Here is an 87,261-nt window from a genome sequence, read left to right as displayed (position 1 = left end):
ATAAATACTAATAAAAGTATCTAATACGCGCTGTCAATCAATATATCAATGAACTTGTATCGTAAATTAAACCACTATCAATAGCCAATCTACTACCGTAATTACACAGGGAATCGAACCCCGAAAAGCTAAAAAAATTAACCCTAATCCAATATAATTTATACCTGTGAACTTCGCTTGAATCTCAAAGCGGGTGCAAATATACAACCCCTTCTCTAACTACCAAAACTTTTTTAAAATAATTTGAAAAAAAAATCCGCCCTAAACAAACACAAAAACCTAAATGAACAAAGCAAAACTAAATCCCGTTTTGCGGGTGCAAACATACACCCCTTTTTCTAATCTACAACATCTTTTGGTAACTTTTTTTGAACCTTTTTGTAAGGCCCTAAGAATACATGAATTACAGGATGAAAAAAGTGGGATAGCGATTGAAATGGCATCCTTTTTTTAAAATCTTTTACTTCAATAAGCTACATATACAATTAAAAAAAGATATAATGTAAAGCGCGGTCGGGATACGTTAGGTATCCCGAATCCCCCCGAATGAAGCTTAACAGTAACACATATCAATTTAAATGATTTATTTATCTACTATATATTGTATGGATTTTATTATCGTATTATCTTTGCCCCTTTAATTAGAAAAAGATGATCAAGATTACGTTGCCTGATGGCTCGGTTAGAGAATATAATAGCGGTGTTACCGCTATGGATGTTGCCAAAGATATTAGTGAAGGTTTTGCAAGGAATGTAATTTCTGCAAAGTTTAATGGTACAACTATCGAAACCTCTACCGAATTAACCACCGATGGCAATCTTGTTTTATTCACCTGGAAGGATGATGAAGGTAAGACAGCGTTCAGACATTCGACCTCTCATGTTTTGGCCCAAGCCTTGGAACAGCTTTATCCTGGTGTAAAATTATCAATCGGACCAGCTATTGAAAATGGGTTCTATTATGATGTTGACCTTGGAGACCAGACTATCTCTGAAAAGGATTTTAAGGCTATTGAAGACAAAATGCTTGAAATCGCTAGAGGAAAACATGAATTTAAAATGAGATCAGTCTCTAAAGCTGATGCATTATCTAAATACAAAGAAGAAGGTAATGAGTACAAAATAGAACTGATTGAAAATCTTGAGGATGGAACCATCACATTTTGTGATCACGACACTTTTACTGATTTATGCCGTGGAGGACATATTCCTAATACAGGAATCATAAAAGCAGTAAAAATCATGAGTGTTGCCGGAGCGTACTGGCGTGGTGATGAAAACAATAAACAGCTTACTCGCGTTTATGGAACTTCTTTTCCGAAGCAAAAAGAATTAAAAGAATATTTAGAACTTCTGGAAGAAGCTAAGAAACGGGATCACAGAAAGCTTGGCAAAGAACTTGGACTTTTTACTTTTTCTCAAAAAGTTGGCCAGGGATTACCTCTTTGGCTACCTAAAGGTGCTGCTTTGCGCGAGCGTTTAGAACAATTTCTGAAAAAAGCTCAGAAAAAAGCAGGATATGAAATGGTCGCTTCCCCTCATATTGGACAAAAGGAACTTTATGTGACTTCTGGCCATTACGCCAAGTATGGAGAAGATAGTTTTCAACCCATTCATACTCCGGCAGAAGGTGAAGAGTTTTTGTTAAAACCTATGAACTGCCCTCATCATTGTGAGATATATAATAGTGAACCATGGTCGTACAGAGATTTGCCCAAACGATTTGCCGAATTTGGTACTGTATACAGATATGAACAAAGCGGAGAGTTGCACGGATTGACTCGCGTAAGAGGCTTCACACAGGATGATGCACACATATTTTGCACCCCTGATCAATTAGATAATGAGTTTAAAAAAGTAATTGATCTGGTACTTTATGTTTTTGGATCTTTAGGTTTTGAAAATTTTACTGCACAAGTATCATTACGTGATCCTGAAAATCCAGATAAGTATATTGGTAGTGATGAAAATTGGCGAAAAGCAGAAAATGCTATTTTAAATGCTACGAAGGAAAAAGGATTAAACTATACAGTAGAAACCGGCGAAGCTGCTTTTTATGGCCCAAAGCTTGATTTTATGGTAAAAGATGCCTTAGGCAGAAGCTGGCAATTAGGAACCATACAAGTAGATTACAATTTACCAGAACGTTTTGAACTTACTTACAAAGGAAGTGATAATGAATTACACAGACCGGTGATGATTCACAGGGCACCTTTTGGAAGTATGGAAAGATTTATTGCAATATTGTTAGAGCATACCGGGGGTAATTTCCCATTATGGTTGATGCCAGAGCAAGCTATTGTTCTATCTATTAGTGAGAAATATGAAAAATACGCCGAAAAAGTTTTAAATTTGTTAGAAAATGACGAAATTCGCGCCCTTGCAGATCATAGAAATGAAACGATTGGTAAAAAGATCAGGGAAGCAGAAATGAATAAATATCCCTACATTATAATTGTAGGAGAGCAAGAAGAAAAAGATAATACAATATCTGTTCGCAAGCATGGAGGTGAAGATTTAGGTGCCATATCGATTGAAAAATTTTCTGAAATTATAAATGAAGAAATTAATAAGACTCTTAAACCGTTTAACGGATAATAATAAATAGAATTAAGTTTAATTTAAATTTACAAGTCATAGCAATAAGAAGAAGAAGGTCTCAAAAACCAGCACGAATTATCAAAGAAGATGCACACAGGATTAACAATAAAATTCGAGTTGATGAAGTGCGTCTAGTAGGTGATAATGTAGAAGTAGGTGTTTATCCTACTCGTAAAGCATTAGAAATTGCTGAAGAACAAGGGTTAGACCTTGTTGAAATTTCACCTAAAGCAGTACCGCCTGTTTGTAAGGTAATGGATTATAAGAAATTCCTTTATGAACAGAAAAAAAGAGACAAAGCCTTAAAATCAAAGGCCACAAAAGTCATAATCAAAGAAATAAGATTCGGGCCCAACACCGATGAACATGACTATGAATTCAAGAAAAAGCATGCTATCAAGTTCTTGAGTGAGGGTGCCAAATTGAAAGCTTACGTATTTTTCAAGGGGCGTTCTATAATATATAAGGATCAAGGTCAAATCTTGCTTCTTAGATTAGCTCAGGAACTAGAAGAATATGGAAAAGTAGAGCAAATGCCAAAACTTGAAGGGAAGCGTATGATTATGTTTATCGCTCCTAAAAAATAAGAAGATTATAACCTCTCCTATATCAAGAGAGGTATTACAATAATAAGTGAGATTATAAAAACAAGGATACAATGCCTAAAATGAAAACAAAATCCAGTGCTAAAAAGCGTTTTAAGCTTACCGGTACTGGTAAAATCAAAAGAAAGCACGCTTTTAAGAGTCACATTTTGACAAAAAAATCTAAAAAGCGTAAGCTTGCTTTGACGCACACAACATTAGTGCACAAAAGCGATGAAAATAGTATTAAAGAGCAATTACGTTTAAAGTAATCACTTTTTAATAAGGTTAAAATTATTATAAACCCAGGAGTTAGGCTATTATAATTTCAAGATTATGAAACTATAAACACATGAAGAGTCGATTACCGACCGCCTACTACTAAAAAATTTAAAATTATGCCAAGATCAGTAAATTCTGTTGCAAAAAGAGCTAGAAGAAAAAAAGTTCTTAAGCAAGCAAAAGGTTACTTCGGACGTCGTAAAAACGTTTGGACAGTAGCAAAAAATGCGGTTGATAAAGCGATGCAATACTCGTACAGAGACCGTAGAAACAAAAAGAGAACTTTTCGTGCTTTGTGGATCACTCGTATTAACGCGGGTGCTCGATTACACGGTATGTCTTATTCTCAATTCATGGGTAAAGTAAAAGCAAATAACATCGAATTAAACCGTAAGGTTCTTGCCGATTTAGCAATGAATAACCCTGAAGCTTTCAAAGCTATTGTAGAAAAAGTTAAGTAATCTTTTTAATAAAATAATACGATCTCACTTATATAAAAAATCCCGCTCAAGAGAGCGGGATTTTTTTTACATCGGATTCTTTAAAAATACATTTTATCGATAAAAAAAGTATTTAATCCGTTAAAAACACAATAAAGCCGCATTTTTTACTTACTTTTAACCGAAATACTCCTATGAGGAAACACTACATTTTACTTATATTGGGATTACTATTCATGAGTCAAACATCCTTTGCACAGGGCCATAGTGATCATTTTGCTCTCACTTTAGGTGCTGAACAAATTTTTGGTCTTTTAGAAATCCCCTTTCTTGCCATTGTCCTCATATTTAGTTTTCTTACAGCTACAAGACTAAAAGGCGGGAAATTTGGATCAGGCATGACACTATTAGCTTGGGGATTCGTAGTTATAGCACTGGGGCATCTTCATATGCAAATCGCACATATTTTTGACTATAACATATTTAAAAATATATTTGGAAACACATTAGGTAACTATATATGGTTTATCGCTTTGATTCTTACATGGGGCCTATCTGCACTAGGTTTTTACAAAATATATCAGGCCAGTAAAATATGACACTAGATGATCCTCAAGTGGTTTAAAACAGTACTTCATCAAAAAACAATCGATCCCCCAAAGAATCAAGAAGAGCAAGAAATTATTGATCTTATTGACTTTTTATGGAGAGAAATCGAAGCATTCAATAATGCCAGTAGTTTAGGAATAAAAATTAAGGCTTTTAAAGAATTTTCATTTCCTAAGAAACTTGAGTCTCTTCCAGAAATATATTTATCTCTTGAAGAATATATAGAAGCAAATACTAGTAATCGTAAAAACGTAAAAGTAATTAGAAACAAAATACTTAAAAAGTATAGCTCTTTATTTAAATACAAAAATTTCAAACTAATATTCGAACCTCTTAAAGAGCAAGAAGTAACTTTATGTAAAGTCTTTCTTTCAGAAGTATTAAAAAAATCGTCTGAGCTTGTAGGAACGTTCAACGAGCAAAAAATTATACAAATAAAAGAGTATCTGGATACTGATTATAATTTTGAGACCATCGACCTAATAAAGGAAAGAAAAACATTGCTGGAGTTTTCTAATGAGATTTTTATTAGGATCAAAAACAGTCTAGGGATTAATGCAATTACAAATATCTATTTACTTATTTATAAAAAACACTTTCAATCTTACCATCTCCTAGATTCTTTTACTGCAACTCTAAATGTTATTCCCGAAGAAATTCTGGCCAAAGACCTAATTAATTTCCCTAGTAAGCAACAAATGCTTAAGATGCTTCAGAAGCAACTTTACAGTCTTGAAGAAATAAATGAAAGGTTAACCGAAGAAATTATTGAGAGAAAAAAAGTCGAAGAGAATTTAAAGTACAGTGAGCATCTTAACACTACAATTCTGGAAACAGCTATGGATGGTATCATTTTGGTGAATAGCAAAGGAGTGGTATTGAATTGGAACAAACAAGCCGAGAATATCCTAGAATTAAAAAAAGAAGAGACCATAGGAGAAAGTATTTATTCTCTAATCCCTGGTAAACTTAGAAAACAATTACAAAATAGTTTCAATAATTATTTACAAACCGGTAATGATGAGCTAATCAACAAACGGGTAGAAACCTCTGTACATAGAAAAAATGGAACCGCAGTATACGTAGAGCTCACTATTATTGCTATTGAAACAAAAGATGATTACTTATTTAACGCATTTTTCAGAGATATCACTAATAAGAAAATCATTGATAATGAAATTAGAGAAGCTAAAGTATCGGCAGAAAAATCTGCAAAAGCAAAATCTGTTTTCTTATCTAATATGAGTCATGAAATAAGAACCCCTCTAAACGTTATTTTAGGACTCACAAGTATTTTACAAAAAAGTGATTTTAGTAACTTACATGTAGATAAAGAAAATCTTGATGGGATTCAGTTTTCTGCTGAAAATTTATTAGTTCTAATCAATGATATTCTAGATTTTTCTAAAATTGAGGCCGGAAAGCTTACACTTCATGATACCGACTTCAATCTTCAAGAATTAATCAGCAATATATCTCAAGGTTTTAAAATTAAAGCAAACGAAAAAGGACTGCATTACCAAATGATTGTCGATCCATCGATTCCGAAATTTATTATTGGTGATCAACTGCGATTAAATCAAATTCTGATAAATCTATTAGGCAACGCAATAAAATTTACACATCAGGGACAAATCATAATAGATGTAAAACCTGAGAGTGTAGAAGAAAAACATATTACTATAAATTTTTCTGTAAAAGATACAGGAGTTGGAATACCTAAAGATAAATTGAACACAATTTTTGAAAGCTTTTATCAAATACATAAACCTGGAAAAAATAAAATAGAAGGTACAGGGCTCGGGCTCTCAATTTCTAAGCAACTTATAGAATTGCAGGGGGGAATGCTTAAAGCGAAAAGCGAACCAGGTGTTGGCTCTATTTTTGAATTTTCAATTAAGTACGAAAAGAGCACTTTTAAATCCACTACAGAACATCAAGAAGCCAAATCCAACACCAATCAAACCAATAAAAACCTATCCGGAATGAAAGTTTTGGTGGTTGAGGATAATAAAATGAATCAATTCTTTATAAAACAATTACTTTCTACTTGGAGTATTGATACAGCTATCGCCGAAAACGGGAAAGTTGCTATAGAAAATCTCACAAATTCTACATATGATCTAATCCTTATGGATATGCATATGCCTGTTATGGATGGACCTGAAACAGCAGCACACATACGAAAATCTACTAATCCAAAAATAAGTCAGATACCAATTGTGGCTTGTTCTGCTGATGTTTTTCCAGAATCAAAGAAAAAAGCAATCGAATCGGGGATGGATTTTTATTTAACAAAACCTATAAGCGAAAAAGCTTTAGAAGAAGTTTTGTTAGGTTTGGTAACAAAAAATAAGCTAAACCACGTTCATCATAATAATATATTTAACACAACCAAAAACTCCATTTCTGTAAAACCAAAAAAGAAAAAAGGATATGATTTATCTTTTCTAAAGAAAACTTTTGACGGTGATATTGAAATTATTGAGAGTGTTCTTCAAATATTTATGGAAGATACCCCGAAAGATTATGATAAACTAAAATTAGCTATAAAAGATCAAGACTTCATCACAACAAAAGAAATGGCTCATAAGCTCAAATCCAGTTTTAAAACCATTGGATTAGAAAATGAAGCTTTGGTCTTACAAAAAATTGAACATGCTTCAAAACATGAAGTTGTATTTACAGAAATTGGGGATTTATTTCAAAAATTAGAGGTTTCTTATCCTAAAATACTTGAAGGAGTTAAAGAATCTATAGAAGAATTAAACTCCCTAAATACTTAAAAAAAGAAAGTATTTGCTGTTGTCTATTCTTATATTTGTCACTATGCAAAACCAAATACATAGCTTTCAAAATCCTAAAATTAAGCTTCTTAATCAACTTAAAGAAAAATCAAGAATTCGAAAAAAAGAAAAACTTTTTATTATCGAAGGACAGCGTGAAATTTCTTTGGCGATTAGAGGAGGTTACATACTCAAACAAGTATACTATTGCTCATCTATTCTCTCATTTGAAGAAGTTTCTATACTCATTAATCATCACCCAGAACCTGTTGAGCTTTTTGAAATCACTCCTGAAATCTACCAAAAACTTGCTTATCGAGAAACTACAGAAGGAATTTTAGCAACAGCCATTTTAAAGGATCTAGATATCAAAAATTTCAAATTATCTTCCAAAATACCTTTAATTCTTGTAGCCGAAGCTCCAGAAAAGCCAGGTAATATTGGAGCCTTATTGCGTACAGCTGATGCGGCCCAATTGGATGCCGTTTTTATTGCTAATCCAAAAACTGATATCTATAATCCAAACATTATACGTTCCAGTATTGGATGTTTGTTTACAAATAATATCGCTACAGGATCCTCTTTGGATATTATCAATTTCTTACGTCATCAAAATATAAATATTTACGGAGCAGCATTACAAGCCTCTGTAAACTATCACACACAAGATTATACTAAACCTACAGCTATTGTTGTTGGCACAGAGGCTACCGGTCTAAGTGAAGACTTTTTAAGCCATACTACTCAAAATATAAAAATCCCGATGAATGGTATAATAGACTCTATGAATGTTTCTGTTGCTGCTGGAATTTTAATTTTTGAAGCAAAGCGCCAACGTGGTTTTAATTGAGTAAAAGATGACGAATTATATGGTAAATAGATTAAAAAATCATTACCTTTCGACTTCCCACAAATCTAAAATGCTTAAAATACTAATTGCCTAAGACTAATGACCCCAACTTCCCTATTTTATTTACTAATTACCATTATCGTTATTGTATTTGTAATAGATTCTCTATTAGATGTCCTTAATGCGCGACATTATGACGACAAAATTCCTGAGGAGCTTTCTGATGTTTATCCAGAAGATGAATACAAAAAATCTATTGAATACAAAAAGGCCAATTATAAATTTAAGTTAGTCTCTTCAAGCATCTCTCTTTTGATAATGCTCCTGTTTTTCTTCTTTGACGGTTTTGCCGTCGTGGATGCTATTGCCAGAAGTTTTTCAAATAATTCGATACTTGTTGGTCTCATTTTTTTTGGAATCATTATGATTGGGAGCGATATTCTCTCTACTCCTGCCGCGTACTATAAAATTTTTGTAATCGAAGAGAAATTTGGTTTTAATAAAATGTCGGTAAAAACCTTCTTTATTGATAAGATAAAAAGTATCATTATGATGATCATTGTTGGTGGTGGTCTTCTAGCATTAATTATATGGTTTTACGAACTAACTGGTGAGTCATTTTGGATGTATGCTCTGGGTTTAGTATCCATATTCACAATAGCAATGAATATGTTTTATGCTAAGCTAATAGTCCCTGTTTTTAATAAACAAACTCCGCTAGAGCCTGGTGAACTTAGAGACACCATTGAAGCGTATTCAAAAAAGGTGGGGTTTCAATTGAAAGATATTTTTGTAATAGATGGTTCCAAAAGAAGTACAAAAGCGAATGCTTATTTCTCTGGTTTTGGAAGCGAAAAAAGAATTACACTTTATGATACATTGATTAAAGATCTTAACAATGAAGAAATTGTAGCCGTTCTTGCGCATGAAGTAGGGCACTACAAAAAAAGACATGTTATCGTTAATTTATTTTTATCGATAGCCCTAACCGGACTAACTTTATGGTTTTTATCTCTTTTTATTGCCAATCCCCTTCTATCAGAAGCTCTTGGAGTAGAAATTCCTTCTTTCCATATTGGCCTAATTACCTTCGGAATTTTATATAGTCCAATTTCAGAGATTACGGGATTAATTATGAATGTTGTTTCCAGAGCCTTCGAATATCAGGCAGATAATTATGCAAAGAACACTTATAATAGTGAAGCTTTGATAAATAGTTTAAAGAAGCTTTCCAAAAACAACTTTAGTAATCTTACCCCACACCCTGCAATGGTATTTATACACTATTCACATCCTACTTTATTACAGAGAATAAAAAATCTGAAGGACTAAAATCCACTACTCAAGTACTTGGTCATTACAATTCTTAATTGTACTTTTAATAATTATTGGGCATGTTATCTTAATTTATAGCTATATTTAATTTAAGGCACAATTTTTGTCCAATTATCATTAAGGGGGGAGAAAAATTGCACACAAATACGAATAGGGCTTTCATAGAAAACTTCATGTTATGACAGAAGCTGCTATAAACGAAGAAAACAAAAAAATTGCTAAGCAATACAAAGAATTGCTTCGTATTAGTTATAGAAATCTTTCTAAAGAGGACAAAAGTCTTATACGTCAAGCTTTTGATATTGCTGTAGATGCTCATAAAGATCAACGACGTAAAAGTGGAGAAGCCTATATCTTCCACCCTATTGCCGTTGCCAAGATTGTTGCCAGTGAAATCGGTCTGGATGCAACTTCAATAGCCGCAGCGCTACTTCATGACGTAGTTGAAGATACCGAGTACACTTTGGTGGATATAGAACAGATGTTTGGAGAAACTGTTGCTCGAATTGTTGATGGTCTTACCAAAATATCTTCTTTAAAAAAGGATAGAGATATCTCGCTACAAGCAGAAAATTTTAGAAAAATGCTGCTCACGCTTAATGATGATGTGCGTGTTATCATCATTAAGATTGCCGATCGTTTACATAACATGCAGACGATGGATGCAATGCGTCCCGATAAACAAGTAAAAATTGCTTCCGAAACTCTTTATATATATGCCCCATTGGCACACAGGATAGGCTTGTACAATATTAAAACAGAGTTGGAAGATCTGGGATTAAAATATACTGAACCTGAAGTATACAGGGATATTCTCGAAAAAATAAAGGAGAGCAAAGAAGAACAAGATGCCTATATTAAAAGATTTTCCGATAAAATACGAGAGGGGCTTGATAAGGAAGGCTTGAATTATGAAATAAAAGGAAGACCTAAATCCATTTTTTCAATACGTCGTAAAATGGTAAAACAAAATGTATCATTTGACGAGGTATATGACAAATTTGCCATTCGAATCATATACAAGTCTGATTTTGAAAATGAAAAGTTCATCGCCTGGAAAATATACACTGTAGTTACCGATTATTATCGCCCCAACCCCATTAGACTAAGAGATTGGATCTCACAACCAAAATCAACAGGCTACGAAGCCTTACACATTACTGTAATCGGTCCGGATAGTCGTTGGGTAGAGGTGCAAATTCGCAGTGAACGCATGCACGAAATCGCCGAGAAAGGGTATGCTGCCCATTATAAGTATAAAAACACAGAAGAAAAACAGGACCAGGGATTAGATGGCTGGCTGAATAGGTTGCAAGAGGCGCTTGAAAATTCTGAAGCTAACGCTGTAGACTTTGTAGAGGAATTCAAATTAAACCTATACGCCAAAGAAATATTTGTTTTTACACCAGAGGGAGATTTAAAGTCATTACCAAAAGGTGCCACAGCACTGGATTTTGGTTTTAGTGTACACACAGAAATTGGTTTGAAAACCCGTGGTGCGAGAGTGAATGGTAAGCTGGTTCCGCTAAGTCACGAACTTAAAAGTGGAGATCAGGTAGAAATCATTACTTCTACCAAATCAAAACCTTCATCGAGCTGGCTTGATTACGCAACTACGGCTAGAGCCAGATCTAGGATAAAATCTGCATTACGCGACGAAAAGAAACAAATTGCCGAAGATGGTAAGGTAATTCTTAAACGTAAACTACGTTCTCAAAAAATAACACTAAGCGAAAAAGTAATCAACGAACTGGTTCTGTACTTTAAGCTTAAAACCAGTTTGGACTTATTCTACAGAGTGGGTATTGGGACTATCGATAATCAGAAAATAAAAGAATTCGCCACCACAAGGAGCAATGTCTTTATGAATTTTATTAAAAATAGAATTCGTAGAGGAAACGTAAAAGATGTAAACAAAGAAGAAATTACAGAAAAATACGATCTTCTTGTTTTTGGTAAAGAGATGGAGAAGCTGGAATATAAATTATCGAACTGCTGTAATCCTATTCCCGGCGATGATGTTTTTGGTTTCATTACTGTAAACGAAGGCATAAAAGTTCATAAGAGTAATTGTCCCAATGCACTTCAATTACAAAGTAATTATGCTTACAGAATCATGCCTGCCAAATGGATAGACTCTAGCCAAGAAGAGTTTAAAGCCGTAATTAAATTAAATGGTATTGATAATATTGGTGTTGTAAATGAGGTAACGCAAATAATCTCAAACAATATGCACCTTGCCATTTATAATATGAATTTTGATACCAATGATGGAGTTTTTACCGGTAAAATAACTGTGGGTGTTAAAAATAAAAATACCCTGAAAACGGTCATGAAAAATCTTTCGAAAATAAGTGGTATCGATAAAGTAGTTAGAGAATAAAAAATAATGTAACTTTGCGTTTTTAAACGTATGAGTACTAAAGCAACTACACAAAACGATCAAGTTATCGTTAAGAATGTATTTACCAGCTTCTTAGAAGAAAATGGTCATCGAAAAACACCCGAAAGATACGCTATACTACAGGAAATTTACGAAAGCGATGAGCATTTTGATATAGAATCTCTTTATATCAAAATGAAAAATAAAAACTATAGAGTGAGTCGTGCTACCCTATACAATACCATTGAGCTTTTGTTAGAATGTAAGTTGGTAAGAAAACATCAATTTGGGCAAAATCAAGCACAATACGAAAAATCTTATTTTGATAGACAACATGATCATCTTATTCTTACCGATACAGGTGATGTACTCGAATTCTGTGATCCTAGAATTCAATCCATAAAAAAAACAATCGAAGAAATTTTTGATGTTGATATTACCAATCATTCATTGTATTTCTACGGAACCAAAAAAAAATCAACTAATCAAGACAAATAATGGCGGTAAACTTATTACTTGGTCTTCAATGGGGAGACGAGGGTAAAGGAAAAATTGTAGACGTTCTTACAAAAGATTATGATATCATTGCTCGATTTCAAGGAGGGCCAAATGCAGGGCATACTTTAGAATTTGACGGTATTAAACATGTATTACATACCATCCCTAGCGGTATTTTTCATGATAAAGCCATTAATTTGGTCGGAAATGGCGTTGTTATTGACCCCGTAATCTTCAAAAAAGAATTAGATAACCTGAATAAGTTTAATTTGGATTATAAATCAAAGCTATTGATCTCCAGAAAAGCCCATCTTATTCTTCCAACGCACAGGATTCTTGATGCAGCTTCTGAAGCATCCAAAGGAAAAGCAAAAATAGGTTCTACGCTTAAAGGAATTGGTCCTACTTATATGGATAAAACCGGTAGAAATGGTATTCGCGTTGGTGACCTGGAGCTAAGTGATTGGAAAAAACGTTATCGTGCCTTGGCAAATAAACATGAAGCGATGATTGATTTCTACGATTCAAAAATCGAATACGATCTTCAAGAACTAGAGGGTGAATTTTTTGAAGCAGTTAAAACACTAAAAACACTTACTTTTATTGATAGTGAAGAATACTTGTACCAAGCGCAAAAAGATGGAAAAACCATTTTGGCTGAGGGCGCTCAAGGATCACTTTTAGATATAGATTTTGGAACATATCCATTTGTAACCTCATCAAACACTACTGCTGCTGGAGCATGTACAGGTTTAGGAATAGCCCCTAACAAAATAAAAGATGTTTTCGGAATTTTTAAAGCATATACTACCCGCGTTGGTAGTGGGCCGTTCCCAACAGAATTATTTGATAATGATGGAGAAACAATGGCCAAAGTAGGTCATGAATTTGGAGCTACAACTGGTAGACCAAGAAGATGCGGTTGGTTAGACCTCGTTGCCTTAAAATATGCTGTACACATTAATGGTGTTACCAAATTAATGATGATGAAAGGTGACGTATTAAGCGGCTTTACATCTCTTAAAGTTTGTACTGCGTATAAATATAAAGGTAAAACCATTACTCACTTACCTTATAATATCGAACCAGAGAATGTCACTCCTATTTATACAGAGATGAAAGGTTGGTCTGAAGATCTAACAAAAATGACAGATGCTTCTCAACTTCCTAAAGCACTAAACGAGTATATTGCTTTTCTGGAAAAAGAACTCGAAACTCCAATTACTATAGTGTCCGTCGGACCCGATAGAAAACAAACGATCCACAGATAGCTCAATAGTAGAAAATCAAAAGAAGAAAAAAAGTTGACTTTTCTGTCATCTCGAGCAGAGTCGAGAGATCATCATTTATGATTGTCAATACATGTTGACTCTGCTTAATGATACAGATAGTTCTAGAATATACTTTTTAGACCTTTTTTGGCCATATTTTAATTAGTGGAAAACTACAATACTATCTTCCAACTACAATTCTATAGTTAAGCAAGTCTTTAAGATTAGTATAGCGGCGCAACATTGAAGTCTTCTTTAAGTATTTATGTAGACAAAGGCTTATTTTATGCGAAGGGCTACAATCATTAGATACAATTTTCGTTATTTTGCATACAAATTTGAAAATACTTGAAGAATACATTTTTCTATATAGTTTTAAGTTTACTTTTCTCTACAATAACTATTGCACAGGAAGGAAAACAAATTAAAGTCCAGTCTGATCGAACGATAAAAGATCAAAACAGATTTCCTGGAGCTACCATTCTTGCCAAAGTAGATAAGCAAGTATATATGCAACACGAAGGGGTAGAAATCTGGTGTGATCAGGCCATTCATTATGGTGAAGATAAATTTGTAAAAGCACTCGGTAATGTGATCATTAAGCAAGGAGATACACTTACTATGACTAGTAAGTATGCAGAGTATAACGGAAATACAAAATTTGCGTATGCAAGTGATAATGTATTTATGGAAACCCCTTCCAATACCTTACGTACTGATACGCTATTCTTTGATAGAATAAGACAACAGGCCTATTATCGAAGTGGGGGAACTGTTAAAGATTCTTCAAACACATTAACTAGTAAAATTGGCCGTTATTTTATGGATAGAAAACAATATTCATTTAATACCAAGGTGAAAATTGTCAATCCTGAAAACACTGTAGATTCTGACCGACTGGATTATTTTACTGAAAATGGGCACGCCTATCTTTATGGTCCTTCGACAGTACAGGGTAAAGAAAGTACATTGTATTGTGAAAGAGGGTTTTATGACACCAACGTCAAAACAGGATATGCCATAAAAAATGCAAGAATCGATTATGACAACCGTACGGTTTTTGGAGATAGTATTTTTTACAATAGCGCTATTCAATTTGCATCGGCAACCAATAATATTAAAGTATTAGATACAGCTAATAGCTCGGTAATTACAGGTCACTATGCCGAAGTTTTTAAAGACAAAGATTCTGTTTTTATTACCAAAAGAGCACTGGCCGCTACGTTACAAGAAAAAGATTCCATCTATATTCATAGTGATACTCTTATGGTTACAGGAAAACCAGAGAAAAGAATTATGAATGGGTTTTATGACGTAAGAATTTATAAAAGTAATATGAGCGGTAAGAGTGATTCTATTAACGTAGATCAAACTACTGGATACACCAAAATGATAGGCAGACCCATTGTTTGGTCACAGAGGAATCAAATGACTGGTGATACTATAAAAATCATTTCAAATAAAGAAACCGAAAAGTTAGATTCGCTTTTAGTATATCAAAATGCATTTCTTGTTCAGGAGGATACTTTGAAAGCCGGATATAACCAGGTAAAAGGCCAAAGTCTTTATGGACTATTCAGAGATAATGAAATCTATCAGGTGGATATTGATAAAAATACCGAAACTATTTTTTATCAACGAGAAAGCGAAGGAGACCTAAAATTAATTGGTATTAATAAGGTTCTTTCTAGCTCTATTCGCTTACTCCTAAGTAATCAAGAGATTGAAGATGTTTACTATTATCAAAATGTGGATGGTACATTGTATCGCGAAATTGATCTTCCAGAAAATGCTCGTGAGCTTTCTGGTTTTATTTGGCGGGGAGAAGAAAAGATAACTAGCAAGGCAGATCTTTTTAGAGGAGAGTCTCCTCCAAAACTCATCAAAATAACAGGGATACCTTTACCAAAAGATGAAGCTGATTTCTTCGATGAAGAAACTATAAAACGTTTGGAAGAAAATAAATCTGAAGGATCACGTCTGTTGGAGCAAGAGCTGAAAGATGCCGAACTTAAGGAAACCAATGAACAATTAGATTCTATTCCTATTCAACAGAAAATAAAAGAAGAAATTGATCCCGAAGAGAAAAAGAATCAAAAAAAGACTTCATTTATTGATCCCGATCTTACTCGAACAGCAAGACAACGAGATAGTATAACAGTAACTACATTAAAATACGCGAAAAAACTGCAAGACAGTACAAAAAGCATATCTAATAATTAAATAAACTATGAGTTTATCTTCTTTTTTGATTAATTACATTGTATTCGACTCAAAAACACATTCTTGAAACAGGATTTTTTCAAATACCAAGCACAAACAACACCACACCCATTGGCCATGGAAATTTCTTATGCCAAAGGCTCTTACATCTTTGATACAGATGGTAAGAAATACTTAGATTTCGTAGCTGGTGTATCTGCTTGTAGCTTAGGTCACCAACATCCGCGAGTTGTTAATGCCATAAAAGAACAATTAGACAAATATTTGCATGTGATGGTGTATGGAGAATACATTCAAAAGCCAGCTGTTGAGCTCACAAAACTTCTGGCAACTCACCTTCCCTACCCCTTAGAAAAAACATATTTAACTAATTCTGGTACCGAGGCCATCGAAGGATCGTTAAAACTAGCGCGCAGAGCTACCGGGAGAAGTCAAATTATTGCCGCTAACCTTGCATATCATGGCAATACGATGGGATCTATGAGCATTATGGGATACGAAGAACGTAAACAAGCATTTCGACCTCTTATTCCAGACGTGCATTTTATCTGCTTTAATGAAGAAAAGTATCTCCAGGACATTACTTATAGAACTGCAGCGGTCATTTTAGAGACGATACAGGGAGGAGCTGGTTTTATTAAACCTAAAAATGATTACTTAAAAAAAGTAAAGGAACGTTGTGATCAAGTTGGTGCCTTATTGATTCTGGATGAAATCCAGCCAGGATTTGGCAGAACTGGTAAATTATTTGGTTTCCAAAATTATAATATCGTTCCTGATATTGTAGTAATGGGAAAAGGAATGGGCGGCGGTATGCCTATAGGAGCATTTACGGCATCTTCAGCAATGATGGATCAGCTTCAAGACAATCCAAAATTAGGACATATTACTACTTTTGGTGGCAATCCAGTTATCGCATCTGCCGCTTTGGCAACATTACGGGAACTAACAGAAAGTGACTTAATGGCAGATACTTTGGAAAAAGAAAAATTATTCAGGTCACTATTAGTACATCCATTAATTAAAGAAATAAGGGGATTAGGTTTAATGCTAGCTATCATTACAGATGCTGCAGAAATAACGAATCAAATTGTATTGAGATGTCAGGAAAAAGGGCTTATATTATTCTGGTTACTATTTGAGCCCAAAGCAGTGCGCATTACTCCGCCTCTGACTATTTCTATAGAAGAAATAAAGGAAGGGTGTGATATTATACTTGATGTTTTGGATCAAATTCAAGGTCGTAAAAACAAACTCTAGTATACGATTTTGATAAAAAAACCGTATCTTTAATAGGTAAACTTTTCTTTTCACAAATCCTGTATACTAAAGTAGCTTACCTTAATTACAAAACTCTTGCTCATTATATGTACAATGGTACATATTTTGTTAATTAGTTTGTTAAAAACAATTGATTCTTGAAGTTTAAATGATCAATTTCATTTGTAATTTTAATACTGAGGAAATCAATAATGCAAAAAATAAATAAAGTATTGGAGTATATACATTTCTTTCTTGTTCGGGAAAGCAGAAAGAGCAGCTACATTACTTATTGATTTATTGAGCATATTTAATCAACGTGTATGAAATTTAACCACGAAGAAGAAAACAATTTCTCAATCACTCGATACGAGTCTATGCTGAGATCTAATGATGTTAAATTTTTTGATTCAGATGAGTTTGAATCTATTATCCATCATTACCTGGAAAACGGAAAGATTGCTAAAGCCAAAAAGGCTATCTCTCTTGGTCTGTCGCAACACCCATCTTCGGTAAACCTCAAACTACTTCAGGTTGAAGTACTTGTTTTTGAAGATCGCTTGGAAAAAGCAGATACGCTTCTGGCTCAATTACATGCGATAGAGCCTGAAAATGAAGAGATATATATTCAAAAAGCAAACATTCTCTCTAAGCAAAATGAACATTTTAAAGCGATTGAGCTTTTAAATACGGCACTGGGATTTACAAATGATGAGGCCGATGTCTATTCCCTTATTGGAATGGAGTATCTGTTTATGGATGATTTTGAGAATGCCAAGACTAACTTTATGCGTTGTCTAGAAGCAGATGATCAGGATTATTCTGCTCTGTACAACATAATTTATTGTTTCGACTTTTTAGAACAACATGAAGAGGCTATCGAGTACCTAAACATGTTTTTAAACAAAAATCCGTATTGCGAAGTCGCCTGGCACCAAGTAGGTAAACAATATTTTGATTTAAAAGAATATGAAAAGGCTCTTGCCGCATTTGACTTTGCTATTATAAGTGACGAATATTTTATAGGAGCCTATCTTGAAAAAGGAAAAGTACTTGAAAAATTGAAACGTTATAATGAGGCGATAGAAAATTATCGAATCACTTTAGAATTAGACGATCCCACTTCTTTTGCTTTATTACGGATAGGAAAATGTTTTGAAAAATTAGGTAATGATGATTTGGCTATTCAGCACTATTCCAAAACAGTACATGAGGATCCTTTGTTAGATAAAGGATGGATTGCCATAACCGATTACTATGTACGTAAACGTAACTATCAAAAAGCGTTGTACTATACCAACAAAGCCATCAATATAGATGGGGAAAATGTTTTGTATTGGAAACGTTATGCCAAAATAAATAATAAACTTGCCTTTTTTGAAGAAGCAGAACGAGGTTATCGTAAAGCTTTAGAATTAGGAAACTACGAATTAGAAACCTGGTTAAATCGTTCTGACATCCTTAGATTTCTTGGTGAATCTGACGCTGCGGTACAAAACTTGTATCAAGCGATAGAATTTTATCCTGAAAATGCTGAGGTTCAATATCGATTGGCAGGGCTGCACTATGAAAGACAAGATCATGAAAAAGGCGAATATCATATTAGAAAAGCTCTGGAACTAGACTATGAGTACCATATAGTTTTGGAAGAACTTTTTGAAAAAGTCTTCAATCTTACTCTGGTAAAAAATATTATTTCTGAATATAAAACAGACTAAAAAAGACCTTTTTTTTCTGTAATGTTTGAACTCAAAAATGCATACATTTGTTTTGACTAGAAATTGTTAAAACAATTATATATGCGAAGAAGTCTGAAGGACTACCTAATTATTTCTTTAAAAGGTCTGGCTATGGGAGCTGCTGATGTGGTTCCTGGTGTTTCTGGAGGAACAATAGCTTTCATATCTGGTATCTATGAAGAATTAATTGAAACAATTAACAAATTGGATTTAGGTTTTTTTTCAACATGGAAGAAAAATGGTTTTTTAAATTCGTGGAGAGCCTATAATCTCCCTTTCTTATCCTATCTTTTGATCGGAATAGCGATTAGCATTTTATCCCTGGCTAAAGGCATTAAATGGTTTCTACATAATGAACCCTTATTACTTTGGGCATTTTTCTTCGGATTGGTGCTTGCGAGTATCCTGTATATAGCTAAACAAATCACCGTATGGAGGCCAAAAGTGTTTATTGGTATTATTTTAGCCGCTATACTCTCTTATTTCATAACTATCGCAGAACCATTGGCATCTCCCGATAGTAATTGGTATCTTCTTTTTTGTGGTTTTATTGCAATTATCGCTATGATTTTGCCAGGAGTTTCAGGTGCATTTATTTTACTGATATTGGGAGCATATCAGACATTCATTGACATTATAAATCAACTTAGAGAAGGCCTGACAAGCCTGAATTTTGAACTACTTTCACAAGCCCTAATCAAATTGGCAATCATTGGCGCCGGGGCTATTACTGGTTTAAAACTATTCTCTAAAATATTGAACTGGATGTTTAAGAATCATAAAAATATGACCTTGGCAATTCTCACTGGATTTATGATCGGATCATTAAATAAATTATGGCCCTGGAAAAAAGTATTATCCTGGAGAATTAATGCTGAAGGTCTCGAAGTTCCTTTTCTGGAAAAAAGTATTTTCCCGACTCAATTTGATGGTGATCCAAGGATAATTTGGGTTATTCTTTTTATAACCGTAGGTTTTCTATTAATTCTTATCTTAGAGCGCCTTGCTGTGAAAAAAAGAAACTAGCGTATGATGCAACAAAGTACCCGAACTTTTACTGATAAGCTTTTTTTGGTCATCAAAGGTCTTGCAATGGGTGCAGCCAATAAAGTTCCTGGAGTTTCTGGAGGTGTTGTTGCCTTTGTAGCAGGTTTTTATGAAGAATTCATCTATTCACTTCAGAAAATAAATTTTAAAGCATTTAAGCTTTTTATTAATTTTAGATTTAAAAGTTTCTGGCGATATATTAATGGTAAATTTCTAGGATTATTGATCTTAGGGATGTTGATCAGTTACTTTAGTGTTTCGAAGATTTTGGATTACCTTATCATGCACTATGAACTCTATGTTTGGGCTTCTTTTTTTGGAATGATAATGGGTTCTATCTATTACATTGTGAAAGATTTTAATGACTGGAGTAGAAGAAATATTTGCCTTATAATCATTAGTATTGTGGCGGGGGTAAGTATCAGTTTATTAGATCCTGCAAGAGAAAATGACAATCTATGGTTTGTTTTTATATGTGGTATCATAGGTGTATCAGGTATGACTTTACCAGGCCTTTCCGGTTCTTTTATTTTGATTTTATTAGGCAATTACGTGCTCTTACTAGTTGATTCTGTAAATGCTTTATATGATACGATAGCTGATCTTGTTAGGTGGGATCTTTCATTTATAGAAAATCAACAAAGAATGCGTTTACTAAAGGTACTTGTTGTTTTTAGTCTTGGTTCATTAACAGGCTTAGTTACCTTGTCTCACTTCTTGGGTTATGTACTTAAAAGATATAAAACAGCTGCTTTTGCCTCAATAATAGGATTTATAACAGGTTCACTAGGCGTAGTTTGGCCATGGAAACATAAAATCTATAAAACAGATGCATCGGGTAATATACTAATTGATGCATTGGGAGACCCAATATTAGATAATTATGATCGGTATTTTCCAAATATAATGGCGCTAGAAACGTATATGGGTATTTTTTTCATTATAGTAGGTATTGGTATTGTTTTATGGCTAGAATGGTACGGTAAAAAAACTCTCAAATCTACGAAATGAAAAAAATATATGGCTTGCTTGGTAGGAATATAAGCTATTCTTTTTCTAAGGGATATTTTTCTGAGAAATTTAATAGAGAAAACTCTAATTGTGAATATAGTAACTTTGACCTGACCGAAATTGAAGAACTTAAACAGGTAATCAACAATTCAAATATAAGAGGATTAAATGTTACCATACCCTATAAAGAAGCGGTAATTCCATATTTAGATAATTTGGACCCTATTGCTAAAAAAATAGGAGCTGTTAACGTTATAAAAATTGAAAAAGATCAAAGCTTAACTGGCTATAATAGTGATTATTACGGATTTATAGAATCATTAAAACCTCTTCTAAGCAAAACCATCAAAAAAGCATTAATACTAGGTACTGGAGGAGCTTCAAAAGCTATTGGTTATGCGTTACAAAAACTAGGAATATCATATACTTTTGTTTCCAGAAACCCTGAATTTAATGAGATGGGTTACAATGACTTAAACGAAGACATTATTCGATCCCACAAATTGATTATTAATTGTACTCCGTTAGGAACACATCCTAATATTGATGATTACCCCGATATTCCCTATGAACATCTTACTGAAAATCATGTGCTATATGATTTGATCTACAATCCTGATCAAACCACTTTTATGAAAAAAGGCCAAAAACAAGGAGCTAGAACCTCTAACGGATTACAAATGTTAATTTTACAAGCAGAAAAGGCCTGGGAAATCTGGAACACATAGCGTTTATAATGGTTTTGTCATAAAATTCTTACTTTCCCTTTTTCCAGGCATTCTTAAAACCCTCCAATAACTTTGAGGTTTTCTAATATGTTAGTATCTTAGTAATAGATTAAGCTTAGACAAACAAAAACGTTCACACAATGTCCACACGTGATAACCTGCCTAAGGCAGATGGAAATGAAAAAAGTAAGATAGAAACACTAGAAAATAATTCTGAAAATTCTATTATAACAGATCAAGAAGAAAATTCAACAGAATCTGAGGAGAAAGATAACAAATCTTCTGAAATGGAGATTACTAAATCTGTGACAGAAGAAAATGTAGAATCTGATCAAGAGCCTGAAAGTGGAAACAGTGAAGTTTCTAAGAATGATTTAGAAGTTGCAATAATTGAAGAAGCAGAAGAAAATACAGAATCTATCGATCAAAATTCTTCAAATAATATAACACCCAATTCTAAGAACGGGGATGCGCCAGATAATGATTTAGAAGCTGCAATGATCGCAGAAACAGAAGAAAATATAGAATCTACTTCCCAGAGCCCTAATAGTGCAGAAACTGAAATGAAGAACAAAGAAGCTTCTGATACTGAGAAAGAGGCTACTCCTGCAGAAGAAAGTTTAAAGGATAATACTGAAGAAGTGTTAGGAGCAAAAGAAGCTTCTGAGAATCATCATGTACAAAATCAAATGGATGAAGCAGTAGCCGATGACAGTGAGGATGAAAGTAAACTGGAACGTCATGATATCGAGAAAAAAGATTATCATGCAATGAGCAAGGAAGAATTGATCAAAGAACTTCGTGAATTGGTTAAAAATGAAAAAGTTCAGGCAATTAAAGAACATGTTGAAGAAATCAGGAGTGAGTTTAATGAAAAATTCAATGAGGAAGTAGAACAGAAAAAGGAAGAGTTTTTAGCTGACGGAGGGGACATCATCGATTTCTACTATTCTACTCCTATAAAAAAAGAGTTTAATTCGGTTTATTTTGATTATAAAGAAAAGCGAAACGCCTATTATCAAAATCTTAAGAAAGATCTTCAGGAAAACCTAAGAAAAAGATTAGAGTTAATTGATGAGCTTAAAGGTCTACTAAATGTAGATGAAAGTATCAACAGCACCTACAATCATTTCAAAAATATACAGGAACGGTGGCGTAATGCTGGTCCCATACCAAGGGATAAGTATAATACTGTATGGAATACCTATCACCACCATACCGAAAATTTCTATGATTTCCTTCACCTCAATAGAGAATTCAGGGATCTGGATTTTAAACACAATCTTGAGCAAAAACTTAAAATTATTGAACGTGCTACAGAACTGGCGCAAGAAACTGATGTGAACCGAGCTTTCAGAGAGTTACAGTTACTTCACAAAATGTGGAAAGAAGATTTGGGACCTGTAGGTAAAGAATATAGAGAACCCATTTGGGAAAAGTTTAGTTCTTTAACTAGACAAATTCATGAAAATCGTCAACAACATTTTAAAGAATTAGATAAGGTTCATGAAGTGAATCTCGAAGTCAAGAAAGAGATTATTAAGAAAATAGTTGAAGTAAGCTCAAGCCATCCCAGTAATCACAGTGGTTGGCAACAAAAAATCAAAGAAATAGAGGCGTTGCGAGAAGAATTTTTTAAAGCTGGTAAGGTTCCTTCTCATGTAAACGAACAAACCTGGAGTGAGTTTAAAACTGCCGTTAGAGATTTTAATCGAAATAAAAATGCCTTTTATAAAGGACTTAAAAAAGAGCAGTTTGATAATCTAAATAAAAAGATGGAACTGATCAAAATTGCTGAAGATAATAAGGACAGTGATGATTTTTCGGTTACCACACCTTTGATGAAAAAAATCCAGGCAGATTGGAAAAAAATTGGTCATGTTCCCCGAAAAGATAGTGATAGAATTTGGAAAAGATTTAAAGATGCCTGTAACTCATATTTTGATCGTCTGCACGCAGATCGAAACGAGGCAAATAAAGAAGAAATTGCTTCGCTAGAAAAAAAACAGACTCATATTCAATCTCTTAAAGATTTGAAACTCTCTGGAGACTCTGAAACAGACCTAAAAACGATAAAAGATAATATAGCAGTCTGGAAAACTCTAGGCAGAGTTCCTTACAAAAAGAAAAATATTGAATCTGAATACAATAAGGTTTTAGATAATCTTTTTAAACAACTTAATTTAAGTCGTAAAGAAACAGAACTTATCAAATACGACAATAAGTTGAATACGTTATCTAACCAAACTGATGACCGCGCTCTAAGGAATGAGCAGAATTTTATTCGAAAAAAGATCGATGAAGTAAAAGGAGAAATTCGTCAATTAGAAAACAACCTTCAGTTCTTCAAAAATACCAAAGATGATAATCCTTTGGTAAAAGAAGTACAAAAGAATATACAAAAGCATAAAGAAACCTTAGAGGTTTGGAAAGCCAAATTGGTTAAGATTAAACAGCTCTAGTTGTAAATGCAATGCTCTTTGTGTGATTCGAAAACCATGCTATTCGTTCATATTGAAGAACGGAAGTTTTTCAGTTGTACAAAGTGCAAAGCAATCTTACTACATCCGTTACATTATCTATCTCCCGAGGAAGAAAAAGAACGATATCTATTGCACCAAAATGACATACATGATATCGGTTATCAAAATTTTGTGTCGCCTATAGTTCAATCTATTTCTAAAGAATATAATGCGAATCATACTGGCCTGGATTTTGGATCTGGAAGCGGCCCAGTGATTACTTCGTTACTTACAGAAAAAGGATACAATATTATCACGTATGACCCCTTTTTTGATCCAAACAACTCGACTTTAGAGAATAAATATGATTACATAGTTTGCTGCGAAGTAATGGAACATTTTTATAATCCCTCAAGGGAATTCTCACTTTTATTTTCATTATTAAATCCAGGAGGAAAACTATACTGCAAAACTAGTTTATATAATAAAAACATCGATTTTAGGTCCTGGTGGTATAAAAATGATCCTACTCATGTCTTCTTTTATACCAAAGACACCCTGCTTTGGATAAAAAATAGATTCAAGTTTAAACTATTAGAGATCAGAGAGGACCTGATTATTTTTGGAAACTAATCCGTTAACTAATTAAAAAGATATATTCTCGATCTAGAATGTATAGAATGTACTTTATCTTCAAAATTTTATTTGTTATACTCTTAATTTTGAATACTAAAATAATTTCCTAAAGTACTGTTATTTTGAAGTTAAATCTAACGCTTTTAAGACCTTTTAACTCTTTTAATGTCTATCTTAAAAATATTAATAATTCGTAAAACCAACTTATTATGAAAAAAAGAAGTCTTAAAAATTTGAAGCTGGAAAAAAATATAATTTCTAATCTTTCAACAATCTCTCACAATATTAAAGGTGGATTTGGGAACACTCTACACAATGGAGGTTGTCCTGGACCAAGTGCAACGTCTGTGAGACCGTATGTGTGCAAAATATATTGTGATGGAACTGAGAATTAACAAACAAAAGCTACTACACCTTTTTTAAAGCTACCTTGATCTGAAAACATCAGGATGGCTTTAAAAAGGTATAAATAATCCTTCAAAATTACTGTAATCCTTTAGCCTCTTCCCAAAAAATATCCATTTCTGCAAGTGTCATATCTTTTAGACTTTTGTTTTTTTCTTTAGCTTTTCTTTCTAAGTACTGAAAGCGTTGTATAAATTTTTTATTAGTACGTTCTAAGGCATCTTCTGGATTAACATTAAGAAACCTTGCATAATTGATCATAGAAAACAGTACATCTCCGAACTCTGATTCAATTTTTTCCCGGTTATTCATATTAATTTCGTGCTGTAATTCTTCCAACTCTTCTTTAAGCTTATCAAATACCTGATAAGGTTCTTCCCAATCAAAACCTACTCCCGCAACTTTGTCTTGTATTCTGCTAGCTTTTACCAAGGCTGGTAACGATTTAGGCACTCCTTCTAGAACACTTTTCTTTCCTTCTTTTAGTTTCAAGTTTTCCCAATTACGCTTTACATCTTCTTCATTATTGACATGAACATCTCCATAAATATGAGGATGTCTATTGATGAGTTTCTCACAAATTTCATTAGCAACATCAGCAATATCAAAATCGTTAGTTTCACTACCAATTCTAGCGTAAAAAACAATATGTAATAATAAATCTCCAAGCTCTTTTTTTACCTCATTGAGATCATTATCAAGAATAGCATCACCCAGCTCATACGTTTCTTCTATGGTTAAATGCCGTAGCGATTGTAGCGTTTGTTTTTTATCCCATGGGCATTGTTCACGCAACTCGTTCATAATGGTCAATAATCTATCAAAAGCCTTTAACTGGTCCTCTCTTGAGTTCATAGTATAACGTTATATAGAAACTTGCTCCATTTTTCTTTTAGCTTCATTAAATTCTTTGATCATATCCTCTATGATCACTGCCGCAGGCTTGATATCGTGAATTAATCCTGACACCTGACCAATTTCTAATTCTCCTTCTTCCAGATCCCCTTCAAACATACCACGTTTTGCTCTTGCCCTTCCTAACAATGCTTTCAATTCATCTACTGAAGGTCCCTTGGCATAGAGTTGCATCACATCGTTATAAAATTTATTCTTAAGCATACGTACTGGAGCAAGCTCCTTTAGCGTAAGATGTGTATCCCCTTCTTTCGCATTTACTACCATCTTCTTGAAATTTATATGTGATGAAGCCTCATGGCTTGCAACAAAGCGACTTCCTACTTGAACACCATCTGCTCCTAAAGCCATGACAGCATACATTGCTGAACCCGTTGCAATACCACCAGCAGCTATTAATGGAATACGTATTTTCTCTTTTACCATAGGGATAAGAGTAAGCGTTGTAGTTTCATCTCTACCATTATGACCGCCAGCCTCAAAACCTTCAGCAACTACCGCATCAACTCCAGCATCTTGTGCTTTTAAAGCAAATTTTAAGCTACTAACTACATGTACAACAGTAATACCATGATCTTTTAGATATTTTGTAAATGTTTTGGGATTTCCAGCCGAAGTAAACACAATTTTAACTCCTTCTTCTATAATAATTTGTATAATCTCTTCTAGATTAGGATATAACATGGGTATATTTATACCAAACGGCTTATTCGTAGCCTTTTTACATTTTTGTATATGCTCTCTTAAAACATCTGGATACATAGAGCCTGAACCAATAAGTCCTAATCCTCCTGCATTACTAACAGCACTTGCCAATCTCCAGCCGCTAGCCCATATCATTCCACCCTGAATAATTGGATATTGGATATTGAATAGTTCTTTAATTTCATTCATTAATCGAGAAAAATCTTTAAGAAGTGAATATTATTATTTTATGGATAACAAGTTACGAAATTACACCCGACCCTACTAACTCATCATTAATATACCATGCAACAAATTGTCCTTCTGTGATAGCACTTTGTTTATTTTTGAATACTACATACATTCCAGAATCTACCATATATAATGTAGCTTTGTCTAAAGGTTGTCTGTATCTAATTCGTGCCATTACCTCAAGTTCTTCATCTACCTTAAGTTTAAGATCTTCTCTAACCCAATGAAGTTCGTCATTAGAAATAAATAAGGCCTTTCTATACAAACCAGGGTGATTTTTACCCTGTCCTGTATAAATTGTATTCGTTTCTACATCGGTTTCTATCACAAAAAGTGGCTCTGGGGTACCTCCAACCGCTAATCCTTTACGTTGTCCCTTAGTGTAATAATGAGCTCCTTGATGTTTTCCTACAACTTTTCCTTCATTACTATTATATCGATATTTTGCCGAAAGAAATTCAAGTTCTTCTTTTTTGGATGTAAACTCTGATTGTTTACGCAAATACTTACCTTCAGAAGAGGGTATTTCAATAATGTCGCCTTGTTTTGGTTGTAATTTCTGCTGAAGAAACTCTGGCAAGCGTACTTTCCCTATAAAACATAACCCTTGAGAGTCTTTTTTATCTGCGGTAACAAGATCTTGAGCTGCCGCTATCTCCCTAACCTCAGGTTTTAACAATTCTCCTACCGGAAATAAAGTTTTTGACAATTGTTCTTGAGATAGCTGACACAAAAAGTAAGACTGATCTTTGTTTGCATCTTTTCCTGCTAATAAACGATGTATTTCCTTACCATCTTTTACTATAGTATCTTTTCTACAATAGTGACCAGTAGCTACATAATCAGCTCCTAAAGACAAGGCTATCTTCAGAAATACATCGAACTTGATTTCACGATTACATAATACATCCGGATTAGGTGTACGGCCTTTTTCATATTCATTAAACATATAATCAACAATCCTTTCTTTGTACTGCTCACTAAGATCTACCGTTTGAAATGGAATACCTAGTTTTTCTGCAACTAATAGTGCATCATTGCTGTCATCTAGCCAAGGGCATTCATCTGAAATAGTTACCGAATCATCATGCCAGTTTTTCATAAACAGACCAATAACCTCATACCCTTGCTCTTTTAGCAAATATGCGGCTACGCTTGAGTCTACTCCACCCGATAATCCTACAATAACTCTCTTCATTACAAAATCTATTCTCTGTTCTAATTTCTTTGCAAAAATAGTAAATAAAAAAAGCAATGCTTACGCATTGCTATAGGGTTTTATCATATTGGCATTTTATAAAACGATACTAAGATCCGCTTTTTTGCAATGGAAACAGTTTCTGTTCAGATAGTTTTCCGTTTTCGTAGTATTTCCAAATACCATCTTTACGATCTCTTTTATAGTTCCCTTCAATGATTAATTCTCCTTGGGTATCATAATATTTGGTCATACCATGCAATTGATCATTTTCGTATGTAAACTCCTTAAGTACAACTCCTTTTTCAGAATACATAGTTCTTTTACCTTGTCTTTTACCATCAACATAGATGGTTTTCTCAGTTAACTGTCCATTTTCAAAATAAGTAAGTTGTTCTCCGTTTAATTTTCCAGATTTGTAGTGCTCGGTCATCATAATCTTGTCAGATCCATTATGATAGTAGGTCCAAACTCCTATTCTATCCTTATTTATCATCTGCCCCTTACTTATTATTTTTCCTTTAGCAGTAAAATACTTTATTTGTACTGTATCGCTATCTTTTGAGAAGATTTTAATGGCTGTAGGAGTATTACCCCCACTAGGTTTATAAAATTTAAATTCTCCTATTTCTTTTCCATGATCAAAAGTTCCCTCATATCGAAGCTGATCACTATTTTCGTATCTTTTTTGCCATTTACCGTGTCGCTTCCCGTTGGCATCATATGTATTATATTCTTGACCGAGAAGAGAGAAACTTATTACTCCTAAAACGCAAAACAAAAATGTACTTCGCATAATTACACTATTTGGGGCATTACTTCAACGAATTTAGTTGTCAAAAAGTATACCAATAATCTGAAAACAAAATAACAAAACTAATTTAAAACAAAAAAGCTCCAAAATAAGGAGCTTTCAAAATGTTGATACCGTTTTTGATTATCCGTTTTATATCATATAAAGTTTTATTCTGTCATGCTGACTTTATTTTAGCATCTCACTATACTCTGTAATAACCTTTTATACATGAGATCCTGAATCAATACTTCGACAAGCTGAGTATAAAAGTTCAGAATGACGTGGACAGCATAATTCATTACGGACATTCAAATCCAGTATGTAATACTATTCAAAACTATCTTTTTTTAGTTTTCTTTTGCTGTTCTGCTTGCTCCATAAGTTCTTTCATTTTCTTTTGGAACTTACCTTGCTTTTTAGGTTTCTTTTTATTTTCCTGAATTTTTGCATGAATTTTATCTTCATCAATAATTACATTTTTAATCACCAACATGATTCCTATAGTAATTAAGTTAGAAATAAAGTAATATAAAGACAATCCACTGGCATAGTTATTAAAGAAAAATAACATCATTACCGGAGATAAATACATGATAAATTTCATATTAGGCATTCCCGGTTGCTGTGTTTGCATCGTTTGCCCAGTAGTCATTGTCATGTAGATAAAAATTGCGACAGATGCTAATATTGGAAATAAACTTATGTGATCCCCATAAAATGGAATATCAAATGGTAATTGCGCTATGGTATCGTAGCTTGAAAGATCGTCTGCCCATAAGAAACTTTTTTGTCGCAACTCGAATGCACTTGGAAAGAAATTGAATAATGCATAGAATACAGGAATTTGCATCAATGCCGGTAAACAACCACTCATAGGATTTACTCCGGCTTTACCGTACAGCGCCATAGTTTCCTGTTGCTTTTTCATGGCGTTATCCTTATGTTTTTCATTGATCTCGGTAATCTCTGGACGTAATACCTTCATTTTGGCCTGAGACAGATATGATTTATAAGTCACAGGAGATAAAATAATACGTACAATGATGGTCATTACTATTATCGAAATACCATAAGGAAGGAAACCACTTAGAAAACTAAAAAAGGGAATAAACAAGTACTTATTGATCACTCCAAAAATCCCCCATCCTAAGGGCACAACCTCATCTAAATTTCTCTTATAGTCGTTCAGAATTTTATAATCTGTTGGCCCGTAATACCAGTCCATAACATAGTTAAGCTCACCCCCTTGTAATTCTAACGGCATAGTAGCCGAGAATTCCTTGGTTACCTTAATATCTTTATCATCAAGATCACTAGAGTTGGCTATATTTTTAGAAGTAAACGCTGCTGTTTTAAATGGTGTGTCTGTTAATAATATTGAAGTAAAGAAATGTTGTTTGAAGGCGATCCAGCTCACATTTTGCTCATCATCATCTGCAAATTCGCCTTGCCCAAGATAATCATCTTTATCACCATCATACTCATAAAGGACTTCGGTATATCTGTTCTCATATGAGGCACTTTTTGCATGTCTTATAGCCTGTAATTTCCAATCCAGGTTAACCGTTTGACTACTATTAATTACTTGCTGTAATCCTTGAGATCTGATGGTAAAATCTACCATGTAATCATTAGGTTTTAATTCATATCGATACTCTAAAAATTTTGTATTTGAAACTTTTAGCTTCATCGACAGAATTGTGTTTTCACCTTTTTTTGTAACTGTCGGCTCAAAAAACAGATCTTTTGTATTCAAAATTCTATTATCTGTAGTACCAAAGTTGATATTGAAAGAGGCATTTTTTCCATCCTTGATGAGGTATAGCGGAACAGAGTCATAGGTCTTGAAATTTTTTAATAAGGCTTCAGAAATATATCCTCCCCTATTACTTACTTTCAAGCTTAAAACCTCATTTTCTATTTTGGTAACCGCTTCTTTGGCAGAAGGTAAACTAGCAGAATATGCAAAAGCGCCTAATTGAGATTTTGCTCCTGCCAGAGCTACAGAATCTTGAGGGCTGGCTACGATAGCTTCACTTTTTGATACAAAATCTGTAGTATCAACACTTTCCCCTTTTTTCTCTGCTGCTACTTGTTCTTGTTTAGCTTTTTTCTGGGCCTCAATTTCTTCGGGAGTAGGTTGATTTTGATAAAACATGAAGGCTACGATCCCAAAAATAAGTGCAAATCCTATTATCGAATTAAGGTCAAATTTCTTTTCTTCCATTTATTTAAGTGTAAAAAGCCTTTATCTGATGGCTCAGAAAGGCTTTTAGAATTATATATTACTTTTTGTTGTCAATTATCTCGCCAATTACAACCCCTGTGACACTTTGGCACTTTTGTTACTTTTTGAATAGGTAACAGCAGCTTTTACAAAGGCAATAAATAAAGGATGTGGATTAGCCACTGTACTTTTATATTCGGGATGGTATTGCACCCCCACAAACCAAGGATGATCAGGTATTTCGATAATTTCTACCAAACCAGTTCTAGGATTTATACCTGTTGTTTTGAGTCCGGCATTCTCTAGCTGCTCTTTGTAATTATTATTATACTCGTATCGATGACGATGACGTTCTGATATTAATTTTTCTTTATATGCTTCAAAAACTTTACTGTTTTCTACTAGTTCACAATCCCAGGCTCCTAAACGCATGGTTCCACCCATGTCTGTAACACTCTTTTGTTCTTCCATTAAGTCAATAACTGGATGAGGAGTTTTTTCATCTACCTCTGCAGAACACGCATCTTTTAGTCCCAGTATATTGCGAGAATATTCGATCACAGCCATTTGCATCCCCAGGCATATTCCAAAGAATGGTAATTTATGCTCTCTGGCAAATTGCACTGCTTTTATTTTTCCTTCGATACCGCGCTCTCCGAATCCTGGAGCTACCAGAATTCCGTCTAAATGAGCTATTTTCTTGTTAATAGTGTCATCATCAATATATTCTGAATGTATACTTACTACATTAACTTTTACTTCATTTTCTGCTCCTGCGTGAATAAACGCCTCAAGTATTGATTTATACGAATCTTGTAATTCTACATATTTACCTACCAATCCGATAGTCACTTCATACTTCGGATTCTTATGTCTTTCCAAAAACATATTCCATTTTTCCAGATTTGGGGTATCGTCATGTCGTAATACCAATTGCTTTAGTACAACGGTATCCAGCCCCTCTTCTAGCATCAAATTAGGAACATCATATATGGTTGAAGCATCAATAGATTCGATGACCGCTTCCTGTTTAACATTACAAAACAACGCCAGTTTTCTGCGCAAATCATCTGATAATTCATGCTCGGTTCTACATACCAATACATCAGCCTTAATACCACTCTCCATCAATGTCTTGACACTGTGTTGTGTTGGTTTTGTTTTTAGCTCACCAGCTGCCGAAAGGTATGGAATTAATGTTAAGTGAATCACCAAAGCATTAGTATCTCCCAGTTCCCATTTAAGTTGACGAACAGCTTCTATATATGGTAGTGATTCTATATCACCTACTGTTCCTCCTATTTCTGTAATGACAATATCATACTCGCCACTTTTGCCTAGGATCTGGATTCTTTCTTTAATCTCATTAGTAATATGAGGGACTACTTGTACGGTTTTCCCTAAAAATTCGCCTCGTCTCTCTTTTTCTATAACACTTTGATAAATTCGACCAGTGGTTACATTATTTGCCTGAGAAGTAGGGGTATTCAGAAATCGCTCATAATGCCCCAAATCCAGATCTGTTTCTGCTCCATCATCCGTTACATAGCATTCACCATGCTCGTAAGGGTTTAGGGTTCCAGGATCGACATTTATGTAAGGATCCAATTTTTGAATTGTAACCCTGTATCCTCTCGCTTGTAATAGTTTTGCTAGAGAAGCTGCTATGATCCCCTTTCCTAATGAAGAGGAAACACCTCCTGTCACAAAAACATATTTGGTATTAGCCATGTAAACTTAACTATTTGTTTGTTATGTTTTAATTCTGCGCAAAAATACAAAGAAGTCCCGAAACGATACCTCGAAAATTAAGCAATATTCGTAGAACTTATTCATATTCCTTCAACAACCTAAAAAACTGATAATCAAATACAAAATTTATATAAAAATAAAATCCTGTCTGTTAGACAGGATGCATTCTTTTATAGTTAAAGAAAGTTTTATTCTTCTTCGGAAGAATTATCGCTTCCTTCGGGATCTGAAAAATCTGTCATTCCTTTTGACTGAAGAATATTATACCACTGAATCACTTTTTTCATATCACTAGCATATACTCTGTCTTCATCATAATCGGGAAGCACTTCGCTAAAATATGCTTCGAGTTTATCTTTAGACTCTTTATGGCTAATCGCTTGCCCACCACTTTCTTTCTCTTGAATTTTTCTAAAAATCTCTCGTAAGGGCACTTCTTCAGTTAACGTATAGATAGCAATTTCGCTGAGAACACTTACATTGTGTCGTATGCTTACTGATATTTTTTTTTCATCCAGTAGGGATTCTGCTAAAAAACCGCTACGCGTTTGAGATTTTAATTCGAATAAACCTGGTTTTCCAGAAATCGCTAATATTTTATCTAAGCTCATAAATTATCTTTTCAAGGTTGGCAAATATCCACAGTTCGTTTGAAAAAATCAAACATTTGTCAACATAAATATTTCTTGTAAACTTTACTTATCTTATTTTTTTCGCCAGCGGAAAACGCATTCGATAATCTGCATTAACCTTACCTTTAGAAATATTGGTCAGCTTTCCTTTTATTAAACGTTTCTTAAGGCTTGATAGTTTATCTGTAAATAAAATTCCTTCGATATGATCATACTCATGTTGAATCACTCTCGCCACTAAACCATCATATGTTTCAGTATGTTCAACAAAGTTCTCATCAAAGTAGTTGATTTTTATAGTTTCGTTACGAAAAACATCTTCTCTAATATCAGGGATACTAAGACATCCCTCGGTAAAAGACCATTCTTCTCCAGTTTCCTCGATTATAGTAGCATTAATAAATACTTTTCTAAAACCTTTCAATTGCTCTCTATCGTCTTCAGATAGTTCTTCATCCTCGGAAAAAGGTGCTGTATCCACCAAAAACAAACGGATAGGCAAACCTACCTGAGGAGCCGCTAACCCAACCCCATGAGCTGCATACATAGTTTCAAACATGTTTTCTAGTAATTCATCGAGCTTAGGATATTCTTTTTCAATCTCCTTTGCTTTTTTCTTTAATACAGCATCTCCGTAGGCTACAATAGGAAGTATCATATTATTATTTGTTATTCTGTTATTTTATCGATTATACAAATAATCTTGTAATATAATCGTAGCACTAATTTGATCTACCAGTGCTTTATCTTTTCGTTTCTTTTTAGAAATTCCGCTCGCAATCATTGTATCAAAAGCAATCTTTGATGTAAAGCGCTCGTCTATCCTTTTTACAGGAATTGCGGGAACTTCTTTATTTAATTTTTCTAAAAAAGGTTTAATTAATTTTTCGATTTCTGACGCTTCTCCGTGCAATCTTTTAGGTTCCCCTACTATAAAAAGCTCAACTTCTTCTTTAGACACATATTCTTTTAACCACGATAACAAATCTTTAGTATCTACAGTCGTCAATCCTGAAGCAATAATTTGAGATTCATCAGTAATTGCAATCCCACATCGCTTTCCTCCATAATCTATCGCCAAAATTCGTGCCATCTATTTTTTTTGCAAAAATATGATATTATAACAAATAAACATTCTAATTTATTAATGGTTTCCTAAAATATGGTGAATCCGTACTTTTTTCCGAGGAAGCTCTTATATTTACCAAAATTTTTTAAATCAATGAACCAACTAAAGGAAACCATAGAGAAAGCCTGGGCAAACAGAGAGCTTTTAAAAGACCCCAAAACGCAAGATGCCATTCGGGAAGTAGTAAATTTATTGGATTCTGGTGAATTAAGAGTAGCTGAACCTATTGAAAATGGCTGGCAGGTAAATGAATGGGTTAAAAAAGGGGTGGTACTATATTTTCCCATTCAAAAAATGAAAACTCTAGAAGCCGGAATTTTTGAATATCATGATAAAATCCCTTTAAAAAGAGGATATGAAGCCAAAGGAATACGAGTAGTACCTAATGCGGTTGCCCGCCATGGAGCTTACATCTCTCCTGGTACGATCCTGATGCCAAGTTATGTAAATATTGGGGCTTTCGTTGATGAAGGCACTATGGTCGATACCTGGGCTACTGTAGGCAGCTGTGCGCAGATTGGTAAAAATGTTCATTTAAGCGGAGGCGTTGGTATAGGTGGTGTTTTAGAACCCTTACAAGCAGCTCCCGTGATTATTGAAGATAATGCTTTTATCGGGTCGCGTTGTATTGTCGTGGAAGGGGTAAAGGTAGAAAAAGAAGCCGTTCTTGGAGCCAATGTAGTACTTACTGCATCAACAAAAATTATTGATGTTACAGGCGATACTCCAGTAGAAAGAAAAGGAGTAGTTCCCTCTGGATCTGTTGTTATTCCTGGAAGCTATACCAAAAAATTTGCAGCTGGGGAATATAATGTTCCCTGTGCGTTAATCATCGGTAAACGCAAAGAAAGTACAGATAAAAAGACCTCTTTGAACGATGCACTTCGTGAATACGATGTTGCCGTTTAGTTTAATAAACAGCTATAAAATTTGAGCTTGTCTTAAAAAGATAAGCTCAATTGTTTTAATTGATAGTCAATGAAGATTTTAGTTATTCAGCAAAAAATGATAGGCGATGTACTAACAAGTACTATTATTTGCGAAGCTTTGCGTAAAGAATATCCTGATGCCTCTATTGATTACTTAATAAATTCGAACACAAGACCGGTAGTAGCAGAAAACAAGTTTTTCGATACTATTATCGAGTTTAAAAATAATTACCGCGATAACAAAATAGACTTTTGTAGTTTTTTACTAAAAATTAAAAAAACGAGATATGATCTCGTTATTGATGCTTATGGAAAGTTAGAAAGTAATCTCATTACCTTATTTTCCGGAGCTACAGAAAAAGTATCATTCTATAAGTGGTATACGCAGTTTTTTTATACTAAAACAGTTCGTAGAATTCCTGAACCAATTACCAATGCCAGTACAGCAATAGAAAATAGATTACGTCTGGTTTTTCCAGAAAATAGAATTACTTCTGAAATTATAAGACCGAAAATATTCCTGACACGAGAAGAGAAAGAAAGAGCAAAGGAATTTTTAGAATCTAACGAGGTAAATCTAAAGAAACCTCTAGTCATGATTAGTGTACTTGGTAGTGAAATGAGAAAAACACTACCTCTGAAGTACATGGCAAAGGTTATTGACGAAATAGTTTCTTCAACAGGAGCTAATGTTTTATTCAACTATATCCCTAACCAGGAAAAAGATGCTCGCACTGTCTATAACTTAACCAATTACAAAACTCAGCAACACATATATTTCGATGTATTTGCAAAAAGTCTTCGTGGATTTATTGCTATTCTATCCTATTGTGATGCCTTAGTTGGTAATGAAGGTGGTGCTATCAACATTGCTAAAGCCTTAGAGGTCCCAACCTTTACTATTTTTTCTCCCTGGATCATTAAAAAAGATTGGAATATGTTTGAAGATGACGAAAAACATATGTCGGTTCATCTTGTAGATTTCATTCCATCTCTTTTTATGAATAAAACTACCAAAGAACTTAAAAAAGCGTCTTTAGAACTTTATTCCAATTTTAAACCAGAATTATTCACTAACCAATTAAGAGAATTTTTATATAAAAATTTTGAGTAATTTTTTAAACTAAGTATTAAACTGAATAGTCTTAGAGAACAAACTCCTTTATTAGAGTAATCTCGACAATAATATAATAGTTAATTTTGCACAAAACCAAATTTAAATAAATACACCAAAAATGATTAAACTCTCTGGAGTTATTATTACTTACAACGAAGAAAGAAAAATAGAAACTTGTCTAACATCTCTCAAAGATGTGGTTGATGAAATAGTTGTTGTGGATTCTTTTTCAACAGATAAAACTGAAGAAATTTGTGGTAAATTTGGAGTGAAATTTATAAAACAAAAATTTCTTGGTTACAAGGAGCAAAAGAATTTTGCTATTACTCAAGCTTCCTATTCTCATATTATTTCTCTGGACGGAGATGAAGCATTGTCACCAGAATTACAAAAATCTTTGATTAAATTAAAATCTAATTGGGTGTACGATGGATATTATATGAATCGCTACAATAATTTTTGTGGTCAATGGATTAAGCATTCTGATTGGTACCCCGACAAAAAATTGAGAGCGTTTGTAAAGGGAAAAGGAGAATGGAAAGGCATTAATCCTCATGATTCCTACAAATTATACAATCCTAAAAATGTTGGAAAAATAAAAGGCGATATTTTACACTGGAACTACCCATCTTACAGCGCTTATAACAAACAAATAGAAAAATTCTCTACCATTTCTGCCCAATCATATTTGGAGTTAGGTAAAAAAGCTACACTTTGGAAAATTTTTTTCAATCCAACGTGGGCTTTTTTCAAAGCCTACTTCTTGAGATTAGGTTTTCTTGACGGCTTAAATGGATTTGTGATTTGTGCCCAGACAGCTAATCTGACTTTCTTAAAATACATTAAATTAAGGGAGTTACATAAAAAAAAATACAATCAATCCACTTAGTTATTGTAAATTTTGGACCATAAACCTTCCAAATTAGCGGGGTATTGTTCATCTTGATATGATGCTGCAGTCAATATTCTTTCTAATTTATAAACAAATCATCGATTTTTTTCGAGCAATTTTGCCACGTATATTCTAATACAGTATTTCTTACATTCGTTTTAAGAGTATAAGCTTGTTCTATAAGGGGTATTACATCTTGATATTTAGAATCAATCTCAAATAAAAAGCCATTTTCTCCATGTGCAATGATATCTGGACAAAAGCCGGTTTTTGAAGCAACTGGAACACAATTAGACATCATAGATTCAAGCACTGGCACAGGCCCCCCTTCTAATGTCGATGGAGAAACAAAAACATCAATTTTACTGTAAAGATCAGGATAAGATTCATAAGGCATGTTATTATAGTATGTGAAGTTAGGAAGTTGAGAAAGCTCTTTAAATTTGTTGTAATCTTCCCAATTACGACCAATTAAATAAAACTTCTTATCAGGCATATTTCTAACCAAATTAAAAATTAGATCAGGATTTTTTCTAGTGCCAAAATTAGAACAAAAGCCAATACCACCATCTTTTCGCTCATGATAATAAAAGAATTCAGATGAAGTTCCTATGTGCATTACCTTGAGAATACTAGACTTTACTCCAATTTCTTCCAAATATTCTTTAATTTCAGAATTGAGACAAATCACAGAATCTGCTTTATTAAGACACCATACCACATGGGTCTTTGAATATTTTTTAGACCAAGTAGGATGGGTGAACATAACAATGTTTTTCTTATTCAAAACGTTAGGAGTACTGCGTATGCATCGACAAAAATAGTTTTGATAAATATAGTAGTAACCATCAGCATCAGGCAGATTACGCAATTTATTATGATAATATGCTGTTGCATTTAAAGAAGAGTATCGCGATAACCGCCTTACCTTCGCACCAAAAATCCAATCTTTGTCTTTTTCTCTTGCAACGTAGATAATTTTTTCAATTCTCGTGCTTTTTACATTTTTATATAACTTCGATCTTAAAATTGCGATACCATATTTCCATTTATGAAATATTAGAAAATATAATCGCTCCTGTAGGTTTCCTTTTTTAGGCATATTAAATATATTAGATCTTGAGCTCATCACTCATGTAGCAGCACAAAACAACACTAGAAAATCTTATGTAATTTTTATTAAAGAACTCTTATCGTTACCTTAGATTGGACTTTCTGAAATCTTATTTTTGTATTTTTCCTTCCAAAAAAATATTCTTTTTTTTATACGAATTTTTCGATAATAATGATGCTGAAATTCTTTTGTGTATTGCCACATTAAATCAAATATCTTTTGTTCATCTTCTCCAGAACATGCTGCATATTCGTTACTCATAATCTCTATCATCGATCTGTGAATAGTGAGCTTAGCAAAGTTTTTAATTCTGGTTTTAAAATCCATTATACCAAACTCCATTCTATTGAGATCAACTAAATAAAATTCATATCCGCCTTCTTTTCTCTCAATTAAAGTGTTACCAGGAGAATGGTCAAGAAAATTTACTCCGTTTTTATGAAGTTTATAAGTAAATCTAGTAAATGCTCGAAGTATTTCCTCATGATCAGGAATGTCAAAATCAGTAGTTAGTTCCCTGTATGTCAAATCGCAATTTATCAATTTGCTTACATAGTAACTTTTTTTAAACAAAAAAGAAGTTGTCTCAGTTTGATAAGCTACCGGAAAAGGAGTATTTATAGCAAGTTTAAGTAATTTATTTGCATACTCATATGACCTTTCTGCTTTAGACTTTCTAAAGAAACGATATACGATTTGATTAAAAAAGTTAGGTATTTTAAATGACTTTATAGTATATTTTTTACTATCAATGGTTACAATTTTTATTATATTACGTTCTGCATCACCCAATATCTCTTCAAACTCTTCAAAATTAATAATAGCACCTAACACTTTATCTCTTAGGGAATTATACTTAGAGTGAATTACAGATTTTTTTTGCATTAAACAGCTTTTTATTTTAAATTAAATACCTAGTCGCACTTTATGGTTGCAATACTAAATCAAATAAATACTATTAGAAAAATTATGAATAAAACTTAATTTACATACTGCTATTTATTTCTATAAAATACTTCACACATCCCACCACCACAAATATGTTTGTAGTTTATATATTCATTTTGTGCAAATATATTCAAATTAAAATACAGGAGCATATCTCTCTGATATGTATTACTGAATTGAATGTCATAAATATCATTTGTTTAATCTATTTCCAACTTGTACTTTTGATCTTTATAATTATGAGAAGCTAATCGTGAAAAGTCTTTCAACAATATTAATAAATCCTTACCCTTTTATTTAACCTTCAACGCAGCTTTGATAAAGCAAAAACAATTCTAGTCAAAAAAAATATGCATATTTTACATTTATCGGCAGTTACAAATTGGGGTGGTGGTGAGAATCACATAGAGAATTTATGTTTTGAGTTAAAAGAATCGAATCCTGAGATTAAAAACACAATTTTGTGTGCTCGCAATACTCCATTTCATAGAAGATTAGAAAAAACTGAACTTAACTTTATTACGGCTCCGCTAAAAATTAAGATTGACCCGAGATATTTTCTTAAAATCGGTGCATTTTGTAAGAAAGAGAATGTAGACTTGATTCATATCCACGAACCCAGCGCTTTGTTTGCCGCCATATTAGCAGATAAACTTTATGGCTTACCCCCGTTTGTATTCAGCAAAAAAACATCTTTCCCTATTAAACAAAGAAAAAAGACGCTCTATAAATATAACTATCCAAAGATCAGAAAAATATTATGTGTATCTGATGAAACAAAGAGAGTAGCTGAAAAAGCGATTGTTGATCAAGATAAATTACTAACTATTTATCATGGAACCAATCTCAAAACCAAAAGTACAGAAACCCCTTTTCAACTCAAAGAGAAATATGGTATTGCAGAGGATAAGATAGTTATTGGAAATATCGGTAATCATATCAAAGCGAAACACTTGGAAACATTGATCGATGTAGCCAATATCATCATCAATAAAAAGAAGAATACAAATTTTATTTTTGTACAGATAGGGACTTTTTCCGAAAGGACTGAGGCATTACTAGATAAGGTAAAATCATTAAGCCTTGAAGAACACATAATATTCTTAGGTTACACACCAAATGCTTCAAACTTTATTTCGCAATTTGATATTAGTCTTATAACATCGCAGAGTGAAGGAATACCCCAATTTATATATGAATCTATGTACCATAAAACTCCCGTGATTAGCACCGATGTTGGGGGTATCTCTGAAGCTGTAGAGCATAAAATTAATGGATTACTTGCACCGGTATATGATACTGAAACCCTAACAAAACATATATTACAACTTTCTAAAAATCCTCAGTTATCAAAAGAATTTACAGAAATAAGTTATAAAAAACTACTAGAAATGTTTACAACCAGTATTATGGCTGAACAAACTTTGAATGTTTATAAAACAGTGTTAAATTATGACTGATCAAAATACAGAAATCGAAAAAGCAATTTCAGTCTTAAAAAGAGGAGGGATCATTCTCTATCCTACTGATACAGTTTGGGGAGTAGGATGTGACGCAACAAATGCAGAGGCTATTGATAAAATATTCGCACTAAAAAAACGAGAAGAAAGTAAATCGATGATCTGCTTAGTTAGTGATTTTAAGATGTTACAACAATATGTAGAAGAAGTCCCCGAAGTTGCGTATGATATTCTTAAATATGCTTCAAAACCGACAACAATAATTTATGATAGACCGCTTAGAGTAGCAGAAAATATTATTGCAGAAGACAATACTTTAGCAATACGCGTTGCCAGAGATCCCTTTTGCGGAAAATTAATCCGAAAACTCAAAAGACCAATCGTTTCTACTTCTGCCAATATTAGTGGTATGCCCACCCCAAAAAACTTTAAAGAAATATCTACAGCGATTTTGGAAGGCGTTGACTATGTTGTAAATTTGCCTTTACAAAAAAAAGGTACGAAACCTTCATCGATTATTAAAATCGGAAATGACAGCACGGTAAAAATTATAAGGAAGTAAATTGATTCATGTCGGAAGCTAAAAATTACAAAGAAGCCTTACAACATCCAATTTTTAATACTATTAGCAAAGCATCAGCACAACTGAATCTAAAAAGCTATGTTATTGGTGGATTTGTTAGAGATTACATATTACAAAGAGGAACAGCCAAAGATATTGATGTAGTCACAGTAGGTAGTGGCATAGAATTAGCTCAGGAAGTTGCTAAATTATTACCCAGCAATCCAAAAGTTCAGGTTTTTAAAACATACGGTACAGCCATGTTAAAAACCAGTGATGTTGAGGTAGAATTTGTTGGTGCACGTAAAGAATCTTATTCAGAAGACAGTCGCAATCCTGTTGTAGAAAATGGAACATTAGAAGATGACCAAAATCGTAGAGATTTTACGATAAATGCGCTGGCCTTAAGCATCGCTAAGGAAAGCTATGGAGACTTACTTGACCCCTTTGATGGTATCAACGACCTAAGATCAAAAATCATACGTACTCCTTTAGGACCAGACATTACTTATTCTGACGATCCATTACGTATGATGAGAGCTATTAGATTTGCTACCCAACTCGGATTCAAGATCGAAAACGAATCACTCAAAGCCATCACCAGAAATAAAGAGCGTATTAAAATCATCTCCAGAGAACGTATTGTTGATGAGCTCAATAAAATTCTATCAAGTGATCAACCCTCAATTGGCTTTAAGTTACTTGAAAAAACAGAACTTTTAAATTTCATATTACCCGAATTAATCGCTTTAAAAGGAATCGATGAGATAGAAGGACAACGCCACAAAGATAATTTTTATCATACACTAGAAGTTGTAGACAATATTTCTGAAAACACAGATGATCTTTGGTTGCGTTGGGCAGCATTATTACACGATATCGGCAAAGCTCCTACTAAAAAGTTTAGCAAAAAAGTGGGCTGGACTTTTCATGGACATGAATTTGTAGGATCAAAAATGGTTTACAAACTGTTTAAACGGTTAAAAATGCCCTTGAACGAAAAGATGAAGTTCGTTCAAAAAATGGTATTGATGAGTTCTCGACCTATCGTAATCGCAAGTGATGTAACCGATTCTGCCGTTCGTAGATTAGTCTTTGACGCGGGTGATCATATCGAAGAGTTAATGACTTTATGTGAAGCCGATATTACTACAAAAAATCCTAAAAAATTTAAAAAATATCATCATAATTTCAAAGTCGTACGTCAAAAAATGATTGAAGTTGAAGAACGCGACCATATCCGTAATTTTCAACCTCCGGTTACAGGCGAAGAAATCATGAAGACTTTCAATATAAAACCTTCAAGAGAAATTGGTATTATTAAAGAAGCAATTAAGGAAGCAATTCTAGAAGGAGAAATTCCTAACGAGTATGAAGCTGCATATCAATTTATGATTCGAAAAGGAAATGAATTAGGGCTTGTGGTTCGTAGTTAGAATAAATATTTTGATATTCCGGCTAAGGCTGGAGTTCATAATTAAGCAAATTAAAGAAATAAAGGAATTATAGATTCTATATGTTTGGATACTTTGTAACTTCAAAATAATATGAAAAAATATTTTAGACCTCTAGTCATCACCTCAATAATACTTATCTATTTGATTATTATTGCAGGAGCCGTTGTACGAATGACCGGATCTGGAATGGGATGCCCTGATTGGCCCAAATGTTTCGGATATTATATCCCTCCAACTTCAGCCTCTCAAATACAATGGCAACCAAATAATAAGTATGAAAGAGGCGTTATCGTTATCATTAATGAAGAACTCAAAATTGCTCCAAAAGATTTTGTCTCTGCAGAAACTTATAATTCTAAGAATTGGGAAAAATATACCAAACACGACTATGCTATTTTTAACGTTTGGCATACATGGATAGAATATATAAATCGACTCATTACGGTACTTTCTGGTATTCCAATTTTGCTCATGTTTATTCTTTCTTTAAATTATTGGAAAACAAACAAACAAATTCCCATTTTTGCCATGATCACCATTTTGGCGATGGGCTTTCAAGCTTGGTTAGGTAAGGTAGTTGTAGACTCTAATCTTTTGCCATTAAGAATAACAATTCATATGGTCATGGCTTTTGTAATTTTAGGAATTCTACTTTATATTTTATACCAAACCAAGGAAAAACTAACACTCAATAAATTTCCAAAAGCGTTCAAAGCTGTACTTATATTCTCGGTGATATTGACATTAATCCAAGTAGCTTTAGGCACACAAGTTAGACAATATGTAGATGAACAAATTAAACAGCTGGGTGAGCTTGCAAAATCAGAATGGTTGAATCCACCAACTTTGACCTTTTATATACATAGATCTTTTTCGATTGTAATAGTTTTGGTTAATGCATGGCTATTCCTGCAAAATAGAAAACAACGATTAGGATTGAATAAGCTTAATTGGGTTTTGATTTTCATTGGTTTCGAAGCATTAACAGGAATATTAATGTATTATTTTGACTTCCCGTTTTTGTCACAACCGCTACACTTAGTTTTGGCATCACTTTTATTTGGAGTACAATTTTTTATTCTTTTAGAAGTTTTTAAATCTAAGTTTAGAATTGAAAAACAAGCTGTTTAAAATGTAAAAATAGTCTCGAACTTGTTCGTATCTTTGCCAATCAAAATAGTCAACAATGATTTATCGCTTTAGAATTATCCTGGATACCGAGGAAGACGTGTTTAGAGATATTGAAATTGAACAGGATGCCACCTTAGAGCAATTTCATAATGTAATTACCCAATCTTTTGGGTTTGACGGGACAGAAATGGCTTCTTTTTATATTAGCGATGATCAATGGAACCAAGGTGAAGAAATCTCATTATTTGACATGAGTGAGGGTAATCAACCCGTTAGATTGATGAATGAAACCACACTAATCGATGTGGTAAATGAAGCTTCTCCAAAACTAATTTATATTTATGATTTCTTGAGCATGTGGACCTTCCTGGTCGAGTTAGCTGAAATCTCAGAATATGAAAATGGTATGGAATATCCAAACGTTATGTTTGTTCATGGTCAAATACCAGATCACGCACCAGAAAAAGAGTTCAAATCTGACGAATCCATGGATTTTGATGAAGGAAATGAGGACTTCATGGATCTAGATGAATATGATGATCTTGGATTCGATGAGAATTGGAATTAGAAACTAACTATTAATTAAAAAGATCCCAGCCTGCGCTGGGATGACACAAATGTCATGATCAACTTATACAGCACTCAAATCGAATCGCTTTCAGTTCACAAAATTGGAAATAAGAATAAAGGCGAAAGCATATTTCTATCAGAATCTCCTTATACCATTAATGATGAATTAACAGCTATCTTAAAGGAGTATTTCTTTAAACCATTTCGCGATAAAGAAGAGAACTATTTCCAATTTGCAAACGAAGTAGATGTAGAATTTAATCCTCTATATAAAATTGTTACCGAAATTTTTGAAAATCCTGCTTCTGTTCATGAAAAATCTAAGCGTATTGCTTCTTTGCTTTACGAACAATCACAGCATCCTCATATTAAAAGTGGTGAAGTATACGTGACCTATCTTGAGAACGTAAGTATTGATAACGAAAAAGTTGCTGCAGTAGGAATTTTTAAATCCGAATTAAAGCATGATTTTCTTCAGTTTGCAGAAAAAGAATCTAATATCGAGTTACTAATTCAGCAAGGTGTTAACTTAAATAAATTAGATAAAGGATGTCTTATTTTCAATCATAAAAAAGAAGAAGGTTATAAAATTTTATCAGTTGATTCTAACAGATATGATACAAAATACTGGCTAGAACACTTTTTGGGAGTTGAAGCCTTTGCAGATGAGAATTTTTATACTAAAAAGTATATGAAATTCTGCCAGGATTTTGCCAAAGATGTAGTATTGCCTGCAGAAGACAAAAAAGAAGAGGTGATGTTTATGAATCGCGCTGTAAACCACTTCGCCAAAAATGATGAGTTTGAAGAGACTGCTTTCTTAAACGAAGTGATCGATAATCCTGATTTAATTCCAGAGTTTAAGCATTATAAAACAGAAAAAGCACCTAAATATCAGATCGAAGATCTTACCTCCTTCCCTATTGCTAACAATGCGGTAACCGCTGCTCGCAAAAAAATGAAAAATGTGATCAATCTTGACACTAATGTACAGATCAAGATGGATTTTATTAATCCAGAGTCTGCAGAGAAGTTTGTAGAAAAAGGATGGGATGAAGAAAAGCAAATGTATTATTATCTCGTTTATTTCAATAAAGAACAAAAATCTTAGTAGGTTGTGGATTATGTTCTGGTAGCAATCGTTGCTTTATTCGGATCAGGATTAACATTTTTCTCTGGTTTTGGTCTGGGGACATTGTTAATGCCTGTTTTTGCCTTATTCTTCCCGATAGATATCGCAATTGCTTTAACTGCTATTGTTCATTTATTAAATAACCTTTTTAAGTTAACGCTTACTGGCAAAAAAGCTAATGTAAAAACTGTCCTTCGTTTTGGGGGTCCTGCAATTATATTTGCTTTTCTGGGAGCTCATATTCTTGGTGCGCTCACAGAAGTAGCACCTTTATTTTCATATAAAATTGCGAATACATCCTATCAGGTAACTGCAGTTAAAATATGTATTGCTTTATTATTGATTTTCTTCTCTCTTTTTGATCTTATCCCGAAGTTAAAGAGAATAGAAATCAACACAAAATATTTACCTGTTGGTGGAGCTTTAAGTGGTTTTTTTGGAGGATTATCAGGGCATCAAGGAGCTTTACGGACTGCATTTTTGATTCGGGCCAAGCTCAACAAGGAAGCCTTTATTGCTACTGGTGTTGTTATAGCTTGTTTTATTGATGTTGCTCGAATTTCTGTATATGCAAAAGATATCTTTCAATTAGGTGGCAAACTTAATTATCGAATGCTCATTACAGCAACTGTAATGGCGTTTATTGGAGCATATTTTGGAAATAAATTTCTAAAAAAGATCACAATAAACACTATACAGATCGTTGTTGGAATTCTACTGATCATTTTTTCATTTCTGCTCGGCGCGGGGATTCTGTAAGATATGGGAAGGTTTTATTTTTTTAACGATCCAATAAATTTTTCATATTCACATTCTCATAATTTCGACGAACAAAATCAAGGGCAGTTTTTAGTACTTCACCCATTGATCTACTACGACGAAATTTTAGATCCAACGTGAAATTATACAAGTGTTCTCTTAGTTCTTTCAAATTATCATTAGTTGAAATCTTGTCTTTACACATGCAATCGACAAGAGTCTCGTAACGTGATCGGGAAGCCAAAATACGTTTCGCCAAAATAGAACGTTCTTCTTTTTTGTATTGTTCTATAGAATTTGGCTGTAATTTGTTCATCACCACATCTACCATAGAAAAGTTCTCCTTAAAAAATTGCGGTTGATATACCTTCAGCTTTCCTTCATAACATTGCTGGTCAAAATCAATAGCTCTGATTTTGTATTCTACATGATCAAAATCATGTATCGGGATGATAACATAGTTATAAGACCGCATATCACCCAGCAATCGCATCTGGCAACGTTCATTAAATTTCACAAACTCTTTAGCAATCTGCGACTTAGCCTGATCACTTAAATCTGGTAAAAAATCTTTAATAAACACATCTCCGGGTATACCCGCAATATGCTCCTCTATAAGTGTGTTTTTATACACCAAAAAATTGATCCGGTTAGGAGAAAACATATGTTCCAACTCTAAACCATAAATTCTAGAAGCATCGGCCTTTTTAACATAAATATACGAGTAGTTATCATTAAGTATATTTCTAATCTTAATTCTAAAAGGTTTTGAATTACCAAAAGTGCAGTAATCAATAGCATCAATATTTAAAAATTCTATAGCGTCTTCATTTCCATCAGAATGAAGAATTGTATATACTTTTTTCAGGCTTGCCTCTATTTCTGGCCTTTCATGTTCTTCATAATAAACACGTACCCACAAAGTATCCTCGTCGTTATTATCATAGACCACGATCGAACCTGAAAATCTTAGCAAATCATCATAGAATACAGGGATCTTAATCTTTCGATTACATTCTTTCAAATACCCATCAAGGTGATCATTTATAGGATACGTTGGCTTCTTTTTCGACATTAATTTTTCTTCCATAACAAATTCTCTCTACAAGAAGCAAGTTACAAGATTTTAAATAAATTTCTCAAGTCTCATAGGTACAAAGTCACTAAGAAGCAAAGTTCGAGATATTTTTATTTCACTTTTGATTATCGATTTCTAATTTTGTTCAACTTAATTGAATCCTACAGATTAATTTTAGTACAAAAATCAAGTCATTGTAACTAATTTTTTAGGGTAGAATCACCAGTATTTATTTGTTTCTCTGAAACTATAATACTTTATCTCTCATAAAACATTTTGTAACAAAAACGATTACTTATCGTCTTGTTTTATATAACCGCCAAAACAATTTCAATTGGAAAATATACTCACACTTACTAATCTCACTAAAAAGTTTGGCCCTATTACCGCTGTAAAAGATCTATCTTTCACAATAAAAAAGGGAAATGTTTATGGCATTTTAGGCCCAAACGGAAGTGGTAAATCAACCACACTTGGTGTTGTACTTAATGTAGTCAATAGAACATCTGGAGAATTTACCTGGTTTGATGGTAATACTTCAACACACCAAGCATTAAAAAAAGTTGGAGCCATTATAGAGCGACCTAATTTTTATCCCTACATGACAGCCGCTCAAAACCTTAAATTAGTATGCCAAATTAAAGGGGTTCCTTCAAATAAGATTGAAGAAAAACTTGAAGTTGTAGGGTTATTGGATCGTAAGGATAGTAAATTCAGGACATTCTCTTTAGGAATGAAACAACGTTTGGCGATTGCCTCTGCGTTACTAAATGATCCTGAGATTTTAATCTTGGATGAACCTACAAATGGGCTGGATCCTCAAGGGATACATCAAATTCGTGAAATTATCAAAAAGATCGCTGCAAAGGGCACCACAATTCTCTTAGCTTCTCACTTACTGGATGAAGTAGAAAAAGTATGTAGTCATGTAGTAATTATCCGAAAAGGAGTAAAGCTTTATTCGGGCCCAGTTGATGAAATGAATGCAAGTCATGGATTCTTTGAATTAAAAAGTAATCAAAATGGTGTTTTAAGAGAATGGTTATCTAAAAATGATGTTTTTGGCAATATAAAAGAAGACGGAGATAAAATTGTTGCTTTCTTAACCAAAGAGCTGGATGAAGAAAGTCTTAACCGGCAATTATTTCAAGAAGGGATTGTTCTTACACATCTGGTAAAACGAAAAGAAAGCCTGGAAGAACAATTCTTACAATTAACCAACAAATTAGACTAAAGCCATGTTACGACTACTCAACATAGAATTTCAGAAATTAAGATATAACAAAGCTGCAAAAGTGATTACCATCACCTATTTTGTTTTGATCACCTTCATTGCACTAATTGCTTCAATAGAATTTAATTTTGCAGGAGTAAAATTTAGAATTGCAGACCAGGGAATCTTTAATTTTCCTTATATCTGGCACTTCAATACATTTATAGGAGCTTGGGCTAAATTATTTCTGGCCATAGTTATTGTATCTATGATGGCTAACGAATACAGTCATCGCACACTAAAACAAAATCTTATCGATGGATTAAGCAAAAAAGAATTTATCGGCTCTAAGTTTTTGACTGTTCTTGTTTTTTCTTTAGTCTCAACCCTATTTTTGTTCATTGTTTCGATGATCTTAGGGTTAAGTTTTTCAGACTATAATGAATTTTCTATCATATTTTCAGATCTGGAATATATGGTTGCTTACTTTGTAAAGCTTATAGGATTCTTTGCTTTCTGTATGTTTTTGGGCATTTTAGTCAAAAGATCAGCCTTTGCGTTAGGATTTTTGTTTATCTGGTGGATTGTCGAAAACATTATTTACGCCGTTTTGAAATTTAAGGTATTCAAAGGAACTGATATTGCCGATAATATCGTTCAATTCTTTCCCTTAGAATCTATGGATAATTTGATCGGAGAACCCTTTAGCAGATTGAACTTTATACAAACAGCTGCAAATCAGCTAGGAGAGTCTTTTCAAAAGGATTATGCTGTGCATTGGTATGAAATTTTGATTGTTTTGACCTGGACGGTAATTTTCATCTATTTCTCCTATGCTTTATTAAAGAAAAGAGATTTATAAACGAAACGTTAAGAGTATCAAAAACAATTGGGTTTGACCTGATCTATTCATTGTATTCCCTATCTTTATTCTTAAAAAGAAAGAGCATACATGAAATTTGTACTTGAATCTGAATTCGAACCCACCGGAGACCAACCTCAAGCAATAAAACAAATGGTTGAAGGGATACAGGCAAATGAAAAATACCAAACACTTTTAGGTGTTACAGGTTCTGGGAAAACGTTTACAGCTGCCAATGTAATTGAGAGGGTTCAACGCCCAACCCTGGTATTAGCGCATAACAAAACACTGGCAGCACAGTTATATTCTGAGTTCAAACAGTTTTTTCCAAACAATGCTATAGAATATTTCGTTTCATATTATGATTATTATCAACCGGAAGCATATATCCCTACTTCAGGGACCTATATTGAAAAAGATCTATCCATTAATGAAGAAATTGAAAAACTTCGTTTAAGTGCGACATCTTCATTACTTTCAGGTAGAAGAGATGTTCTTGTAGTTGCATCAGTATCGTGCTTATATGGTATTGGTAACCCAGTAGAGTTTCAGAAAAATGTAATTTCAATAGCATCAGGTCAGTTTGTATCTCGAACTGCATTATTACACCGCTTGGTGCAAAGTTTATATTCACGGACAGAAGGTGAATTTAAACGTGGAAACTTCAGAATTAAAGGAGATACGGTAGATATTTTCCCGAGCTATGCAGACGATGCATTTAGAGTTCATTTTTTTGGAGATGAAATTGAAGAAATTGAAGCTTTTAATGTCCAAACCAATGCCATTATTGAAAAATATGACAGACTTAATATCTATCCGGCAAACATGTTTGTGACTTCTCCTGATATTTTAAATAATGCTATAGACCAAATCGCACTAGATTTAGGTAAACAAGTAGCGTATTTTAAAGAAATAGGAAAGCCTCTTGAAGCCAAACGCCTTGAAGAGCGTACTAACTTTGATTTAGAAATGATCAAAGAACTAGGATATTGTTCTGGAATCGAGAATTACTCAAGGTATCTTGATGGCCGACAACCGGGAACGAGACCTTTCTGTTTGCTAGACTATTTCCCAGACGATTATTTAATGATCATAGACGAGAGTCATGTGACTATACCACAAACCCATGCGATGTATGGCGGTGACCGTTCGAGAAAAGAAAATTTGGTAGAATATGGGTTTAGACTTCCTGCTGCTATGGATAACCGTCCTTTAAAATTCGAGGAACTCGAAGCACTGCAAAACCAGGTGATTTATATAAGTGCAACTCCGGCCGATTATGAATTGCAAAAAAGTGAAGGAATCTATGTAGAACAAATTATTCGACCTACTGGATTGTTAGATCCTGTGATTGAAGTACGCCCAAGTCTAAATCAAATTGATGATCTTATCGAAGAAATACATAAACGCATTGAACTTGACGAACGTATATTGGTGACCACATTAACTAAAAGAATGGCGGAAGAATTGGCAAAATACTTAACTAGAATTGAAGTACGTTGCAGATATATTCATAGTGATGTAGACACATTGGAACGTGTAGAAATTATGCAGGACCTACGAAAGGGTATTTTTGATGTATTAATCGGGGTAAACCTTCTGCGTGAGGGTCTTGATTTACCAGAGGTATCCCTGGTGGCTATTTTGGATGCCGATAAAGAAGGATTTTTAAGAAACCAACGATCTTTGGTACAAACGGTAGGTAGAGCTGCAAGAAATGTGAATGGAAAAGCAATTATGTATGCTGATAAAATTACTGAAAGTATGCAAAAGACTATCGATGCTACGGAATATCGCCGAGAAAAACAGATTGCTTATAATACTGAGCATGGTATTACACCTACAGCGATCAAAAAATCATTAGATAGTGCTTTGGCTGGTAAAAAAGTAGAACCGTATCAATTTGAAGTTGCCCCGTCATTACAGGCTGCAGAAGAAGAAACTGCATACTATACCAAAGAACAATTAGAAACCCGAATTCGCAATGTGCGAAAGGAAATGGAAAAAGCTTCCAAAGAGCTTGATTTCATAACTGCAGCAAGATTACGGGACGAAATAAAAATGTTACAAGATAAGGTTCAAAATGAAAAGGTATAATTTTTTGTTCCATTGAGTGTAGTAATTCACAAAGAAGATGTTCATGTTATGAGTGAAATTTCAATTAAAAAATTTATTGAAGGTATCCCGAAGGCTGAACTTCACTTGCATATTGAGGGTACGTTTGAGCCTGAGTTAATGTTCGAAATTGCAAAAAGAAATAATAAGATAATTAGTCATGCCTCGATAGATGAATTGAGAAAAGCTTATAGCTTTAATAATCTTCAAGAATTTCTTGACATCTATTATGCCGGTGCCAACGTGCTCATCAATGAACAAGACTTCTATGATCTTACCTGGGCATACCTTACCAAAGTTCATGAACAAAATGTGGTACATGTAGAGATATTCTTTGATCCACAAACACATACTGATCGTGGAATTTCATTTGATACTGTCATTCGAGGCATTCACAAGGCTCTAGAAGATGGTAAAAAACAATTTGGAATAAGCTTTAAATTAATTATGTCTTTTTTAAGGCATCTGGATGAAGCTTCAGCTTTTACAACCCTGGAACAAGCCCTACCATATAAAAATTGGATTAGTGGTGTAGGATTAGACTCTTCAGAAATAGGCAATCCTCCTTCAAAATTCGAACGTGTTTTTGAAAAAGCTCGTGAAGAAGGTTTTCTAACAGTTGCACATGCTGGCGAAGAGGGTCCTGCTGAATACATTTGGGAAGCTTTGGATCTCTTGAAAATAACCCGAATTGATCACGGTAATCGTTGCCTGGATGATAATTCATTGGTCCAAAAACTTGTAGAACTACAGATTCCGCTTACTTTATGTCCGTTGTCTAATCTAGAACTTAAGGTTGTAAAAGATCTAAAAGATCATCCTATCGTGACGATGATGAATAGAGGTCTTTTAGTAACTGTGAATTCTGATGATCCTGCATATTTTGGAGGATACATGAACGAAAATTATCAAAGTATAGCAGATGCACTTCAGCTTTCAAAAAAACAAATTACAGAGCTAGCAAAAAACAGCTTCAGCGCTAGCTGGCTAACAGATAAAGAAAAAGAAAACAGGATTACCGAAGTAGAAGAGTATTTTAAGAATAATTGATTAAACCTTTCTACTTTTCTGAAAACAAAAATATATGCTAAACATGCCACACTTCATTTTAGATTGCTCCGAACAGATCATTCAATTAAAATCACCTGAAGAAATTATCCAAAAAGTGTATGACGCTTCCGATTCGACAGGCTTATTTGCCAAAGGTGATATTAAGGTAAGAATTAATCTGTTTAAACACTATACCATTGGTAACACACAAGATCATTTCATTCATGTATTTGGAAATATCATGGAAGGTAGAAATGACTAACAAAAAGCCAATCTTTCCAGAAAAATTGTGAGTACTCTTAAATCAATGTTTCCAGATGTCCCCGTATTATCTATGAATATAAGAGAGTTTGAAAAAAACTCATATGTCAAAAAATCAATGGTATAAGAACTTCAATTTTAAAAAATGATAAACGTTAGATTTTGTAACACGTCCAATCTTTCAGACACGAATGAATAGGAAAACAATAACAATTGAAAACAAGAAAAAAGGATTTTAGGATTTAGTATGGTAACATTTCTTCTTACTCTGGCGTACCTGGCTATATTCAAAAAATGCATGTGGATATTTAAAATTCATAAATATTGGCCCAGACACTTATTCGCTTAAAATATCCTTTATAATTTTAAGGTGATGACGAGTGTGAATTTCGATGAAACGCTTGGTCTGTTTTTTGTCTAATTGATCAAAAACCGGATGCTTAAAGTTCGATTTTTCATTCAAGGCTTCCAGCCCTATTAATTTATTTCTGGCCGTCATCAATTGAGATACAATATCCTCTGTTTTTATTGTATCTGGTGGCATGACAGATTCAGGAGATTGAGCCCTACCCCTGGGTATAAAACCGAAAGTAAAAGAAAATATACGAGCCATATTAAATTTCCTTTTAAAGATTCCGGGTTTTGATTTTTGCAACGAATCACAAATACCATTGATGACCTTTAAACTATGATCCAAATGCCATGCCACAGTTACTTTAGAGATTTTGGCATTAAAACTATCTCTATGAAATAGATACTTTTCGATTTTATTTAATTCACTATTCATGTAATTATTTTTTGAGGGTTGCTCCCCTATTTTTATAAAGCCTATAAAAATCAGACTTATCACTAGTATTATGGTTATTACTTTTTTCATAACTATGAATTTCACTTAAAAATACTACCTCAGTAGTTCTCAAAAACTAAGATTAATTATACTCTAATACTAGGGTTAATGCTCGTTATTTGTCGTAACCAAGTGTTCTGTCTGCTATGGCTCCCTCCTCCTCCAGAGAAAGAAGCCTAGCAAACTTGAACTCTAAATAAACCTAAAAACCAATCTAGAACTGAAATTTGTATCCAAAATCAGGAAAGAAACCTATCTGATCTACTTGATCTACCTGATTTGTTAATCGATTAAATCGACGAGTAAATACGTTTTCGTTGGCAGTAACATTTTGTAGATCTACATAAAATTGATGAGAAGTTTTTTTCGATCTGCTATTGATCTTATAACCCAATTTTACATCCCACCGAAAATAATCATCTGCCTGATCACTAAACGCCAGATCTTCTCTTAATATCTCGAAACCGGCTTGCTGAGAAGCTTCCAAATCAACTGGAGTGAAATACCTCCCTCCGGCTAATGTAACTCGTGTATCGAGAGAAATTACATTTTTTCCTGCTTTACCTACCTTAAATTCTTTTCCTGCCAATAGATTTAAAACATATCCATTGTTAAAAGGTGTATTTCGTTCAATACCATCACTGCCTTCATACTTACTTTCAAATAATGAAGTGGTAAGCAAACCATAGTATCCCTGGGTGAAGAATTTTTCCAGAGTAAATTCTATACCTTGGTTAAATCCTGTGCCTTCGTTTACTAAAGAAACCCGATCATTTTGAAATCCGAAATCCGCACCTTCAGTTAACGAAGAGTAACTTGATGGGAAAGATTCTACAGCAGCATTGTCAATCTCTTGATAATACACTTCCAATTTACTTCTCCAACCGCTACCAATTCTTACATCATACCCCAGGACATAATGATTGCTCCTTACAAAATCAAGTTCAAGATTGGTTTGTTCAAGTTGTCCATTAATTTCTTCATTTAGAAATAATAAGGGTAACGAAACAGGTTGATGATGCAGGCCATAACCAAAACTAAAACTATGATTTCTCCCAGCTTTATAAGAAAGTCCTGCTCTGGGTTCAATAACAAATTGTTCATTTAAAGTGCTGTACTGACCATGAACTCCTGCATTTACTGTTAACTTTTCTGTTACTCTAAGCTTACCTTGAATATATGGCTGAATGATATTAAGATTTTCATCGATATCGGTAAACGTGAACAAATCAGGATCTCCGTCTCCGTCATCATCAGGTTGTTCAGTACGATCTCTTTCTAAAGATTCAATTTGGAAGCTTTCTACCAAAATCCCCGTTCTCAATGTAGCTTTATTACTTAATTTGCTATTAAATAATGTTGAAAACGTTAGGCGTGACTCGCTATTTTCGGATTCGGTATATCTGATGATTCTTTCTTGCGGCGTATCCTTATCAATAAAACGATCTGCAATGAAATCATTAATTGAATACGAACCCGAAACAATCGTTCTTAGAAAGGAGTTTTTCCCAATATTTATTTGATGTTTTAAACCAACTACGCCAAAACCAGAATCGACGAATGAATTTTCATCTTCTGCAGCAAAAAGATCATCTTCATCTATATCATCACCTAGAAATTCAATATCTGAGAAACCAATAATTCCAAATAAAGAGAAATTTCCTAGTTTTCCTTTTCCAAAATCTACATTAAAAGAGATATCACTATAATTTGGTGCTGCCGAAGTCCCACCTGCTCCAATTCCTAAAATTCCTACCAATGAATATCGTCCTGCTATCAAAAAAGAACCTTTATTCTTACCCAACGGGCCTTCAGCCATGGCTTCAAGTCCAGTAAAAATTCCGGCCTGCCCGGTAAATTCGTAATCATCGAGATTTCCTTTTCTAAAACCAAGGTCAAACACTCCACCTATAGCATTTCCATATTCGGCAGGAAAAGCCGAAGTAATAAAATCAGAGTTTTTTAACAAGTTGGGATTTAATGCTGAAACTGGTCCTCCAGTAGTCCCCAAAGTAGAATAGTGATTGGGACTCGGAATGGGTACGCCTTCTAATCTCCATAATAATCCAACGGGTGAGTTACCTCGAACCACGATATCATTTCGACTATCATCAGGCGCAGATACTCCCGCAAAATTAGCTGCTAACCTTCCTACATCACTTCTCCCACCAGAAAAACGGGTCACCTCTTCAACCCCAAACTGACGTGCAGATACAGATGTAAGTTCATTTATTGCCTTTGCTTTCGCATTATCATTCGTGAGTATTACTTCATCTAATTGATCGAAGGCTTCGATCAGAGATAGATTTATAACTGCATCTTTTCCTGAAGTTACCACAATATTGGGTAAAGTAATGGATTCAAAACCAATATAACTTACTCTTATAGATTGGCGTCCCACCGGAACATTTTCTAATATAAAATAACCATCAATATCTGTCACAACTCCATTAGGTACTTCTGAGTTAAGTAGTTCTATTGTAGCTCCCACCAAGGGGGTTTCTGACTGTTTATCGACAATCGTGCCTTTAATTACACCAGTCTGAGCATTAGATATATATGTAAAAAAAATAAAAGTGATGAAAACAACCTTTTTCATAATGTCTTTGGTTTTAAAGATTTTATCCAAAGTTGCACGCTTATTGAAATGATTGAAATCTAAATCATATGAACTGGTATTTTTACTCTTGAGATACCAAAAGTTTACTTTAAAAGAGTCAAAACACTTTCCCGTTTTGTTTTTCCGGATCAACTTTGATTAATTACAATTCAACTTCTAAATTGACAATTGAACCAATTATCAGATCGACGTTGGCAACGAGTTATGTATCTTTATAAGCACTAATTACCAAACCGTGATATGATTTCAAAAAGTTACTTAAGGAAATTTGCCATTCGGTTTCTAATCGTGAATCTGATATATTTCTTGGTTAAACTAACTATAAACCATGACGATGACGACGGAACTATTTTTGATGCAACTGGTATTTTTTATTATTTCAGTGCTTTTTTTCTTCTAATGCTGGCTTGGGAAACCAATGATAGGTTAATTCGCCGTGAATTAAATGCAGATATTGAGAAGACTCTAGACATGTCAAATGGTCTTAAGATCTTAGGTATTAACCTGCTAATCATTCTCCCGGTAGCTGCTTTACTATATTATCTAGCCATTTTTGAATTGGATCATATCTGTGAAATTGATGCCGATAATCCTTGGTTACGATTTAGGATTGATTTTTTCAGAGCTACGGTTCTCGGGTTTGCTGCAATACTCTTCAACATGTTTTACTTTGCCCTTAAACAGAAGAAAGAGCTTGAGAATACTATGAATAAATTAAAAAAGGAAGCGATGACTTCTAAATATAAATCTTTAAAAAATCAGATCAGTCCACATTTTTTATTTAACAGCTTGAATACTTTAACTTCCTTAATGTATGAGGATCGAGATCTTGCCTCGGATTTTGTATCAAGATTAGCTTCTTGCTATCGATACATTTTAGATAATCGAGAAGAAGACCTGGTAAGTCTGGAAAAAGAATTAAGTTTTCTAGATTCGTTTATATTTATGATGAATGTGAGGCATCAAGGAGCTTTGAGCATTACTACTCATATTGCTATTGATCCCAAAGAATATTTGATTCCTACACTTTCTTTACAAATGCTGGTAGAAAATGCATTAAAACACAATTATTTTTCAAAAGAAAAGCCCTTAGAAATCAGTGTCTTCTCTATAGGTCAAAAAAGTATAGTGATTCAGAATAATTTGCATGTAAGAAAGCAAAAAGAAGAATCCACAAAACTAGGGCTCAAAAACATCAAAAAAAGATATTCATTTTACACCAACCAAAAGGTAATAGTGGAAGCGGAAAATGGATATTTTAAAGTGAACATTCCATTAATTTCAAGAGCTATTAACGAAGTTTCTATTGTAAAAGTTTCTTAAGATGACCGCTGTAATTGTTGAAGATGAAAATATAGCCTCAAGACGCCTTGCTAATCTTATAGAAGAATTAGCTCCAGAAATTCATATTGCAGGCCAGCTTACGTCTGTTGAAAATGGAAAGCATTGGTTTGAAAATAATCCTTTGCCTGATCTAATATTCCTGGATATACAACTTAACGATGGTTATGGGTTTGATATTCTGGACTCTTTAGAAAATCACCCTCCGGTTATATTTACAACGGCTTACAATGAGTATGCTATACGAGGTTTTAAATACAACGGACTAGACTATTTATTGAAACCTATTGACAAAAAGGATCTTCAAAATGCATTAGCAAAATATCGAAAAAACCATATTGATTCTGACACAACAATTAATGAAGATAAATTTGAACGAATAAAAAATTTGTTTGCCAAAGAATACAAAAAGCGATTTATGGTGAAAATAGGAAATCAATTCAACTCCTTTGATATTACAGACATTGCATATTTTAAGTCTAATGAAGGGTTGATATTCTTACATACCCGTAAAGGCCAAAAATACCCAATTGAATATTCTATTGATCAATTAGAAGAAATTTTAGATCCGGTGCAGTTCTTTAGAATTAATAGAAAATTTATGGTGTCTGTAAAATCAGTTATTGAGATTCATAGCTATTTTAACAGTAGATTATTGTTAAAATTAAAACCACAGGATGAAGAGCAAATTATCGTGTCCCGAGAACGAACTTCTAATTTCAAAAAATGGTTGGATTTATAATATTTTTTAGCTAACACTTCTACTTCGTATTGAGCTAAAGTATAAAAACAATAATACTACTCACAAATATTTTGTTTTACTAGTAAGATATAGCTTATTATAAAACATTTACGGATTCCCTTATAAGTTCTAATGTTTTACCTCATACTTTTACAAAAAAAAAGTACTACATTTAATTTAAAGTTTTTTATTGCACATGGCCAAGATCATATTTTAGGTCGGACAAATTATTTTTACCCCAATAAATATCATTTATCGATGCACCTCTATTCAAATTGATATAAACCCAAATTGAAAAGAACTTTGAGTATCGCAGATAAACGAACTATAGCATCATTACAATTTAGCCTCATGACAAAAAATATAAACACCCTATGTTTGATTGATGATGACAGGATACAACATTACATTATTAAAAAATTAATTAACAAAGCCCTTCCAAGCGAGAAAAAGCTTTTAATTTTTTCAAATGGGGAAGAAGGGATAAGTTATTTAAAATCTAATAACGAAAACATCAACAAAATACCCGATTTAATACTGCTAGATCTCAACATGCCAATCATGGACGGCTGGCAATTTTTAGAAGAGTATGAAAAAATACATCCCACATTGAAAAAAGATATAATTATTTACATCCTGTCATCTTCAGATAATCCAATGGATATTGCACGAACAAAAGAATTCGAAAAAGTCTCTGGTTACCTGACTAAACCCATTTCTGAGTTAGAACTTAAAGATCTCATGAATAGCTTTTGATTATATTCTAAACACCGAGCTGCATTATTCTTTTTAATTTGAATCGTCATCGGGCATCTGTTTTGACTTTTTTAATCGCTTAGCATCTTTTAGACTTTTGTGAATCATCCATTCTAATTGACCATTCACACTACGAAATTCATCATCTGCCCATTTTTCGATCAGCTTAAATGTTTCGGGATCAATTCTTAGTACAAACGATTTTTTTTTACCCATAAATTACGAATGTAACGTACCTGTGTTAATTACAGGCGTAGCTTCCTTATCTCCACATAAAACAACCATCAGGTTGCTTACCATTGATGCTTTCTTATCATCATCAAAATCAATGATGCCATCTGCTGATAGTTTAGACAAAGCATCTTCTACCATACCTACGGCACCTTCAACAATTTTTTTTCTTGCGGCTACTATAGCGACTGCTTGTTGTCTTTTTAACATCGCACTTGCAATTTCTGGTGCGTAAGCCAAATATCCAATTCTAGCCTCCATCACTTTAATTCCAGCGATGGCCAAGCGGCTCTGTTATTTCGTTTTCTAACGCTTCATTTACTTCATCCATGCCAGATAATAGTGTTATTTCATGATCGTTATGACCTTCAGCAAAATTATCATAGGGATAAGAACCCGCTAATTTTCTTACCGCAGCATCAGTTTGAACTCTAACAAACTCTTCATAATGATCAACATCAAAAGCAGCCTTGTACGTATCTTCTACCCTCCAAACCAAAATTACGTTAATCAAAATCGGATTACCAATTTTATCGTTAACTTTTACTCTTTCACTATAAAAATTTCTTGCTCTCAACGATATACGTTGTCTAGTGTAAAAAGGATTTGCCCAAAAGAAACCATTGTTTTTTACCGTTCCTTTATAAGCACCAAACAGAACCATCACTTTGGAGCTATTAGGGTTTACTATAAAAAAACCTTTGATAATAAAAATCACCACGGCTAGTAAGAGGATAAACAACGGATTCTTCATAACAACAAAACCCATAATCATCATAATGATGATGAGCAATAATACCCCTAAAACAAGATATCCATTACTTCCTTTAACAATTTTTTCATTTTTCATTATAATATCATTTTGATATCACAATAATATGAAAAAATAATTGAAATAGAAAAGATTCAATACTCTTATTTATAAAAAAGAAGAACGCCCTAAAAATAAGGCGTTCTTCATAACATTAATCAACTAAACAAATCTCAAATCCAATTATGAAATCTCAATCAACCTTTTAGGTTGTACTTTTGCTTCCTCTTTTTTAGGAATAGTAACTAACAGTACTCCATTTTCATAAGAAGCCTTAATTTCTTGACCATTTGCTGTCTCAGGCAAAGTGAAAGATCTTTTAAAAGAGCTATACGCAAACTCTTTTCTGGTATACTTACCATCATCCTCTTTGGTTTCTTTTTCTGATTTAGTTTCTGAAGAAACTGAAAGAACATCATTATCCAGCTCAATATTAAAATCCTCTTTTGCCAGACCTGGTGCCGCAAGTTCTACAGAGAAATCGTTATCAGTCTCTTTTACATTTACTGCAGGTGTATTAAACCCAATTCTTTTAGTATTTTCAGTTCCTCCTAACCAATCGGTAGTAAAAAAATCATCAAAAAGGAAAGGTAGTCTGTCTGTTCTTTTAATTAAACTCATCGTATTATATTTTTAAAGTTATTTAAAGTTTTAATTTCAATGAGTATATAGCAATTTGAGTTCCATAAGAAAAAACAAGACATTGTGTCATTTTTACCAAAAGATTTAATGACTTTTTGTCGTGTATAGGTATTTTCATAATGACAAATCTGCATAAGTAGAGATGATTGAGACTAGCGTTGTCATTATATAGATTCAATTCGCCATCAACTCTTTAGCAAAAAATAAACCACTAAAAAAAACCCTGCACTGTAGCGGGATCATTCGATACTGTAGTTTCAATTCGCTTTTAGCTCTTGATCTAATGCCTAATTAATTATAAAAACGAGTAAAAATTGCTAATAATTCTTTTGGGGGAATTACCTTATTTGGATAATTGTGCATTTCTTTTAAAACAGAGTCAATGGCTTCAGGTCGTAGTCCCATTTGTAATCCTATTTCTTTTATATCATCAATTTCTGAAGAAGAAGTTTCTTGATCAATATTCATTAACAGAATCAACCTATGAAATTGAAGAATACGTTGTGATTCTGGTTGCAGATTTTTCTTCTCTGCTCTATTTTTCACTAAACCGTTTATTTCTTCTTTGGTAATCCCTAATTGTAACCCAACCGCGACAATAAAGTCGTATTCCTGTTCTTTAAACTCTTTATCTACTTTTGCAAACTGAATCATTTCAGAAAGCAAACTTAATTTCTCCTCTTTACTATACATAAATTTAATTACTTTTTTTCTAAAATAGTAAATTTCAAATTATATCAATTACTTTTTAAACAACAAAGCATACCTTTGCGAAATGGGTTTAACTAATAATGATATTTTCAAAAAACTTAGAGTAGCACATAAATTACGCGATGATGATATCGTAAAAATTTGTGCTCTTGTAGATTTCAAAGTTACTAAAAGTGAATTAGGAGCTTTTTTTAGAAATGAAAGTCATCCAAAATATATGGAGTGCGGAGATCAAATTCTGCGTAATTTTCTTAATGGTCTCATTATCCACTTACGAGGCCCTATGCCAGAGAAAAAAATCGCATCAGACTCTAATAAGAATAAAAAATAAGTTCTTCATCTTCAAAATAAATTGTTTAATTTGGTTAGGACTAATTAGTAACCTTTCAATTAAGCACCTATGCTTTCGGCGACCAAAAAACAACAATTTAGAGAAGAACTATTTAGACATCTCGACGGTATTGTTGTCGCACCTATCTCGTACTCTTTATTAACTAATAATGTAGTACAATACCTTTTGGATACCAAAGAAGCATCTATCAATCAAATTGCGACGGCGTGCAGGGCAAACGAAGGATACCTTAATGTCGCCCTTCGTATATTGAGTTCTCAGGGCTGGTTAAACTACACCGTTACTCAAAATGATATCATTATAACAACCAACAACTCTTCTGAAATTGCTTTTGGCCATTTTTATGTATATAAAGATGTTGTCGATCTTTTGAAATACTCTGGTAAATTTCATCCTCGTAAATTCGAATTAGAACCTTTCCATAAACTTGAAAATTTATTCAAGAAATACCAAAATCGTTTTGATTTAGAACCTACAAATAACAATAACACTCTTGAAATTCAGAATCAAATCTTAAAGCATATCGAAGGGATCTTAGTAGGGCCCACCACAGTTCATCTTGGTATGGGAGGCATGTTTCATAAATATTTTATGGAAGCCTCTTTTAGCGCAGATGAATATCATAAATTCCCTGAAAGTTTTGACACTATTCTTTCTTTTTTAGGATATCTGGGTTGGTTTAGCAAAAATGACAACAACTACACATTTACAGAAAAAGGATTGTTCTTTGCCAAAAGAGCTTCTGCATATGGAGTTACTGTTTCTTATATTCCAATGTTTCGACAAATGGACAACTTGTTATTTGGCGACCCCAACATTTTATGGAACACAAAAGACGAAGACGAAAGCCATGTGGATAGAGAAATGAATGTTTGGGGAAGTGGCGGAGCACATACAACCTACTTTAAAAAAATTGATGAAATTATAATAAGCTTGTTCAACAAACCTTTGGCCGAGCAACCAAAAGGTATTCTGGATATGGGATGCGGCAACGGAGCATTTTTGATACATCTTTTTGATGTAATAGCATCCAAAACGTTACGAGGAGAACATCTGGAGGAGCATCCTCTCTTTCTTGTTGGTGCAGATTATAATACGGCAGCACTCAAAGTTACCCGGGCTAATCTTATTCAGGCAGATATATGGGCAAAAGTGATATGGGGAGATATAAGTAATCCAGATGGATTGCAAAAAGACTTAAAAGATAAATACAACATTGAACTGAAGGACTTGTTGTCTGTGAGAACATTTCTAGATCACAATAGAATATGGAGTGAACCAATATCAAAATTAGACCATCCAAGTCAATCTACAGGTGCGTTTGCCTATCGGGGAAAACGATTGAATAATGATGATGTTGAACGTAATCTAAAAGATCACTTTAAAAAATGGGTTCCTCATATTAAAAAATTTGGACTTATAGTAATCGAACTACATACCATACCTCCCGATCTAACCGCTAGAAATATTGGTAAGACCGCAGCCACTGCCTATGATGCCACGCATGGATTTTCTGATCAATATATACTGGAAATCGATTCTTTTTTAAAGATTATTAAGGAAGTTGGGCTACAAAGTGAAAAGGATTATTTCAGTAAATTTCCAAATTCGGATCTGGCCACTGTAAGCATTCATTACCTGATTGGGGAAGAATAAATTATATTTTTATTACAGGTTATATCCTAATCTTAATTTTTTCAAAGTTCTAATTCAAGAATTTAGAAAATGATTAACAATTTACAAGCGATAAAAGCTGTACTTTGAGGCATCTTTTTATTTAAAAGTCTTTAACTATTTATCAATCACATCAGTCATGAAAAAAATCTATTCTTTTTCTATTCAACTTTTATTTGCATTATTTTTTATTCCATTTCAGGTATTCTCTATCGACCCTGACGATACCAGAATGCTTCATCAACCAGCAATAAGCGAATCTCACATCGCTTTTATTTATGCTGAAGACTTATGGATTGCTAATAAAGATGGGACATTACCCAGAAGGTTAACAATAGACAAAGGTGTTGAATCTAATCCCATTTTTTCTCCCGATGGTAAACATATTGCCTTTAGTGCGGAATATGATGGTAACATTGATATATTTATCATCCCAGCGCAAGGAGGGATTCCAAAGAGATTAACCTGGCACCCAGGAAGAGACTATGCGAGGGGATTTACACCTGATGGAAAATCAGTTTTATTTAATTCTGGAAGGGCAATTCACACCAATCGATACTCTAAACTCTATCAAGTTTCAATTACTGGAGGGTATCCTGTCGAACTTGAAATACCAAATGCATGGCACGCAGCTTATTCCCCAGACGGAAAATATATGGCTTATACACCAATCAGGGAAAGATTTCAGCAATGGAAAAACTACAGAGGCGGAACTACTGCCAATATTTGGATATTTTCATTTGAAGATAAATCTATCGTTAAAATTCCACAACCAGCAGGAGGAAGTAATGATGTGCAACCCATGTGGAGAGATGACATAGTTTATTTTTTAAGCGATAGAAACGGAGAGTTTAATCTATTTTCGTACAGTACGAATTCAAAAGAAATAAAACAGCTTACCCAGTTTAATGATTTCCCTATCACAAATGCAGCTATAGGAAACAATAACATTATTTTTGAACAAGCCGGATACTTACATTTATTTAACATATCACAAGGGAATTCCACAAAATTGACAATTGGAATTTCTACAGACTTATTAGAATTAAGAGAACGATATATTAAAGGGAATGAACATATCCGTTCGGCAGGTATATCTCCCTCAGGAAAAAGAGCTGTTTTTGATTATAGGGGTGAAATAATAACAGTTCCTGAAGATAAAGGAGATCCCAGAAATATCACACTAAGTCAAGGCGATCATGAAAAATACCCTGCGTGGTCTCCCGATGGAAAAAAAATCGCATACTTCTCTGATGCATCAGGAGAATATGAACTTTATATTAAATCACAAGACGGTAAAGGGGAAGCACAAAAAATTAAAGTTTCTGGCACAGGATTTTATGCATACACTTCTTGGTCACCAGATAGTAAAAAGATCAGTTTTTCAGATAATGGCAGAAATTTATATATCCTAGATGTAGCCTCAAAAAAAATAAACAAAATTGCAAGTGATGATTATTATTTCCCAGGAGCCTTTAGAAATCTATTTGGCGATTGGTCCTCAGATTCTAACTGGATCATTTATTCAAAAATAATTGAAAGCAATTTTGAACAAATATTCTTGTATAATATAAAAAACTCAAAATCTTATGCCATTTCTGATGGATTAAGCAATGCCAGTGATCCTATTTTTGATGCTGGTGGAAAGTATATCTATTTTACCGCATCAACAGATGCCGGTCCTGTGGTAAATTGGTTTGATCAATCCAATCAGGATATGTCTCTTACCAACTCAATATATTTAGTTACGCTTCAAAAAGACATCATTTCTCCTTTTGTGAAAGAAAGTGATGAAGAAAAACCCGAAGAGAATAAAAAAGAAGAATCCAAAGATCAAAAAGAATCAAAAAAAGACAAAGATGATACTATCAAACCAATAACAATAGATCTTGAAAAAATTCAAAACAGAATTGTTGATTTACCTATTAAAGCAGGACACTATCATCATTTAACCTCTCCTGAAGAAGATATACTATTATATATATCTGGTGAATCTTATAACGATGAAGAGTCGGCTACACTTCATCAATACGACATAAAAAAACGCGAGGATTCTGAAGTTATGGAATTAGACTATTATGTTATTTCTTCTGACGGTAAAAAAATGTTGTACAATCTGGATGATAAGTGGGGAATAACTGAAACAGCCAAAAAGCCTGAGAATGGAAAAGGAATTCTAAAAATCGAGAATGTTCAGGTAAAAATCAATCCAGTAGCAGAATGGAAAAATATCTTTAATGAAGCCTGGAGAATTAACAGAGATTATTTTTATGACCCAGGTATGCACGGGTCTGATTGGATTGCGATGAAGGAGAAATATTCACAATTTCTACCTCATCTATCGTCTAGAAGCGATTTAAATAGAGTAATCCAGTGGATGTGTAGCGAACTATCTGTAGGACATCACAGACTTCAGGGAAGAGGCGAAAGACTAAATATACCAAAACGCATTCCTGGTGGACTTCTAGGTGCCGATTATAAAATTTCTAATAACAGATACCAATTTGAAAAGATGTATGGAGGTCTTAACTGGAACCCAAAACTTAGATCCCCATTAACAGAACCTGGTGTTCATGTTAATATGGGGGATTATTTGTTAGCGGTAAATGGAAAAGACCTGACCAGCAACGATAATATTTTTAGCCATTTTGAAAATACGGCAGACAAGATTGTAGAATTAACTGTTGGACCAAATCCAAATTATAACAATTCCAGGATAATAAAAGTTACTCCGGTATCCAGCGAATATGCTTTAAGAAATCGGGATTGGGTTGAAAGCAATTTAAAAAAAGTGCATGAGGCTACTAATGGTCAAGTTGCTTATGTATATGTACCTAATACCACTACGGCAGGTCATGAATATTTTAAAAGATATTTCTATCCTCAAGCCAATAAGAAAGCAATAATTATTGATGAGCGATTTAACGGAGGTGGACAAATCGCAGATTACTACATTAATCTTCTTTTGAACCCCTATCAATCGCATTGGAATTTCAGATATGGTAAAGATCTTAAAACTCCTAGTGCTTCTATTCAAGGTCCAAAAGTGATGCTTATTGATGAAACTGCAGGATCAGGTGGAGATATGTTACCCTGGATGTTCAGAAAATTTAAAGTTGGAACTTTAATTGGTAAACGAACCTGGGGAGGTTTAGTAGGTATATTAGGGTTTCCGGAGTTTATCGATGGTGCCAGTGTTACGGCCCCGAATGTGGCAATCTGGACAGAAGATGGATTTATCGTAGAAAATGTAGGTGTTGCTCCAGATATTGAAGTAGAACAGCTTCCCTCTGAAGTGATAAAAGGTAGAGACCCACAATTAGAAAAGGCAATTGAAGTAGTCTTAAAAGAGCTTGAAAAGAACCCTCCTAAAGAACCTAAAAGACCCCCATATCCCAAAAGAGCAAGAAATTAAAGACAAAAAAAACACCCGATTTGAAATAATCGGGTGTTTTTTATATCCTAGTAAATTGGGTGATCACTTCAGTATATTTTGGATATTCTTGTACCAACGATTTTCTTTCTGCCAGCTCAAAATCTTCAAAATCGAAACCTGGTGACACCGTACAACCTACCAATGAATAACTATTGGCATCCGTAACACTTGAAGCAAACCAGCATCCAGCTGTAACCACCAACTGTGGTAATGCTCCCTGATCAAGATTGATCCCTACTTCATATCTTTTATATTCTCCATTGTGATCAATTACATGAACATATAGTGAAGAACCTTGATAATAATGCCATATTTCATCTTGTTTTATTTTATGAAATGCAGAAAAATTATCTGATGTAAGTAGAAAATAGATGGCAGTGCAATAGTTTCGTTTACCAGAAAAGCTACTCCCTAAGATGTTTTCAGGGATTATACCTTCACTTCTATATGTCTCTTTATAAAAACCACCTTCAGGATGAGGATTCATTTCCAAAGTGCGAACTATTTTATCAATTTCGGTATTCATGACTGTATTTTTTTGATAAACAAAAAAGCGATCTATTCAAGATCGCTTTTATTTATGATAAAAAGTGCAATTACTAATTATGCCAACACTGCTTGCACTTTGTCTGCAGCTTCTTGAAACTGCACTGCACTTTGAACATCTAATCCACTGTTATCAATTAACTCTTTAGCGATATCTGCATTGGTTCCTTGTAAGCGCACTATAATAGGAATGTTGATAGCATCACCCATGTTTTTATAAGCATCTACTACCCCTTGAGCAACCCTATCACAACGTACGATACCACCAAAAATATTAATCAAAATTGCCTTTACATTAGGATCTTTTAGAATAATTCTAAAAGCAGTTTCAACGCGTTTGGCATCCGCAGTACCTCCTACATCCAAGAAGTTTGCGGGTTCGCCACCTGCCTGCTTTATTAGATCCATAGTTGCCATGGCAAGACCGGCACCGTTTACCATACATCCAACATTTCCATCAAGGTCAACGTAATTAAGACCTACTTCTTTTGCCTCTACTTCAATAGGGTTCTCTTCGCGAATATCTCGCATATCGACATAATTTTTATGTCTATACAATGCATTATCATCAAGTGTAACTTTTGCATCAACCGCCATAATTTTATCATCACTAGTTTTTAAAACCGGGTTAATTTCAAATAATGAGGCATCAGATTTTACGTAGGCAGTATATAAAGCCATTACAAATTTTGTCATTTCTTTAAAAGCAGTACCACTTAATCCAAGATTAAATGCTACCCGACGAGCTTGAAAAGGCAATATACCAACCGAAGGATCAATCTCTTCTGTAAAAATCAAATGTGGTGTTTCTTCAGCTACCGTTTCTATATCCATTCCACCCTCTGTAGAATACATGATCATATTACGCCCGGTAGTACGATTTAATAACACAGACATATAAAATTCGTCTGGTTCACTATCACCTGGATAATAAACATCTTCTGCCACTAATACCTGGTGAACTTTCTTACCCTCTGCAGAGGTCTGAGGAGTAATTAAGTTCATTCCTATGATTTGTTCTGCTATAGATTCTACTTCCTGAAGATTTTTAGCAAGTTTAACTCCGCCACCTTTTCCTCGTCCACCTGCATGTACTTGAGCTTTTATTACATACCAACTTGTTCCTGTTTCGGTTGTAAGTTGTTTTGCTGCTGCTACGGCTTCATGTGCATTTTGTGCCACAATACCGCGTTGTATTCGCACGCCAAAGCTGCTTAATATCTCTTTACCCTGATACTCGTGTAAGTTCATATTGTTAGTTTTTTTACCTTTTTTATAGGAGTCCCAAAAATATGAAAAGTGAAATTACTGTGCCAATCTTTTAGGGTAAAAAACTTCTGGGAAGTTTTACTCATAAAAGAGTAGTAAATTAAAATATGTAAACTTTATAGTTGGAAGTCTTCAAAATCTAAAGGGTCGAAGTTTTTAAAATGTCCATTCATCTGTATTACCTCTTTAGCTCTATTCATTTCCCGTACAACAGGAATGGTAACTTTAAGATGTCCTATTAAGTAATTCAACCTTTCCAATTCGCTACGCAATGTCAATAAATGATATTCTTGGTGTAGTGCCAAGCCTACTTTATGTGCTACCTGATAACTAATAAAAGGAATATCAAATACAGGGGGATTCTCTATAGTAAGCTCGACATATAAAATGGCAATATTTTTAAGTAATTCTTCCTGAAGGTCTTCCGCACTTCCATCGTTGTCTTCAAGAAATTCTACTTCTCCACCCGCATAAAGTTTACCTGGTAGTTTTTCATGAAAACTTTTGACTCTAAAGATTCTTTTTCCAAGGCAAATCACATCGCTTTCTCCTCCTGGATATTTCTTGGATATTTTTTGAAGTTTTACTTCGGTACCATAGTCAAGCGTCTTATTAATAAAAGTAGGTATTCCAAAGGTGATATCATCCTCTTTACAGTCTTTAATTAGTTGTTGATATCGTTCCTCAAAAATATGCAAAGGTAGGCGTTCGCCAGGATAAACGACAGTCTGTAGAGGAAAAAGCGGAAGCATAATTTTTTTTGTTAAAAGTACTAATTTACTCGCTTTATACGCCCTAAATACAAGTTAAAAATCTAAAAATCTATCGTTGAGTAGATTTTTTCTTCTTACGATATCAATATCTATAATTTTATTGATAATTTCGTAAGCTTAAATTTGTGACACTATGGAAAACGAAAATTTATTAGTAGTAGCGAGAAAGTTTGGGAGTCCGGTTTATGTATATGACTCCTCAAAGATTATTTCACAGTATAATCGTTTGTTTGATGCCTTTAAGAAGGTCAAACGGGTAAAGCTAAATTATGCGGTAAAGGCACTTTCTAATCTTGCTATTTTAAAGCTAATGAATTCATTAGGTGCTGGACTAGATACGGTATCTATTCAAGAAGTAAAATTAGGATTATTAGCTGGTGTGAAACCAGAGGATATTATTTTTACCCCTAACGGCGTTTCATTAGAAGAAATAGAACAAGTTTCTAAGATGGGGGTACAAATTAATATTGATAACCTTTCCATTCTAGAACAATTTGGCACAAAACATCCCAATGTACCGGTATGTATACGTATAAATCCACATGTATTAGCTGGAGGCAATAGTAAAATTTCAGTAGGACATATAGATAGCAAGTTTGGTATTTCTATTCACCAAATTCCGCATATCTTAAGAATAGTAGAAAATACGGGAATGAATATTAACGGTATCCATATGCATACTGGAAGTGATATTCTGGATATTGAAGTATTTTTATATGCAAGTGAGATTCTGTTTGAAACGGCAAAGAACTTTCATGATTTAGATTTTATAGATTTTGGAAGCGGATTTAAAGTACCCTACAAACCTGGCGATATAGAAACCAATATTGAAGAGCTTGGAGAGAAATTAACCAAACGCTTTAATTCTTTTTGTAAAGAATATGGAAAAGAACTGACATTAGGTTTTGAGCCTGGTAAATTTTTGGTTAGTGAAGCGGGGTATTTCTTGGCAAAAGTTAATGTGGTAAAGCAAACTACTTCTACTGTTTTTGCAGGAATAGATAGTGGACTTAATCATTTAATCAGACCCATGTTTTATGGATCTCACCATGAAATCATAAATGTTTCTAATCCAGAAGGAAGAGAACGTTTTTATTCTATAGTGGGGTATATCTGTGAGACCGATACATTTGCGACCAACAGAAGAATTCCTGAAATCACCGAAGGTGATATTATTGCTTTTAAAAATGCCGGAGCTTATTGTTTTTCAATGTCAAGTAATTATAATTCTCGTTATCGTCCTGCAGAAGTGCTATGGCATAATGGAGAAGCTCATTTAATACGTAAGCATGAAGATTTTGAAGATTTGACTAAAAATCAAGTAGATATAGATATATTTTCTAAAGTTAAGGAATCGGTATCTTAGTGATAGATATCTAATCTAAAAAGAGGTGTCTGACAAAAATCAGACACCTCTTTTTAAGTTATTGCTTTACCCCTGGTTGTAAAATCTTAAAATTTTCCTTTTTCTTGGCTTCATCTACCATTCTTTTTACATCAGCAAGCAGTTTTTTAGCGTCATAAATAATTCCATCCTTGATGGTATAGCGAACCCCACCTACTCTTACCACATCGTTATCTTCTGTTAAACGAACTGCACCAGTACCATATAAAACTTTTATATTCTTTAGCGGGTTTTCATCAATAACTACAAAATCTGCAAGTTTACCGACTTCAATAGTTCCGATTTTATCAGAAACCCCGAGAGCCTCTGCTCCATTTAAGGTAGCAGATCTTATGACTTCAAGAGGGTGAAAACCGGCTTCTCTTAGCAGCTCTAATTCTCTTACATATGCAAAACCATATAACTGAAAAATGAAACCTGAATCAGATCCTGTGGTTACTCTTCCACCTCTATTTTTGTACTCATTGATAAAGGTCATCCACAAGCGATAATTCTCTCGCCAGGCGACTTCTTGCTCTGTACCCCAATCATGCCAATACGAGCCGTGTGAAATTTTACTGGGCTGATAAAAACGCCACAATGAAGGAAGTGTATATTCTTCGTGCCACTCTGCACGACGTGCACGTTGTAAATCTCTACTGGCTTCATAAATATTAAAGGTAGGATCCAAAGTGAAATCAAGTGCTATAAGTTCATTCATCACAGTATTCCAATGGTCAGAATAAGGTTTTGCAGCCTGTTTCCATAATTTTCCTGCTTCTTCAAATCGATCTTGTTCATTTTGATAATTGTAATCCAACGGATAATGTTGTACAGTTTTATCCTCAAACAGCGCTTCAGGAAGTCCATACCAATGTTCCATAGAAGTAAGTCCGGCTCGAGCAGAGTTTAAAACATTCCAACGTGCTACATCTGTTTGTGCGTGGTGACAAGCAGAACGTAATCCTAACTTTTTATTCTCGTCTAAGGCTGCCGCCATAATATCAGGAGCAGCACCAAAAAATTTGATTCCATCTGCACCTTTTTTAGCATTTTCTCTTACCCAATTTCGTGCCATTTCAGGACTGCTAATGGGCTCATTGCTTCCCTGGCCAAAACCTGTATAGGCAAAAATGCGAGGAGCTACAATTTCATTCTTCTCACTAGATCGTTTTAGTTTCATGGTCCAATCAAGCCCTCTCCCACTTGGTTCTCTTACTGTAGTTATCCCATGTGCCATCCACAGCTTAAAAACATAGTCAGCTTCAGCACCTTGTGCTACTCCACCAATATGACCATGCATATCTACAAATCCAGGTAAAATATACTTTCTCTCGGCATTAATTTCTTTACCTCCTGGTTTTAATTTTGGTCGCTTACTTTCGTCAATAGGAACTCCAGGATATCCTACTACTTTTATATCTTTAATGATATTATTCTCTACTACTATATCAACCGGACCTCTGGGAGGTGATCCATTACCGTTGATTAGTGTAACCCCTCTAATAATAAACTGAGAAAAAGGCCCTTCACCAAATTCTTGGGCTTTTAACTGCAAACCCATAAAAAAAATGACACTCCAAAGTAGATATTCTTTTATTTTCATGTTGAAAAATTGAGATTTGTGTTTGTGTTTGTGTTTGTGTTTGTGTTTGTGTTTGTGTTTGTGTTTGTGTTTGTGTTTGTAAAGAAACATGATCTTGAATTTCTTACAATGCTTAAACTTACAGAATTCGTTGTAAAATCAGATAATTACTATGAAGATTTTAACTTATTAAAATTTAACATTCTGAAATATAGATATTTAACTATTTTTAATATTGTTTTTTATTATTTTTAGGAAACCACCTAATCAAATTATTTTACTCATGGAAAAGTTACAATGGGATTCATTTACCAAAAAAATCTATATCCATTCGCCTATTAAAAAACTATATGATTTATGGGCGACTACTGCAGGAATTACATCATGGTTTTTAAAAAATGCTGAATATAAAAGTCTCGAAGGTGTCATTAGAAAACCTTCAGAATATATTCAAAAAGGCGATACCTACGTCTGGCAATGGTATAACTGGGATGGAAAAGAAGAAGGAGAGGTTATTTCGGCTAATGGAAAAGATTATATAGAAATATCTTTTGAATCGTCTAAAGTATCGATCAAACTTGAACAGAAAAATAATGTGACTATTGTAATCTTGACACAATTTGATATTCCAGTTGATGAAGAGAGCAAACTAAAAGTATACTATGGATGCAGTAATGGATGGACATTTTGGCTTGCTAATTTAAAGGCTTTTGTAGAGCATGGAGTTCTACTAAACGAAACAAAAATAAATTTAAAGGTAAATGAACTTGCTGGTTATGAATTTGTAAATATGTAACTATATATTTTTAATATTTCTAACTAAATACTCTAAGCCATTAATTTTTAGTTCGTAAACCGTTTGCATTTGTTGTCCGAGCAGTCCTTTTGGAAAACCTTTGTTAGCGTACCATACGATATAATACTCGGGTAGATCAATAAGATATCGGTCTTTGTATTTGCCGAAAGGCATCTTGGTATGAGCTAATTTGATTAAGAAATCTTTTTGAGGCTGAAGATTCATACCTTACGTAGAAATAAGATTATTTGGTATAATCTCTGTAGTACCACATGAGAGTTTTTATTTTTTTCTCCCATTTTTTCTGATTGACTTCGTTTCTAGAATGATCTGTTTCTTCATCGTATCTCTCCTGCATATTGATTCTCATTCTTTCCACCAGCTTATACATTTTATTAAGATCTCTTCTAATATTTTGGCCCGCTTTATATTCTTTTAATCTTTTTCTCATTATTCGGGCATGCAATTCAGAAATGTCAAAATGTAATTGCTCATGTAGAAGAAGAGGTTTAGACATTTGACCACGTTTTACCCATGATAAAGAAGGATAACAAAAGCTATCTACCTGGTAATTTAATTCTATATCTCCTTTGTCTTTACCGTAGGCCCATTGGTAAGTTATTCCTGTATTAACACTAGCGTCAAAATTACTACTCATTTCTGGCCTACCCCTAAAATCGGACCAATCTAATTCGCTTCTTTCAGCATATGAAAACTTCCCTACATAACCATTATTATTGGCAACAAATAAAAATAAAACAATAGTAAAGTATTTACCCATAATTGTAACAATTATGCCCAACCAAAAGTTATATTTCCTCTATTTCAAAGCACTTGATGTACAGTATGGGGCAATATACTGCTAGTGCTATTCAAAATAGATGTATTATCACTCTAAATATACAGAATTTAGAATTGAATATAAATTATTTTTTAATGTATTCCTTACAATCTTGAATGATCAATTATAGTGCCAAAAAAAACCTATTTCATAGAGAAATCCTAGAAAAGAGGTAATCTTAACATATCCAAATATATAGAAAAATCTCTTTTTATTCTAATTGAATATATTATTTTATTAACATAAGAATAAATTTCTATGATATTACTAGTATACTTAAATCCTTCTATACTTTTATTTTACTGAGATTCTTCGGCTACTGTGAGCTTCAAATCATCATCGAATTTGATTAGATATGTGGCATTATTGTAATACCCTCCCAGCAGTTTTTTCTCATAATTGAATTTGTTCTCTACATATTCTGTAGTACCTTTAAAAGAAACACCGCTGTAAAGATCATCTGCCGACCCTAACCTCATTAGTATATCATATGCAATATCGAAACCACGAATGGCCCAATTATTAGGGTCTATGCCATATTCTTTTTTGTACCTCTTGGTGAATGGAGTTATTTGTTCCTTTCCTTCAACTTCTTTTTCGTCAAATTCTTTATCTACCGATGGATAATGCAAATGCAGCTTTGACAAGTTTTCATTTTTGACACTATCATTATCAAAAGCACTATTCTTATCGGAAGTAAACAGAGTAATTTGATGACTTTCTGCTTTTGCACTTAGTAAAGGGATAACATTACTTAGCATGGCCACATCATCGGATTCCAGAAACACCCAATTCGGTTTATTTTCAACCAAAACCTTATTAAGATGAACTTCGTAGAGGTAATTTCCTTCTTCAATTCTAGCCACTTTTGCTCCTGGAAATTTAGCAATTAGTTTCTCCTTAATTTTTTCGTGCTTTTTGCCTTGTTGCACGATAATAATAATGTTCTTATCTGTAGAATCTTTTTCTACAAAAGATATTATTTTATCCTGAAGCATTATATTGGTTGGCCTAGTCTGAAAGAAATTATCATATAAACTTGATTCTTTTCTAGAAGCTGGCGAAAAAACAGGTGTATTGTACTTTTTAAGCCCAGCTGCGACAGTTTCTAAGTTATTTTGATAAAGTGGTCCAATTACCGCATCTGTACTATCAAAACTATTTTCACGAAGTAATTTCTCGATATACTCCCTATTATTATTCTTTTTAGTATCATATACGTTAAGTTCTGTAGTAATTCCTTTGGTTCTTGCAGAATCAACTGCTATCAAGATACCACTATATAAATCTAATGCGATCCTAAGACTCTGCTTATTTTTGAGATATTCCTCTGTTTCCTGTATAGCTTCAAAATTTAAAGTATCAAGACTAAAAGGTAACATAACCGCTACTTTCTTAGGCTTAAAATTGTATAATTTGCTTGCCAAATCGAGATATTGCCCCTGAGGTATGTCAACAGCTACAGTATCTTTGGGTATCGTAATCACCATACCTGCTTTTAGTCCTTCCCTTAAATACGGATTCATGTTGAATAATGAATCTGAAGAAATTCCTGTACGTTTTAAAATCCCAAAAATAGTCTCTTTGGGTTTTACCTTATAGAGCTCAAATCCTGGTTGTATTGAATCTTTCAGGGATACAAAAATGGTGGTAGGCACTGTAATCTCCATACCAATAGGAAAATCAGGATCCATACCGGGATTAAGCTGCTCTAACTGAGATATCGTAATTCCATGTCTTCTTGCAATTCCGTATTTTGTTTCTTTCGGCTTTATTTTATATTTGGTTGTAGTGGTAATCCTACTACCAATACTATCAATAACTACAGGAGTTGTTATCGATTCTTTAGCAAATACTGGTATCCTAATTTTGTCTTTCTTTTTAATTTGCTCGGAATACAATCTTTTATTTTGCTTTTTTATATCTTCAACAGTTACATTGTATTTTTTAGCAATTCCAAATAGAGTTTCTTTTCGCTTTACCTTATGCGTTATGTAACGAATAATTTTAGGCCCCTCTGGAATTACTTTAAGACTGTCTAATACTGAGTCTTTATTTTCCTGAGCTCCATCAATCGCGGTAAGATTTTTTTTCTCAATTTTACCAACTTTAAGAATCTGTCCGATATTTATACCGTTAATCGCTTCTGGATTGAGAATATAGATAGTTTCTTGAGAGATGTTATACTTTTGCGATAGATTAAAAACAGTATCTCCTTTCTCAACAACGTGAGTTTTATATTCCTGATCGTCTGTCACAGGAATAGCAAGGATTTGCCCTTCTTTTATACCATCTTTGGCAGTGGGGTTAATTTTATAAATCGCCTCAGGTGTCGTATTATATCGTTTTGCTATTCGATATACATTCTCTCCTTTGGCAACCGTATGACTCTTATATTGTTGTGCTATGGCAGCATTACCAATAATCAACATTATAAAGAACAATAAAAACTTTTTCATTTAATTTATTTTTAATTCCCCAACTCCAAAATTACAATATAGTTATATTTCTATTCCCACTCTATCGTAGCTGGAGGTTTTGAGCTTATATCATATACTACTCTATTAACGCCTTTTACCCGGTTTATTATTGTGTTAGAGGTTTTTTGCAAAAATTCATAGGGTAAGTTCACCCAATCTGCTGTCATACCATCTGTACTTTCAACAGCTCGCAATGCAACGCAGTTTTCATAGGTTCTCTCGTCCCCCATTACCCCTACACTTTGCACAGGTAATAAAATTGCTCCTGCCTGCCAAACTTTATCATACAACCCATTTTCTTTTAACCCATTAATAAAAATAGCATCAACTTCTTGTAAGATAGCTACTTTTTCTGGAGTTATATCTCCCAATATCCTGATAGCCAATCCAGGTCCGGGGAAGGGATGTCTACCCAGTAAATCCTTATCCATATTCATTGAAGCTCCAACGCGACGTACCTCATCCTTAAATAACATCTTTAAGGGCTCTACTATCTTTAACTTCATATAATCGGGTAACCCCCCTACATTATGATGACTTTTTATCGTTGCGCTTGGACCACCGGTTACCGAGACACTTTCGATAACATCTGGATATATAGTACCTTGTGCTAACCAGGCAACATCCTTAATAGCATGTGCTTCATCATCAAAAACTTCGATAAATACTCTCCCAATAGCTTTACGCTTTTTTTCCGGATCGCTTTCTCCTGCAAGAGCTTCCAAAAAACGTGCCGAAGCATCTACACCTTTTACATTGAGTCCCATTCCTTCATAACGCTTCAGGACGGTCGAGAATTCATTTTTACGAAGCAAACCATTATTTACAAAAATACAATGAAGGTTTTTACCAATAGCTTTATGTAACAACATAGCCGCAACTGAAGAATCCACACCTCCAGAAAGGCCTAATACAACCTTATCATTTCCCAATTGCTCTTTTAGTTTGTCTACCGTTTCCTCTACAAAAGAATCTGGTGTCCAATCCTGAGCAACACCGGCGATATGTACTAGAAAATTCTCTAGCAGTTGTGTTCCATCTTTGGTATGGTACACTTCTGGATGAAATTGAATAGCGTAGGTCTTCTCTCCACTAATTTTGAAAGCAGCATTTTCTACGTCATGAGTACTTGCCAAAAGCTCTCCGTTGGTTGGTAGTCTTTTAATCGTATCACTATGACTCATCCAAACTTGTGAGCCTTTTGAAATGTTTTGAAACAATTCATTATCGCCAACATAAGACAAATTTGCTCGTCCGTACTCACGTGTATTAGATTCTGCCACTTCCCCACCACCGAAATGCGCAAGGTATTGTGCCCCATAACAAATACCTAGTAGTGGCTTTTTACCGCGTATCTCGCTAAGATCCGGATGAGCTACGTTGTCTCCCCGAACTGATAGTGGACTACCTGATAATATAACAGCATGATAACTGTTAATGTCTTTTGGAGGTTTATTATATGGATGTATTTCTGAATAAATATTGAGCTCTCTTACGCGACGCCCAATAAGTTGTGTTACCTGTGACCCGAAGTCTAGAATAAGTACCTTGTTGTTTTGCATAGGCAAAAATAAAATTAAATTGATAACCCTGAAATCCTAAATTGATAATTTTTGGAAAGCTTATTACTTTTATTAATTATCAAATCTATTATATAGTATTATGTAAAAACAAAACTATTAAGAATGCTTTGGTAAACCAATGCAAAAATTTCACTTTATACCCCGCAAAAGAATGCAGAATCCGCTAGCTAACAAAATGATAAAATAATTATTTGTACATTTAATAGATCAACCATCTATCTTATGGGCTCTTTTCTAAAACCACTTCTCCTTTTGGGATGTCTTTGTTGTTATTATTCGATGTTTGCCCAAAACAAAAAAAAAATAGATAGCTTGCAAAAAATTATCGCCGAAACCGATATTGATACGGTCAAAGCCATAAACTATCTATGGATTGCCGAATATAGCATGTACAATGATCCTAAACTCACATTAGATGTTATTAATAAAGCCGAACTATTATATAAGAAGAGCAATTATTCTCAACAAATGGGAAAAGTCTATGGTCAAAAAGCAAATTATTATTATAGACAGGGAAAAATAGATTCGGCAAGGCATTATTTAGAAGCATCTGCAGTTTTTTTTCTAGAACAAAAGGATACATTAAGAGCTGCAAACATCAGACATAACATTGGGATTTTAGATCATTATCAAGGTAATACAGAAAGTGCTATTTCCATTATGGAAAGTAATATCCCTGTTTTTATACAACTAAAAGATTCTTTACGATTAGGTAATACTTATCACATGATTGGAAGTATTTTTAAATCGAAAGGCTATTATAATATTTCCTTAAAAAATATGCTTAAAGCCTTAAAAATTCACCAAAAGGTAAAGGATAATTTTAGAATGGCAGAAGACCTTCTTCAAATAGGAATTACATACCAGGCACTTGAAGAACACAAAAAAGCAATCGAAATTTTCAAAGAAAGCTATGAATTATATGAAAAAGAAGAAAACATACAAAACATAGCACATATCCTAAACTATATAGGATCTTCTAATGTAGCCCTGAAAAAGTATGAACAGGCCGAAAAAAATTTCAAAGAAGCATTAGAACTTTCTATTGCACAAGAGTACAAAGCTAATATCGCTAGAACTTATGTTAATTTTGGCAACTTAGAATATGAAAAGGAAAATTATACTACTGCTATCGATTTTCTAACAAAAGGATATGAGATCTGGCAAACAATTTCCTCTCCTTTTAGTGAAGCAGATGTTCTTTTCGATATAGGAAAAGCAACTTTAGCCAACAAAGAGTATAGCAAATCGGTCCAATTTTTTGATAAAAGTATCCAACTAGGAGATTCAATTAACGATCCAAGGGTTTTAACCAAAGCACATCTCTATAAATCAACTGCTCTCGAAAAGTTAAGTAAATACAAAGAATCTCTAGAAAGTTTTAAAAAGAATAAAACATTCAGCGATACCATTTTTACTGCAGAAAATCGTCGTGCAACGAAAGAATTACAAATCGTTTATGAAACAGAGAAAAAAGAGCAAGAAATAGCGCTTCAGAAAAGTGAAATTGAATTATTGGAACAAAAGGCTAAAACCAATAATTTACAACGTATTTTGCTAGGAGCTGGTTTATTTCTCTCTTTTGTCATCTTCGGCCTCGGTGTGTATGGGCTTCGACAAAAAATAAAGCGTAATAAACTCGAAAAGGAAAAACTAGATAGTGAATTGGCTTTTAAAAAGAAAGAACTTACTACCCATGCTTTGCACCTCGCCAAAAAAAATGAAGTATTAGAAGGATTAAAACAAAAAGCAGAAGAACTAAAAACATCTCAAAACGATACTAATGGTTACCAACAGTTAATACACACTATCAATTTTGATTTGCAAGATGACAACAACTGGGAGAATTTTGCCAGATATTTTGAAGAAGTTCATAAAGACTTTAATAGCAACGTTAAGAAGAAATATCCAGATGTTACGTCAAACGAATTACGCTTGATGGCTCTCTTGAAAATGAATTTATCTTCAAAAGAGATGGCAAATATCCTAAATATTTCTCAGGAAGGAATCAAAAAAGCCAGATACCGCCTTCGAAAGAAACTTCAAATCACTACCGACGCCTCTTTGCAAGATACCGTATTAAACCTCTAAAAACAGGGGTTTATACTCTTACTTTCTTTTTATTATCTACTTAATTTTTAGGTGTCCACTGTTTGTCCACTGCTTAATTTTCCTTACAACAAATCAACACTTTAAGTTTGTAATGTCATTAAGTTGACTCGTATTGTTTTGTCGGTGTTCTGTCCGAATTAGGGGCTGCAGACTTTAGCGGACAGATCACACAAAATGATGATAATTAATAAACCACAAAACATTTTAATTATGAAAACTCGTAAAAAAAACTTGGGAAAATTATTACTAATCCTTTTCACCGGATTGGTAATAGCATGTAGTAAAGATGATGGAGAAGATACGGTAGATCCAGGAAGTAACACAGATCCACAAACCGTTGCAGAGGTCATAGCTCTTGGTGATGATTTTGAAACTTTTCCATCCTCACGAAAGTCTGATACGCTATCGACTAGTGAACCATTTAATAATGATTACGACAAAACCTTAGAAGATGGTTCTGAGGTAGAACAACGTTGGATATGTACCAGAAAAAAAGTAAGTGTATTGGATGGTAATGGAGAGTTTCCATTGTTTAATACTAACGCTTCTATAATCTGGCCTGGTAACCTATTACAAGGAAAAACGTTATCCAATGCAACCCCTTCTGATATAGTTATTAAAAGGGCTCGGGGTAAAATTTCTTATAATTTAGTCACTGGGAACCCGGTCGCCACAAGAGAAGTTGATGAAATAGATCAAGGTACAGTTGCACAAGCAATGAACGATATTGTCGCTCAAAATGGAGACATCGTTCCGGCAAATTTTGATCTCAAGGTAGAATCAATAAACTCAAAAGAGCAGTTAGCATTAGAGATGGGTCTAAGCGTTTCTACTTTTGCATCAAAAGTATCTACAAACTTCTCTTTGAATACAAGTTCTGAGTATAGTAGTGTTCTGGTCAAATTAACGCAAGCTTATTATACTATGAACTACGTTAAGCCCACCAGTCTTGATGAAGTATTTGATTCTAGTGTTACTCCAGAGCAATTAGGAAAATTTGTTCAGGCTGATAATCCAGCGACTTTTATCTCATCGGTTACGTATGGAAGAATATTTTATATGTTGTATGAGTCTACAGCATCTGCACAAGACATGAAGCTTGCTTTAAATGGAGCTTACGGAGGCTTAACAACTAAAGTAGAAGGCAATGTAGATCTCGAATTTTTAAGAGAATATAACAACTTAAGTATTAAAGTCATTGCATATGGTGGAGATGCACAAGGAACATTTGAGACCGTTGGAACTGTATTGGATGGAGATGAAGGAGTAAATAACTTGCAAAATCTATTAAACAGACTGGGTGAATCTACCAATATCGCTGCAGGACTGCCACTATCCTATGTTGTAAACAGTTTGGAAGACCCTAGCCAGATTGTAGGGACAAAACTAGCCACAGAATATGATGTTGTAAATTGTGAACTAAAAGGAATTTTGCCTCCTGAGGGCTATAAATCAATCGTTGATCTATTCAAAGATGATGAAGATGGTGGAGGAATTGGTGCAATGACCCAAATAGCAAAAAGTAATATTTTGATATTTAATAAACTCGGTACCAAATATGCCTGGTATAATGGTGCTACTGGTATGGTTAAAGGAATATTTAGTATTACCGATACAAATTCACCATTAGGTGAAGTACCTTTGGATAATGTAGGTGCTGCTACGCAATTATCCGACACCAGAATATATTTCTTTGATAAAACAGGATTGAGTGCTTCCAGGTTTAAATATAGTAAAGGGGATACTACATTAGGAACGGTTGGTGATGCCCCTACAACTCCTGTTGGAACTTTTCTTGACCCCAGAGACCAACCATTCATTGTTAATATTGGTTTTGGTGATTCAGGTAATTTTCCTTTTGTAAATGAAGGTTTTGGTGCTGGTGTACGAGTTGGGGTAAGCACGATAGCATTCTTTGGAAAGTCAGGAGAAAAATACGCTCTATATTCTACTAGTGAAGGTTCCTGGGAAGCCACACAGAATTCTAACACCTGGTTTAACGGAATTTCAAATACAAATGGTACGTTATTTGAAAAAGTTGGAGCCGCTGCCTTTATAGAATTTTCAAACAGTACTGGAAGATATTTATTAGCCAACGAAGATGGTACTGAAATCATGCAATATCAATCAACCCCAGTTAGAACATTTGAAGGTCCATGGGTTATAAATTAAATACTATGTCGAATTAGTTATGAAGAGGCATCCAAATTTGGATGCCTTTTTTTGATCTTCCTTTATAAATTGATTAACTTTATAAGAATAACCACAATTATTATTACCAATGACCGAAATCATCTTCTCTACCATTATAAACGATCTTAAAAAAGCCACCAAAACGACGGGACACCCGTTTAGATATTTCACACTAGGAACCTCAAGTATTAATGGTACTCCAAGATTAAGAACTGTTGTACTTCGGGATATAGATGAGCAATTAAATCTAATGGTGTATACAGATAAAAGATCTAGAAAAATTACTCATATTAATGAACATAATACGGTAAGTCTTCTTTTTCTTGATACTGACAGATTAATTCAACTCTCAATAAGAGCGAAAGCTGAGATTATTACTGATGACAGTACCCTAAAAAAGATTTGGGAACAGGTCCCTCAAAAATCAAGAAAAGATTATACCACTCAGTTGGCTCCTGGTGAAGAAATTAAGAATCCCGAGCAGGTAGACTTTCTGGAAGAAAAACACTTCTTTACCGCTGTTAAATTAATTCCCGATAAAATTGAATACCTGCGTTTAAAAAGACCAGCCCACATTCGTGTGTTATTTGAGAAAGAAAAGAACGAATGGGAGGGATCTTTTCTGGTACCTTGATCGTATGAATCTAAACATACTTTGTATAAAGTATTGTATTACCTTAATTACATGCGATTGTCCAGTCAATTTTTTAGCGTAAAGCGCAAAATTTAGAAAATATTTTTGACCAACTACAAAGCGTACTTCATTTTAATATTTTCACTACAAAAAATATTGATACTAAGAATGTGTGTTAAAGCATTGTATCGTATACCGTTGCATTTCTTTTGAAAATTCGAAGGTGGCTTCTGAAATTGAAACATCAAATACATTAGATAAAGAAGTCTTATTTCTTTTTTGGCTTAAATTCTCAAAATCAGAAGACGTGTTAACGTTTGTGTCGTTCTTACGTATTGCTATTGTATTCATAAAAATAGATTTAAAGGTTTTACCTAGTTATTCTACTGATAAAATTAATTTATCCAGATTTGAAATTAGCAATTATATGTATTCTTATCATTTTTATAACACAGTTTTATCGATCTGAAAATATCAGAGTACTGAAGATACCACATCAACAATAAAATCCGCTTTATTTTATGTATTCTCCATCACTTTATAAACTATCTAAGTGATAGGGAACCTTTGAGTCAGCTTATACAAATGATTTTGAAGTAAAATAACTCCATTATAAAAATTAAACACCCTGATTTTAGATATTCTATTTTTTAATAACGATAAATTCTCCTTTGAATGGATCAAGATACTCGATTAGAGTTGGAATCAAATCCTCGCCATATTCCAAATACATCTCAGAGAAGTTTGTAGTACGTTCTTGTAAGCTTTGATTAGGGAACAATTCGTTTTGAATAGCCGTTAATCGTTTTACATGATCACTTAGTTTGCGCCGCTGTGCTTTTAACAAACGTTTCTCCAGCATATCCAATCCTTTAAGTTGTTTTGCTTCCTGGGCTTTTACTGCATTCAGAAAAGTGACATCAGTTTGTTTTGCTAACTCATACATCTCCTTAAACTGTTCTTGCAGATGTTTGCGCTGTGGATCAAAATCAATATCTATGTTTGATATTTGTCGCACCTTTCGATTGATCAACTCATGCTGTTTTAAAAACAATTCTGTATCTGAAATATTTAGTTTTTCGATTTTATCTGCTTGTTTTTGGGTCTGAATCAATACCGAATTTCGTAGTAACAACATCGGGAAAGGCACTTTAACGGCTTTAAAATAATCTTTCAACTCAAACCAATAGGCTAATTCTCCTCCCCCACCTATATAGCAAAGGTTGGGCAAAATTACCTCTTGATACAAAGGACGCATCATGACATTAGGACTAAATCGCTCGGGCACCTCATGGAGGTGTTTTATTAGCTCACTCTTGCTCCAACGTATTTCTGTTTCGTTTACAAAATAGCTACCCTCTTGTTCAATGATACGCTCACGAACACCTTCTGCCAGATAAAAAAGATTTATCTCTCTGGGGTTTACCTGCACTTTATATCCTAACTCTTCTAAAGCATTTGCCTTTGGGAGTACATTGGTGTACGATACTTGTTCTGTAAGCTCTTTTTCTACAAAAGGTACAAAAAGACGTTTCAATTCTCGATCGTCACCATCAATGATCATCAAACCATGAGCACCAAATAATTCATTAGCCAGATATCGCGTGGCTTCAGCAAGATTAGTATGCTTTATATAAGCGTTTTCAAAAAGTGATTTTAGTTGTTCTGCATGGTTTCCCATACCAATTTCCGAAGAAAAAACTTCGAATACTTTATCTAGTCCCTGGGTATCAAAAACTCCTACAGCACCACCATCTTCTCGATTCCATTGTATTTTTTTTCCGAAGAGATTGAAATAGTTGATCTCGTCAAAATCATGATCTTCAGTAGCCATCCAATAAACAGGTACAAAATCATGTTCAGGATACTTTTCTTTTAAAACCCTGGTCAAATTAATCGTAGAAATGATCTTGTATAAAAAATAAAGAGGTCCTGTAAAAAGGTTTAATTGATGCCCTGTGGTAATCGTAAATGTTGAGGACTGTTGTAAAGACTCCATATTTTCCTTGGTAGCATCAGAAATGGTAATACCCTTATATTGATTTTGCAAAGATCGCACTAATACTTTTCTGTGTTCCTGAGAGAAGGATTGCTGCTTTTCATCTATTTGAGCTTTAAAATTCTCAAGTTTGGGAAAACGATTGTAAAATGGCTGCAATTCAGCTTTTTGGTCTAAATAATCACAAATAAGGGATGAAAAGTAATTCGTATCTCTAAACGGAATACAGTCACTAGGCATATACTACTTTTTTTAAGACGATAAATATACATTAGATTGTAAATGTAAATCCTAAATTTTAGTTAATACACATACTAACCTAAATTTAACTCGGTATTTTACGAGTTTTAAAATTTAAATCAATCAATGCAAAAATTACTCTTTACACTCTTCGTTGTAACGGTCACGCTTACGCACTCACAAGTCAAATTAAAATCACCGGCAGAATTTTTAGGTTATGAAATAGGTGATCAATTTACACGTCATGCCGATGTTGTCGATTATTTCGATCATGTCGCTGATAATTCGAATATGGTAACCTATCACACTTACGGAAAAACAAACGAGCGCAGACCATTAACTTATGCGATCATTTCTTCGGAAGAAAATCTTAAGAATATTGAGATCATAAGGCTGAATCATCTCAAAAATACCGGTATAATTGAAGGCTCTTCAACTCCTGAAAAAGCCATTGTATGGCTAAGCTATAATGTACATGGTAATGAAGCTTCGAGTACAGAAGCTGCTATGCAAACCATTTATGAATTGATCACAAAAAAATCAGACTGGTTACAAAATACCGTGGTGATTATGGACCCGTGTATCAACCCAGATGGACGTGATCGTTATGTAAATTGGTACAATCAAGTAAAGGCGACTCCGTATAATACCGATCAAAGTGCTACCGAACATAATGAGCCATGGCCGGGAGGAAGACCAAATCATTATCTTTTTGACCTCAACCGTGATTGGGCGTGGGCCACTCAGGTAGAAACCTCACAAAGATTAAAGGTTTATAATACCTGGATGCCTCATATTCATGTAGATTTTCATGAACAAGGTATCAACGAGCCTTATTACTTTGCACCGGCTGCAGAGCCATTTCATGAAATTATAACACCATGGCAACGCGATTTCCAGATACAAATAGGTAAAAATCATGCAAAATATTTTGATGCTGAAGGCTGGCTGTTTTTTACCCGCGAGCGTTTCGACTTATTATATCCAAGTTATGGGGATACCTACCCCACTTTTATGGGAGCTATTGGTATGACATACGAACAAGCGGGGCATGGCCGTGCAGGATTGGGCATACAAACTGACGAAGGATATGTGCTCACCCTCAAAGATCGTGCATTGCATCACACTACGACCGGACTATCTACCGTTGAAATGTCTTCAAAAAATGCAGCGAAGTTGAATACAGAATTCAAGAAATTCTTTGATAATTCTGATTTAAAATATAAAAGTTATGTGCTTACAGGTGAAGCCGATAAGATTAACGCACTAACCCGATTG

73 protein-coding genes and 1 pseudogene (1 of these 74 only partly in view) are annotated in these 87,261 nt (G+C 33.9%); 46 read left to right on the top strand and 28 right to left on the bottom strand.

Annotated elements, in window-relative coordinates; genetic code table 11:
- Nucleotides 1-651 precede the first annotated feature (651 nt).
- From thrS to ACFSJT_RS17745, 19 genes are all read left to right on the top strand, one after another.
- A complete protein-coding gene (gene thrS, locus ACFSJT_RS17835) occupies nucleotides 652-2,598 on the top strand; it encodes a threonine--tRNA ligase (RefSeq protein ID WP_378321693.1) in 1,947 nt (648 codons plus the stop codon).
- Between the two features lie 80 nt (nucleotides 2,599-2,678).
- Nucleotides 2,679-3,188, top strand: a complete 510-nt coding sequence (gene infC, locus ACFSJT_RS17830) for a translation initiation factor IF-3 (RefSeq protein WP_378321701.1) — start codon at nucleotides 2,679-2,681, stop codon at nucleotides 3,186-3,188.
- A 71-nt stretch (nucleotides 3,189-3,259) separates the two neighbouring features.
- The gene (gene rpmI / locus ACFSJT_RS17825) at nucleotides 3,260-3,457 is read left to right on the top strand and encodes a 50S ribosomal protein L35 (RefSeq protein ID WP_378187178.1); all 198 of its coding nucleotides are present in this window, start codon (nucleotides 3,260-3,262) and stop codon (nucleotides 3,455-3,457) included.
- Nucleotides 3,458-3,583: 126 nt separating this feature from the next.
- Nucleotides 3,584-3,928: a 50S ribosomal protein L20 gene (rplT, locus tag ACFSJT_RS17820; RefSeq protein WP_073320319.1), complete on the top strand. Its 345-nt coding sequence runs from the start codon at nucleotides 3,584-3,586 to the stop codon at nucleotides 3,926-3,928.
- A 173-nt stretch (nucleotides 3,929-4,101) separates the two neighbouring features.
- Nucleotides 4,102-4,506, top strand: a complete 405-nt coding sequence (locus tag ACFSJT_RS17815) for a hypothetical protein (protein WP_378321692.1) — start codon at nucleotides 4,102-4,104, stop codon at nucleotides 4,504-4,506.
- A gap of 6 nt (nucleotides 4,507-4,512) precedes the next feature.
- Nucleotides 4,513-7,302: a sensor histidine kinase gene (locus ACFSJT_RS17810; protein WP_378321691.1), complete on the top strand. Its 2,790-nt coding sequence runs from the start codon at nucleotides 4,513-4,515 to the stop codon at nucleotides 7,300-7,302.
- A 43-nt stretch (nucleotides 7,303-7,345) separates the two neighbouring features.
- Nucleotides 7,346-8,152 (top strand): TrmH family RNA methyltransferase, encoded by an 807-nt coding sequence (locus ACFSJT_RS17805; RefSeq protein ID WP_378321690.1) that lies wholly within the window; start codon nucleotides 7,346-7,348, stop codon nucleotides 8,150-8,152.
- A 99-nt stretch (nucleotides 8,153-8,251) separates the two neighbouring features.
- Complete coding sequence (locus tag ACFSJT_RS17800; RefSeq protein WP_378321689.1) at nucleotides 8,252-9,484, top strand: M48 family metallopeptidase; 1,233 nt, start codon at nucleotides 8,252-8,254, stop codon at nucleotides 9,482-9,484.
- 181 nt (nucleotides 9,485-9,665) lie between these two features.
- Complete coding sequence (locus ACFSJT_RS17795; protein WP_378321688.1) at nucleotides 9,666-11,870, top strand: RelA/SpoT family protein; 2,205 nt, start codon at nucleotides 9,666-9,668, stop codon at nucleotides 11,868-11,870.
- A 30-nt stretch (nucleotides 11,871-11,900) separates the two neighbouring features.
- Nucleotides 11,901-12,368, top strand: a complete 468-nt coding sequence (locus ACFSJT_RS17790; protein WP_378321687.1) for a Fur family transcriptional regulator — start codon at nucleotides 11,901-11,903, stop codon at nucleotides 12,366-12,368.
- Nucleotides 12,368-13,639 carry an adenylosuccinate synthase gene (locus ACFSJT_RS17785; RefSeq protein WP_378321686.1) on the top strand — a complete coding sequence of 424 codons (1,272 nt, stop codon included), beginning with the start codon at nucleotides 12,368-12,370 and terminating at the stop codon, nucleotides 13,637-13,639. The genes ACFSJT_RS17790 and ACFSJT_RS17785 overlap by 1 nt, the downstream gene beginning before the upstream one ends.
- Nucleotides 13,640-13,987: 348 nt before the next feature.
- Nucleotides 13,988-15,862: an OstA-like protein gene (locus tag ACFSJT_RS17780; RefSeq protein WP_378321685.1), complete on the top strand. Its 1,875-nt coding sequence runs from the start codon at nucleotides 13,988-13,990 to the stop codon at nucleotides 15,860-15,862.
- A gap of 63 nt (nucleotides 15,863-15,925) precedes the next feature.
- The gene (locus tag ACFSJT_RS17775) at nucleotides 15,926-17,122 is read left to right on the top strand and encodes an aspartate aminotransferase family protein (RefSeq protein ID WP_378321684.1); all 1,197 of its coding nucleotides are present in this window, start codon (nucleotides 15,926-15,928) and stop codon (nucleotides 17,120-17,122) included.
- A gap of 323 nt (nucleotides 17,123-17,445) precedes the next feature.
- The gene (locus ACFSJT_RS17770; RefSeq protein WP_378321683.1) at nucleotides 17,446-18,840 is read left to right on the top strand and encodes a tetratricopeptide repeat protein; all 1,395 of its coding nucleotides are present in this window, start codon (nucleotides 17,446-17,448) and stop codon (nucleotides 18,838-18,840) included.
- 81 nt (nucleotides 18,841-18,921) lie between these two features.
- Nucleotides 18,922-19,887: a DUF368 domain-containing protein gene (locus tag ACFSJT_RS17765; protein ID WP_378321682.1), complete on the top strand. Its 966-nt coding sequence runs from the start codon at nucleotides 18,922-18,924 to the stop codon at nucleotides 19,885-19,887.
- 6 nt (nucleotides 19,888-19,893) lie between these two features.
- Nucleotides 19,894-20,919 carry a DUF368 domain-containing protein gene (locus ACFSJT_RS17760; protein ID WP_378321700.1) on the top strand — a complete coding sequence of 342 codons (1,026 nt, stop codon included), beginning with the start codon at nucleotides 19,894-19,896 and terminating at the stop codon, nucleotides 20,917-20,919.
- Nucleotides 20,916-21,647 (top strand): shikimate dehydrogenase family protein, encoded by a 732-nt coding sequence (locus ACFSJT_RS17755; RefSeq protein ID WP_378321681.1) that lies wholly within the window; start codon nucleotides 20,916-20,918, stop codon nucleotides 21,645-21,647. The genes ACFSJT_RS17760 and ACFSJT_RS17755 overlap by 4 nt, the downstream gene beginning before the upstream one ends.
- 140 nt (nucleotides 21,648-21,787) lie before the next feature.
- Nucleotides 21,788-24,109, top strand: a complete 2,322-nt coding sequence (locus ACFSJT_RS17750; RefSeq protein WP_378321680.1) for a DUF349 domain-containing protein — start codon at nucleotides 21,788-21,790, stop codon at nucleotides 24,107-24,109.
- A 6-nt stretch (nucleotides 24,110-24,115) separates the two neighbouring features.
- Nucleotides 24,116-24,742, top strand: coding sequence for a class I SAM-dependent methyltransferase (locus tag ACFSJT_RS17745; RefSeq protein WP_378321679.1), 627 nt, complete (start codon nucleotides 24,116-24,118; stop codon nucleotides 24,740-24,742).
- Nucleotides 24,743-25,228: 486 nt separating this feature from the next.
- Here ACFSJT_RS17745 and mazG read toward each other — a convergent pair whose 3' ends face one another.
- The 9 genes from mazG to ruvX all read right to left on the bottom strand — a co-directional run bounded on the left by mazG (nucleotide 25,229) and on the right by ruvX (nucleotide 34,699).
- Complete coding sequence (gene mazG, locus ACFSJT_RS17740) at nucleotides 25,229-26,005, bottom strand: nucleoside triphosphate pyrophosphohydrolase (protein WP_378321678.1); 777 nt, start codon at nucleotides 26,003-26,005, stop codon at nucleotides 25,229-25,231.
- A 9-nt stretch (nucleotides 26,006-26,014) separates the two neighbouring features.
- Nucleotides 26,015-26,959, bottom strand: coding sequence for an NAD(P)H-dependent flavin oxidoreductase (locus tag ACFSJT_RS17735; protein WP_378321677.1), 945 nt, complete (start codon nucleotides 26,957-26,959; stop codon nucleotides 26,015-26,017).
- 52 nt (nucleotides 26,960-27,011) lie between these two features.
- On the bottom strand, nucleotides 27,012-28,199 hold the full coding sequence (mnmA, locus tag ACFSJT_RS17730) for a tRNA 2-thiouridine(34) synthase MnmA (RefSeq protein WP_378321676.1): 1,188 nt from the start codon (nucleotides 28,197-28,199) through the stop codon (nucleotides 27,012-27,014).
- 109 nt (nucleotides 28,200-28,308) lie between these two features.
- Nucleotides 28,309-28,995, bottom strand: coding sequence for a toxin-antitoxin system YwqK family antitoxin (locus ACFSJT_RS17725; protein ID WP_378321675.1), 687 nt, complete (start codon nucleotides 28,993-28,995; stop codon nucleotides 28,309-28,311).
- A 337-nt stretch (nucleotides 28,996-29,332) separates the two neighbouring features.
- Nucleotides 29,333-31,222: a membrane protein insertase YidC gene (yidC, locus tag ACFSJT_RS17720; RefSeq protein WP_378321674.1), complete on the bottom strand. Its 1,890-nt coding sequence runs from the start codon at nucleotides 31,220-31,222 to the stop codon at nucleotides 29,333-29,335.
- Nucleotides 31,223-31,309: 87 nt separating this feature from the next.
- A complete protein-coding gene (locus tag ACFSJT_RS17715; protein WP_378321673.1) occupies nucleotides 31,310-32,953 on the bottom strand; it encodes a CTP synthase in 1,644 nt (547 codons plus the stop codon).
- A gap of 209 nt (nucleotides 32,954-33,162) precedes the next feature.
- Nucleotides 33,163-33,585 carry a DUF5606 family protein gene (locus ACFSJT_RS17710; RefSeq protein ID WP_378321672.1) on the bottom strand — a complete coding sequence of 141 codons (423 nt, stop codon included), beginning with the start codon at nucleotides 33,583-33,585 and terminating at the stop codon, nucleotides 33,163-33,165.
- Nucleotides 33,586-33,673: 88 nt separating this feature from the next.
- Nucleotides 33,674-34,264, bottom strand: coding sequence for a peptide deformylase (def, locus tag ACFSJT_RS17705; RefSeq protein ID WP_378321671.1), 591 nt, complete (start codon nucleotides 34,262-34,264; stop codon nucleotides 33,674-33,676).
- Between the two features lie 24 nt (nucleotides 34,265-34,288).
- Nucleotides 34,289-34,699, bottom strand: a complete 411-nt coding sequence (gene ruvX / locus ACFSJT_RS17700) for a Holliday junction resolvase RuvX (RefSeq protein WP_378321670.1) — start codon at nucleotides 34,697-34,699, stop codon at nucleotides 34,289-34,291.
- 129 nt (nucleotides 34,700-34,828) lie between these two features.
- On the opposite strand from ruvX, the gene ACFSJT_RS17695 reads away from it, so the two are divergent.
- The 3 genes from ACFSJT_RS17695 to ACFSJT_RS17685 all read left to right on the top strand — a co-directional run bounded on the left by ACFSJT_RS17695 (nucleotide 34,829) and on the right by ACFSJT_RS17685 (nucleotide 37,670).
- A complete protein-coding gene (locus tag ACFSJT_RS17695) occupies nucleotides 34,829-35,644 on the top strand; it encodes a 2,3,4,5-tetrahydropyridine-2,6-dicarboxylate N-succinyltransferase (protein ID WP_378321669.1) in 816 nt (271 codons plus the stop codon).
- Nucleotides 35,645-35,713: 69 nt separating this feature from the next.
- Entirely contained in the window at nucleotides 35,714-36,778 is a 1,065-nt protein-coding gene (locus tag ACFSJT_RS17690) for a glycosyltransferase family 9 protein (RefSeq protein WP_378321668.1), read from the top strand.
- A 121-nt stretch (nucleotides 36,779-36,899) separates the two neighbouring features.
- Nucleotides 36,900-37,670, top strand: a complete 771-nt coding sequence (locus ACFSJT_RS17685; protein ID WP_378321667.1) for a glycosyltransferase family 2 protein — start codon at nucleotides 36,900-36,902, stop codon at nucleotides 37,668-37,670.
- Between the two features lie 82 nt (nucleotides 37,671-37,752).
- Here the strand turns inward: ACFSJT_RS17685 and ACFSJT_RS17680 are convergent, their stop codons facing one another.
- Together ACFSJT_RS17680 and ACFSJT_RS17675 are read right to left on the bottom strand one after the other, a co-directional pair.
- Nucleotides 37,753-38,775, bottom strand: coding sequence for a glycosyltransferase family 4 protein (locus ACFSJT_RS17680; protein WP_378321666.1), 1,023 nt, complete (start codon nucleotides 38,773-38,775; stop codon nucleotides 37,753-37,755).
- A 99-nt stretch (nucleotides 38,776-38,874) separates the two neighbouring features.
- Nucleotides 38,875-39,672: a lipopolysaccharide kinase InaA family protein gene (locus tag ACFSJT_RS17675; protein WP_378321665.1), complete on the bottom strand. Its 798-nt coding sequence runs from the start codon at nucleotides 39,670-39,672 to the stop codon at nucleotides 38,875-38,877.
- Between the two features lie 413 nt (nucleotides 39,673-40,085).
- On the opposite strand from ACFSJT_RS17675, the gene ACFSJT_RS17670 reads away from it, so the two are divergent.
- The 7 genes from ACFSJT_RS17670 (at nucleotide 40,086) to ACFSJT_RS17640 (ending at nucleotide 46,806) form a co-directional block, all read left to right on the top strand.
- Nucleotides 40,086-41,195 (top strand): glycosyltransferase family 4 protein, encoded by a 1,110-nt coding sequence (locus ACFSJT_RS17670; protein WP_378321664.1) that lies wholly within the window; start codon nucleotides 40,086-40,088, stop codon nucleotides 41,193-41,195.
- On the top strand, nucleotides 41,188-41,757 hold the full coding sequence (locus tag ACFSJT_RS17665; protein ID WP_378321663.1) for an L-threonylcarbamoyladenylate synthase: 570 nt from the start codon (nucleotides 41,188-41,190) through the stop codon (nucleotides 41,755-41,757). Before ACFSJT_RS17670 ends, ACFSJT_RS17665 begins: the two co-directional genes overlap by 8 nt.
- An 8-nt stretch (nucleotides 41,758-41,765) precedes the next feature.
- Nucleotides 41,766-43,193 carry a CCA tRNA nucleotidyltransferase gene (locus ACFSJT_RS17660; RefSeq protein WP_378321662.1) on the top strand — a complete coding sequence of 476 codons (1,428 nt, stop codon included), beginning with the start codon at nucleotides 41,766-41,768 and terminating at the stop codon, nucleotides 43,191-43,193.
- Between the two features lie 111 nt (nucleotides 43,194-43,304).
- On the top strand, nucleotides 43,305-44,345 hold the full coding sequence (locus ACFSJT_RS17655) for a COX15/CtaA family protein (protein WP_378321661.1): 1,041 nt from the start codon (nucleotides 43,305-43,307) through the stop codon (nucleotides 44,343-44,345).
- A 55-nt stretch (nucleotides 44,346-44,400) separates the two neighbouring features.
- A complete protein-coding gene (locus ACFSJT_RS17650; protein ID WP_378321660.1) occupies nucleotides 44,401-44,913 on the top strand; it encodes an IS1096 element passenger TnpR family protein in 513 nt (170 codons plus the stop codon).
- Between the two features lie 54 nt (nucleotides 44,914-44,967).
- The gene (locus tag ACFSJT_RS17645) at nucleotides 44,968-46,026 is read left to right on the top strand and encodes a nucleoid-associated protein (protein WP_378321659.1); all 1,059 of its coding nucleotides are present in this window, start codon (nucleotides 44,968-44,970) and stop codon (nucleotides 46,024-46,026) included.
- Nucleotides 46,027-46,032: 6 nt separating this feature from the next.
- Entirely contained in the window at nucleotides 46,033-46,806 is a 774-nt protein-coding gene (locus ACFSJT_RS17640) for a TSUP family transporter (RefSeq protein WP_378321658.1), read from the top strand.
- A gap of 22 nt (nucleotides 46,807-46,828) precedes the next feature.
- Here the strand turns inward: ACFSJT_RS17640 and ACFSJT_RS17635 are convergent, their stop codons facing one another.
- Nucleotides 46,829-47,896: a hypothetical protein gene (locus tag ACFSJT_RS17635; protein ID WP_378321657.1), complete on the bottom strand. Its 1,068-nt coding sequence runs from the start codon at nucleotides 47,894-47,896 to the stop codon at nucleotides 46,829-46,831.
- 322 nt (nucleotides 47,897-48,218) lie between these two features.
- Between ACFSJT_RS17635 and ACFSJT_RS17630 the strand changes: the two genes are divergently transcribed.
- From ACFSJT_RS17630 to ACFSJT_RS17610, 5 genes are all read left to right on the top strand, one after another.
- A complete protein-coding gene (locus ACFSJT_RS17630; RefSeq protein ID WP_378321656.1) occupies nucleotides 48,219-49,118 on the top strand; it encodes an ABC transporter ATP-binding protein in 900 nt (299 codons plus the stop codon).
- 4 nt (nucleotides 49,119-49,122) lie between these two features.
- Nucleotides 49,123-49,959 carry an ABC transporter permease gene (locus tag ACFSJT_RS17625; RefSeq protein WP_378321655.1) on the top strand — a complete coding sequence of 279 codons (837 nt, stop codon included), beginning with the start codon at nucleotides 49,123-49,125 and terminating at the stop codon, nucleotides 49,957-49,959.
- A 90-nt stretch (nucleotides 49,960-50,049) separates the two neighbouring features.
- On the top strand, nucleotides 50,050-52,056 hold the full coding sequence (gene uvrB / locus ACFSJT_RS17620; protein ID WP_378321654.1) for an excinuclease ABC subunit UvrB: 2,007 nt from the start codon (nucleotides 50,050-50,052) through the stop codon (nucleotides 52,054-52,056).
- A gap of 48 nt (nucleotides 52,057-52,104) precedes the next feature.
- Nucleotides 52,105-53,124: an adenosine deaminase gene (locus ACFSJT_RS17615; RefSeq protein WP_378321653.1), complete on the top strand. Its 1,020-nt coding sequence runs from the start codon at nucleotides 52,105-52,107 to the stop codon at nucleotides 53,122-53,124.
- Nucleotides 53,125-53,167: 43 nt separating this feature from the next.
- A complete protein-coding gene (locus tag ACFSJT_RS17610; protein ID WP_378321652.1) occupies nucleotides 53,168-53,386 on the top strand; it encodes a tautomerase family protein in 219 nt (72 codons plus the stop codon).
- Nucleotides 53,387-53,722: 336 nt separating this feature from the next.
- Here the strand turns inward: ACFSJT_RS17610 and ACFSJT_RS17605 are convergent, their stop codons facing one another.
- Together ACFSJT_RS17605 and ACFSJT_RS17600 are read right to left on the bottom strand one after the other, a co-directional pair.
- Nucleotides 53,723-54,262: a DUF1569 domain-containing protein gene (locus tag ACFSJT_RS17605; protein ID WP_378321651.1), complete on the bottom strand. Its 540-nt coding sequence runs from the start codon at nucleotides 54,260-54,262 to the stop codon at nucleotides 53,723-53,725.
- A gap of 184 nt (nucleotides 54,263-54,446) precedes the next feature.
- Nucleotides 54,447-56,831 carry a TonB-dependent receptor gene (locus ACFSJT_RS17600; protein WP_378321650.1) on the bottom strand — a complete coding sequence of 795 codons (2,385 nt, stop codon included), beginning with the start codon at nucleotides 56,829-56,831 and terminating at the stop codon, nucleotides 54,447-54,449.
- A gap of 309 nt (nucleotides 56,832-57,140) precedes the next feature.
- Between ACFSJT_RS17600 and ACFSJT_RS17595 the strand changes: the two genes are divergently transcribed.
- The 3 genes from ACFSJT_RS17595 to ACFSJT_RS17585 all read left to right on the top strand — a co-directional run bounded on the left by ACFSJT_RS17595 (nucleotide 57,141) and on the right by ACFSJT_RS17585 (nucleotide 59,691).
- The gene (locus tag ACFSJT_RS17595; RefSeq protein ID WP_378321649.1) at nucleotides 57,141-58,175 is read left to right on the top strand and encodes a sensor histidine kinase; all 1,035 of its coding nucleotides are present in this window, start codon (nucleotides 57,141-57,143) and stop codon (nucleotides 58,173-58,175) included.
- 1 nt (nucleotide 58,176) lies between these two features.
- Nucleotides 58,177-58,935, top strand: coding sequence for a LytR/AlgR family response regulator transcription factor (locus tag ACFSJT_RS17590; RefSeq protein WP_378321648.1), 759 nt, complete (start codon nucleotides 58,177-58,179; stop codon nucleotides 58,933-58,935).
- 351 nt (nucleotides 58,936-59,286) lie between these two features.
- Complete coding sequence (locus ACFSJT_RS17585) at nucleotides 59,287-59,691, top strand: response regulator (protein ID WP_378321647.1); 405 nt, start codon at nucleotides 59,287-59,289, stop codon at nucleotides 59,689-59,691.
- Between the two features lie 33 nt (nucleotides 59,692-59,724).
- Here the strand turns inward: ACFSJT_RS17585 and ACFSJT_RS17580 are convergent, their stop codons facing one another.
- The 4 genes and pseudogenes from ACFSJT_RS17580 to ACFSJT_RS17565 form a co-directional block, all read right to left on the bottom strand.
- Nucleotides 59,725-59,907: a type II toxin-antitoxin system antitoxin gene (locus tag ACFSJT_RS17580; RefSeq protein ID WP_378321646.1), complete on the bottom strand. Its 183-nt coding sequence runs from the start codon at nucleotides 59,905-59,907 to the stop codon at nucleotides 59,725-59,727.
- Nucleotides 59,908-59,910: 3 nt separating this feature from the next.
- Nucleotides 59,911-60,772 (bottom strand): annotated as a pseudogene (locus ACFSJT_RS17575) (SPFH domain-containing protein).
- Between the two features lie 144 nt (nucleotides 60,773-60,916).
- Nucleotides 60,917-61,354, bottom strand: coding sequence for an Hsp20/alpha crystallin family protein (locus ACFSJT_RS17570; RefSeq protein WP_378321645.1), 438 nt, complete (start codon nucleotides 61,352-61,354; stop codon nucleotides 60,917-60,919).
- A gap of 312 nt (nucleotides 61,355-61,666) precedes the next feature.
- A complete protein-coding gene (locus ACFSJT_RS17565) occupies nucleotides 61,667-62,068 on the bottom strand; it encodes a TerB family tellurite resistance protein (protein ID WP_378321644.1) in 402 nt (133 codons plus the stop codon).
- 82 nt (nucleotides 62,069-62,150) lie between these two features.
- Here ACFSJT_RS17565 and ACFSJT_RS17560 point away from each other — a divergent pair, with 82 nt between their 5' ends.
- The 3 genes from ACFSJT_RS17560 (at nucleotide 62,151) to ACFSJT_RS17550 (ending at nucleotide 67,527) form a co-directional block, all read left to right on the top strand.
- Complete coding sequence (locus tag ACFSJT_RS17560) at nucleotides 62,151-62,417, top strand: DUF1456 family protein (RefSeq protein WP_378321643.1); 267 nt, start codon at nucleotides 62,151-62,153, stop codon at nucleotides 62,415-62,417.
- 69 nt (nucleotides 62,418-62,486) lie between these two features.
- Nucleotides 62,487-64,094 carry a class I SAM-dependent methyltransferase gene (locus tag ACFSJT_RS17555; RefSeq protein WP_378321642.1) on the top strand — a complete coding sequence of 536 codons (1,608 nt, stop codon included), beginning with the start codon at nucleotides 62,487-62,489 and terminating at the stop codon, nucleotides 64,092-64,094.
- 157 nt (nucleotides 64,095-64,251) lie between these two features.
- A complete protein-coding gene (locus ACFSJT_RS17550) occupies nucleotides 64,252-67,527 on the top strand; it encodes a S41 family peptidase (RefSeq protein ID WP_378321641.1) in 3,276 nt (1,091 codons plus the stop codon).
- 40 nt (nucleotides 67,528-67,567) lie between these two features.
- Here ACFSJT_RS17550 and ACFSJT_RS17545 read toward each other — a convergent pair whose 3' ends face one another.
- The 3 genes from ACFSJT_RS17545 to ACFSJT_RS17535 form a co-directional block, all read right to left on the bottom strand.
- Nucleotides 67,568-68,074, bottom strand: a complete 507-nt coding sequence (locus tag ACFSJT_RS17545) for a cupin domain-containing protein (RefSeq protein ID WP_378321640.1) — start codon at nucleotides 68,072-68,074, stop codon at nucleotides 67,568-67,570.
- 77 nt (nucleotides 68,075-68,151) lie between these two features.
- Complete coding sequence (gene sucC / locus ACFSJT_RS17540; RefSeq protein WP_378321639.1) at nucleotides 68,152-69,345, bottom strand: ADP-forming succinate--CoA ligase subunit beta; 1,194 nt, start codon at nucleotides 69,343-69,345, stop codon at nucleotides 68,152-68,154.
- A 134-nt stretch (nucleotides 69,346-69,479) separates the two neighbouring features.
- Nucleotides 69,480-70,115: an LON peptidase substrate-binding domain-containing protein gene (locus tag ACFSJT_RS17535; protein ID WP_378321638.1), complete on the bottom strand. Its 636-nt coding sequence runs from the start codon at nucleotides 70,113-70,115 to the stop codon at nucleotides 69,480-69,482.
- Nucleotides 70,116-70,269: 154 nt separating this feature from the next.
- On the opposite strand from ACFSJT_RS17535, the gene lysA reads away from it, so the two are divergent.
- Nucleotides 70,270-71,502, top strand: a complete 1,233-nt coding sequence (gene lysA / locus ACFSJT_RS17530) for a diaminopimelate decarboxylase (RefSeq protein ID WP_378321637.1) — start codon at nucleotides 70,270-70,272, stop codon at nucleotides 71,500-71,502.
- A gap of 58 nt (nucleotides 71,503-71,560) precedes the next feature.
- On the opposite strand, the gene ACFSJT_RS17525 is transcribed toward lysA, so the two are convergent.
- On the bottom strand, nucleotides 71,561-73,084 hold the full coding sequence (locus ACFSJT_RS17525) for an amidohydrolase family protein (protein WP_378321699.1): 1,524 nt from the start codon (nucleotides 73,082-73,084) through the stop codon (nucleotides 71,561-71,563).
- 304 nt (nucleotides 73,085-73,388) lie between these two features.
- Here ACFSJT_RS17525 and ACFSJT_RS17520 point away from each other — a divergent pair, with 304 nt between their 5' ends.
- Nucleotides 73,389-73,901: an SRPBCC family protein gene (locus ACFSJT_RS17520; RefSeq protein ID WP_378321636.1), complete on the top strand. Its 513-nt coding sequence runs from the start codon at nucleotides 73,389-73,391 to the stop codon at nucleotides 73,899-73,901.
- Here the strand turns inward: ACFSJT_RS17520 and ACFSJT_RS17515 are convergent, their stop codons facing one another.
- The 4 genes from ACFSJT_RS17515 to guaA form a co-directional block, all read right to left on the bottom strand.
- A complete protein-coding gene (locus tag ACFSJT_RS17515; RefSeq protein WP_378321635.1) occupies nucleotides 73,902-74,126 on the bottom strand; it encodes a DUF3820 family protein in 225 nt (74 codons plus the stop codon). It abuts the gene before it with no gap.
- 19 nt (nucleotides 74,127-74,145) lie between these two features.
- Complete coding sequence (locus ACFSJT_RS17510; RefSeq protein ID WP_378321634.1) at nucleotides 74,146-74,682, bottom strand: DUF922 domain-containing protein; 537 nt, start codon at nucleotides 74,680-74,682, stop codon at nucleotides 74,146-74,148.
- A 359-nt stretch (nucleotides 74,683-75,041) separates the two neighbouring features.
- Nucleotides 75,042-77,201: a LysM peptidoglycan-binding domain-containing protein gene (locus ACFSJT_RS17505; RefSeq protein WP_378321633.1), complete on the bottom strand. Its 2,160-nt coding sequence runs from the start codon at nucleotides 77,199-77,201 to the stop codon at nucleotides 75,042-75,044.
- Between the two features lie 50 nt (nucleotides 77,202-77,251).
- Nucleotides 77,252-78,784: a glutamine-hydrolyzing GMP synthase gene (gene guaA, locus ACFSJT_RS17500; protein ID WP_378321632.1), complete on the bottom strand. Its 1,533-nt coding sequence runs from the start codon at nucleotides 78,782-78,784 to the stop codon at nucleotides 77,252-77,254.
- 333 nt (nucleotides 78,785-79,117) lie between these two features.
- Between guaA and ACFSJT_RS17495 the strand changes: the two genes are divergently transcribed.
- From ACFSJT_RS17495 to ACFSJT_RS17485, 3 genes are all read left to right on the top strand, one after another.
- Nucleotides 79,118-80,896 (top strand): tetratricopeptide repeat protein, encoded by a 1,779-nt coding sequence (locus ACFSJT_RS17495; protein ID WP_378321631.1) that lies wholly within the window; start codon nucleotides 79,118-79,120, stop codon nucleotides 80,894-80,896.
- A 231-nt stretch (nucleotides 80,897-81,127) separates the two neighbouring features.
- A complete protein-coding gene (locus tag ACFSJT_RS17490; RefSeq protein WP_378321630.1) occupies nucleotides 81,128-83,089 on the top strand; it encodes a thiol-activated cytolysin family protein in 1,962 nt (653 codons plus the stop codon).
- 109 nt (nucleotides 83,090-83,198) lie between these two features.
- Nucleotides 83,199-83,744: a pyridoxamine 5'-phosphate oxidase family protein gene (locus ACFSJT_RS17485; protein ID WP_378321629.1), complete on the top strand. Its 546-nt coding sequence runs from the start codon at nucleotides 83,199-83,201 to the stop codon at nucleotides 83,742-83,744.
- A gap of 162 nt (nucleotides 83,745-83,906) precedes the next feature.
- On the opposite strand, the gene ACFSJT_RS17480 is transcribed toward ACFSJT_RS17485, so the two are convergent.
- The gene (locus ACFSJT_RS17480) at nucleotides 83,907-84,095 is read right to left on the bottom strand and encodes a hypothetical protein (protein ID WP_378321628.1); all 189 of its coding nucleotides are present in this window, start codon (nucleotides 84,093-84,095) and stop codon (nucleotides 83,907-83,909) included.
- Between the two features lie 292 nt (nucleotides 84,096-84,387).
- Nucleotides 84,388-85,983, bottom strand: a complete 1,596-nt coding sequence (bshC, locus tag ACFSJT_RS17475) for a bacillithiol biosynthesis cysteine-adding enzyme BshC (RefSeq protein ID WP_378321627.1) — start codon at nucleotides 85,981-85,983, stop codon at nucleotides 84,388-84,390.
- 126 nt (nucleotides 85,984-86,109) lie between these two features.
- Here bshC and ACFSJT_RS17470 point away from each other — a divergent pair, with 126 nt between their 5' ends.
- On the top strand, nucleotides 86,110-87,261 hold the beginning of the coding sequence (locus tag ACFSJT_RS17470) for a M14 family metallopeptidase (protein ID WP_378321626.1). Its footprint extends 1,329 nt past the window's final position; 1,152 of the gene's 2,481 nt are visible here — the first part of the coding sequence; its start codon is at nucleotides 86,110-86,112; its stop codon lies off the right edge, out of view.

It is taken from the genome of Aquimarina celericrescens (assembly GCF_042682765.1).
GTDB lineage: Bacteria > Bacteroidota > Bacteroidia > Flavobacteriales > Flavobacteriaceae > Aquimarina > Aquimarina celericrescens.
The sequence above is the reverse complement of the archived record's forward strand: the minus strand, read 5'-3'. Positions and strand labels throughout refer to the sequence as shown.

What these genes read in the sequence shown, in the direction of transcription:
- rplT (WP_073320319.1), top strand. Translation starts at nt 3,584, where the DNA reads ATGCCAAGATCAGTAAATTCTGTTGCAAAAAGAGCTAGAAGAAAAAAA.
- ACFSJT_RS17625 (WP_378321655.1), top strand. Translation starts at nt 49,123, where the DNA reads ATGTTACGACTACTCAACATAGAATTTCAGAAATTAAGATATAACAAA.
- ACFSJT_RS17755 (WP_378321681.1), top strand. Translation starts at nt 20,916, where the DNA reads ATGAAAAAAATATATGGCTTGCTTGGTAGGAATATAAGCTATTCTTTT.
- ACFSJT_RS17490 (WP_378321630.1), top strand. Translation starts at nt 81,128, where the DNA reads ATGAAAACTCGTAAAAAAAACTTGGGAAAATTATTACTAATCCTTTTC.
- ACFSJT_RS17525 (WP_378321699.1), bottom strand. Translation starts at nt 73,084, where the DNA reads ATGGGTTTGCAGTTAAAAGCCCAAGAATTTGGTGAAGGGCCTTTTTCT.
- ACFSJT_RS17605 (WP_378321651.1), bottom strand. Translation starts at nt 54,262, where the DNA reads ATGAAAAAAGTAATAACCATAATACTAGTGATAAGTCTGATTTTTATA.
- ACFSJT_RS17570 (WP_378321645.1), bottom strand. Translation starts at nt 61,354, where the DNA reads ATGAGTTTAATTAAAAGAACAGACAGACTACCTTTCCTTTTTGATGAT.
- ACFSJT_RS17770 (WP_378321683.1), top strand. Translation starts at nt 17,446, where the DNA reads ATGAAATTTAACCACGAAGAAGAAAACAATTTCTCAATCACTCGATAC.
- ACFSJT_RS17695 (WP_378321669.1), top strand. Translation starts at nt 34,829, where the DNA reads ATGAACCAACTAAAGGAAACCATAGAGAAAGCCTGGGCAAACAGAGAG.
- ACFSJT_RS17750 (WP_378321680.1), top strand. Translation starts at nt 21,788, where the DNA reads ATGTCCACACGTGATAACCTGCCTAAGGCAGATGGAAATGAAAAAAGT.
- ACFSJT_RS17585 (WP_378321647.1), top strand. Translation starts at nt 59,287, where the DNA reads ATGACAAAAAATATAAACACCCTATGTTTGATTGATGATGACAGGATA.
- ACFSJT_RS17685 (WP_378321667.1), top strand. Translation starts at nt 36,900, where the DNA reads ATGATTAAACTCTCTGGAGTTATTATTACTTACAACGAAGAAAGAAAA.
- ACFSJT_RS17785 (WP_378321686.1), top strand. Translation starts at nt 12,368, where the DNA reads ATGGCGGTAAACTTATTACTTGGTCTTCAATGGGGAGACGAGGGTAAA.
- ACFSJT_RS17680 (WP_378321666.1), bottom strand. Translation starts at nt 38,775, where the DNA reads ATGCCTAAAAAAGGAAACCTACAGGAGCGATTATATTTTCTAATATTT.
- ACFSJT_RS17760 (WP_378321700.1), top strand. Translation starts at nt 19,894, where the DNA reads ATGCAACAAAGTACCCGAACTTTTACTGATAAGCTTTTTTTGGTCATC.
- ACFSJT_RS17670 (WP_378321664.1), top strand. Translation starts at nt 40,086, where the DNA reads ATGCATATTTTACATTTATCGGCAGTTACAAATTGGGGTGGTGGTGAG.
- ACFSJT_RS17615 (WP_378321653.1), top strand. Translation starts at nt 52,105, where the DNA reads ATGAGTGAAATTTCAATTAAAAAATTTATTGAAGGTATCCCGAAGGCT.
- mazG (WP_378321678.1), bottom strand. Translation starts at nt 26,005, where the DNA reads ATGAACTCAAGAGAGGACCAGTTAAAGGCTTTTGATAGATTATTGACC.
- ACFSJT_RS17660 (WP_378321662.1), top strand. Translation starts at nt 41,766, where the DNA reads ATGTCGGAAGCTAAAAATTACAAAGAAGCCTTACAACATCCAATTTTT.
- bshC (WP_378321627.1), bottom strand. Translation starts at nt 85,983, where the DNA reads ATGCCTAGTGACTGTATTCCGTTTAGAGATACGAATTACTTTTCATCC.
- ACFSJT_RS17560 (WP_378321643.1), top strand. Translation starts at nt 62,151, where the DNA reads ATGGGTTTAACTAATAATGATATTTTCAAAAAACTTAGAGTAGCACAT.
- sucC (WP_378321639.1), bottom strand. Translation starts at nt 69,345, where the DNA reads ATGAACTTACACGAGTATCAGGGTAAAGAGATATTAAGCAGCTTTGGC.
- mnmA (WP_378321676.1), bottom strand. Translation starts at nt 28,199, where the DNA reads ATGAAGAGAGTTATTGTAGGATTATCGGGTGGAGTAGACTCAAGCGTA.
- ACFSJT_RS17690 (WP_378321668.1), top strand. Translation starts at nt 35,714, where the DNA reads ATGAAGATTTTAGTTATTCAGCAAAAAATGATAGGCGATGTACTAACA.
- ACFSJT_RS17555 (WP_378321642.1), top strand. Translation starts at nt 62,487, where the DNA reads ATGCTTTCGGCGACCAAAAAACAACAATTTAGAGAAGAACTATTTAGA.
- ACFSJT_RS17745 (WP_378321679.1), top strand. Translation starts at nt 24,116, where the DNA reads ATGCAATGCTCTTTGTGTGATTCGAAAACCATGCTATTCGTTCATATT.
- ACFSJT_RS17715 (WP_378321673.1), bottom strand. Translation starts at nt 32,953, where the DNA reads ATGGCTAATACCAAATATGTTTTTGTGACAGGAGGTGTTTCCTCTTCA.
- ACFSJT_RS17610 (WP_378321652.1), top strand. Translation starts at nt 53,168, where the DNA reads ATGCCACACTTCATTTTAGATTGCTCCGAACAGATCATTCAATTAAAA.
- ACFSJT_RS17580 (WP_378321646.1), bottom strand. Translation starts at nt 59,907, where the DNA reads ATGGGTAAAAAAAAATCGTTTGTACTAAGAATTGATCCCGAAACATTT.
- ACFSJT_RS17665 (WP_378321663.1), top strand. Translation starts at nt 41,188, where the DNA reads ATGACTGATCAAAATACAGAAATCGAAAAAGCAATTTCAGTCTTAAAA.
- ACFSJT_RS17645 (WP_378321659.1), top strand. Translation starts at nt 44,968, where the DNA reads ATGATCAACTTATACAGCACTCAAATCGAATCGCTTTCAGTTCACAAA.
- ACFSJT_RS17505 (WP_378321633.1), bottom strand. Translation starts at nt 77,201, where the DNA reads ATGAAAAAGTTTTTATTGTTCTTTATAATGTTGATTATTGGTAATGCT.
- lysA (WP_378321637.1), top strand. Translation starts at nt 70,270, where the DNA reads ATGGAAAACGAAAATTTATTAGTAGTAGCGAGAAAGTTTGGGAGTCCG.
- ACFSJT_RS17805 (WP_378321690.1), top strand. Translation starts at nt 7,346, where the DNA reads ATGCAAAACCAAATACATAGCTTTCAAAATCCTAAAATTAAGCTTCTT.
- ACFSJT_RS17565 (WP_378321644.1), bottom strand. Translation starts at nt 62,068, where the DNA reads ATGTATAGTAAAGAGGAGAAATTAAGTTTGCTTTCTGAAATGATTCAG.
- ACFSJT_RS17510 (WP_378321634.1), bottom strand. Translation starts at nt 74,682, where the DNA reads ATGGGTAAATACTTTACTATTGTTTTATTTTTATTTGTTGCCAATAAT.
- ACFSJT_RS17550 (WP_378321641.1), top strand. Translation starts at nt 64,252, where the DNA reads ATGAAAAAAATCTATTCTTTTTCTATTCAACTTTTATTTGCATTATTT.
- ACFSJT_RS17590 (WP_378321648.1), top strand. Translation starts at nt 58,177, where the DNA reads ATGACCGCTGTAATTGTTGAAGATGAAAATATAGCCTCAAGACGCCTT.
- def (WP_378321671.1), bottom strand. Translation starts at nt 34,264, where the DNA reads ATGATACTTCCTATTGTAGCCTACGGAGATGCTGTATTAAAGAAAAAA.
- ACFSJT_RS17800 (WP_378321689.1), top strand. Translation starts at nt 8,252, where the DNA reads ATGACCCCAACTTCCCTATTTTATTTACTAATTACCATTATCGTTATT.
- ACFSJT_RS17520 (WP_378321636.1), top strand. Translation starts at nt 73,389, where the DNA reads ATGGAAAAGTTACAATGGGATTCATTTACCAAAAAAATCTATATCCAT.
- ACFSJT_RS17600 (WP_378321650.1), bottom strand. Translation starts at nt 56,831, where the DNA reads ATGAAAAAGGTTGTTTTCATCACTTTTATTTTTTTTACATATATATCT.
- ACFSJT_RS17795 (WP_378321688.1), top strand. Translation starts at nt 9,666, where the DNA reads ATGACAGAAGCTGCTATAAACGAAGAAAACAAAAAAATTGCTAAGCAA.
- rpmI (WP_378187178.1), top strand. Translation starts at nt 3,260, where the DNA reads ATGCCTAAAATGAAAACAAAATCCAGTGCTAAAAAGCGTTTTAAGCTT.
- ACFSJT_RS17725 (WP_378321675.1), bottom strand. Translation starts at nt 28,995, where the DNA reads ATGCGAAGTACATTTTTGTTTTGCGTTTTAGGAGTAATAAGTTTCTCT.
- guaA (WP_378321632.1), bottom strand. Translation starts at nt 78,784, where the DNA reads ATGCAAAACAACAAGGTACTTATTCTAGACTTCGGGTCACAGGTAACA.
- ACFSJT_RS17650 (WP_378321660.1), top strand. Translation starts at nt 44,401, where the DNA reads ATGATTTATCGCTTTAGAATTATCCTGGATACCGAGGAAGACGTGTTT.
- ACFSJT_RS17635 (WP_378321657.1), bottom strand. Translation starts at nt 47,896, where the DNA reads ATGGAAGAAAAATTAATGTCGAAAAAGAAGCCAACGTATCCTATAAAT.
- ACFSJT_RS17790 (WP_378321687.1), top strand. Translation starts at nt 11,901, where the DNA reads ATGAGTACTAAAGCAACTACACAAAACGATCAAGTTATCGTTAAGAAT.
- thrS (WP_378321693.1), top strand. Translation starts at nt 652, where the DNA reads ATGATCAAGATTACGTTGCCTGATGGCTCGGTTAGAGAATATAATAGC.
- ACFSJT_RS17815 (WP_378321692.1), top strand. Translation starts at nt 4,102, where the DNA reads ATGAGGAAACACTACATTTTACTTATATTGGGATTACTATTCATGAGT.
- yidC (WP_378321674.1), bottom strand. Translation starts at nt 31,222, where the DNA reads ATGGAAGAAAAGAAATTTGACCTTAATTCGATAATAGGATTTGCACTT.
- ACFSJT_RS17710 (WP_378321672.1), bottom strand. Translation starts at nt 33,585, where the DNA reads ATGAGCTTAGATAAAATATTAGCGATTTCTGGAAAACCAGGTTTATTC.
- uvrB (WP_378321654.1), top strand. Translation starts at nt 50,050, where the DNA reads ATGAAATTTGTACTTGAATCTGAATTCGAACCCACCGGAGACCAACCT.
- ACFSJT_RS17480 (WP_378321628.1), bottom strand. Translation starts at nt 84,095, where the DNA reads ATGAATACAATAGCAATACGTAAGAACGACACAAACGTTAACACGTCT.
- ACFSJT_RS17545 (WP_378321640.1), bottom strand. Translation starts at nt 68,074, where the DNA reads ATGAATACCGAAATTGATAAAATAGTTCGCACTTTGGAAATGAATCCT.
- ACFSJT_RS17535 (WP_378321638.1), bottom strand. Translation starts at nt 70,115, where the DNA reads ATGCTTCCGCTTTTTCCTCTACAGACTGTCGTTTATCCTGGCGAACGC.
- ACFSJT_RS17485 (WP_378321629.1), top strand. Translation starts at nt 83,199, where the DNA reads ATGACCGAAATCATCTTCTCTACCATTATAAACGATCTTAAAAAAGCC.
- ACFSJT_RS17810 (WP_378321691.1), top strand. Translation starts at nt 4,513, where the DNA reads ATGATCCTCAAGTGGTTTAAAACAGTACTTCATCAAAAAACAATCGAT.
- ACFSJT_RS17515 (WP_378321635.1), bottom strand. Translation starts at nt 74,126, where the DNA reads ATGAATCTTCAGCCTCAAAAAGATTTCTTAATCAAATTAGCTCATACC.
- ACFSJT_RS17765 (WP_378321682.1), top strand. Translation starts at nt 18,922, where the DNA reads ATGCGAAGAAGTCTGAAGGACTACCTAATTATTTCTTTAAAAGGTCTG.
- ruvX (WP_378321670.1), bottom strand. Translation starts at nt 34,699, where the DNA reads ATGGCACGAATTTTGGCGATAGATTATGGAGGAAAGCGATGTGGGATT.
- ACFSJT_RS17655 (WP_378321661.1), top strand. Translation starts at nt 43,305, where the DNA reads ATGAAAAAATATTTTAGACCTCTAGTCATCACCTCAATAATACTTATC.
- ACFSJT_RS17675 (WP_378321665.1), bottom strand. Translation starts at nt 39,672, where the DNA reads ATGCAAAAAAAATCTGTAATTCACTCTAAGTATAATTCCCTAAGAGAT.
- ACFSJT_RS17735 (WP_378321677.1), bottom strand. Translation starts at nt 26,959, where the DNA reads ATGAATGAAATTAAAGAACTATTCAATATCCAATATCCAATTATTCAG.